The 115,343-nt window shown below is 40.6% G+C and carries 93 protein-coding genes (1 of these 93 running past the window's edge); 41 read left to right on the forward strand and 52 right to left on the reverse strand.

Translation table 11 applies throughout. The features are described 5' to 3' along the window. The first annotated feature begins 377 nt into the window (after positions 1 to 377). A complete protein-coding gene (locus tag ABD985_RS18560) occupies positions 378 to 830 on the forward strand; it encodes an Lrp/AsnC family transcriptional regulator (RefSeq protein WP_345374381.1) in 453 nt (150 codons plus the stop codon). A 139-nt stretch (positions 831 to 969) separates the two neighbouring features. On the opposite strand, the gene lhgO is transcribed toward ABD985_RS18560, so the two are convergent. The 7 genes from lhgO to ABD985_RS18595 form a co-directional block, all read right to left on the reverse strand. Then, positions 970 to 2,157, reverse strand: a complete 1,188-nt coding sequence (gene lhgO, locus ABD985_RS18565; protein ID WP_345374383.1) for an L-2-hydroxyglutarate oxidase — start codon at positions 2,155 to 2,157, stop codon at positions 970 to 972. A 150-nt stretch (positions 2,158 to 2,307) separates the two neighbouring features. Next, a complete protein-coding gene (thrS, locus tag ABD985_RS18570; RefSeq protein ID WP_345374385.1) occupies positions 2,308 to 4,233 on the reverse strand; it encodes a threonine--tRNA ligase in 1,926 nt (641 codons plus the stop codon). Positions 4,234 to 4,370: 137 nt separating this feature from the next. Beyond that, positions 4,371 to 5,042: a class I SAM-dependent methyltransferase gene (locus ABD985_RS18575; protein ID WP_345374387.1), complete on the reverse strand. Its 672-nt coding sequence runs from the start codon at positions 5,040 to 5,042 to the stop codon at positions 4,371 to 4,373. Between the two features lie 253 nt (positions 5,043 to 5,295). Further along, positions 5,296 to 6,561, reverse strand: a complete 1,266-nt coding sequence (icd, locus tag ABD985_RS18580) for an NADP-dependent isocitrate dehydrogenase (protein ID WP_345374389.1) — start codon at positions 6,559 to 6,561, stop codon at positions 5,296 to 5,298. Between the two features lie 243 nt (positions 6,562 to 6,804). Further along, positions 6,805 to 7,431 (reverse strand): hypothetical protein, encoded by a 627-nt coding sequence (locus ABD985_RS18585; protein WP_345374391.1) that lies wholly within the window; start codon positions 7,429 to 7,431, stop codon positions 6,805 to 6,807. A gap of 80 nt (positions 7,432 to 7,511) precedes the next feature. Beyond that, positions 7,512 to 7,820, reverse strand: a complete 309-nt coding sequence (hpf, locus tag ABD985_RS18590; RefSeq protein ID WP_345374393.1) for a ribosome hibernation-promoting factor, HPF/YfiA family — start codon at positions 7,818 to 7,820, stop codon at positions 7,512 to 7,514. A gap of 193 nt (positions 7,821 to 8,013) precedes the next feature. After that, a complete protein-coding gene (locus ABD985_RS18595) occupies positions 8,014 to 8,910 on the reverse strand; it encodes a tyrosine-type recombinase/integrase (protein ID WP_345374395.1) in 897 nt (298 codons plus the stop codon). A gap of 136 nt (positions 8,911 to 9,046) precedes the next feature. Here ABD985_RS18595 and ABD985_RS18600 point away from each other — a divergent pair, with 136 nt between their 5' ends. Both ABD985_RS18600 and ABD985_RS18605 read left to right on the forward strand, forming a co-directional pair. After that, the gene (locus ABD985_RS18600) at positions 9,047 to 9,298 is read left to right on the forward strand and encodes a winged helix-turn-helix transcriptional regulator (protein WP_345374397.1); all 252 of its coding nucleotides are present in this window, start codon (positions 9,047 to 9,049) and stop codon (positions 9,296 to 9,298) included. Between the two features lie 379 nt (positions 9,299 to 9,677). After that, a complete protein-coding gene (locus ABD985_RS18605; protein ID WP_345374399.1) occupies positions 9,678 to 10,649 on the forward strand; it encodes a hypothetical protein in 972 nt (323 codons plus the stop codon). Positions 10,650 to 11,031: 382 nt separating this feature from the next. Here ABD985_RS18605 and ABD985_RS18610 read toward each other — a convergent pair whose 3' ends face one another. Then, positions 11,032 to 11,991 carry a hypothetical protein gene (locus tag ABD985_RS18610; protein WP_345374401.1) on the reverse strand — a complete coding sequence of 320 codons (960 nt, stop codon included), beginning with the start codon at positions 11,989 to 11,991 and terminating at the stop codon, positions 11,032 to 11,034. 287 nt (positions 11,992 to 12,278) lie between these two features. Here ABD985_RS18610 and ABD985_RS18615 point away from each other — a divergent pair, with 287 nt between their 5' ends. From ABD985_RS18615 to ABD985_RS18625, 3 genes are all read left to right on the forward strand, one after another. Next, the gene (locus tag ABD985_RS18615; protein WP_345374403.1) at positions 12,279 to 13,949 is read left to right on the forward strand and encodes a VRR-NUC domain-containing protein; all 1,671 of its coding nucleotides are present in this window, start codon (positions 12,279 to 12,281) and stop codon (positions 13,947 to 13,949) included. Between the two features lie 82 nt (positions 13,950 to 14,031). Then, the gene (locus ABD985_RS18620) at positions 14,032 to 14,805 is read left to right on the forward strand and encodes a CHAD domain-containing protein (protein WP_345374405.1); all 774 of its coding nucleotides are present in this window, start codon (positions 14,032 to 14,034) and stop codon (positions 14,803 to 14,805) included. 129 nt (positions 14,806 to 14,934) lie between these two features. Then, positions 14,935 to 16,818 (forward strand): 7TM diverse intracellular signaling domain-containing protein, encoded by a 1,884-nt coding sequence (locus tag ABD985_RS18625; protein ID WP_345374407.1) that lies wholly within the window; start codon positions 14,935 to 14,937, stop codon positions 16,816 to 16,818. 27 nt (positions 16,819 to 16,845) lie between these two features. On the opposite strand, the gene ABD985_RS18630 is transcribed toward ABD985_RS18625, so the two are convergent. From ABD985_RS18630 to ABD985_RS18660, 7 genes are all read right to left on the reverse strand, one after another. Then, on the reverse strand, positions 16,846 to 17,649 hold the full coding sequence (locus ABD985_RS18630) for a hypothetical protein (protein WP_345374409.1): 804 nt from the start codon (positions 17,647 to 17,649) through the stop codon (positions 16,846 to 16,848). Between the two features lie 190 nt (positions 17,650 to 17,839). Beyond that, entirely contained in the window at positions 17,840 to 19,426 is a 1,587-nt protein-coding gene (locus tag ABD985_RS18635) for a sodium/sugar symporter (protein ID WP_345374412.1), read from the reverse strand. 54 nt (positions 19,427 to 19,480) lie between these two features. Beyond that, positions 19,481 to 21,316, reverse strand: a complete 1,836-nt coding sequence (locus tag ABD985_RS18640; RefSeq protein ID WP_345374414.1) for a family 16 glycosylhydrolase — start codon at positions 21,314 to 21,316, stop codon at positions 19,481 to 19,483. A gap of 160 nt (positions 21,317 to 21,476) precedes the next feature. Further along, positions 21,477 to 23,759, reverse strand: coding sequence for a beta-glucosidase BglX (bglX, locus tag ABD985_RS18645; protein ID WP_345374416.1), 2,283 nt, complete (start codon positions 23,757 to 23,759; stop codon positions 21,477 to 21,479). Between the two features lie 134 nt (positions 23,760 to 23,893). Then, on the reverse strand, positions 23,894 to 25,414 hold the full coding sequence (locus ABD985_RS18650; protein ID WP_345374418.1) for a PKD domain-containing protein: 1,521 nt from the start codon (positions 25,412 to 25,414) through the stop codon (positions 23,894 to 23,896). 88 nt (positions 25,415 to 25,502) lie between these two features. Next, positions 25,503 to 27,140: a RagB/SusD family nutrient uptake outer membrane protein gene (locus ABD985_RS18655; protein ID WP_345374420.1), complete on the reverse strand. Its 1,638-nt coding sequence runs from the start codon at positions 27,138 to 27,140 to the stop codon at positions 25,503 to 25,505. A 13-nt stretch (positions 27,141 to 27,153) separates the two neighbouring features. Next, on the reverse strand, positions 27,154 to 30,261 hold the full coding sequence (locus ABD985_RS18660) for a SusC/RagA family TonB-linked outer membrane protein (protein ID WP_345374422.1): 3,108 nt from the start codon (positions 30,259 to 30,261) through the stop codon (positions 27,154 to 27,156). A gap of 875 nt (positions 30,262 to 31,136) precedes the next feature. On the opposite strand from ABD985_RS18660, the gene ABD985_RS18665 reads away from it, so the two are divergent. Next, a complete protein-coding gene (locus tag ABD985_RS18665) occupies positions 31,137 to 31,736 on the forward strand; it encodes a hypothetical protein (protein ID WP_345374424.1) in 600 nt (199 codons plus the stop codon). A gap of 64 nt (positions 31,737 to 31,800) precedes the next feature. Here the strand turns inward: ABD985_RS18665 and ABD985_RS18670 are convergent, their stop codons facing one another. Continuing rightward, complete coding sequence (locus ABD985_RS18670; protein ID WP_345374426.1) at positions 31,801 to 32,217, reverse strand: hypothetical protein; 417 nt, start codon at positions 32,215 to 32,217, stop codon at positions 31,801 to 31,803. Positions 32,218 to 32,525: 308 nt separating this feature from the next. Between ABD985_RS18670 and ABD985_RS18675 the strand changes: the two genes are divergently transcribed. The 4 genes from ABD985_RS18675 to ABD985_RS18690 all read left to right on the forward strand — a co-directional run bounded on the left by ABD985_RS18675 (position 32,526) and on the right by ABD985_RS18690 (position 35,312). Continuing rightward, entirely contained in the window at positions 32,526 to 33,008 is a 483-nt protein-coding gene (locus ABD985_RS18675) for an META domain-containing protein (RefSeq protein WP_345374428.1), read from the forward strand. A gap of 90 nt (positions 33,009 to 33,098) precedes the next feature. Beyond that, complete coding sequence (locus tag ABD985_RS18680; RefSeq protein ID WP_345374430.1) at positions 33,099 to 33,635, forward strand: lipocalin family protein; 537 nt, start codon at positions 33,099 to 33,101, stop codon at positions 33,633 to 33,635. Between the two features lie 142 nt (positions 33,636 to 33,777). Beyond that, positions 33,778 to 34,122: an MmcQ/YjbR family DNA-binding protein gene (locus tag ABD985_RS18685; protein ID WP_345374432.1), complete on the forward strand. Its 345-nt coding sequence runs from the start codon at positions 33,778 to 33,780 to the stop codon at positions 34,120 to 34,122. Positions 34,123 to 34,286: 164 nt separating this feature from the next. Continuing rightward, on the forward strand, positions 34,287 to 35,312 hold the full coding sequence (locus tag ABD985_RS18690) for a threonine aldolase family protein (RefSeq protein ID WP_345374434.1): 1,026 nt from the start codon (positions 34,287 to 34,289) through the stop codon (positions 35,310 to 35,312). A gap of 140 nt (positions 35,313 to 35,452) precedes the next feature. On the opposite strand, the gene ABD985_RS18695 is transcribed toward ABD985_RS18690, so the two are convergent. Next, positions 35,453 to 36,706: a putative porin gene (locus tag ABD985_RS18695; RefSeq protein ID WP_345374436.1), complete on the reverse strand. Its 1,254-nt coding sequence runs from the start codon at positions 36,704 to 36,706 to the stop codon at positions 35,453 to 35,455. Between the two features lie 164 nt (positions 36,707 to 36,870). On the opposite strand from ABD985_RS18695, the gene ABD985_RS18700 reads away from it, so the two are divergent. The 6 genes from ABD985_RS18700 to ABD985_RS18725 all read left to right on the forward strand — a co-directional run bounded on the left by ABD985_RS18700 (position 36,871) and on the right by ABD985_RS18725 (position 42,216). Next, entirely contained in the window at positions 36,871 to 37,668 is a 798-nt protein-coding gene (locus ABD985_RS18700; protein WP_345374438.1) for a hypothetical protein, read from the forward strand. Between the two features lie 910 nt (positions 37,669 to 38,578). Then, positions 38,579 to 39,682, forward strand: coding sequence for an Mrp/NBP35 family ATP-binding protein (locus ABD985_RS18705; protein ID WP_345374439.1), 1,104 nt, complete (start codon positions 38,579 to 38,581; stop codon positions 39,680 to 39,682). 55 nt (positions 39,683 to 39,737) lie between these two features. Further along, on the forward strand, positions 39,738 to 40,025 hold the full coding sequence (locus tag ABD985_RS18710; protein ID WP_345374441.1) for a NifU family protein: 288 nt from the start codon (positions 39,738 to 39,740) through the stop codon (positions 40,023 to 40,025). 105 nt (positions 40,026 to 40,130) lie between these two features. Next, positions 40,131 to 40,607, forward strand: coding sequence for an NUDIX domain-containing protein (locus ABD985_RS18715; protein ID WP_345374442.1), 477 nt, complete (start codon positions 40,131 to 40,133; stop codon positions 40,605 to 40,607). Between the two features lie 106 nt (positions 40,608 to 40,713). After that, positions 40,714 to 41,253, forward strand: coding sequence for a bifunctional pyr operon transcriptional regulator/uracil phosphoribosyltransferase PyrR (gene pyrR / locus ABD985_RS18720; RefSeq protein WP_345374443.1), 540 nt, complete (start codon positions 40,714 to 40,716; stop codon positions 41,251 to 41,253). Positions 41,254 to 41,289: 36 nt separating this feature from the next. After that, on the forward strand, positions 41,290 to 42,216 hold the full coding sequence (locus ABD985_RS18725) for an aspartate carbamoyltransferase catalytic subunit (protein ID WP_345374577.1): 927 nt from the start codon (positions 41,290 to 41,292) through the stop codon (positions 42,214 to 42,216). Positions 42,217 to 42,403: 187 nt separating this feature from the next. On the opposite strand, the gene ABD985_RS18730 is transcribed toward ABD985_RS18725, so the two are convergent. Further along, positions 42,404 to 43,387, reverse strand: coding sequence for a ligand-gated ion channel (locus tag ABD985_RS18730; protein ID WP_345374445.1), 984 nt, complete (start codon positions 43,385 to 43,387; stop codon positions 42,404 to 42,406). A gap of 319 nt (positions 43,388 to 43,706) precedes the next feature. Here ABD985_RS18730 and ABD985_RS18735 point away from each other — a divergent pair, with 319 nt between their 5' ends. Further along, positions 43,707 to 44,363 carry an energy transducer TonB gene (locus tag ABD985_RS18735; RefSeq protein ID WP_345374446.1) on the forward strand — a complete coding sequence of 219 codons (657 nt, stop codon included), beginning with the start codon at positions 43,707 to 43,709 and terminating at the stop codon, positions 44,361 to 44,363. 143 nt (positions 44,364 to 44,506) lie between these two features. Here the strand turns inward: ABD985_RS18735 and ABD985_RS18740 are convergent, their stop codons facing one another. From ABD985_RS18740 to ABD985_RS18750, 3 genes are all read right to left on the reverse strand, one after another. After that, positions 44,507 to 45,187 carry a class I SAM-dependent methyltransferase gene (locus ABD985_RS18740; protein ID WP_345374448.1) on the reverse strand — a complete coding sequence of 227 codons (681 nt, stop codon included), beginning with the start codon at positions 45,185 to 45,187 and terminating at the stop codon, positions 44,507 to 44,509. Between the two features lie 13 nt (positions 45,188 to 45,200). After that, entirely contained in the window at positions 45,201 to 47,753 is a 2,553-nt protein-coding gene (locus ABD985_RS18745) for a YfhO family protein (RefSeq protein WP_345374450.1), read from the reverse strand. Positions 47,754 to 47,950: 197 nt separating this feature from the next. Further along, entirely contained in the window at positions 47,951 to 49,135 is a 1,185-nt protein-coding gene (locus ABD985_RS18750) for a glycosyltransferase (RefSeq protein WP_345374451.1), read from the reverse strand. Positions 49,136 to 49,334: 199 nt separating this feature from the next. Between ABD985_RS18750 and ABD985_RS18755 the strand changes: the two genes are divergently transcribed. Genes ABD985_RS18755 through ABD985_RS18770 form a run of 4 tightly spaced genes read left to right on the forward strand, consistent with a single transcriptional unit; the run spans position 49,335 to position 53,145 of the window. Next, positions 49,335 to 50,078 (forward strand): FkbM family methyltransferase, encoded by a 744-nt coding sequence (locus ABD985_RS18755; protein ID WP_345374453.1) that lies wholly within the window; start codon positions 49,335 to 49,337, stop codon positions 50,076 to 50,078. An 18-nt stretch (positions 50,079 to 50,096) separates the two neighbouring features. Then, positions 50,097 to 51,437, forward strand: coding sequence for a flippase (locus ABD985_RS18760; RefSeq protein ID WP_345374454.1), 1,341 nt, complete (start codon positions 50,097 to 50,099; stop codon positions 51,435 to 51,437). 26 nt (positions 51,438 to 51,463) lie between these two features. Further along, positions 51,464 to 52,147: a class I SAM-dependent methyltransferase gene (locus tag ABD985_RS18765; protein ID WP_345374456.1), complete on the forward strand. Its 684-nt coding sequence runs from the start codon at positions 51,464 to 51,466 to the stop codon at positions 52,145 to 52,147. 35 nt (positions 52,148 to 52,182) lie between these two features. Beyond that, positions 52,183 to 53,145, forward strand: a complete 963-nt coding sequence (locus ABD985_RS18770; protein WP_345374457.1) for a glycosyltransferase family A protein — start codon at positions 52,183 to 52,185, stop codon at positions 53,143 to 53,145. 39 nt (positions 53,146 to 53,184) lie between these two features. Here ABD985_RS18770 and ABD985_RS18775 read toward each other — a convergent pair whose 3' ends face one another. Continuing rightward, the gene (locus ABD985_RS18775) at positions 53,185 to 54,492 is read right to left on the reverse strand and encodes a glycosyltransferase family 4 protein (protein ID WP_345374459.1); all 1,308 of its coding nucleotides are present in this window, start codon (positions 54,490 to 54,492) and stop codon (positions 53,185 to 53,187) included. 271 nt (positions 54,493 to 54,763) lie between these two features. Continuing rightward, positions 54,764 to 55,825: an NAD-dependent epimerase/dehydratase family protein gene (locus ABD985_RS18780; protein ID WP_345374460.1), complete on the reverse strand. Its 1,062-nt coding sequence runs from the start codon at positions 55,823 to 55,825 to the stop codon at positions 54,764 to 54,766. A gap of 417 nt (positions 55,826 to 56,242) precedes the next feature. On the opposite strand from ABD985_RS18780, the gene ABD985_RS18785 reads away from it, so the two are divergent. Both ABD985_RS18785 and rpiB read left to right on the forward strand, forming a co-directional pair. After that, on the forward strand, positions 56,243 to 57,442 hold the full coding sequence (locus ABD985_RS18785; RefSeq protein WP_345374462.1) for a glycosyltransferase family 4 protein: 1,200 nt from the start codon (positions 56,243 to 56,245) through the stop codon (positions 57,440 to 57,442). 382 nt (positions 57,443 to 57,824) lie between these two features. Further along, positions 57,825 to 58,262: a ribose 5-phosphate isomerase B gene (gene rpiB / locus ABD985_RS18790; RefSeq protein WP_345374464.1), complete on the forward strand. Its 438-nt coding sequence runs from the start codon at positions 57,825 to 57,827 to the stop codon at positions 58,260 to 58,262. Positions 58,263 to 58,440: 178 nt separating this feature from the next. Here the strand turns inward: rpiB and ABD985_RS18795 are convergent, their stop codons facing one another. After that, positions 58,441 to 59,232, reverse strand: a complete 792-nt coding sequence (locus tag ABD985_RS18795; protein ID WP_345374466.1) for a DUF4382 domain-containing protein — start codon at positions 59,230 to 59,232, stop codon at positions 58,441 to 58,443. Between the two features lie 39 nt (positions 59,233 to 59,271). After that, on the reverse strand, positions 59,272 to 59,967 hold the full coding sequence (locus ABD985_RS18800; RefSeq protein ID WP_345374468.1) for a hypothetical protein: 696 nt from the start codon (positions 59,965 to 59,967) through the stop codon (positions 59,272 to 59,274). 235 nt (positions 59,968 to 60,202) lie between these two features. Here ABD985_RS18800 and ABD985_RS18805 point away from each other — a divergent pair, with 235 nt between their 5' ends. The 3 genes from ABD985_RS18805 (at position 60,203) to ABD985_RS18815 (ending at position 64,301) form a co-directional block, all read left to right on the forward strand. Beyond that, a complete protein-coding gene (locus ABD985_RS18805) occupies positions 60,203 to 60,718 on the forward strand; it encodes an RNA polymerase sigma factor (RefSeq protein WP_345374470.1) in 516 nt (171 codons plus the stop codon). 168 nt (positions 60,719 to 60,886) lie between these two features. After that, positions 60,887 to 61,786 carry a FecR family protein gene (locus ABD985_RS18810; protein ID WP_345374472.1) on the forward strand — a complete coding sequence of 300 codons (900 nt, stop codon included), beginning with the start codon at positions 60,887 to 60,889 and terminating at the stop codon, positions 61,784 to 61,786. A gap of 1 nt (position 61,787) precedes the next feature. Continuing rightward, on the forward strand, positions 61,788 to 64,301 hold the full coding sequence (locus tag ABD985_RS18815) for a TonB-dependent receptor (protein ID WP_345374474.1): 2,514 nt from the start codon (positions 61,788 to 61,790) through the stop codon (positions 64,299 to 64,301). A gap of 61 nt (positions 64,302 to 64,362) precedes the next feature. Here ABD985_RS18815 and murA read toward each other — a convergent pair whose 3' ends face one another. The 4 genes from murA to ABD985_RS18835 form a co-directional block, all read right to left on the reverse strand. Next, entirely contained in the window at positions 64,363 to 65,673 is a 1,311-nt protein-coding gene (gene murA / locus ABD985_RS18820; protein WP_345374476.1) for a UDP-N-acetylglucosamine 1-carboxyvinyltransferase, read from the reverse strand. Positions 65,674 to 65,802: 129 nt separating this feature from the next. Then, positions 65,803 to 66,438, reverse strand: coding sequence for a pyridoxamine 5'-phosphate oxidase (pdxH, locus tag ABD985_RS18825; RefSeq protein ID WP_345374478.1), 636 nt, complete (start codon positions 66,436 to 66,438; stop codon positions 65,803 to 65,805). Between the two features lie 283 nt (positions 66,439 to 66,721). Further along, complete coding sequence (locus ABD985_RS18830) at positions 66,722 to 68,302, reverse strand: NAD(P)/FAD-dependent oxidoreductase (protein ID WP_345374480.1); 1,581 nt, start codon at positions 68,300 to 68,302, stop codon at positions 66,722 to 66,724. 425 nt (positions 68,303 to 68,727) lie between these two features. Further along, positions 68,728 to 69,477, reverse strand: coding sequence for a coiled-coil domain-containing protein (locus ABD985_RS18835; RefSeq protein WP_345374482.1), 750 nt, complete (start codon positions 69,475 to 69,477; stop codon positions 68,728 to 68,730). A gap of 436 nt (positions 69,478 to 69,913) precedes the next feature. Here ABD985_RS18835 and ABD985_RS18840 point away from each other — a divergent pair, with 436 nt between their 5' ends. Then, a complete protein-coding gene (locus ABD985_RS18840; protein WP_345374484.1) occupies positions 69,914 to 71,104 on the forward strand; it encodes a glycosyltransferase in 1,191 nt (396 codons plus the stop codon). Continuing rightward, positions 71,101 to 72,348: a glycosyltransferase family 4 protein gene (locus ABD985_RS18845; protein ID WP_345374486.1), complete on the forward strand. Its 1,248-nt coding sequence runs from the start codon at positions 71,101 to 71,103 to the stop codon at positions 72,346 to 72,348. Before ABD985_RS18840 ends, ABD985_RS18845 begins: the two co-directional genes overlap by 4 nt. A gap of 115 nt (positions 72,349 to 72,463) precedes the next feature. Here the strand turns inward: ABD985_RS18845 and ABD985_RS18850 are convergent, their stop codons facing one another. The 4 genes from ABD985_RS18850 to ABD985_RS18865 form a co-directional block, all read right to left on the reverse strand. Next, positions 72,464 to 73,726 carry an adenylosuccinate synthase gene (locus ABD985_RS18850; protein WP_345374488.1) on the reverse strand — a complete coding sequence of 421 codons (1,263 nt, stop codon included), beginning with the start codon at positions 73,724 to 73,726 and terminating at the stop codon, positions 72,464 to 72,466. 41 nt (positions 73,727 to 73,767) lie between these two features. Beyond that, positions 73,768 to 74,145 carry an STAS domain-containing protein gene (locus ABD985_RS18855; protein WP_345374490.1) on the reverse strand — a complete coding sequence of 126 codons (378 nt, stop codon included), beginning with the start codon at positions 74,143 to 74,145 and terminating at the stop codon, positions 73,768 to 73,770. 118 nt (positions 74,146 to 74,263) lie between these two features. Further along, a complete protein-coding gene (locus tag ABD985_RS18860) occupies positions 74,264 to 75,010 on the reverse strand; it encodes a shikimate dehydrogenase family protein (RefSeq protein WP_345374492.1) in 747 nt (248 codons plus the stop codon). Between the two features lie 110 nt (positions 75,011 to 75,120). Continuing rightward, the gene (locus tag ABD985_RS18865) at positions 75,121 to 75,828 is read right to left on the reverse strand and encodes a tRNA1(Val) (adenine(37)-N6)-methyltransferase (RefSeq protein ID WP_345374494.1); all 708 of its coding nucleotides are present in this window, start codon (positions 75,826 to 75,828) and stop codon (positions 75,121 to 75,123) included. Positions 75,829 to 75,925: 97 nt separating this feature from the next. Between ABD985_RS18865 and ABD985_RS18870 the strand changes: the two genes are divergently transcribed. The 5 genes from ABD985_RS18870 (at position 75,926) to pyrF (ending at position 79,398) form a co-directional block, all read left to right on the forward strand. Further along, positions 75,926 to 76,603, forward strand: a complete 678-nt coding sequence (locus ABD985_RS18870) for an alpha/beta hydrolase (protein WP_345374496.1) — start codon at positions 75,926 to 75,928, stop codon at positions 76,601 to 76,603. Positions 76,604 to 76,810: 207 nt separating this feature from the next. Continuing rightward, the gene (locus ABD985_RS18875) at positions 76,811 to 77,098 is read left to right on the forward strand and encodes a hypothetical protein (RefSeq protein ID WP_345374497.1); all 288 of its coding nucleotides are present in this window, start codon (positions 76,811 to 76,813) and stop codon (positions 77,096 to 77,098) included. A 111-nt stretch (positions 77,099 to 77,209) separates the two neighbouring features. Then, on the forward strand, positions 77,210 to 77,920 hold the full coding sequence (locus tag ABD985_RS18880; protein ID WP_345374499.1) for a hypothetical protein: 711 nt from the start codon (positions 77,210 to 77,212) through the stop codon (positions 77,918 to 77,920). A gap of 93 nt (positions 77,921 to 78,013) precedes the next feature. Then, on the forward strand, positions 78,014 to 78,346 hold the full coding sequence (locus tag ABD985_RS18885) for an MGMT family protein (protein WP_345374501.1): 333 nt from the start codon (positions 78,014 to 78,016) through the stop codon (positions 78,344 to 78,346). Positions 78,347 to 78,582: 236 nt separating this feature from the next. Next, the gene (pyrF, locus tag ABD985_RS18890) at positions 78,583 to 79,398 is read left to right on the forward strand and encodes an orotidine-5'-phosphate decarboxylase (RefSeq protein WP_345374503.1); all 816 of its coding nucleotides are present in this window, start codon (positions 78,583 to 78,585) and stop codon (positions 79,396 to 79,398) included. A gap of 142 nt (positions 79,399 to 79,540) precedes the next feature. Here pyrF and ABD985_RS18895 read toward each other — a convergent pair whose 3' ends face one another. The 5 genes from ABD985_RS18895 to ABD985_RS18915 form a co-directional block, all read right to left on the reverse strand. After that, complete coding sequence (locus tag ABD985_RS18895; RefSeq protein WP_345374505.1) at positions 79,541 to 81,265, reverse strand: ArnT family glycosyltransferase; 1,725 nt, start codon at positions 81,263 to 81,265, stop codon at positions 79,541 to 79,543. 509 nt (positions 81,266 to 81,774) lie between these two features. After that, entirely contained in the window at positions 81,775 to 83,844 is a 2,070-nt protein-coding gene (locus tag ABD985_RS18900; protein WP_345374507.1) for a SpoIIE family protein phosphatase, read from the reverse strand. Positions 83,845 to 84,296: 452 nt separating this feature from the next. Beyond that, positions 84,297 to 85,541, reverse strand: a complete 1,245-nt coding sequence (locus tag ABD985_RS18905) for a thioredoxin family protein (RefSeq protein ID WP_345374509.1) — start codon at positions 85,539 to 85,541, stop codon at positions 84,297 to 84,299. 278 nt (positions 85,542 to 85,819) lie between these two features. Then, on the reverse strand, positions 85,820 to 86,746 hold the full coding sequence (locus tag ABD985_RS18910; protein WP_345374511.1) for a bifunctional methionine sulfoxide reductase B/A protein: 927 nt from the start codon (positions 86,744 to 86,746) through the stop codon (positions 85,820 to 85,822). 242 nt (positions 86,747 to 86,988) lie between these two features. Then, a complete protein-coding gene (locus ABD985_RS18915; RefSeq protein ID WP_345374513.1) occupies positions 86,989 to 87,651 on the reverse strand; it encodes a hypothetical protein in 663 nt (220 codons plus the stop codon). A 170-nt stretch (positions 87,652 to 87,821) separates the two neighbouring features. Between ABD985_RS18915 and dapA the strand changes: the two genes are divergently transcribed. Further along, positions 87,822 to 88,745 (forward strand): 4-hydroxy-tetrahydrodipicolinate synthase, encoded by a 924-nt coding sequence (gene dapA, locus ABD985_RS18920; RefSeq protein WP_345374515.1) that lies wholly within the window; start codon positions 87,822 to 87,824, stop codon positions 88,743 to 88,745. Positions 88,746 to 88,800: 55 nt separating this feature from the next. Here the strand turns inward: dapA and ABD985_RS18925 are convergent, their stop codons facing one another. Together ABD985_RS18925 and ABD985_RS18930 are read right to left on the reverse strand one after the other, a co-directional pair. Beyond that, positions 88,801 to 89,907, reverse strand: a complete 1,107-nt coding sequence (locus ABD985_RS18925; RefSeq protein ID WP_345374517.1) for a glycosyltransferase family 4 protein — start codon at positions 89,905 to 89,907, stop codon at positions 88,801 to 88,803. A 100-nt stretch (positions 89,908 to 90,007) separates the two neighbouring features. Further along, entirely contained in the window at positions 90,008 to 91,324 is a 1,317-nt protein-coding gene (locus ABD985_RS18930) for a hypothetical protein (protein WP_345374519.1), read from the reverse strand. A 361-nt stretch (positions 91,325 to 91,685) separates the two neighbouring features. Here ABD985_RS18930 and ABD985_RS18935 point away from each other — a divergent pair, with 361 nt between their 5' ends. The 4 genes from ABD985_RS18935 (at position 91,686) to ABD985_RS18950 (ending at position 96,089) form a co-directional block, all read left to right on the forward strand. After that, positions 91,686 to 92,720: a rod shape-determining protein gene (locus ABD985_RS18935; protein WP_345374521.1), complete on the forward strand. Its 1,035-nt coding sequence runs from the start codon at positions 91,686 to 91,688 to the stop codon at positions 92,718 to 92,720. A 289-nt stretch (positions 92,721 to 93,009) separates the two neighbouring features. Next, entirely contained in the window at positions 93,010 to 94,023 is a 1,014-nt protein-coding gene (locus tag ABD985_RS18940) for a LacI family DNA-binding transcriptional regulator (RefSeq protein WP_345374524.1), read from the forward strand. Between the two features lie 55 nt (positions 94,024 to 94,078). Further along, the gene (locus ABD985_RS18945) at positions 94,079 to 95,113 is read left to right on the forward strand and encodes a PfkB family carbohydrate kinase (protein ID WP_345374526.1); all 1,035 of its coding nucleotides are present in this window, start codon (positions 94,079 to 94,081) and stop codon (positions 95,111 to 95,113) included. 283 nt (positions 95,114 to 95,396) lie between these two features. Beyond that, positions 95,397 to 96,089, forward strand: a complete 693-nt coding sequence (locus tag ABD985_RS18950) for a beta/alpha barrel domain-containing protein (RefSeq protein ID WP_345374528.1) — start codon at positions 95,397 to 95,399, stop codon at positions 96,087 to 96,089. 671 nt (positions 96,090 to 96,760) lie between these two features. Here ABD985_RS18950 and ABD985_RS18955 read toward each other — a convergent pair. The 11 genes from ABD985_RS18955 to ABD985_RS19005 all read right to left on the reverse strand — a co-directional run bounded on the left by ABD985_RS18955 (position 96,761) and on the right by ABD985_RS19005 (position 111,144). Beyond that, complete coding sequence (locus ABD985_RS18955) at positions 96,761 to 97,099, reverse strand: hypothetical protein (protein ID WP_345374530.1); 339 nt, start codon at positions 97,097 to 97,099, stop codon at positions 96,761 to 96,763. 1 nt (position 97,100) lies between these two features. Continuing rightward, entirely contained in the window at positions 97,101 to 97,472 is a 372-nt protein-coding gene (locus tag ABD985_RS18960; protein WP_345374532.1) for a hypothetical protein, read from the reverse strand. Between the two features lie 2 nt (positions 97,473 to 97,474). Next, positions 97,475 to 97,720 (reverse strand): RHS repeat-associated core domain-containing protein, encoded by a 246-nt coding sequence (locus ABD985_RS18965; protein WP_345374534.1) that lies wholly within the window; start codon positions 97,718 to 97,720, stop codon positions 97,475 to 97,477. Between the two features lie 519 nt (positions 97,721 to 98,239). After that, on the reverse strand, positions 98,240 to 98,995 hold the full coding sequence (locus tag ABD985_RS18970) for an SDR family NAD(P)-dependent oxidoreductase (protein WP_345374536.1): 756 nt from the start codon (positions 98,993 to 98,995) through the stop codon (positions 98,240 to 98,242). Between the two features lie 207 nt (positions 98,996 to 99,202). Further along, on the reverse strand, positions 99,203 to 100,549 hold the full coding sequence (locus tag ABD985_RS18975; protein WP_345374537.1) for an MFS transporter: 1,347 nt from the start codon (positions 100,547 to 100,549) through the stop codon (positions 99,203 to 99,205). Between the two features lie 2 nt (positions 100,550 to 100,551). Then, entirely contained in the window at positions 100,552 to 100,929 is a 378-nt protein-coding gene (locus tag ABD985_RS18980; RefSeq protein WP_345374539.1) for a cupin domain-containing protein, read from the reverse strand. 39 nt (positions 100,930 to 100,968) lie between these two features. After that, positions 100,969 to 103,185, reverse strand: a complete 2,217-nt coding sequence (locus tag ABD985_RS18985) for an alginate lyase family protein (RefSeq protein WP_345374541.1) — start codon at positions 103,183 to 103,185, stop codon at positions 100,969 to 100,971. Beyond that, positions 103,175 to 105,487, reverse strand: a complete 2,313-nt coding sequence (locus ABD985_RS18990) for a polysaccharide lyase 6 family protein (RefSeq protein ID WP_345374543.1) — start codon at positions 105,485 to 105,487, stop codon at positions 103,175 to 103,177. Before ABD985_RS18990 ends, ABD985_RS18985 begins: the two co-directional genes overlap by 11 nt. A gap of 191 nt (positions 105,488 to 105,678) precedes the next feature. Further along, complete coding sequence (locus ABD985_RS18995) at positions 105,679 to 107,037, reverse strand: RagB/SusD family nutrient uptake outer membrane protein (RefSeq protein WP_345374544.1); 1,359 nt, start codon at positions 107,035 to 107,037, stop codon at positions 105,679 to 105,681. 14 nt (positions 107,038 to 107,051) lie between these two features. After that, entirely contained in the window at positions 107,052 to 110,105 is a 3,054-nt protein-coding gene (locus ABD985_RS19000) for a SusC/RagA family TonB-linked outer membrane protein (RefSeq protein ID WP_345374546.1), read from the reverse strand. A gap of 322 nt (positions 110,106 to 110,427) precedes the next feature. Next, on the reverse strand, positions 110,428 to 111,144 hold the full coding sequence (locus tag ABD985_RS19005) for a FadR/GntR family transcriptional regulator (RefSeq protein WP_345374548.1): 717 nt from the start codon (positions 111,142 to 111,144) through the stop codon (positions 110,428 to 110,430). A 286-nt stretch (positions 111,145 to 111,430) separates the two neighbouring features. Here ABD985_RS19005 and ABD985_RS19010 point away from each other — a divergent pair, with 286 nt between their 5' ends. Together ABD985_RS19010 and ABD985_RS19015 are read left to right on the forward strand one after the other, a co-directional pair. Then, the gene (locus ABD985_RS19010; RefSeq protein WP_345374550.1) at positions 111,431 to 113,113 is read left to right on the forward strand and encodes a polysaccharide lyase family 7 protein; all 1,683 of its coding nucleotides are present in this window, start codon (positions 111,431 to 111,433) and stop codon (positions 113,111 to 113,113) included. Positions 113,114 to 113,435: 322 nt separating this feature from the next. Further along, positions 113,436 to 114,098, forward strand: a complete 663-nt coding sequence (locus tag ABD985_RS19015; RefSeq protein WP_345374552.1) for an SDR family oxidoreductase — start codon at positions 113,436 to 113,438, stop codon at positions 114,096 to 114,098. 258 nt (positions 114,099 to 114,356) lie between these two features. Here the strand turns inward: ABD985_RS19015 and ABD985_RS19020 are convergent, their stop codons facing one another. After that, positions 114,357 to 115,343 carry the 3' portion of a DEAD/DEAH box helicase gene (locus ABD985_RS19020; protein ID WP_345374554.1) on the reverse strand. Its footprint extends 381 nt past the window's final position, so 987 of the gene's 1,368 nt are visible here — the last part of the coding sequence; the start codon falls outside the window, past its right edge — the gene reads right to left on this strand; it ends in the stop codon at positions 114,357 to 114,359.

Here is a 115,343-nt window from a genome sequence, read left to right on the forward strand (position 1 = left end):
ATTCGAACCAATGACCCCCTGCTTGTAAGGCAGGTGCTCTAAACCAACTGAGCTAACATCCCAATAAACAAGTCCTGAATTCGCTGAACTGTTTTTGTTTTTGCGATTGCAAAGGTACTAGCTTTCTATAAAAGTGCAAATACATTTATATAAAAAATACAACACCACACTTTATTTAACTGATGATCAGTGGTATTTTTTTTCACCTAGCGAAAGGAAGAGGGACTAAAATAATACTCTCTTTATGAATCTATCAATAGCGACATTATTTTTCTATATAATTAAATCAGTATTTCCTCAAAGCTATCTACCAATTACTACATTCCTTTCATAAATTTGTCATATTGCAAAAGAAAAACCATATAACTTTTTATATAATGGACGAAATCGATAAGAAAATACTTACGGCACTACAACAAGATGCCCGAACCACTCATAAGGAATTATCAGCCATTGCAGGGATTTCTACCACTCCTGTTTACGAAAGGGTTAAACGCTTAGAAAGAGAGGGCGTAATCAAACGCTACGTTGCGCTATTGGATAAGAAAAAAGTGGGGAAAGCACTAACCGTTATCAGTATGGTTACGCTAAAAAGTCATAAAAAAGACGTCATTGACAAGTTCCATGAACATGTTTTAGCCATGCCAGAAGTTATGGAATGCTATCATATGGCGGGTAACTATGACTATATGCTAAAGGTATTGGTAAACGATATGGAAGAATACCAAAAATTATTGGTTGAAGATCTAGCCAGAACTGAGGCAATTGCAAACATTCAGAGCATGTTTGTGATGGGAGAAGTAAAGCAAGAAACAGCCTACAACCTTTAGAATTTTCAATTATTAATTTTCAATTTTCAATGACTAGCTTCTAATAACCCTTATCGCTCCTATTATCGACATGATAACAAACCGTGATCACTTCTTTTATTAAAAATTAATCATTGAAAATTGAAAATTAAAAGAATCATTATTTCAACGCCATTTCAGCAACAGTATTCCCTATCGACAGAGAAGACGTTGCTGCAGGAGATGGTGCGTTTAGAACATTGATCATACGAGGACTTTCTACGAATAAGAAGTCATCAATCAAATTACCATCTTTATCACATGCTTGTGCACGTACGCCTGCCCCTCCAGGCTGTAAATCATTGCTCCTCACATCAGGCAATAAACGCTGCAGTGCCTTCGTAAAGGCTCCTTTGGAATAAGACCTTACCATCTCACCAGCACCTGTCACCATATGACGTCCTGCTACCTTATGGAAGCCTCTCCATTTTAATGTATCAAGCAACTCATTAAAGCGTAAAGAGGTTTTCTTGTATCCTTCTCGTTTAAACGCTAGTACCGCATTAGGCCCTGCTTCTATTCCTCCGTTGATCATACGGGTAAAGTGTACGCCCAAAAATGGAAAAGCAGGATCTGGAACCGGGTAAATAAGGTTTTTAACAAGATGCTCTTTATGAGGTGCTAGCTTGTAGTATTCTCCCCTAAAAGGAATGATACGTACATCCAGCTTTTTATGTACCATTTGCGCAATCTTATCCGAATACAAGCCCGCGCAGTTCACCACCAACCTACTTCGAATAATACGGCTCTGTGTAAATACCTCAGCGGCAACACTACCAATCAAGATATCCTTTACAGCCTCATTGAAAATGATTTCTCCACCCATACGCTGGAAGACTTCTGCATACTTTTGCGTAACCAGCTTATAGTCTATAATCCCAGTATAGGGTACATGAATCCCTGCAATACCATTACAGTAGGGTTCATATTTCTGAATCTCATGTGCTGCCAACTTTTTGATTTTGGTCAGTCCATTTTCGATTCCTCTTTTGTAGAGTTTTTCCAATTGCGGCAATTCTTCCTGTCGTGTAGCTACAACAATTTTCCCACAAAGGTCATAAGGAATCCCCTCCTTGTCACAAAAGTCCAGAAGCATCTGGTAACCTTCGATACAGTTTTTAGCCTTATGGCTTCCAGGCTTATAATAAAGTCCTGAATGGATTACACCACTGTTGTTGCCTGTCTGATGCATGGCCACCTCTCGCTCCTTCTCTACTACCACGACTCTCTTCTCAGGACTTTTTTCCTTGATTTTCAAGGCAGTTGCCAGACCGACAATTCCCGCCCCGATCACTACAACATCATACATGGTTTTTTCTTGTTCAATAGGGTATTGTATGAAAAAAACATTGTAAAGTAAAAGCCACACAACGCACATAGATAGGGATGTGTGGCTTTTCACTTATAGAAAAATTATGCGGTAAGTTGAAAAACGATCAGCACCACTTTTTCAATTACCTTATACTGCTGCTTCTTTCTTGAAGAAATCAATAAAGTCCTTCAAGCTCATTGATCCCAGGTCTCCCTCTCCCTTACGACGGATAGAAACCTGCTGCTCTCCTTGCTCTTTTTCTCCTACGATAAGCATAAATGGTACCTTCTGCACTTCTGCATCACGGATCTTACGGCCAATTTTCTCATTTCTCAAATCGGCAAATCCTGATAGATCCTCTGCCGCTAGCATCGCCTCTACTTCTTTCGCATAATCATTATACTTCTCTGATACAGGAAGCACCGCGTACTGCTCTGGCGCCAACCACAATGGGAAGTTACCCGCTGTATGCTCGATCAAGATCGCAATAAAGCGCTCCAATGAACCAAATGGTGCACGGTGAATCATTACCGGACGCTTCATAGTGTTATCAGAATCTTTATACTCTAGCTCAAAACGTTGTGGAAGTTGGTAATCTACCTGAATAGTTCCTAACTGCCAGCTTCTACCCAGTGCATCTCTTACCATAAAGTCTAGCTTAGGACCATAGAATGCCGCTTCACCATACTCTACGATTGTATTCAACCCTTTCTCCTCTGCAACCTCTTTGATGTTTTGCTCTGCTTCTTCCCATAGCGCCTCGTCACCGATGTACTTCTCACGGTTCTCCTGATCTCTCAATGACACTTGTGCCACATAATCCTCGAAGCCCAATGATTTGAATACGTACAACACAAGGTCAATTACCTTTGCAAACTCTTCTTTTACCTGATCCGGACGGCAGAACAAGTGAGCATCATCTTGTGTAAATGATCTTACACGTGTCAGACCATGCAACTCACCACTTTGCTCGTAACGGTATACTGTTCCAAACTCTGCCAAACGCAATGGAAGATCTCTATACGATCTTGGTCTAGACTTATAAATCTCACAGTGGTGAGGACAGTTCATAGGCTTCAACAAGTACTCCTCTCCTTCATGAGGGGTATTGATTGGCTGGAATGAATCCTCTCCATATTTTGCATAGTGTCCAGAAGTCACATACAAGTCTTTACCACCGATATGAGGCGTCACTACCGGAAGGTATCCCATACGAGTTTGTGCCTTTTTAAGGAAGTTCGTCAGACGGTCTCTCAACACAGCACCTTTTGGTAACCACATCGGCAATCCTTGTCCTACTCTCTGAGAGAACGTAAATAAGTCTAGCTCTTGTCCTAGTTTACGGTGATCACGCTTTTGTGCCTCCTCTAACCTTTGCAGGTACTCGTCTAGTTCTTTTTTCTTAGGGAATGTTACACCGTAAATACGCGTAAGCATCTTGTTCTTCTCATCACCTCTCCAGTAGGCACCCGCTACGTTCATCAATTTGATCGCCTTGATGAAACCGGTATGAGGAATATGTGGTCCACGACAAAGGTCCGTAAAGTTTCCTTGGTGATAGAAAGTAATGCTTCCATCTTCCAGTCCACTCAACAAATCCAGCTTGTACTCATCATCCTTATCCTCGTAAAACTTCAGGGCATCTCCCTTAGAGATTTCCTGACGCATATACTCATTCTTTTGCTTTGCCAGCTCTACCATCTTCGCTTCTACCTTAGGAAGATCATCCGAAGAGAAGTCATGCTCGCCAAAGTCAATATCATAATAGAACCCTGTCTCGATAGAAGGGCCAATTCCTAGCTTGATTCCTGGGTACAAGGCCTCTAGTGCCTCTGCCAACAAGTGTGCAGAAGAGTGCCAAAAGGTAGACTTCCCATCGGTATCATTCCAGGTCAATAGCTTCAGACTGGTGTCTTCAGGAAGGGCGCGGGTCGCATCCCAAACCTCTCCATTTACTTCTGCCGCCAATACGTTTCTGGCCAATCCTTCACTGATACTCCTCGCCACATCCATTGCTGTAGCTCCTTGCTCAAACTCTCTAACCGAGTTATCGGGAAGTGTTACTTTTACCATGATTCTATGATTCGGTCGTTTCTATTTATTGCAAAAATGAAAAGTCCAATCAATAATAAATTATCAATTGGACTATAAAATTACAATTTTAGAATATTATCATAAAATAAGGAAGCCGAAAAGCTTATTTTATTTCTTTATTTTTTCAAGAAGTAGACTACTCGCTCCAGATCAGCATCGGTTTTATAGACTGTATAGCTAATATCCTTAAAGCCGCACTCCTTGGCAAAGTCTTGTACATCCTCCAGAGAGGTAAAGTACGCATTCAGTGTTCCCCACTCCGTTTGGAACTTGATACTCTTCTTATCCTCATCCAATCGCCCCGTTTTACTAATCGATTGCCAAGGTGCCTCGATAATCAAGCTTCCTCCTTCTTCCAAAAAGTCGTAGCAATGGGAAACAGCCTCATGTTGTTCCTCTGAGGTCAGCTCCAAAATACCAGACCACAACCACAAAATATGATCTACCTTAAGGTCAGCGTAATAATCCCGAATATCTACATCCAACAACTCCACTTGCTCTGCCTCAAACTTCTTAGCAAGATATTCAATCAATTGAGGGACACGCTCAACAGCCGTCACTTTCCCTTTATAACCTTTTTGAAACAAAAAATCCAACACTCTTCCATACCCCGAACCTATTTCCATAATATGCCCTGCCTCTTTGATATAGGGGTAAATAATATCTATATCCTTTCCATGCTGAAGGCCTATCAGGCTTGCGAAACATTGAAATCTTTCAATTTCCATATTTTCATAGAAAGAAAAGTTAGTATCCTTTAATACGGTAGAGGTATGAGGCATTCGCATAGTGTCGTAAATTTAAACAGTCTGGGAACAAATGGTATTATTTCAATAAAATCTGATCCACAAGATACCTATTTAAAATAAATAAACTCGCATTCAGACTTCTGTAAGCATCTTTAAGATAATAACGAACTTAAATGTATTGTATTTTAGATGGATCAATAAAAAAACCTTGAATCCTATTTTGGATCCAAGGTTTCTGGTGCTTCATTCCATAACCTACCCTGTACGGATAGTATTATTTCATAAAGTAATATTACATATTTGCAATAATCTCTTCACCGAACTCTGAACACTTCAACAAGGTTGCACCTTCCATCAGACGCTCAAAGTCATACGTTACTTTCTTGTTTGAGATAGAACCCGCAAGACCTTTATAGATCAAGTCAGCAGCTTCTTGCCATCCCATATGCTCTAGCATCAATGCTCCAGAAAGGATTACAGAACCTGGGTTCACTTTATCAAGACCCGCATACTTAGGAGCCGTACCGTGAGTCGCTTCAAAGATAGCGTGTCCTGTTGCATAGTTGATGTTTGCACCTGGAGCAATACCGATACCACCAACGATTGCAGCCAATGCATCAGAGATATAGTCGCCATTCAAGTTCAATGTAGCTACTACAGAGTACTCTGCTGGACGCGTAAGGATCTGCTGAAGGAAAGCATCTGCGATAGAATCTTTCACCAAGATCTTACCTGCTGCCAATGCTTCGTCTTGTGCTTTATCTGCTGCTTCTTTTCCTTCTTCCGCTGCGATTCTGTCATACTGAGCCCAAGTAAATGTCTTGTCTCCGTACTCTCTCTCAGCCAACTCGTAACCCCACTCCTTAAATTTACCTTCCGTAAATTTCATGATGTTACCTTTGTGTACCAAAGTAACAGATGGTTTGTTGTGTGCAATAGCATACTCAATAGCACCTCTTACCAAACGCTCAGTACCTTCAACAGATACTGGCTTGATACCAATAGAAGAAGTTTCAGGGAAACGGATCTTGTTCACACCCATTTCTTCCTTCAAGAATTTCTTTACTTTATCCGCTTCTTCAGTACCTGCAAGGTACTCAATACCTGCATAGATATCTTCAGTGTTTTCACGGAAGATTACCATATCCGTCAACTCAGGACGTTTTACTGGAGAAGGTACTCCATCAAAATATCTTACTGGACGAACACAAGCATAAAGGTCAAGGATTTGTCTCAAGGCAACGTTCAAAGAACGGATACCTCCTCCTACTGGAGTCGTCAAAGGACCTTTGATACCTACCAAATATTCTTTAAACACATCAAGTGTTTCTTGAGGCAACCATTCTCCTGTTTGGTTAAAAGCCTTCTCACCAGCCAAGACCTCTTTCCACTCAATAGTACGCTCACCGTTGTAGGCTTTCTCTACTGATGCATCCAACACGCGTTGAGAAGCTGCCCAAATATCAGGACCAGTACCGTCACCTTCGATAAAAGGAATGATCGGATTGTTTGGAACGTTTAATTTACCGTTCTCGATAGTGATTTTTTCTGCACTCATTTGTTCTACTTATTCAGGTTTTAGAAAAAGTATCTGGCTATAGATTGCATTATTGTGCATCGTCTGTTCATGTGTTTTTCAATGTTACTGGATGATACAGCAATGTATACGCCATTTTTTTACGTTCGCAAAGATAGAGGTATGCATTAAAACACAAAAATTATAGTCTTAAAATAATGGAATAACCATAGAGGAATACCTGTTTATAGCGACCCTATAAAAGAATATTCTTTCTTGTATCTTTCACATTGAAGGCCCATAAGGGGACTTTTGAGGTTTCTTATTCCAATAATTAATCAATCGTAAAAAGTCTACCATCGTAATACGAAAAGCCTCTCGTTCTTCTTCTTTAGTTAACAAGGGCCATGATTTCCCATCTTTTTGCACCACTAATGAATCGTTTTTCAAAATTCCATTATAAAACTCCGCTGATAACTCAAACTGCTGCAAGACATTTCCTTTCTTATAAATAAGCGTATCCTGAAGCGTTCCTTCTGCAGAATATACTTGTATAGGAAATGACTCTTCTTCAAAAAAGGTATTAGGCTCCAACAAGACAAAGGCTCTACTTGTATTTGGGTCATTGACAATGCATAAATGCAACTGAGGCGTAGTATCTGATTGTATGCGATCTTCTATCCTGTATTGGAGTGGTTTATCCTTTTCTTCCTGAAGGTCGTAATACAATCCTCTTACATTCTTAAAAAATAAACGAGAATCCTCCGTGGTACGAAAAGAGGGGATTCGCTCCAGATCAATTGGTTTTTCTTTTTCCGGATTACAGGAAAATAATATACTCCCTAATAAAAACAGTAAGGTCGCTCTATACTTTGTTCGGGTTGAGTAACGGTTAGTTAAGACTTTCATCATCGTAATAAGTTGGTATAAACATGAAAAATCCCCCGACAGATTGTCTGACGGGGGATCCATAAATTTTATCGTAAGAAGCATTAATGCTTTGCGTACAATTTCTCTTTATGTTTCTTCACTTGCCTTCTTAGTGACTCTACCACCTCATCAGCAGCCGCCTCAAAGGTCGTATTATGTCTCTTAGCTATGAGCTGGTCGCCCGGGATGTTAAGTTTGATTTCAACAAGCTTGTCGTCATGTGGAACACCACTGTTTTTATCAATCCTCAAGAACACTTCTCCGTCAACAAAATTGTCATAGAAGGTTTCCAGCTTGTCTACTTTACCTTGAATAAAGTCGATCAACTTTTGGTCCGCTTTAAAATGGATGGAATGAATGTCTAATTTCATAAGCGCGATGATTTTAAGTTGAAGAAAAATCCCGAAATACCACATATTGGGCGTTTCCCTTGGTGGCTTTTTAATGGTTAATGTTCTTAGTAGAACGCTTAACCTGTGTTGTATATATAAATACGATTTTCCTGTGTTTTGGGTTTCTAAAAATGCAATTTTTCGCAAATAAAGTTACATTTCAAGAGACACCTTATTCATTTTCAATACTTTTGGGATGTGCTTTTTTATAGGATTTTTTCAGCTGATCCAAAGAATGATGAGTATACACTTGGGTTGCAGAAAGATTTGCATGCCCTAATAGTTCTTTAATATCATTGAGGTCAGCTCCTCTATGAAGCATATGTGTTGCAAAAGTATGTCGAAGAACATGGGGACTTTTCTTTTCTACTTGACTCACCTGCAACAAATGCTTTTTAACAATACGCTGTATAAGCATTGGATAGGCAGGAGCCAACTTATCTGTTACAATCAGATAACTATGTTCTAAGTCTCCCCTCTCTTTTAAATATATAGAAAAATACTCACTTAAAATACGATTACACGGAATAATTCGTTGCTTCATTCCTTTTCCTGTCACCTTAATAGTTCCCTGAGTCACCTGATAATCTGTCACCTTCAAGTCCAATAATTCGGAGAGACGAATTCCTGTACCATAGAGTAGCTCTATCACCATTTGATCTCTCAGCTCTGCAAATGTCCTTGTAGTTGTTTCCACAACAGATGACACCTGCATTTCCTCTTCTTTTACAAAAGAAGGGACTCTCTTTGGCATCTTTAAGTTTCTTAGCTTCGCAGTCGGGTCTTCTGTAATCTCTTTTTGCTTCAAAAGATATTTATAAAAAGCCCTTACACAAGCAACCTTTCGATTAACACTTGCCGTAGAATATTCTTGCTCCAATAGGTTGAGCACCCACCCCCTGAGATCCTGATAACTCGCCTTCTCTGGTAATAGCCCCGATAAATGATTCTCTAGAAACTCTGAAAGTTGCTTCAAATCATTTTCATAAGATTTGATTGTATGCTTACTAAGGCGCTTTTCGTATTGTATATATGTTAAAAAATGATGAATCATATTTTCATTTTTCATGGAAAGATAAGTCGCTGCAATATTTATGTATGGAACACTTTTAGGTTCATGACATGATATTCATCCAATAACGGGCCTAACCTTGACAAGAACAAGGTAACTCCCTACTTACATAAAACCTTCAACCACTAGAACCATGTCTATACTTAGACTTATTGCACGCTACGAAAGAGTCCATGAACTCATCAAAAGAAAAGCCACTGGTAGCCCTAAAGAACTGGCGCAACGTCTGGAAGTCTCTCCCAGTACCGTCAAGATCATCATCCGAGAACTCATACAACTGGGAGGACCTATCAAGTATTGTTATTTTTCTCAAAGTTATGTCTATACCGAACAAGTAGAGTTTGAGATCAAATTCGAATATGACCCGAATGAACCCGTTCTCTAACGATAAAGAGCTCATTCGTGACGTTTAGTTGTTTTGGCATTCATGGAGTCAATGAATGCCAAAACAACTAAATGTCATCATTCGATAAGCTTCTGGCTATTCCCTTTAATGTATACTTTTTCACCGTTTGAGGAGACAGTCCTCTATTCCTCCCACCTCCCCATAATATTGCACATTAAGCGTTAACATTGTCAAAACCAACCCACAACAATCCCATCAACCTATTAAATTATTTAAGGAGTTATAGAAGTTAGTTCTTATGTATCCTAGTATGACCTATACGTCTCTTATTATTTATAGATAAGGAAAGTAATGACCTTCTCATACCTACAGAGTATTCATTATCTACCGACATATTCAAATGTAACCTGATTATACCATGCACTTTCATCAGCTAAAAAAACTTACCTTTTTAGTCCTTATACTTTATGGCTCTTCGACTGTAAGTCATGCACAGCAACGGCAAAATGATAGAGGCTTCACCGACGAAATTACCTCTACTCAATATAGTAAACTCATTGGGTCTCATTACCAAATGGCAACGATGAATGACTATAATTTCATCTTTACCCCCAAAACCAATGACCAAGGGTATACAGTAGGACTTGCACATGAAATCAGAGTCTTTAATCCTAAAGACAATAGTGTTTATGAGATGTCTCTAACCTCTGACCTATACACAGAGTTCACTTATGACACTTACAACATTGACAATAGAAGGATTGAGCCTCAAAAGTTTACAGAAATAAATAAGATCGAACTTTCTTACAGTCAATATATTCCTGAACATCAACTTTTCTTTTCTATCGCTACTGGTATAGGTATGCGTAATAAAGAAAGAGCTGTTCCAGGCATGGCGTTGTTCATGCAAGGAGGATATAATGGACAAGGAGGGTATCATAGGTTTATTGAACAATATGGATTTGACTATATCCCAACAGGAGGAGTAAAACCTTTCGTATTTGTGGCTCCTTCCCTAACCAAGCATTATATATATCAACAGGATAATCAGAATAATGACCCTTTCCACGTGTCTATCAACGGAGGAATACATCTTGGATCTTCACAGATTCAAAGCAACTTGTTCGCATCCTTTAATTCTGAGTTACCTGTTGTACAATTTGATTTATATGGCGTGGATGTATTTAAATTTTCCATTCGCTCGAATGCCGCTTTGATGCTACATCAGGAGGGGTTTCTATTCAATCCTGAAGTAGGTACAGAAGTTTCTCTCTTTTTCTTAAAAGCTGGATATGTTTCCACCTTCAATATAGGACACCAACCACTGGCTGTCGTTGATTACTTCGATAACGAAACTACGATGCGACTTTATGCAGCGATTAATCTCTAAAAAGTAAAGAGTTAAACAAACATGAATCATCCCATATTAACAAATGGCTTAACTTTCTGAGAACTCATCACTTTATAGCTATCTCACAAGCCCTTTATGAGCTTCTTCATTTTTTCCTTGATGAAAAAACGAAGCAAAAAAATCAAGGCTTTGAAGAATTTGCCTAATCTTTAATCGCAAAAGCTAAAACCATTACATGGCGTATTCAACTCGCTACGCTCAAACAATGGAATTTTATTAACGCTTTTACGATTAAAAATTTTAACGGCAATTCTTCAAGGCCATTTTTAGATATTATAAAGGCACTTTTTAAACAAAAAACATGAGTCACCCCTTAAATGTTAATATGGGATGACTCATTTTTTTTATCTGAGACCAACAGCTACATTGTCTGCGGTCTTCCAAATTGATACTTCACTCCTGCGCCAATAGATTTATACTCAAAGTCATGTAGTCCTATTTGTCCATACCCTTCTATAAAGAAGCCTTTGTTTCCTACCGCACGAGATACCATGCCTCTCCATACCAACGGTCGGTCTCCATTATCCAGATATCCAAAATACCCTGCCAGCGAAGATTGCATTTCCCATGTACCCTTCTGCTTTGCGGAAAACTGTATTCCATAAAGGTAAGCATCATTTTGCTCCCTGATACGGTGCACCAACTGCCAGGCATAAAACCCTAGATTTCCATCTACTCCAATCTCCCATCCACTACCCGTATTCCAGCTTTTTCTGGTTGATAAGTCAAAATAATAGGCAGGCGCATCCGTATGTCTAGCCATTTCCCTATTACCACCTGATGCAGTCTTCAATCCTACACGGGCAATTGCTTTTATCTTTTTCTTCTTCCAATCTAATACTTGAAAGTGGCTTTCCACAATAATATCACCTCTTGAATCATTCAGTTCTTCAAAGTTCCAATAGGCATTACGCTCCAGCATCAACTCCTGTGACATAGTAAACCGCTCCACAGGAACACTCATGACTTTCAAGGCAGCTACTCCCTTAAAAGAGTAATACAATGTCAAGACAGGATTATAGGTAAGGTCTCCTTCCATAACATGTCTCATCCCTCCAAAGGAAACATAATGATGGTCTTGGATTTGCTGAGGCACTTCCGGTACAGGCAATGAATTGGGGCCCATTAACGCTGGAACATAATTGATAAACTCTGTCCAGTGAGAAGGAACATTCCAGCCTTCTCCTCTCCAACCTGTTTTATTACCATACTGCTCCCTATACTCATCTCTCGGAAAATCTGCTTGTGCCTTTAAACCATTAAAAAAGGATACTCCCATCAATAATGGGAATACTAAAAAGTAGCCACGATATACGTTCATCTTAATTACTGATCTCTATTTTTAATTCATTGTAAGCATATCTCTATCTCCATTGATATTAGATACCTTAGTAAGGCGTCTCTACGGAAGAAGACAGATTAAAAGTACTTTACCTGACTTCTAACGAATAGTTCTATACTATTTCAGGTTGCAAATAATATGGATCTATTCAACTAAGCAAGTTATCCCTATGCTTTTATCAACGATACATACTATTCCTTCAATATATCCCTATACAAAAGAGGCACCTGTTGCCCTTAACCATAAAAAAATGGTATACTTACCTCATGGACGGACGTAAAAATAACACTCTACCGGAAGGTTACTACCTTAATAACTTCAATACGTTGCTCAATTTTGTCGAGAAGCGTTATCAGGACTTGCTTACCCCAGAGGAAATCACATTTAAAAGTCACTTTCATCAGCTCTCTGAAAATGCACAAAGGCTTTACGTCCGTATTATTATGAGAAAAGGGCCTTACCTAAGAGAAGACAAGTTATCCTACCCCGAGATCAATATTCCTGAAGGGCTCCATGAGCTGCATTACGAAAAGTTTATTAACATCAACCCTACCGGAGACCTTATTGCAGCCCTGAATACCTTAATCAAAAACGAACTTATTCAGGTGATTCAGGAGGTTTTTCGTTTAGACAACATCAAGGGAATCGCTAACCTTAAAAAAGATGAGCTCCTGCATTTTATCGTAGAACAAGAAGAAACCGAGGCAATATGGCAAGTCATTGATCGCTACCACACCTTGTTGGAACCTTGCTACTATGATAAAGTACTCTTGTTCCGCTTATTATTCTTTGGTAATCTAGAGCAAGACTTTCATGAGTTCATTCTGGAAGACTTGGGCATCTTGCGCTACGAGCCTTACCCTATTCGCAAAGAAGATCGCTTCTTTCACCATAGAGCCGTCATCGACTATTCTTTTCTGGGCATACAAGCTAAAACTGCCTTGTATTTAGCTGAAAAAGATAAATCCTTAGAGGAGATGCTTTTTATAGGAGAATACCTACAAGAACATACTCCCCCTCCATCTTTACAAAAGAAATGGGAAAAGTGTTTTGAACAGATTGCTTATCTGGCTGAAAGAATGAAAGCCTTAGATGTTGCCCTGCATTACTATAAGCTCTGCAGCTCCTATTATTCACGGGAACGCACAGTCAGGGTACTAGATAAAATGGAGGCCTATCAGGAGGCGTTGCTTATGGCAGAGCAAATGCTCAAGTTTCCCACCCATGAAGAGGAAGAGGCTTTCGCCCAAAAATTCCTCAATAAGCTCAAAAAGAAAATGGCACTCCCGTATACCGCTATACCCAGAGAAACATTTTCCACAGATCAATGGAAACTTCAGAGACAAATGGACCTTTCCATTGAAGAACTCACTCTTGAAGCTTACCAAGCAAAAGGCATGAATGGATTTTATAGTGAAAACCTCATATGGAGTGGCCTTTTCGGCTTACTCTTCTGGGATATCATCTTCGCTCCTATACCTGGCGTATTTTTTAATCCCTTTCAAAGAGGGCCTGCTGATCTATTTCAAAGAGACTTCTATACTCAAAGAGCTTCTCTCATTAAACAACGACTTAAGGAAATACAACATACTGATAAGCTTTCCGCAGACCTTCAATCCCTTTGGAATGAAAAATACAATACGGCAAACTATCTAGTGAGCTGGAAAAAAATCACATTAAAACAACTTCAACAGGTTGTTGAGGTTATTCCCAGAAAGCACCTCATTGCCATACTAGAACGTATGGGCAAAAACCTACGCAGTTTACGATCGGGATTTCCAGACCTTATTTTATTTGGACCAGAACCTACTTCCTATATGCTAGTAGAAGTCAAAGGACCAGGGGATCAACTTCGCCCGAACCAAAAAGCCTGGTTACGCTTCTTTGAGCAAGAGGGAATTCCTTGCCGGGTAGCGAAAGTTCAATTCGAGTCCTAAGGAAAGGGCGACCATGTGGGGTCGCCCCTACTTTTACCTTTTACCTTATACCTTATACCTTATACCTTATACCTTTTAAGCTATGTCTCAGCACCTTTGTAATTACTATGAGAAACTACAGAATGAATTTTATCAACATACCCGAAATACTCTATTCCGAAGGGAGGAAGAAGATATTCATCAATTACGTGTTACGGTGAAGAAGCTACGAGCTTTACTGCATTTAATCGCTTATAGTAGTGAAGGAATATACCATAGCTCCTCTCACCTTACCATCTTTAAGCCCTTATTTAAAGCTGCCGGCACGATCAGGGACTTACAGATACACCTCAAACTTCTGGAAAAAGAAGATACTCCCTCTTTCCTCACCCAGAAACTACAACAAGAAATAGAGATACAACAAACGCTCTTGACACAGCAACTGATTCATTTTGACTTCCAGCGACTCTTACAATTAGACCAACACCTTGTGAAAGTTATAAAGCATCAATCTACGTCCAAGATCCTTTCCGACCTCAAAAGCTACGTTCAACGGGAACAACAACAGGTTGAAGAACTTTTAAAGGAAGATCACCCTTATCAACATCTACATGAAGTGCGGAAACACCTTAAAAAGGTCGCTACTATACTAGATCTGGGACTTCATATTCGCTCCTCCAAAAAATTAGAAGAACAACTGCAAGCTGTAAAAACAACCAATACCCTATTAGGGGAATGGCATGACTGGGATGTTCTGGCAGAAAAGTTACAAACCTTTAAACACACCTCTAAAACCAGTGCCTTAATCAAAAAAATACAGAAAAAGGCCGATAAAAAAGGGAGGCATCTACTCAAAGAAATCCAATCAAATAAATAAGGAAAAAACATTGTATATAAACACATTAGACTCTTACAGAGTGTTGATTATAGAATATAAAAATGGCATATTTGTATAATGGATAAATACAATTACCAATCCAATCATTATCAACGCTACTATCGCTAGATGAACAAACAATATTTTTTCCGTTGGGAGCAGCTATTGATCTGTTTCATACTTTCCCTGATTCCCAACCTTGCTGTCAATGCAAAGGATGATACCCCTATTGGTTCTGATATCATTAAATCCAAAAGACTAAGGATTTACAGCACAGAAGATAAAACACTATCTCCTGAACAAATATTGAGTCTTCCAGAGCACTTTTTCCTCATCCCGGAAGAAGATATCTTCACGATCAAAGATACGTCCAAAGTCTATTGGGTTAAGGTTAATGTCTCTGCTAAAGACATTAACACCGAACAGTGGGTGATTGAGATTATGGATAGTCATGTTAGTCAACTGGATGCCTATCTATATACCTCTGAAAAAGAGTTAGAGAAAATATTCTCGAAATCTGGTTATGATTACTCTTTCAATAACCGATTGGTCGAGCATAAGAACTTTATTATTCCTCTTCCTCCTCTGCAAGGAAAGCAAGAGGAAGTTATCCTATTGCGCTACCAAACACGGCTCAAAAATGCCGTCCTACTCAAACTCAAGGAAACTACTTCACTCCTGAGTTACTCCAATACAGAGTACATACTTCTAGGCGTTTTCTATGGTGTACTCCTTATCCTAATGATCTATAACCTGATCATGTACTTCTTTGTCAAAGAACGCTTCTATCTTTACTATGTCCTCTTTGATATTGCCTGTATTCTGGTCACCCTTTCGGAAGATGCTCTGGGGTTTCAGTACCTTTGGCCAAACACCCCAACATTTAACTACATCAATGCACAGTATGCACCTTTTCTATTCATGATTTCCCTAACATTGTTCTCAACTTCATACCTGAAGATGAAGCAATCGTCTCCTCTATTATGGAAATTATCTTGGGTTGGAGTAGGGGTCAACACTATTTACCTTTTACTATATGTAGATATGAATAATTACCTGTGGTCTTCCCCTTTCTATCTACTTCCAACACTTCCAATTGCTTATTTCACTCTACAGCAATGGTGGAAAAAAGAGCCTATGGCTAACTTTTTCCTTATCGGATTCCTGAGTACTATTATGGGAATCATTGTCGTATCGCTACGCTCCAGAGGACTATACCTTACCTCTTCAATCTGGGGGGTTTACAGTTTTAACTTTGGCGTTTTATTCAACCTACTTTTCTTATCCATGGCCCTTGCTGAAAACTATAAGATCTTAAAGGTTACCAAAGAAAAGGCCCAGCAAAAACTGATTGAAGAACTTAAGGTCAGGGAACAAGTTATCGAGCAGAAAGTCGTAGAACGCACCAATGAAATTGCCAAGCAACAAAGTATTATTGCCGAAAAAAATAAAGAGTTAAGCGCTGCCTATGCTACATTGGAACAACAGGCTGCTGAGATCGAAAATATTAACCGACAGCTACAAAGCGAAAACGAAGAGCTTCACGAAAACCTGGAAGGACTCTCCACTGCACGTGTAATGATGAAGGAGCTTTCTTTTCAAGAATTTCAAGCTACCTTCCCTGACGAAGATACCTGTTATAACTTTCTAGAGAACCTGAAATGGGGAAAAGGGTTTAGCTGCAAGAAATGTGGTGCAGATACATATACAGAGATCAAGGAAAAACACACCCGTCGCTGTACCAAATGTAGTTACAGTGAATCTGTGACTGCCAAAACCCTCTTTCATCGCTTACATTTTCCTCTGGAAAAGGCCTTTCATATCGTATTTCTGGTATTTGTCAGTAGAGGAGAAATGTCCTCTACCCGTATTTCAGAAATTCTAGGAATACGACAAGCGACTTGCTGGCGATTCTCCAAAAGAGTCAAAGAACGTATGGAAGGTGCTACCAAGGAGTTGGGAGGAGAAGATAAGTTGAGAGAAGCGGGATGGGACTATCTACTGCTTGAATAATAATGTTTAATTTTCAATGATTAATTTTCAATTTTTAATCATTGAAAATTGTGACTTTACTTCTTCTCCATTTTCCTCCATCCAACGCTGACGATAGGAACTTGGAAACTCATCCAGTAAATAAACCTTTTCAGGGTTTCCTTTTTGATAGAACATAACTTCCCTTTTCTCATCCGTCAAGTAATAAGGGTTGTCGACAGTCTCCAGGTAATGAGTATAGGGCTTATCATCAACTGTATATACAAACACTAAAACATGTTGGACAGGACCTTCATCAGGAGTTATCTGTTTGTGAGTACGCAGTCGGGCTAATACAAATGCTCCCTCCTCGACTATCCCTACAATTTTTCGAAGATTTCTCCATGATTGAATGATAAAAACAATACAGCCCAATATCAATATTATTAAAATATTATAGCCTATGAAGTTAGATCGAGTATCATAATATCCTTTAGGCAAATTGACATAAGGGTTATCCTTTACGTAGGCAATAGTAACCTGATCTCCTTCTTTCCACATTTGCTTTTCTGTATACCCATACTCCATATGAATAAAGCCAATTTTCGGATGCTCAAAAGTATAAATATAAGCATAGCCATCATTAAGGTATTTCTCTTTTTCATAATCCCATACCCGATAGGGTATCACCTGATTAACGATAGCAGTAGTCTCCTCTTTGACACTCAATCGCCACTCAAACTCCCGGTCACTATAGTCATTAGAAATATAAAAAAGGCAAAATATAGACAAGAGTAATACAATCACTCCATAATGGAGCTTTAGATGATTGAAGCTAATGGAAAGCTTCTCTTGGAAATTAAAAGGGGTCATTCTAAAAAAGTTAATATAAAAAGTCCTAGTATTACTTCTCAAGATAGTATAATCCAAGCTATATCAAAAGATCTACAGCACAGTTACCTTCAATACAAAACAGGCAGCCATACTATCGTATTGACTGCCTGAAAGCTATTTAAATGAGTAACAACTCGATTAAAAATTGATAATTAATCATTGAAAATTCCTACCACCACAATGCGTAGATGGCTGCAATAGCACTTAATAACGCCATAGATGTCGCGTTAAAAACAGTATTTGTTTTGAATAGTGTTCTATTGATACTAAACCCTTTACCGAGCATCATATCTGCTGCTTTTCCATATTTCATATCTAAGAGAGAAACCATTACCATCACGCCTGATAGCAACAAAAAGTTTACTCCCATTTGATCAATAAATGGCATTCCTTCGAAGATATAATTATCTACCGCAATGGAAATTGGAATAGAGATAAATGCAGTAACCAATGCCGCATTGGCGGTTGCTTTTTTCCAGAACAATCCAAACAGGAAGATCACTACGATTCCTGGACTTACATAACCCGTATATTTCTGAATAAACTGGAATGCTTGCTCCAAATGCTTTAGTTGAGGAGCTACGTATACGGCAATCAACAAGGCCAATACACTGACCATACGCCCAATCATCACCAATTTCTTTTCCCCTTCATTTTTTCCAATAAACGGCTTGTATAGGTCCAACGTAAAAATAGTAGAAACACTATTGATCATAGAACTCAAAGAAGATACTACGGCTGCAATCAAGGCTGCAAATGCCAACCCTTTCAACCCTTCCGGCACAAAAGTACTCAACAACCAAGGGTAAGCTTCGTCCGCTTTTCCAAGGTCTGCTTGTAAGACAAAAGCCGCAATACCTGGCACCACCACGATCAATGGTAATACAACCTTCAGGAATCCTGCGAAAATGATTCCTTTTTGTCCTTCTTCAATCGATTTGGCTGCTAAAGCTCTCTGGATAATATATTGATTACACCCCCAATAACTTAAGTTGGCAATCCACATCCCACCTACTAAAACAGAAATTCCCGGAAGGTGCTCATAGGCTGGATGGTTTTTATCCAGAATCATATCAAATTTCTCTGGTGCTTTTTGCAAGAGTGCTGAAAAACCACTCCATACCCCTTCATTACCTCCTACAGCATCTACAGCCAAATAAGTAGTGATCAAACCACCACCAATCAAGAAAACTACCTGTACAACATCCGTCCACGCTACGGCTTTCAATCCACCATAGATGGAGTATACCCCAGAGAAAATTGCCAAAGCAATAATACCATACCATAACTCTACACCCATAATGGTTTCAAGTGCCAAAGCTCCCAGATATAGAATAGAAGTAAGGTTCACAAAAACGTATAGGAATATCCAAAAAACAGCCAAGCTGGTACGCACCCTGCTATCAAAACGCTTTTCCAAGAATTGAGGCATGGTGAATATCTTCTCCTTAATGAAAATAGGTAAGAAAAACTTCGCCACTAAGATCAAGGTAATTGCAGCCATCAACTCATAACTGGCAATACCCATTCCAATGGCAAAACCAGAACCCGACATGCCAATAAACTGCTCTGCCGAAATATTAGAAGCAATCAATGAAGCTCCAATAGCCCACCAAGGTAAGGACTTGCTGGCCAAGAAGTAGTCTTCCGTATTCTTGGAAGCCCCTTTCTTGTCTCTGGAAACCCATAAACCTACACCTACAATAAGCAAGCAATAGGCGATAAATACGATGTTATCTGTTAGTGTAAAATTCATAAGATGTAATAAGTATTAGTAACTGGTTTTATAGTTCCAATCGGTGTTAAAAAATCACTGTTTTACAATAGACGCACTATATCTCCCTGCCTTCAAAAAATAAATCCCTGGTTGAAGGGATCTCAAGTCTAATTGTACTGTATGTCCATTAGCATATTTCAAGGGAACCCTAATGCGTTGTCCCATCATTGAAATAATTTGTATTGAATCCTCCTTTAACAACTCAATGGTCTCAAAATAAAGAAAGTCTTGCGTGGGATTGGGATAAGCCTTTAACCGTACAGAAGGTACTTTATCTATACTCAAAATAGGGTTTTCTTCCTTTGGTTTATTTTCTAAGGGTTCCGGTTGCTCCCCTACTTCTGGTTTAACCCAATGCACTCCTCCCAGCATTAACTTGCCACTCTTTGCTGTTGCAAAAAATCCATAGTTCACATACATTTTCATCCCAGCTACCTTTGACAAATCTATCCCTTGAGCGGGTTGGTCTGAGTGGTTAAACCAATGACGATAAGTTTTCCATTGCCCGTCATCAAAAATCTGCTGCTCATTCATCGTAAAAAGTGGCTTTTCAATGGAGTTCCCATCAATATCCACAAGATCCAAGCGAATGGATTCAGGAGCCTTTCCCTTTTCAGCTTTCAACGTAATCTCCAATTTGTGATGCTCTCTTAAATCGACACTTCCAGGAATTTCGTAATAGATATAAGGGTTTAGAGAAGGGTCCTCTACTGCAAACTGCAGTTCGAGGACCTCATCTTTCTCACTCAAATCAAATAGTTGTTCGAAAGAAGATGGAATCTCCCATAAAATCCCTCCTAAATCATTGATCAAAGGTAATTTCAAGGTGTCTCCTGTTGGTGCGCCTCCCAATACTTCTACCGTCGTAATCGTATGGTAGGTATCGCAATTCCCTGTAATACTCAAGGAGACTGTTCCTGATACTTCTCCCCATTTCACCGTCACTTCCGATGTTCCTGCTCCTTCCAGAATCTCTACTCCCTCTGGAAAACTCCATTCATAGGCATTCGCCTGAACAGATGACTTAAATACTGCTGTGCTGCCAGCATCCAGGTATCCTTCTCCTTTAATTTCTAAAGGTGGCGCTGTTTGCTGATACACTCGAACATAATCCACTTCCATACGTACCGGAAAAGCGGAAGGATCTACTCCTTCTATACCTCCCCAAAACCCTCCTACGGCAATATTCAGCAATAGGTGGAAGCGTTTATCAAAAGGCCATTCCTTATAAGTGCCATGTTGATCAAAAGTAAAATACTGTTGATCATCCACATAAATTCTAATTTGATCCTCTGTCCACTCCAACGTATAATCATGGAAAGCGGTAGAAAAATCAGGCACCTCAATTTTTTGTCCTTTTTGCGTACCGATGGAATGATGATAAGCCTCTGTGTGTACCGTTCCGTGTACCACCCCAGGGTCATACCCTACGTGCTCCATAATATCAATTTCCCCGCTACTTGGCCATCCACCATACTCCCAATCGGTCGGAAGCATCCAAATGGCAGGCCACGTTCCTACCCCTGTAGGCAACTTTGCTCGCACCACTACTTTTCCATATAGCCAATCTCCTTTGCCTTTAGAAACTAAACGAGCAGAAGTATACTGCTTGCCTCCAAAGCCTTCATTATGGGCTTCTATAACTAATTTCCCATTTTGCAAACGAGCATTTTTTGTACGGGCATCCGTATAGTACTGTAGTTCATCATTTCCCCATCCATGTCCTCCTACATCATAACTCCACTTCTCGGCATTGGGTAATCCACTCCCCTCAAACTCATCACTCCAAACTAACTCGTAACAGGGTTCTTGTGCTGGTAAAATGCTTACTGCACACAGTTGCAATAGCAATAAGTAAATATATTTCATAGTCTTATTGAATGGTTGATTCGTTGAATCGTTGAATTTCAATACTACGTATTGAGTTGAATCGAGTTGAACTGTTGATTGAATGAAGCACCTCAATAAACAGTTCAACTCGAATCAACTCCCCGAAGGGGGAAATTCAACGAATCAACGATTCAACAGTTTATAGTGATTGCTTCAACTCAAAGCTTCCCGCTAAACCTTCTGCTGAGTTTGTACCAATCATTACATCAAATGTTCCTGGCTCCACGATAAACTCACCATTGTTATTGTAGAAACCCAGCTCTTTTGCTGTCAAGGTAAACGTTACTGTTCTCGTCTCTCCTGCTGCCAATTTGATTTTCTCAAACCCTTTCAGCTCTTTCACTGGTCTTGCCACTGAAGCTACTCTGTCACGGATATAAAGCTGAACTACTTCTTCCCCTGCTACTTCGCCTGTGTTTTTCACACTCGCTGTTACGGTCACTGCCTCTGCATCCTCAGCATTCACTTTCAAATCTGTATACTCGAAAGTCGTATAGCTCAAACCATAGCCAAATGGGTAAAGTGGTGTTACTTCCTCATCCATATAGTGTACCCAGAAGATCGCATCACTTGTTGGACGGCCTGAGTTTAGATGATTGTAGTAAATTGGCACTTGACCTACACTTCTAGGGAATGTCATTGGCAATTTACCTGCAGGGTTGTACGCACCAAACAATACATCTGCAATCGCATTTCCAGACTGTGACCCTAATTGCCATGCCTCTACGATAGCAGGAACATGCTCATCCGCCCAAGTGATGGTCAACGGACGACCGTTCATCAATACCAAAACAATGTTCTTGTTTACTTTGTATACTTCTTCCAACAGCTCTTGCTGTACTCCTGGAAGACCTAATTTAGAACGGCTTCTTGCCTCACCACTATGGTAAGCATTCTCACCCAATACCATGATCACTACCTCCGACTTCTTAGCCAATTGTACTGCTTCTTTAAACTCAGACTTATCCGTCTCGTTCACATCCAGCTCTGTAAAGAAGTTGGTATTATTGTCATTCAGTAATTTTGCTCCTCTTGCATATTTTACATCAGCGTATTTTTCCAAACCTTCCAATACTGATACGGCAGTGTTTGCATCCGCTGACATTCTCCAGTTCCCTAAAGGGCTATCCTTATCTGCCGCCAGGTCTCCGATTACTGCAATTTTCTTTTGGCCTTTTTTCAATGGCAAGATATTGTTTTCATTCTTCAACAATACCATCGACTTTCTTGCCATATCCAACACTGCTGCGTGGTGATCGGGGTGGTGTAACAACTCCTTCTCTCTCGCAACGTCACAATATTTATAAGGATCATCAAATAGACCCAATTCAAATTTCACTCTCAATATACGGGCTGCCGCCTCGTCAATTACACTTTCGTCTACCAATCCTTCTTCTACAGCACCTTTCAAGTAATCTACGTATGCATAAGATTCCATATCCATATCAGAACCTGCATTAGCCGCTTTTACGGCAGCATCTTTCAAGTCTGCTGCATATCCGTGGTTAATCATTTCTGCCGCTGAACCCCAGTCAGAAATCACAAATCCATCAAAATTCCATTTGCCTTTCAAGATATCTCTCTGCAAAAACTTATTACCTGTTGCAGGGATACCGTTCAATGTGTTAAAAGAGTTCATGACTGTTTTAACATCCGCTTCTTCTACTGCCGCCTTAAATGGAGGCAAGATTACGTTGTACAACGTAGACAATCCAACATCTACGGTGTTATAGTCTTTTCCTGACTCTGCAAAACCATAGCCTGCAAAGTGTTTTGCAGTTGCTGCAATCGTATTGTTTGCCGAAAGATCATCTCCCTGGAAACCTTTGATACGCGCAACACCAACCTTAGTACCCAAATAAGTATCTTCTCCTGCACCTTCCATCACACGTCCCCAACGTGCGTCTCTCGAGATGTCAATCATAGGAGCAAACGTCCAGTTCTGTCCCATTGCTGACGCCTCAATTGCTGCAATTCTTGCAGACTTCTCAATCGCTTCCAAATCCCAGCTTGCTGCCTCAGCCAATGGAATTGGAGCCATCGTTTTTTGTCCGTGAATAACATCCAAACCAAAAATCAATGGAATTCCTAAACGTGTCTCGTTGACAGCGATTTCCTGCATTTTACGTACACGCTCTGCACCGTTTACGTTCAACATAGAACCTACCAACCCCTTCTTAATTTGTTCGTATTTTCTTTTGGACTGACCTTCAGACGGTGTAGGCCCCGTCACATCCCAAAAACCAGTATACTGTACCATTTGACCAATCTTTTCTTCCAAAGTCATTTTGGCCAACAAATCCTGCACCTTAGCATCGATCTCATCAGAAGGTTTATCCTGGCTAATAAAGGCGGTCGTCACTGCAATTACTGTAGCCATGGCAGCTACAAGCAAGACATTTAGTTTCATTGATTTTTTCATTGCGTTGGTATTTAGTCATCTCACACTAGAGTAGAGTATTGGAGCTATGACTCACGATGTTTTATAGAGGGCCCACCCCTAACCATGGTGGGCCCTTGTCAACCATCTATCTTACTATATGAGAATGTTTAATCTTATAATAATTTAAAATCAGAGATATAGAAGGTACCTGGTCTTGTATGACCTTCTCCTCCAATTTGGATGATGATTTTATCGTAGATATCTGCCTCAATAGCAGGTTTATCATACCCCCAATCCAAGTCATGATCAACCATCACCTCAGAGAAATCAAAGGTTACTTCTACCCACTTACCAAATTCATCCTCACCAAACGTGTGTAACGCTTCTGCTCTAGATCTCCATGCTTCTCCATGCTTAGTGTTCTCTAGGCGAAGAGTAATGGTTGGTGTCATCGCAACTTCTCCTAACCATGATGGTGTTTCATCCGCAGTAGAAACAGTGGTGTGGTCATTAGATGGCAACATGTACACTTTCATCGTAAATACATGTCTTTCTCTAAGGTCAAGTACAAATGGTAGTTCTGTTTGAACGTTTTGCCACCATCCTGCATCAGAGGCAGCATCTGTTCTTACATACTGTCCTACATTCGTTGCAGCATTGCCGTTAGGATCAAAATTGTTCACCCCTGTAGTGAATTGAATTGCTGTTGATGCATCACCTGCAAACATCAAGTTATCAGAGTATGTCCCTGCGAAATTGTCGTAGATATCCTCGATCTTGATTTCTTTTGGCTTCTCAGGTTCTACCGGACGCTCGTATCCTTCACGAAGGAATCCAAAATAACGTGCGTTACCTTCTCCATCAATACCTTTCAAGTAAAGCTCATCATCTGTCAAGGTTAGGATCTCGTATTTACCAGTAGGGTTTGCTGTAAAGTACATTGGGAAACCGCCACCTCCTAGTACCAGGAATGGCTTGCCACCTTCTTCTACGATATCCCATGACCAGTTATCCTGGTTGAAATCGATAATCGCTCTAAAGTCATAATCATCTTGATTTTCTACCGTAGCACCTAATCCTTCCAATGCGCCTTGTCCCAAGTTCATAGAGTAAGTATCTCCATTATTCTCCAAACGGAAAGCGAAACCATTCAGGTTGAATGTCATTTTATCGTCGTAGATACCAATTGTTTCACCATCTTTTGCCAATGGATCAGCAGCCCACCAGTTTGGCTCATTTAATCCAGCTTCTCCTACGCCCAAGTGACCTTTAGTCATCTTATCCATCACCCACGTTTTTCCATCCAAAGCCTCTGCTCCACCTGAGATCATCGCATAATCTGCACGATTTAGCATGGCATAGTTGGTTTCAGCAATAGACACTGTTTGTGTGCTCGCTGCCTGACCTGATTTAGTACTAACGGTTAGAGTTACCTCATAGTCACCTTTGACAGCATAGCTTGCAGTGACCTCATTTCCTTTGGCAGTCATACCGTTACCAAAGTTCCAGAATGCAATACTATTAGCTGTTGTATTCTTAAATGCAACGATATTAGGGTTATCTACTGTTGGAGTGAACTCAAAGCTCACCTGATCAGCGCTTGGTGCTGGCCCTATCTCATAGTTCTCTGGCGTACACGCCTGAAAAAGAACCGCCAACATCAAGACAAAACTGTATATAGAATAAGTTCTCATGTTGATATATCTTTTAGGGTGGAGCCTAACGAAGAAGGCTCCACATAAAAAATTCTTTAATTAATTGGATGTTATACTAACAACTTCACTAGTACCCCGCATTCTGTTTTATGTTCTCTCCCATCAGGTCAATTTCTTCCTGTGGAATTGGCATAAACCCTCTCGTTTCAGACTTGAAGTTCACCTCAAAAGAAGCGGCATCACCAATATCACCCGTCAAGTTTTCACCTTTGTCCGTGATGTACTGATCATCAGCTGCTACAGGAGCTTTCAACTCATAGTTAGAAACATTTACCATAGAAGCAGTATAATCTACCCCTCTACGCAACAGGTCCCAGTAACGGTGACCTTCCAGCGCCAACTCTGTTCTACGCTCTTTGTAGATATCATCCAATGTTACGGCTGTTAGTCCAAACAAGCCTGCTCTACTTCTCACATCATTTACCAATGCCAAAGCCTTTGCAGGAGCCACATCCAGATTCAACTCTGCTGCGATCAACATAATATCTGCCAAACGGATATAGTGATAGTTTTGCGCCCAGTTCAATGGTGTATTCACATCAGAGTAATTGATTTTATGTGTCGTATACTTATTGGTGAACATACCAGTATAGGTGTAGCTTACCCCTACTTGCTTACCCGTTGCATCGATCAAATCTTTAGCCGTCATAATTGTAGCAGCCTTTCTTGCATCACCATCCTCAAAAGAATCTGCCAAACTATGCGTAGGAACACCAAATCCCCATCCTTCAGCCAACAAGTCACTGTTGTGACCACGAGGCCCGGCCATTTGTGACTGAATATTACCGTAAGACCACTCACCCCAGTCTCCAGAACCTGTTGCAGCAAAAGGAATCTCGAATAATACCTCTTGTGAATAGTTTCCGTTTCCATTAAATAGGTCAGCATAGTCTGCTTCCAGTACAGCTCCTGAGTTATTGATCACATCATCCGCCATCGCAATGGCATCGGCTTTTGTGATCGCACTACCACCTGCTACAGGCGTTTCAGCTGTTTGATACACTCCCGTATAGAACATGTATACCTTCAAAAGTTCTGCTTTCGCCGCATACTTATCTAGTCTCCCTGCCTCAGCTTCAGACATTTCTTCTGCCATCAACTCAATAGCCGCCAACATATCTGCTGCAATCGCTGCATATAATTCCTGAGGTGTTGCTTGTGTTACACCTTCCCAAGCATCTCCTTGTAACGGCTCCAGTACCAATGGAACATTCTCAAAGTAACGTGCTAACTCAAAGTAGTAATGTCCTCTTAGGAACATTGCTTCTCCTTTGTAGTTGTTTTTCAAGTCTTCTTCATTCGACTTGAAAGCGATATTGTCATAGTTCGCCAACAACGTATTTGCACGCTGTATACCGATATAACACTTCTTCCACGTTTCCAACAACACCTGGTTGTTCGTCTCTGGCTTGAAACGTGCCATATTCTGCCACATCAACATATCCGTAGGACCGCCGCCGCCGGTGTAAGCATCATCCGAAAGGATGTCTGCTGTCATAGCCATTGGAATATAAGTTCCTCTAAAGTCTGTTCTTAGCTTCTCGTAAACCCCTAAAAGAGATTGTCTAGCCTCTACGGAAGTCTTAAAGAAAGAATCCGAAGTTTGTGCATCCAGAGGGTCGATCTCCAGAAAATCAGTACAAGATTGAATTGACATGGAGCTTGCCAAAAGAGCCCCTGCCATTGCTATATGTTTAAGTTTCATGATGATCTAAGGTTTAGAATGATAAGTTTAGTCCCATTAGGAATGTTCTTGCCTGAGGGTAAGCACCGTTATCAAAACCGATACCCATTGCACCTCCGTGACCTACTTCAGGATCCATTCCTGAGTATTCAGTGAAAGTAAGTAAGTTGTTTGCCGACACGTATACTCTTGCCTTGCTCACGCCTGCTTTGCTTGTCAGTGTGTTTGGCAATGTATATCCCAACTGCACCGTCTTCAAACGAAGGTAAGAAGCGTCCTCCAAGTGAACCATATCATTGATTCTACTGTAGTTCTGGTTTGTATCGTTGTGAGAGAAACGAGGGAACTCATTCGTTGTTCCTTCTCCTGTCCAACGCTGTAGGTAACGAGTAGGATAGTTTTGTACTGTGCTCAGATCACCTCTCAAGGTACCGTTCACCAAAGAACCACCTGTTTGTCCTTGCCAGAACATGCTAAAGTCAAATCCTCTGTAATCCATGTTCAGGTTAGCACCGAATGTCCAATCGTGGACTGCTTTACCGATATACGTACGGTCATTCTGGTCAATCTTACCATCACCGTTTGTATCTACGAAACGGATATCTCCTGGTACTGCATCAGGTTGGATCATTACACCTTCTCCATCTACGTGAGCTTCTACTTCTGTTGTATTCTGGAAAATACCATCCGTTTTGAAACCAAAGAAGTAAGGAAGTGGATAACCTTCTTCCATCACCATATTACCTTGCTGAAGGAATAGACCTGGTCCTACCACACGACCACTGTTGTTATCTACTTTAGTCACTTGGTTATCGTTGTAAGCAACGTTAGCTGTCAATGCATAGTGGAAATCACCTTCTTTCTTAGCATAAGTCAATGCTGCTTCCACCCCTTGGTTTCTTACTGTACCCAAGTTAGCCAAAGGATTGCCTACCCCTGTGAACCCTGGAATTGGTCGCTCACTCAACAAACCTTGACGCTCTCTAGAGTATAGGTCAACATTCAATGTAATTTTATCCTGAAGGAATCCTGCATCCAAACCAAGGTTTACTTCTGACGCTGCTTCCCATCTTAAGTTAGGGTTTGCCATTCTTGTGATTCCATAACCCGACTGTGGCGTTTGACTTGTTCCCACGATATATGTAGGCGTTTGTCCAAACAGCTCCAGGTATCCAAATGCACCAATTTGCTCATTACCTACTTTACCCCAAGCAGCTCTTAGTTTTAGTTGAGAAACATAGTCACTGTTGCTTAGGAACTCTTCTTCTGAGATATTCCAACCTGCCTGTACAGAAGGGAATACACCAAACTTGTTATTTGGTCCGAAGTTCGAAGAACCGTCATAACGAAGCGTTGCTGACAACATGTATTTCTCGTCGTAGTTATACCCTACTTTACCGAAGAAAGATAATAATCTATGCTGCCATGCGTTTCCTGTAATTTTTTGCGTATCATCATCTGCACCATTACCTAACCAAGCATAATCCCATCCTTCCAACTGCATGTCGTTACGAGTACCACTAATCTGTCTACCGAAAGAGTTTCTAAGTGTTGTACCTGCCAATAGATCCAGTTGGTGATCGCCAAATGCTTTTGTATAATTGATGGTATTCTCCCACTGGTAAGTTGTGTAAGTACCTTCCCACTGAGCAACTCCTGAAGTAGGTATGAAGTTAACCACGTTGTAGTACGCTACTGGCGTGTATGATCTTCCGAACCAGTTACCAATATCGACACCTATATCTGATTTGATAGTAAGACCTTCAATCGGTTGCACTTTCAGGTATGCATTACCCAAGAATTTGTTCGATGTATTATCCTCAAAAGTGTTATGGATTCTAGCCAATGGGTTCACTACTTCTCTCAAACCTTTGTCTGAGATCCCGAAGTATTGACCGTTGTCATTTGCCGGTCTTACATCGTAAGCATCATAAGAAGCTATCAATGCAGAATCTGTTACGTAAGCAGCCGTCAAAGGATCGTGTACCAAAGCACTCTGCAATACACCACCAAATTGGTTTTGCTCGCTAATTCCTTTTCTCATCTCACGTACATACGTCAAGTTAGACCCAAAAGTCACATAGTCAGAAACTTTATGCTGAGAATTGAAACGTGCAGAATAACGCTCAAAGTTTGACTTGTCTGGCGCTACGATACCTTGCTGACCAAAATACCCTGCACTCGCCAGGTACTGAGATGTCTCATTACCTCCTGAAAGTTGTACGGAATGATTCTGAATAGGAGCATTCCCTAGAATCTCTCCTTGCCAGTCTGTATCTACCCCCATATTTTCAAATGCTTCTGTACCATAAATTGCAGCACCACCAGCGTTCAACGCTCCTTCGTTGTGGAACAACATGTACTCTCTTGCATTCATTACCGGAGTCTTTCTCCAAGCCTGTTGCGTACCATAATAAGCATCGTAAGTTACGATCATTCTACCTTCCTTACCTTTTTTGGTCGTTACCAGTACTACGCCATTGGCACCTCTGGAACCGTAAATCGCTGCAGAAGCCGCATCTTTCAATACTTCGATTGATTCAATATCATTAGGGTTCAAAAAGTTGATATTGTCCATCTGTACTCCATCTACTACGTAAAGAGGAGCGTTACTTCCGTTAGAACCTGTACCACGCACACGGATATCAACCCCTGCCCCTGGCTGACCAGAAACGGCGGTAACAGTCACCCCTGGTGTACGCCCTTGTAATGCCTGAGAAGCATTAGCAATAGGAGTTTGTGTAATTTCTTCTGTTTTTACGGAAGCAATTGCTCCAGTAACTACCGCTTTCTTCTGCACACCGTATCCCACTACGACAATTTCCTCCAGGGTTTCTGTGTCTGATTGTAATACAATGTCAAAATTTGTGCGTCCGTCTACTGAAATCGTTTGGGAAACATATCCTATATAGGATATTACAATCTTTCCTCCTTCCGGTACATTTAAATTAAATTGTCCATCAAGATCTGTAACGGTACCATTTGTGGTTCCTTCGATTAAGATGTTAACTCCTGGAAGTCCCATCGAGGAGTCTGCTTCCTTAACCGTTCCTGAGATCATTCGCTCCTGTCCCCACAAGGAGAAAGAGCTAAAAACCATCAAGAGGGTTAACAGTAACTGTGTAGAATTTTTAAGCCTCATGTTTTTAGTCATTAGTACGATGTTGCCATCAGTCAAATAATACATTCAAAAAATCGGCGCCGACCCTTTAAAAATGTTGCTTCTACGTATTAGCTGAAAGCAATATAAACGAGTACCTACCTAAAAAAAAAGTGTTAAAAAAAACCGTTGATTAACGTATATCGCTTAAATAAAATAAATATAAATAATTGAAAAACAGGTATTTATATATCAAATTAAAGATTATTTAAAAATTAAGTATACGCTTAAAAAACATCACTTTTTTTCAATAAATGATTCCAAACTCCTCACATAAGCGTACAAAAGACACTAAAATTATTTTTATATAAATTTTTACAATAAAGCATTTTCCTTACTTCACTTATGAAGTTGAATACGAAAAGCCTATAGATATCATATAACGTCACAAGATTCTGTATTACCATTTATTTAGTATACAGCTAAACCTTTTGATTCATCCCCCCTTTTTTCTGAAAACCTCTTTTATTTTTTAGAAACACCTCTTAATGTTAACTAATTGTTAATTTAATATGTATTAATAGTTAATTAATTGTTAATAAAGGCAACTATGAATAAACTCAACACTTCACAGATAAACGCCCTCATCCTCAAGCACTTTTTATTAAATTTCAATAACACATTGCACTCGTATTTAATATTTGGCTAGATGATCTGTTTACCGATTGTTAACATATCACGTTCTTCCATTGTGCCTTCCATCTCCATATTGCTTCCTATCTCAATATTTCCATTCTTTGCGCCCCCAAAAGAAAGTATCTGTTAATCTGATACATACACTATTCAAACTATATTCAATTCATACTACAGAGTTATTCTAAAAGAATCACTCAACTATTTTCATTCGCTTATTAATCATGAAACAAATTATCCTTTCATTGTTTTACACCGGTATTATGATTTGCACTTCTTACACTTTAGGAAACGCACATCCCAAATACCAAATAGAGCTCATCCAAGAAGGCACAGCCATCAATGTGATGATTGATAACCCAACAGAGGAGAGAATTTCCTTTCAAATCATTAATGCACAAAAAGAGGTTTTTCTAGAAAGGGTCATTCATCGACAAAAATCCATCAACATGGATCTACATTTTATCGGAATGACAGCTGGTGAGTATCGCATTATTATTCAATGGCCTAACTATACGATATACAAGGGAATTTATGTTTGCCATAACGGCTACGGTCACCTTAAAGAAAGCTGCGTTCAGAGAAATGGGCACTTCTGTCCGTTTGAGCTAAAGGACAAAAAAATAAAGATCCATTATGATCAAGAAACTAAAGAGGAGCTCATCGTATCATTATTGGATCAAGATGGAAATCGATTACAGGAAGTAAAGCTCTATAAAGCATATGATGCACACATCATAGACTTAAGTGCTTACCCTCCGGGGGTATACTCTGTGGAGCTAAAAGGAGAACAGACTAATATAAAAGAGATGTTAATTTTGTAGGACTCAGGATAGCCCAGCGAATATTTCACTGGGCTATTTTTTCATCAAGGTCTTAAACCGTATTTCAATCATATAACCACTCCAACGCCTCCTCCTTATTAGAGAAGTTTACAATAGGGTATTGGTTGGGCAGCTTCATATTAAAGAACTCCTCAAAAGTCTGTTCTACAGATACCTCCGAAAATAATTCCTCCGGCACAATATGCGCATACTTCTGTAATCCCAATGCTACCCAGGCCGGATTCAGCAATTTTGCCATCCAAACTTGCTCCTCCGGGCTAATCGGATAGCTAAAGTCTACACAGCGGTCAAAAAGATACTTCGGTTTACATGCCTCAAAAGCATTGACCCACTCCTGCATCTCTGTCCTAAAGTCTTCCTCATTCATTGACTCTGTTTCCTTGAACCAATCAGAGTAAATCGTAGCAGTAGCATCATCATACAAGTGTTCCGAGAATTTTGACTTATAGATTGTTTTCATGGTGTTAAGTAAGGTGAATAATGAATATGCGGCTTTGCCTTAAAGGGTTCTTTATAAAACCGCCTATAGTGTTAATATATCCAAACAAAACAACCCATAGCAAACGATAGTTATAACCCACTCACAAACAACATGTAAGGTAATCTTCTCCTAAAAAGTATCTTCTCTTCAAATAATCTAAATCAGACAAAAAAGCCATTCTATAGCATTACTCACTCCCGCTGCTTATTGTCTTTTTATCTCTAACGAGTGTCATATTAGTAGATGAAAAATTAAGGTATCTTTAAAATCAAACAACCACAATAATCATGACCAACGTAAAAGCAGTTTTATTCACAGGATTTCTTTGCCTAAGTCTTTTGGCTTGTAAATCTCAGAAACAAGTAAACCAGGAAAGTAAAAACGACATCACGAATACTGAACAAGCCGATATGGAAGAAAGTCAAAGTAGCAATCCACTCCATGAAACAAAATGGATACTTACTGAGCTGAGAGGACAAAAGATTTCTACCAACCCTTCAGCCCCTGAAGTGTTTATTACGTTTACACCTGAAGGTAAGGTTTATGGTAATTCTGGTTGTAATAGTTTCAACGGCAGTTACTCCATTTCTGAAGGAGAGCGTATACAGTTAACGCAGTTGATATCAACACAACGTGCTTGTTTAAATATGGAAGTTGAAGACGCTTTTCTTAAGGTACTCCAAACTACAGATAATTATACCATCAAAGATGGAGTCCTTACATTGAACAAAGCTCGTATGGCTCCTTTGGCGAAGTTTGAAAATAAATAAAAGGTAAAAGGTAAGTTAATAAGGGTGTTGGGTGCGCCATAATTATTCTTAGATTTTTTTACCTTATACCTTTTACTTTATACCTTAACAATGATGAAAAACTATATCAAAACTATACTCCTGATTGCGCTCGGAAGTCTTGTTCTAACAGCCTGTAAAGACGCTCAACCACTTAAGACTGTCGGTACGCTAGATATTGAAAAATATACTGGAAAATGGTACGAGATCGCCCGCTTTCCTAATCGATTCGAGAAAGGTCTAAAATGTGTGACCGCTACCTATACCCTCAAAGAAAACGGAAAGATTGAGGTCCTTAACCAAGGAGTCAAGATCGATAACCCTAGTAAAATAGAGCAATCCAAAGGAAGCGCATGGATACCGGACGCCACTTACCCTGGTCAACTTAAGGTTAGTTTCTTCTGGCCTTTTGCCGGAGACTATTATGTAATTGAACTGGGTGATACCTACCAATATTCCTTAGTGGGTTCTCCTGATAGAGATTACCTTTGGATATTGAGTAGAACACCTTCTCTTCCGGAAAATACAATACAACAATTGAAACAGATTGCTGAAGACAATGGGTTTGATCCCTCTCAACTAGAGCTTATCGAGCAAAACTGTCAATAATATATTTTTTTGCCCCGGGCGGTGCCCGGGGCTATGTGGGCTTCGCCTTAATTCTTTTTGGTAGAGCAATGATTAAATTAGTGTAGCAGTGTAAAGTTTGAAACTTTACACTGCTACATTTTTACACTTCTTAATAAACATTATGGATATTATTAGCTACAGAGACTATTGCCTTTCTTTTCCCGGTACAACGGAACATACCCCTTTTGATGAAGTAACCCTTGTCTTTAAGGTGATGGGAAAAATGTTTGCACTTACCAATATGGATACTTTTGAATCTATCAACCTTAAATGTGATCCTGAAAAAGCCATAGAGCTAAGGGAAAAGTATACCGCAGTGCTACCCGGATACCATATGAATAAAAAGCATTGGAATACGGTCTTGATCGATGGAAGTATCTCTGATCAGCAACTGAAAGAATGGATTAAAGAATCCTACGATCTGGTCATCAAGGGACTCCCAAAAAAGATAAGAGAAACGCTATAACGATGGGAATATAGAGTGCTTTTTTGAACTTATCATAAGTAGTTAAGGTTGAAACTCAACAGAGCAAAGCCTACGCCATATAATGGACTCAACAAGCAGCGAAGCTGCTTACTCAACTTCTGAGTAATTTCCTATCTTTGCTGTAACAAACAAACCATCAAATCATGAAAGGATTCGCAAGTGATAACTACTCTGGTTGCTCACCGGAGATTATGCTAGCTATACAGCAGGCTAATGAGCATCATCAACCTTCATACGGAGCAGATGTTTTTACACAGCAAGCCATTTCTATTTTTAAAGAGCACTTTGGAGAAAATGCTGAGGTATTTTTTGTGATGAACGGCACAGGAGCTAATGTAACCGCTCTGCAAGCTATTTGTAGACCGTATGAGGCCGTTATTAGCTCTCATATGGCCCACTTGAATACAGACGAATGCTCTGCTCCCGAGAAATTAGGAGGCTTTAAGATCAAGGATGTCTACACCGAAGATGGAAAACTCACCATAGAGCATATCAAGCCTTTACTAGGAGGAAGAGGAGTACATCAGGCTGTTGCCAGAGTTATTACGATCACTCAATCGACGGAAATAGGCACACTTTATACACAGGAAGAAATTCGTACGCTTGCTAATTTTGCTCACGAAAACGGACTATACTTACATGTCGACGGAGCCCGAATTGCCAATGCCGCAGTATCCCTAGGAGTTTCCTTCAAAGAAATGCTGGTCGATACAGGAGTTGATGTGGTATCTTTTGGGGGAACAAAAAATGGTATGATGATGGGAGAAGCCATTATATTCCTAAACCCTGCCTTAGCTGAGAACTTCGGGTTTATTCGTAAGCAAAGTATGCAACTACTCTCCAAGATGCGCTATGTGGGTGCCCAGTTTGTCGCATACTTTAAAAATGACCTATGGAAAAAGAATGCTGCTCATGCCAATCAAATGGCTCAACTACTGGCCAATAGACTAAGGGAAGTTCCAGCAGTGAGCATCACTCAGAAAGTAGAGGCTAATGGTGTATTTGCTATCTTACCAAGAGAAATTACCCCTGCACTTCAGGAAGTATTTCCATTCTATATTTGGAACGAGGAAACCAATGAAGCCAGACTGATGCTTTCTTTTGATAGTACTGAAGAAGAAGTGGAGAGATTTGTAGATACAATCAACACACTATTGTTGAATCGTTGAATCCATTACATGGCGTCTTGATTCGAGTTGATATGTTGTATGAATATCAATATAAACCTCAATCAACGATTCAACTCGAATCAACGAGCGAAGCTCAATTCGAGACGCCATGTAATGGATTCAACGATTCAACAAGCAGGCTAAAACTTAAACTCTATGTTATACTGCCAACGTCTCACCATGGTATCTCGCTCTCCTTGTGGCAAAATCAAACGTCCAAAATAGACAATCAAGCCCATATTAATATTATTGGTGATAGAGTAACGTGTAGAGATTCTACTTCCCTTCATATTTGTACCCGGACGATATCCACTCCCTTGCCCTGACCCTATCAATGCTTCCTCATATTCTGCCCCATAATCAGAGTCGACAAACTCCTCATACCAGGAATCTCTTTCCAGGTACTTGTAGCGATAGACGATTTCCCATCGCCCTTTTTTATCTGCTTTACCCAAAGTGACAAACCCACTCCAACCTAGATTATTATTTTCTATCGCAGTATTCAAGAGCAGTTCTCCCCCCACCTCCACAGGAAAATCACTAAACTTTCTCCAGGCACCTAAATACTTGGTCGCCTCTATCTGAAACATAAGGTTGCGAAACGAGTGAACCAGTACCCCATCCTCTGTACGAGTATTCCCCACGTTCTTATTGGGTACCGCATCATTGGTCAGTTCCTGGGCGTGTACCACCTGCATATACCCTACTCCTCCAAAAAAATGATATTTACTAGGCCGGCTGAAATCAATTCCAGCTTGCACCCCTCCCATAAATGGGTCTCGATGTGTATTGCTATTCTCATCAATCTGAAAATAGGCTGCATGGACAATAAAATTGCTCCCTTCTCTAAAGTTTACAATCCAGTTATTCGTAATTCCTTCAGGGGTATAGTCATTATCAAATACTACATCAGAGTACTGAAATGGGTTACTAAACTTTCCAAAAGAAATATTCGTCTTGATACGCTCTCCGATATTGGTCTCCCATGAAGCATACGCCCAATCAAAGAAGACAAACTTCTTGGTACCATTATTTTCAAAACTGGTATTACCAGAAATGGGGTCTCCTCCACTCGTTCCCTGTGCATCGGAAGAAATCAACTTCATCCCTACCTTAAAATTGGAAGGCAGGTCTACAAAGAAACCAAACCTTGCCCGATAACGTAATCGACCACGGCTCTGTACCGCTGTAATGTCATCATAACGTATCCTGAAATCGCCCTTGAAACGAATATAAACTGTATCTCCTTCCGAGACCTGAAACTCCATTAGATCCTTCAACTCAGGCACCGTAAAGCCCTTTTCATAACGCACAGGCTCCCTTCTATTTAACTCCTGGGCATACGTATTTAATAAGGGTAAGAAAAACAACAACAGTATAAAAGCATATCTCATGAAACAGTTTTTTTTGGGGTTTAACTGTTACAAGATAAAAGAGACCCTGTATCTTACATATGCTAAACTTACGTAGACCTTACATGAAAGATTACAAAATTATTACGATCGTACTCTTATAGTCAAGGACACTTTTATACGCTACACTAACCATAAAAAATACAATGAATCCAACCTACTACAGACTTCTATTGGCATCCATACTTTGGAGCATCTTTTCCCTTTCCGTTCAGGCGCAACAACCTCAAGCAACCGCGATTGATCCTACTTGCAGCCAAATAGTACAATCCGAAAAACCTCAAAATCTTCTTATTCTCTTCCCTGGATACTCTGTGCAACTGCATTGGGCTGAGCAATGGGCTTACGCTCTTTCTCAAGAACAACCTATCCATGACACATTTGATCACATCCTCATTTTTAAAGGTCCGAAAGAAGTCTTTTATGAGGGCAAAGAGTTAAATACCAAGAAGGCAATCGAAATCTTATCTCAACACCATTACCAAAACATCACAGTCGTAGCACATTCCAGTGGGTCATTCCCTGCCCACGTTTTCTTTCAACAAATTCTGGACACTCCTGCCCTTCATCAAAAATTGACACATAAAATCACCTATTATAATTTGGATGGAGGGATTGGAAAGAAAGACACTGCCTATACCACTGCGATGAATCGCTTATTGAAAAAGGGAATAAGCGTTTCGGTTTACGATAGCATTACCCAATCCTATTCGGCCAACCATGAAAGCATGATCGCCTTTGAAAAGCAGTTTCCAGACTCTTTTGAACACATTACCTTAAACGTGGATAGTGGGTGTGATAAAAATGCTCAATGGTGCCTTCACGATGTGGTCATCAACCTTCGTCCTCACAACAATACAACCTTTGACCTGAAGAAAGACTATACGCTTTTTGGGGTAGAGCACCCGTTGAGTATTGAATGGATGATTTTTAATGAGGAATGATAAGTTGAAAGTTATATCCCATGCCTCCCAATTCATAACTTCCTTTGTGTCTAAGTGTTTAGTGGTACTATTGGCCGACATACGTAGTAAAACTTGAATCCATTGGAACAGTGATTAGAGGAATTTTCTATCTAAAGACATATTCCAAACAAGCTCTAAAACGAGAAAAAGGCCAGAGACAATGTCTCAGGCCTTTAACAATTTAGCTAAAAACTAAAACCAATTAAAAAATGAGAATAACCTTTTATATTGTTTAACGTGACTTAATCACGTCCATTTCTTGCTTCTGTACATATAAAACCAAAATAAAGGTTGCATCGTTCGACTTCATCTAAATATTTAATCCTATTAACATAAAACAGAATCAATAGGGCATAAAACGAGATGATCCTTTCTTTCATCTTGGTGGATGATAAAGATAGTAGATTTTTGGCAATTATCTTTAAATAGTTAAATATTTTCTGTTAATAAGATAATTTATATACAAATATTTCAAAATACACCTCTCACACCATAGAATGATCACATCTGTAAAAACATTGTGTATCAATACATCTGTATATTATTATAAATAACATTACTTCTTCTAAAAACAACTTAGATTATTAGGTAAGTCCATTTATTTTTCTGTTTCAGCAACTTCACCATTTTTTATTACTCAAAATAATCTTCTCACCCATTTAATTAAGCTAGCTATCTCTATTTCAAGAGGGAACAATACATAGTTTATATAATTATTCAAGTATTTCCTTATCTAATTAATAGTTATATCCTTATCTTTGCAGTCAATTAGTAAACTTCCTGACGTTTTTTGAGTTAAGTATGTGGTTGGGGACTCCCAACCTATTATAAAGAACGTACAATTAAGACTTAGTCAAATAGAAATAGACTATCAGACAACAGCAGTAAAATGGCGATAAGTGAGAAAGATATAGTCAAAGCACTATCTACCGTAGACGATCCGGATCTGAAAAAAGATTTGATCACCTTGAACATGGTCAAGGATATCCATATAGAAGGGAAAAAAGTGAGCTTCACGGTAGTGTTGACCACCCCTGCTTGTCCTTTGAAAGAGGTGATTCGAAAATCCTGTGAGGAAGCTATCCATCAACAAGTGGATGCTACCCTGGAGCTTTCTATCAATATGACAGCCGATGTGACGTCTATCATGCCTAATGGCCCCGTATTATCCGGTGTTAAGAACGTGATTGCTATTTCATCGGGTAAAGGAGGTGTAGGAAAATCTACCGTAACAACCAACTTGGCACTAGCCCTTTCTGAAACAGGAGCAAAGGTAGGGATTATTGATGCGGACATTTATGGTCCCTCTATCCCAACGATGTTTAACTGTGAAAACGATCAGCCAGGTGTCAAAGTGATCAATGGAAAAAATACGATTATTCCTATTGAGAAATATGGCATTAAGCTTCTTTCTATTGGTTTTCTAACTCCTCCAGACAATGCAGTGGTATGGAGAGGACCAATGGCAAGTTCTGCACTGAGACAGTTTATTGTAGATACTGATTGGGGAGAACTAGACTATTTGCTTATCGACTTACCTCCAGGGACAGGTGATATTCACCTTTCATTGGTACAAAATGCTTCGGTAACTGGAGCTGTAGTCGTTACAACTCCTCAAAAGGTAGCTTTAGCCGATGCTCTTAAAGGAATGAATATGTTTACCTCTAAGCAGGTGAACGTACCTATTTTAGGTATTGTTGAAAATATGGCCTACTTCACTCCAGAAGAATTACCAGAGAACAAATACTATATCTTTGGTAAAGATGGCGGTAAACTTATGGCTCGCCGTTACGAAGTTCCTTTCCTTGGAGAAGTTCCTATTGTTCAAGGAATCCGAGAAGGAGGCGACTCTGGTGTTCCAGTAACATTGGAAGAGGGCAACATTATGGGAGATGCCTTCAAGGACATTGCTCAACAATTGGCTAGAACTGTAGCTGTTCGCAATGCCAATGCGGGTAAAACCGATAGAGTAGAAATAAAAACTTGGGAATAAATCCTATCAATACACAGGGCGATGCCCTGTGCTATTTTACCTATTTTCAATAACTATGGGAGACAATAACTCAACAAATACGGAATTGATCCAAAAAGTAGAAGAGGCAATCAACACGATCCGCCCTTACTTAGAAGCTGATGGAGGTAATGCCAAAGTATTGGAGGTTACCCAAGAGGGTGTCGCCATCATTGAGTTTCTAGGATCTTGTGAATCATGTCCTATGTCGGCCATGACGTTAAAGGCGGGAGTCGAACAGGCTGTCATTAATGCAGTACCTGAAGTCCATAAGGTCATTGCGATTAATAACTCCCAAACTGACCTTGACCTCTCTTTATTATAGTGATGAGTTCCATCTCAACTACTATAAATGTATAGATAAAATATTTTACAGGCAGAAGGCTTTTCCTTCTGCCTTTTTTAGGGTGTATACCTTGGTAGTCATAATATGGACGAAATCAACAAAACATTTGGAGAACGCTTAAGAGTCCGAAGTTGTGGAATTCTGATTCAAGATGAAAAAGTCTTGATGGTCAAACACCGATACCCTAGCACTTTGGGGTATTTTTGGGCTCCTCCCGGAGGAGGGGTTAACTTTGGAGAAACCACCAAAGAAGCGCTTATTCGAGAATATAAAGAAGAAACAGGATTGGATATAACTGTACAACGTTTTATGTTTGTACATGAGTTTTTGAAGCCCCCTTTACACGGTATCGAACTGTTCTTTGAAGTCACTTGTCTGAAAGAGGCGCAACTACTGACGGGCACAGATCCAGAAATGGCTCCCGGGCAGCAAATCATTGAACAGGTAACGTTTCTTTCTTTTGAGGAAATTAAGCAATTACCAAAGGAGGGTGTGCATCAGTTGTTTCAGTTTTGTGAAACACTGGAAGAGTTACAACAACTACACGGCTTGTATACTTAGGTGTTACAAGTTGTCACGCACACTAACATGTGCAAATGCTTTATTCAATTGTTCGTAAATAAATACATCCGGCGATCTGCAGATTGCCCCTTACCTTCAATTCCCAATGGCAAAACTACACATCCTTAGTAGCAAAAATCTGGATATCACCATTAGCCGATTGAGCCAGCAAATCATCGAAGACCACGGTGATTTTCAGCACTCTGTTTTAATGGGGATTCAAAAAAGTGGCGTTTTCCTCGCCGAGCGTATACAAAAACGTATCAAAGAACTTTCCGGAATTGACGTCTCTCTGGGAAAACTAGACATTACTTTTCATCGAGATGATTTTAGGCGAAGAGATGCTCCCTTGGCTCCCAACAAGACGGAAATCCCTTTCATTATCGAAGACCGCAATGTTATTCTAGTAGATGACGTTCTTTATACGGGTCGTTCTATCCGTGCAGCCATGGATGCCATGCTTGCCTTTGGACGTCCCTCTAAAGTAGAACTTCTTACATTAGTCGATAGACGATATAGCCGCGATCTTCCCATCGAAGCTTCTTATGTTGGAAAAACGGTCAACTCTATACAGTCACAGCGTGTAATCGTAGAGTGGACTGAACAGGGTTTTGAAGAAGATAATATTTGGTTAGTCAACCAATAGTCAACCTCGTATGATAATCATTTGTCAAGATTCACTATCAATATGCTAAGCACAAAACATCTATTGGGCATCAAAGATCTTACTCCGGAGGACTTGCACCTGATCTTTGAAACTGCCGATAATTTTAAGGACGTTATTAATCGCCCGATCAAGAAGGTTCCTTCTCTTCGAGATATCACCATTGCCAATGTCTTCTTTGAGAACTCTACCCGTACACGCCTCTCTTTTGAACTGGCAGAGAAACGTCTTTCGGCAGATGTCATCAACTTTTCTTCTGCCTCTAGCTCTGTAAAAAAAGGAGAAACACTATTGGATACGGTCAATAATATCCTTTCTATGAAAGTAGATATGATCGTCATGAGACACTCTAGTCCTGGAGCACCTCACTTTCTTTCAAGACATATCGACGCTAATATCGTTAATGCTGGTGATGGCACCCATGAGCACCCAACACAAGCACTTTTAGATTCCTATTCTATTCGTGAAAAGCACGGTGATGTTGCCGGAAAGAAAGTCGTGATTGTCGGAGATATCCTACACTCCAGAGTAGCCCTTTCAAATATCTTTGCTTTGCAAAAACTAGGTGCTGAGGTAATGGTTTGTGGTCCCAATACACTTATACCAAGATATATTCGTGAGTTAGGTGTTAAGGTAGAACTAGACATCAAAAAAGCCTTGCAATGGTGTGATATCGCCAACGTACTCCGTATACAGATGGAAAGACAGCAAACCAAAAACTTCCCATCTACCCGAGAGTATGCGATGTACTATGGTGTCAACAAGCAATTGTTGGAAAGTCTGGACAAAGAGATTACCATCATGCACCCAGGGCCAATCAATAGAGGAGTTGAATTAACCTCTGATGTAGCCGATGCCGACAATGCCATTATTCTGGATCAGGTAGAAAATGGTGTGGCGGTAAGAATGGCTGTACTGTACCTATTGGCAGGACGTACACAATAAACTACTTCTGTTGAATCGTTGAATTGTTGAATTGAGCTTCGCTCGTTGATTCGAGTTGAATTGTTGATTGATATACATTATACACTAACATTCAAACAACATATCAACTCAAATCAACGCGCGAAGCTCAATTCACACGCCATGTAATGGTCACCAAAGGTGAAATTCAACGATTCAACACTTTTGCTTAGCTTAAAAACCAGCGAGCTAAACTCAAACCCAACAATACAGGAAAAAGCCATTTCGCTACTGAATCAACTTTTTTGCCCTTCTCTTCTCCCTTCCGTCTTCCAACCAGATTGGCAATCAGATCTTCTACCAGTGTAAAAAAGACAATGACCGTAGACTCCATCACCAAAACATCCATACGTGTCAGATAAGAAATCGTAGGCAAATCATTGTGAATCATAAAACGATAAGCCATCACTGTCAACATGGAAGTGATAGCGATCCCTACGCGAGTTCCTAGTTCTGAGACCGGAAGCCAAAAGGCTATCCATGACATCATCACAATAATCATCAAGGGTAAGATGACATTGTAAATATAATAGCCTGTCTCTCGCTCCGCTTTAAACCTAATATTTAAGGTAGCCTGAGTAGTAATAGCCTCTGTCACATGAACACTTTCTGTATCTACGGTATCCGATACAATCTTCCATCCGGCCACTGAAGGAGTTCGGGTCACACCGGATAAGGAGTCTACCTGAAAAAACAAATCATCCTTTTTATTTCCTAAGGCGACAATTGTGATCATAAACTCTTGGGTATCTAATGGAAAGTCTTCCAGGTGTAGCGGTTGTGAAAAATTCCCCCACACTCTAGCTCTAAGAATTACCGTTCCATCATTTTCCACCAAAGCCACCCTAGGCAAAGTGGCCCATACCTTCTGCTGATTCAGCATCTGAAAAGAAGGATGCCAGATACTATCCAAGGAGACTCTCATACTCCCCAACCCTTTATGCTCCAAGCGAGGGTCATGCCATCTTGCCTGAAAATAAAAATTAGCCACAAAGCTCTGCTCGGCATCATCTATATCATCAATATCGGAGATTACAAGTCCCACTTCCACTCTTGTCGGCTCTTCTGGATTGGGTCTTTGGGTATTGAATTGTTGTGCCAGCAGTGGAGAAACTAGCAACAACAAGAGCATTACGTTTAACGTCGCTTTCATTAATAATGGGTTCTTTCTGTTAGTACGATAGACCTTCAGGTTATCCCTGCGGATTATTTCTATATCAGAGCTTGTTTGCAACTGATTCAAACAAGCTCTTAATTATACTAGAATATAGGGAATTGAAGGTATTCTATTTCACGAATTTCAAAAAAAACGCTCTCACGCCTGTAACCTCCTCCATCTCCTGTATTATAAGGGCAACAGTGATCGTTTACCATTACAATTTGAGGCCTCTTTTTGTGATGTGAAATGGGCTTCCAGCTTAGGTTGGGAGCACTTTTCTCATGATTCAATTTATTATGCAAAATGATAAACTATGAAAAACACGAATTGGATACACGAATGGACGCCCTTTTTTAAAATGGTTGGATTGGCGGGAAGCCTTGGCTTTGTTCTAATGGCCTTTGAATGGAAAACCTATGATAAGCCGGAACGTTCCGCTCAAATGATGCGACAATCAGAAAATGAAGAACTTTTTGATAAAGCTCCTTTATTTGAGATTATCAAACCTAAGCCTCAGCCTGTGACTTCACCAAGAATTCAGGAGGTAGATGATGAGACAGAGCTTGAAGATATTGAATTTGAAATGCCTGAACTGGATCCCGATGAGGCGGTAGAAGAGATTTTTGAAGAACCTGCTGAAGAAATCGTTGAGGATGATATTGTCGACTTTGTAGAAGTGGAAGCTAGTCCCAGACAAGGGCTAGGAAAGTTCTATCAATGGGTTGCCAGAAATATGAAATACCCGAATCAGGCTCGAAGAATGGGCGTAGAAGGAAAAGTGTTTGTTTCTTTCGTGGTGGATCGACAAGGTAATATCACAGATGTAAAAGTCCTTAGAGGTATTGGGGCTGGCTGTGATGAAGAAGCTGCTAGAGTTATTCGAAAGTCCCCTCAATGGAACCCGGGAAGGGTAAGAGGAAGGGCCGTGAAGTCAAGAAGAATTATTCCTATTTTCTTTAAACTAGGTTGAATCGTTGAGGCAGCTTACGCTGCTTGTTGAATCGTTCATTCGAGTTGAACTGTTGACTGAAGTATATATTAACATTCAAACAACAAATCAACTCGAATCAACTCACCGAAGGTGAATTTCAACGATTCAACGATTCAACCTCATTACTTTGTACCTGCTGCCACGAACAGCTTTCCCCCTACCTTACTTTCCTTCACGGGAAGGTACTCCATATGAAAGTTGTTTACCTTGCTTTTTAACTCCTCGCTGATTGGTCGATCTAGATCTGCTTTTGCTATTTTCTCCACTAACCAGGTATTGAAATCTCTCTTCTCAGCAAAAACATCTACCACCACAATTTTACCTCCTTCCTTTAAGAGGTCTAACATATTAGTCATAATGGTTGTCCAATCAGGCATCACAGACAAACCTAATACACAAAGCACTTGATCAAACTTAATCTCCTTTCCGGTATACTCAGAAAGGGTATCTTTGGTCAAGTTACGGGCATCTGCTTGGAATAAGTGAATTCCCTCCCATTGATTCTTTTCTATATTATGGGTCGCTCTACGAAGCATTCCTTCTGAAAAATCCGCTCCATAAATTTCAATGTTAGCACAGCTCTTTTTCAGATGTGAAAAATTAGCGCCTGTTCCACATGCCAAATCCAACACTACATCTCCTTCTTTCAGTTCCAATAGTTCTACGGCCCTACGACGACTATCCGCATAGAGCTTCTCCAATGATTGGTCATAAAAATTAGAGAAGAAATCATACCATTTCATAAATGTCTTATTTAAAAAAGAGAGGTTGCCTTTCACTGAAGACAACCTCTGATCTATCATTTTATTAAAAAATCTATCCTACTACTTCTACCGCTTCCTCCTCCGATTTCTTGAAGCTATAAACACTCCAACCTATCGCTAATAATGCCAAAGCAAACATCAAATAAGATGCCGATAAAGTAATTGTTGACCCTACCACATAAGATGTAGGTTCAAAGTCAAATGTAATCGTATGCGTTCCGGCTGGTACTTCCAATGCTCTAAGAATGTAATTAGCTCTTAATACATCCACTTCCTTACCGTCAATTTTAGCAACCCAACCTTTTGGATAATATACTTCTGAGAACACTACCAAGCCATCTTTAGTAGAGCTTGTTTGATATTCAATGTGACGATTATCAAAAGACTGAAGAGTGGCTGTTGCTGTACTATCAGCAGCATAGTCCTCTTTGGACAACTCAAACTGATCGGTATTAATAATCGCTGTATTTTCAGGGTCAATTTGTCCCAAATAAGTCATCTCGTCATCTGCCGTATTCACAGTAATCACATTATTTACAAACCAAGCATTTCCCAGAGCCTCTGGATTGACCAATACCTGCTCTGCCTTATCTCCAAACTTGATATACTTTGTATTCAGCATATTGATTGTCTTCAAGGTAGAGAAATCCGGTTGCCCTGATTGCAGAGAAGCAATAAATACCTGTTGCTCCTGTACAAACTGACGCTCAATCATATCCTGGTAGCGACGCATTTTAGCCGCAAAGTAACCTCCGATCGACTTATGGAAATAAGAAGTTCTTGCCTCCTGGAAAGTATTTCCCAACGTCATCACACGATAGTAAGACTCATCTTGCAGAATACGTTTATCCGCTTCCGTTTTCGTAATTGACAATTGCTTATCCCCTGCATCCAGGTACTTCGTGTCATTCAGGTAATTTTTAGCCACTAACCAAACATCTCCTACCAGTACTAGTCCAATAATCAATAGGCCCACTTGCTTGGATACTTTCTGCTTGAGCACTGCCCAGATCAACCCAGCTGCCAACAGCACCAATACCAAGGAACGCATCGCACTACTTCTGGCCATCTCTACACGTTCTTGTTCCAGTCCTTTGACCAGTGTCTTCACCACATTGGCATCCTTAATCCCAAACATACGTCCCACCATACTCATGTCCTTATTCATACCGTCAGGTGTTTGTGCTGACATATCCATCATACCGACGGTCACCATTACTAATAATGCCATCCCTGCAGCTATGCCAGCTGCCGTAAAGAGCTTTTTAATACGCTCCTCTCCTTTCTCCTCCAATAGTTTCTGCAATCCCATATAGCCCATCAAGGACATCAGCAATGTTGCCAATCCCTGTGCCATAGATACTGACCTGAACTTATTGAATCCCGGAAAGTAATCGAATAGAAGATAATTAAACCACTGCAAGTTACGTCCCCATGAGAACATCAGTAATAAAACAATCGCGACAGTCATCCATACTCTTTGCTTGTTATCCAGCATTACCAGCCCTAGAATAAACAAGAAGAAAATCACCGCTCCCATATAAATTGGTCCTGCGGTAAACGGTTGATCTCCATGATAAGTAGGGACACGGAATCCTTCTCTACTTACAATCTGTGCTGCTTGCTGAGGATTACCTGTCACCCGACTCAAGGCTTGCTCAAAGGCACCACCTCTTTTTGGTTCTTCATAACTCGCTCCTCCATATAAATTAGGTACAAACAAGGTCAACGTCTCCGCTTTGCCTTGACTCCATGAAAATGCATACTCTTTACTCAGTCCTTCTTCTGCTTGTCCTTCTCCTTCTGTCAGTGGAGTCAGCTCCATCTCTCCCCTTGTAGAATAAGGTGTATATTCCAATAATGTCCATAACCTTACCGTTTGGGTAGCACCCGCCAGCACAGCCCCTAACAGTAATACGCCAGCCGCTTTTGTAATAAACCCGAAGTCCTTTTCCTTGATCGCTTCTGCCAAGATACTCACGGTATATACTACACAAGCAAAGATCAGGTAATAGGTAATCTGAAGGTGATTGGCACGGAGCTCCATCGCTACCGCCAAAGCGAACACAGCAAAGCCCAACCCAAACTTACGTTGGCGGATCAATGCCATTCCTCCCAATACAGGCCCTGCATAAGCGATCGCCCACATCTTGGTCATATGCCCTGCCTCGGTGCTCACCACATAAAAGGTATTAAAGGCAAAGGCTATCCCCCCTATAATGGCCAGGTAAGGATTCACTCTGAAACAAAGAAGCGTTACCCAAAACAATAACATGCAACGGAAAAAAACACTTGCTGTGGTATCCCCATCAATAAATCCTCTTGTCAGGGTTTCTACCCATCTCAAAGGGCCGTCCTCAAAGCTAGCTATCAGGTATTCTGGAAAACCACCAAACATCGCTACATTCCAAAGAGGTGCCTCTCCATCGTGGCTCTCCGTGTACTGCTCCGACAAGTGCTTCATCCCTTGAAACTGCAGGATATCTCCTTGGGGTAGCCTATTTCCTTCCAATAACTCTGTCTGGAAATAGACCATGGTGATTAGATAAAAAATGGGTATCGCCAGAATATAAGGCAAGCTTGCTTGCCAGTTAAAACGCTTCATCTTTTTTTCAGTATCAGTTTATTCAATAAAAAGTCGCCGTCTAAGAGCTTGTTTGGAATACTGATTCAGAAAGAAAATCCCTCTAATCAGTATTCTAAACAAACGCTAAAGTTATCAAATATGAAGAAATATTTGGAACATCACAGGGTAAAGAGTTTAAAAAGCATTCAGAGTTTGTTCAAACAGTTGCTCACTACCTATGACAAAAGCTTTAAATACGCTTCCCTCATCTTTTCCTCACTCCAATGCTGTTGTACATATTCAGAAGCTTCGGTAGCCTGTCGACGAATGTCCTCCAAAGGACGCTGCAATAGTTCTTCTAACTGATGTTTTAAGTCTTCCCTTCCTTGAAAAGTCACCCCTCTATCATCAGACAATTGCTCTACGATTCCTCCAATATGATTCCCCACTACCAATACTCCCGCTGCCATCGCTTCCAGTACCATTAAACTAAAGTTTTCAGCAATAGACGGAAATACCATGATATCTACCTGATTATAAAAATCATTTAATGCATCCCGATCACGAATAGGGTCAAACACTTGTTGTTTCTCCACTCCTTCTACTGGGGCACCGATCACAAAAAGCTCAAAACTTCCCTCTATCTGTGCAGCCAAAGAACTGAATAACTCTGCCCCCTTATAGGGATTACTGCTATTGAAAAAAAGAATGCGAGGTATCTCCCAATCCCGATGCTTCTTATTTCGAAACACATTAGTATCTATTCCATTTTGGATGACATGAATTTTTGCCCGATCAGGGATGGTGTAAGCACTTAGCAAGCAATCTTTCAACCAGTTGGAGACAGGAATGAAAGTTAACTTCTCCTGTACTTCCTGAAAAACTTCCTTCTTTCGCTCCATATACTTTTGACGGCGATCGACCAAAGGATTTTGACAGGCGAAAAGGTGCTTGTAAAGGGTTTTAGCATCCCCTGTCTTATATTGCTCACTATCCAAGGTATAGACCTCACCCCCAGTAACAACCCACATATCATGCAAGACCCAAACAACTTCTTTCTCCCTGCCAATTGCGACAAGGGCATCCAGGTCAAAATAATCACTATGAATATTGTGGAGAAAGATTATATCTGCTTCCTGATATTGCGGGGTATTTTTAAGGAATTGGTAGGTGCCATGTACCGGATATAGTACGCCCAAATCAGTAAATAATGTATGATTAAAAAACTTTTTCAGCACACTATCCACTCCCTCCAATAGCTTGCTCAAAAATGTCCTTTTTAAAAGAAAAACCCCTGGGACGTTTCCTTTTTTCTTTTTAACAAACAATGCATCTTTTCCAGAAGATTGCTTAAGCATATCCAAGGCAAATTGCTCTGCTCCTCCTCCCTGATCAGCGGTATTTATATGTAAAATATTCATAGATAAAAGAATCAAACGTCCTATTGATCACTATACGCTATAATACTCGCTTGAGGTTAAACTTTTCCAAAGGAATAGTCCCTAACGAGTGCTAAAGGCGTATATTTTCCGGGTAAATTATTGTAAAAGGATTTTTTTTTATAATCTTGATGAGAAAACTCCAACAAATATTTTTTTCACTTAACTGTACATCTGATTTATGAAATCTCTACTACAGAGCATTAATCTTACCTACGTCAAAGCAAAGATAGAAATTGCTGGTTGGTATTTTGATCAATTCACAAAAGAGTATAAAACAGAAAACTGCACCTTCCACATTCCCAAAGAACTTACCACAAGGACTTTTAGAGGCAACTTTCCTCTAGGCTATTATGAAAAAGAAGAACGGTTTTACTTGAAAAGATACCTACCAAAAGATGCTTCTGTCTTAGAACTAGGAGGATGCATAGGTGTAGTTTCTTGCACAGCCTCTAAATTACTGGACGATAGTCGACGTCATGTAGTCGTAGAAGCAAACCCTGCCCTAATTCCTTGGTTAAAGCAAAATAGAGACCGAAACAACCTTCACTTCAGCATTGAACATTGTCTTATTTCAGAATCTCCTCTCAATGACTTTTATGTAAACCCTTCTATTGTCAGTAGTAGCAACAAAAAAAAGGTAGGTGAAAAAATTCAGGTCAAAGGAAAAACCATACAAGAATTAGAACAACACTATCAGATCCAGTTTGATACTCTATTAATGGATATTGAAGGCGCTGAAATTCATTTTTTAGAAAATAACAAGTCATTTTTGGAGCAAATTAATCTGATTATGTTTGAAATCCATAATTTTGACGGCATTATGACCGACGAGGAAGCAAAGCGATGTGAAGAACTACTCTCTAATGCCGGTCTAAAAAAGGAAGTAGAGGAAGGGTATTTCCAAATCTGGAAGCGCCCATAACAAACAAGAGGTATGTGGATGGATAAATTGAGAGCCGTTCTGAGAAATCAAACGCTCATGGAGGTTGTGTCAAATATCAACTGGCTGATGATTGATCGGGTTGCCCGTATAATAATTGGTTTACTCATTAACGCTTGGGTTCGAAGATACCTTGGTCCAGAAGAAATCGGTAAATGGGACTTTGCACTCGCTCTGGCAAGTATTTATAGTATCATCGCTGCCTTAGGACTCGATAATATTATTATCCGGGACATCATTAATCACCCTTCCAGAACACTCACCATTCTGGGTACCTCTTTAAGAATACGTCTCTGGAGTGGCTTATGTCTGGCCTTGGTCAGCATCCTCAGTATGGTTCTTTTTATGCAACACAATACGGAAGGACTCCTGCTTATGGCCATTGCTTCATCCCTTATTGTGGTCAATGCCACGGAGAGTATTGTAGCCTATAACAACTCTCAATTAAAATCGAAGTATACCGTCATCGCGAAAGGAATTCCTTTTTTCCTCTTTGCTGGTATCAAGGTGATATTAATTCTTAACGAACTACCTTTAATCGCCTTTGTATTGGCTTATGTGGGTGAACTAATTATTGCAGGACTTCTTTTGTTATTGATTTTCCACCGGAAAGTTGACTCTGTTTTTAGATTAAAAAATAGCAATACCATTGGTCGTATGATGTTGAGACACAGTTGGCCACTAATGGTCTCAGGTCTTGCTTATATGGTCTATATGCGCATTGATCAAGTGATGTTGGGTAATATGCTAACTACAAAAGAGGTAGGAGTCTATAGCACAGCGATTAAGCTCTTTGAAGTACCTATGTCTATTTTAACCATTTTGAGTTCTACCTTTTTTCCTAAGCTTACCGCTTTTTACAAAAAAGATGAAACGCTATTTTTTGATAATTACAAGCGTATTGTCAATCTCATGACTTTCCTGGCTTATGGAGGATTACTTCTCACCTTCGTCAGTTCGCATTTTATCGTTCACTCTTTGTATGGAGAGGCTTATGCTGATGCCGCCCCTATTCTTATTATTCTTACTACAGGTATTATCTTTATGTTTAACGGTGGATTTCGGGGTACATACCTAACCATACGTAACAAACAAGGCATTATTTTGGTAATGGCTATTCTAGCGGCGAGCATTAATATTTCATTGAATTACTTTTTTATTCGAAAATGGGGACTACTTGGGGCAGCTATTGCTTCTGCCTGTACGCAACTTATCATGACACAATTTGCCAACTTACTCTATTCAGAAACACGTACCTTACTAAAAATTCAACTTAGAGGATTATTCTTATTAGATATTATCCCAACCATACGCTTCTTTTTAAATCAGAAAAAAGGATAGATAAGTATTTTTATTAATAAGTGAATATGAAAAACAAAGCTATTGAAAAACTGTGTACCACTTTTTTAGGTAAAAACAAGGGCGGTAGATTCTATAATTTGATCAGTGCAGGAGGTGATTTATTTTTATATAAAAACAGTTATCTCAATACCACTGGATGGGTCGAGTCTTTTCAAGAACAAAAACCTATCTCCTCTAATGCTGTAGCCATTCCCTGGGTCACTTACAGCTTTATCGCTTTTATTGAGCAAAGGCTCCACAAAGAGTTGACAATCTTTGAATACGGAAGTGGCAATTCTACCATTTACTATGCCAATGCATGTAAGCAAGTGACTGCTGTTGAAAATGACAAGAATTGGTTTTCGATGATTGAAAGTCAGATGCCCGCCAATGTTACGTTATTGTTTGAATCACTAACAGAGAAAGATCGATACGTTAAACAAGCCATTGCAGAGCAACAACAAGCTTTCGATATCATTATAGTGGATGGACGAAAACGTGTTGCCTGTGTAAAAACAGCCATAGAGCATCTCTCTGAGAGAGGAGTTGTGGTCTTGGATGACTCTGAAAGAACACAATATCAGGAGGCGTTTTCCTTTATGAAAGCACAAGGTTTCAAACAGTTGGATTTTTGGGGACTTGCTCCGGGAATGGTATATAACAAATGCACCAGTGTATTCTACAGGGAAGAAAACTGTTTAGGCATCTAATAACATTTCAACCGTCGAAAAAAGTATCATCCGTAATGAATCATATGCCAGCTCCTATCGTACTTTTTGTATACAATCGTCCTGAACATACCAGGAAAACCTTAGAAGCACTAAAAGCCAACACTCTTGCCGACAACTCTTCTCTTTACATCTATGCCGATGGGTTAAAGGAGGGAAGTACTAAGGAGCAAGAACAAAGCTTATTGGAGACAAGGGCCATCATACAAGAACAACAATGGTGTAAAAATGTAGAGATTATTATCTCAGATCACAATAAAGGCCTGGCACAATCCATTGTAGAAGGCGTTACGAATACGGTCAATCAATATGGAAGGGTCATCGTTCTGGAAGATGATATTGTCACAGCGCCCCATTTTCTGGAATTTATGAATGAGGCACTTACCCTTTACGAAAAAGAAGAGCGTGTCATGCATATTGGGGGCTATACCCCTCAAGCCTTTCCCAAAAGAGATGCTTTTCTTCCTACTGAAGAGACTTTTCTCATACAATTTATGACCTGTTGGGGATGGGCTACATGGAAAGATGCCTGGAGTAAATTAAACCTCGATACTGCTTACTTACTGGAAGAAATCAAGAAAGAAAATCGCTTCAAACGTTTTAACCTGGATGGGAGTATTACGTTCCATAAACAACTGGAATGGAATCTTGAAGGCAAGATGAAGACCTGGGCGATCAAATGGTTCACTACAATTTTTCTGGAAGATGGGTTATGCCTACAGCCCTCCCGCTCTATTGTACGCAATATAGGGTTTGATGGTACGGGAGAAAACAGTGGTGAATTGTACGACAACGTCTATGCGATAGAGGAATTTCCAACCCCTATCTCAGTAAAATTTCTTCCGATAAAAGAAAGTAAAGAAGGAAGGGCTTATTTTAAAGCTTTTTACCAATATGCCAACAAAAAGAGTTTAAAGCGCTTTCTGCGAAAGGTAAAGAATAAGGTAAAGCAAATTTTGGGAGTCGAAATACATGATTAATGATTGTGATGCCGCGCCTATGATGCGGCATCACAATCCCTATTTATCTCCACTAATCTGATCTAATATACCTGCTACCTGCTTCGTCAAATAACGATTAGACAAACTCTCCAACTGATTCGTTTCATGAGGCACTTTACCCTCTTTCAAAAAGTCCTCCAGGTACTTTAGCAGCATTTGTTTTATATCTTGCTTATTATCATAAGTCAAAGTAACACCTGCCCCTGCCTCTCGAATGATATTCGCCGTATCTCCGGTAGTATCCCCCAAACAAAGAATCGGTCTGGAAACTCCTAAGTACTCGAATAACTTTCCAGGAATACGTCCACTAGCATTCTTCGCTTGATTAAGCAGCAATAACAGTACTTGTGCATTGGCACACTTCTGCAATACCTCTTGTCTTGGAATATTCCCTTGTACTTCGACCCAATCCTGCAGTCCTAGCTCATCAATCACCTTTCGGACACTCAGATCTACCTCCCCTATCAACTTCAGTCTAAAATATTGCTTAAAAGTATCGTTCTCATCCAGTAGTTCTCTCACTGCTTGCAACAGGGTAGCTGGATTTCGATCTTCCCCTATTAAACCTGTATGTAATAAAGTGAGCTTTTGATCCAATGTAGAATTCAGCTCCTGATAATCTTCATGGTCAAAACCCCAAGGAATTACCGACACCTCCCTGGCTCCTATCGCTTGCAAATCCTTTTTCCATTGATGACTCACAATGGTAATATGATCGGCGTATTCAAAAACCTCCTGTTCCAGGCGATGATGTTTACGATTTGCCCAAGATGTTAAGATGAGTTTCTCGAAATAATCTACCTGTGTCCAGGGGTCCTGAAAGTCTGCCAACCAAGGAATCCCTAATCGTTTCTTCAACTCACAGGCAATCACATTATTGGTATGAGGAGGACCAATTGCCCACATCGCATCCACTGGATTATCTTTCAGGTATTTAGTAAGATAATTGACCGACCTGACTATCCAAAAAGCTCTGGCATCCGGGATAAAAAAATTACTTCTTACCCAAACAGAAAGTTTATGCAATAGGCTTTCTTTATCGTCATTGGCAACCAGGGCATTTACCACATTGGCGTCATCCTGTTTACCCATCAGTTTGCGATAGTACTTATAAGGCTCAAATATCGGTTGCTTGATCACGGTAATTCCCTCTGGAATATCTTTATCGTTGGAGTGATCAATCCCCGGGTAGTCTGGATTCTCTGCGGTATATACGATAGGCTCCCAGCCATTCTCCCTCAGGTACTTGGCTAGTTTCAATGTTCTTAAAACAGCAATCCCAGCACTCGGTGGCCAATAGTAGGAAACCAATAAAACTTTCTTCATTTGATTGAAATATGAATATATCGAAATATAGGATGTGCCAGTGGCGCTTCCATACGATGTGCATACATAAGGGCGCGAGCACATGGTGAAGTCGCCAAACACTGGTCTTTGCGTCCTCGCAAAGACCAAAACATAATGTGAGCGTCCACGCTCAGGTTCTATAAGCGTGAGCGTGGACGCTCACATTATGTTTAAAGTCCTAGCGAGGACGCTAGGACTAGTACTTAGGCATTGTGCTGGTGGGGGCGACCACGTGGGGTCGCCCCTACGATTATACGCGATTGCTCATACTATCGTGAATCTGTACTAGAATATCCTCCAAGTTATACTTGTATTCCCAATCTGGGTAATGCGAACGGAACTTGGAAATATCACTGATCCACCACATATGATCTCCAATACGGTTATCCTCCGAATAAGTATAGTTCATCTTCTTGCCAGTGATCTTCTCACAAAGAGCGATTCCTTCCTGCATAGAGCAATTGGAATGGCGGCTTCCTCCGGCATTATAGGCTTCTCCCTGCATAGGGTTCTGATAGAAGTGCCAGAACATATTCACCAAATCCCAGCTATGAATATTGTCCCTTACTTGCTTTCCTTTATATCCGAATACGGTATAATGATCTCCTGTGATCGCACACTTCATCAAATAAGATAAGAAACCGTGTAGCTGTGTTCCTGAGTGCTTCGGCCCTGTCAAGCAACCACCTCTGAATACTCCCACATTCATTCCAAAGTACTTACCATATTCTTGTGCCAACACATCTGCGGCTACCTTGGAAGCACCGAACAAGGAGTGCTTCGTATCATCCAGACTCATTGTCTCTGGAATACCCTTCTCAAAGTACATATGATCCTCTGCAACCTCCCAACGAGTATCCAGCTCTACCAAAGGCAGTTTATTTGGGTTATCCCCATATACTTTATTGGTAGAAGTAAAGATAAAGACTGCCTTTTCTGCATATTGTCTTGTTAACTCCAATAGGTTTAAGGTGCCATTGGCATTAATCGTAAAGTCCGTCAACGGTTCCTTTGCAGCCCAGTCATGGCTTGGTTGAGCGGCGGTATGTACGATCATTTTGATATCACTGCTATATTCCTGAAAGATCTTCTCTAGTCCCTCATAATTACGGATATCCGTCGCGTAATGCTTATAATTGGTAACCTGATTCTCCAAACGCATTCTGTTCCATTCCACAGAGGCATCTGCTCCAAAAAGAACTTCTCTATAGTTATTGTCAATACCAATAACCTGATCAAATTTATCTGCAAAAAACTCTACCGCTTCGCTACCAATTAGGCCTGCGGCTCCTGTTACAATTACTACGCTCATTTTTAATCTATATTTATGGTCTATATTTTCTTTTTTATAGTGATTGGTGGCTGGTGATTAGTGATTAGTAGCTTTACGGTATTTATTACTATCACACAGGGTTTATTCATAAAATCCAATAAGCCTTATAGCTACCCGAAACACCATTCTTTCACAGATCCTCGTCCTACAGACCGGACTAACGCGAGGGCTCATATTAAAAATGAATAGAAAATGATTTTAATATTAGGTATTGCTCACTGCTCACTGCTCACTGCTCACTGCTCACTGCTCACTGCTAAAGGTAAAAAATATAATCTATAAGGGCTTTCATTTCACTTTATTTTGTATTTACTACCTTTATGCCTACAAATTTAAGGTTAACTAACAACATTACGGCCAACATCCCTAAACAAGGGGCTAAGCAACTTCAGAAATATGAAAGCACTAAACATTGTCTTTATCACGGCGGCAGATCTACCCCAAGGAGGAGGAAACACCACCCGATTAAAAACCCTAGTGACAGCCTTACAAAACATGGGCCACCATGTCAATATCTTACTGGAGCATAGTCAGGGAAATGTAGCTCCGGAGATGCTGCAACCACAAGGAGAAATTGGAGGGGCCCCTTTTCAATATGTAACGGGTAGTACCATCAAGCCGAAGGGCTATCAGTTTTTCACAAAGAAACTTAGTGCTGTTTTTAAGATTAGGGATCACATTAAAAAACTCCATGAGGAAGGAAAAGTAGATGTCCTTTGGTTTAATCAATCTGCGGCCCACTTGATTTATCCCTTAACCCGATTAGGAAAAAAATTGGGAATCAAGATTGTTCACTCCTATGAAGATGAACGTCTCAAAGGAAATGGGTTGAAGCGTCAGCTGATTTATGCTAACCAATCACTAGCAGATCGAAAACTTACGGCACATGCAGACCATATTGTCGCCATCTCTCATTACCTGAGAGATAAATATGCGTTACTAACGGAAAATAAGGTTCCGATCAGCATCATTCCTACCATCATCGATCCAGCATTTTGGGATTGCACCTCTACAACACCTCAAAACGAGTATCCACTATTAGTTTATACAGGAGGGTTCTTCGGTTTTGATGAGGTAGAGGAAGTAATTCATGCCGTTCGTTTATTAAAGAATAAAGGTATTATCGTTCACTTCAATCTCATAGGATACAATAAGAATGATCCGGAATATATGCAAAGCGTACAATCCCTGATCAATGAGCTTGGTATAGAGGAACAAGTCAAAATGTTAGGTTTTGTTCCTTTTGAGCAACTAAAAGCTCAACTAGCCAAAGCTGACTTATTGATCGGTATCCGCAAAGATGATGGATGGAGCAATACGGGCTTCTCTACAAAACTTAGTGAATACCTAGCCACAGGTAGACCCGTACTCTGTGCCGCTTTAGAGGAAAACTGCCATTACCTTAAGGACCAGCAAAATGCTTATATGGTTACTCCAGGCGCCACTGCAGAGACCATTGCCAAAGCTATTGAATATGCGGTTACACACCCTGAGCAAAGTCAACAAATTGGTTTGGCAGGGCAGCAGGTTGCTAAAGAGCGTTTAAGTCAAACAGTGGTACAAGAGAAGTTAGGGAAGCTATTGGGGGAATGGTAGAACGTTGAGGCGACTTACGTCACTGAGAAAGAGCATTTACTAGTCGTAAGCTCCTGCTTACGACTTTACAGCGCTTTTTCGAGGGTCCACCCTCGTGTTGATTAATATTTTTTCGGTCTGTATTAACTGGAGGCTGGAGCCTCCAAATTGCTTTTGGGTCGTAAGCTGGAGCTTACGACCAGTATATGTATATGGTGTATGGTATATGGAGAACATAGTGCAAACCCGATGCAGGTCGTATCATTACATGACATACGTAACACTACAAACAGTCTAGGTATAAAATCGAGATCAAGGAAAAAGGAAAAGCACAATCTTTCAACCTAAGAAAAAAAATACCGATATTTGCGGCAGCAAATCATCTACCATAATTTTTACTGTTATGAAAATCGCAATTGGTGGCGACCACGCCGGCTTTGAATACAAAAACGTTATTCTTGATTACCTAAAAGAGAAAGGACATGAGGTAAAAGACTTCGGTCCTGAAACAGATGAGTCTTGTGACTATCCTGATTACATTCACCCTTTGGCACAAGCCATCGAAAAAGGAGAATTTGATAAAGGAGTAATCATCTGTGGAAGTGGAGTGGGAGTTATGTTGGTAGCGAACAAATACCAAAGCATCCGTGCCGCACTTTGCTGGAGAAAAGAGATTGCTGAACTTAGCCGTCAACACAACAATGCAAATGTTATCGCACTTCCTGCTCGTTTTATCTCTGTAGAAGATGCTATTTCTTTTGTAGACACTTTCCTAAATACAGAATTTGAAGGTGGAAGACACGAAAGAAGAGTAGAAAAAATTAGCAGAAAAGACGCTTAATCAAAAAAGGGATGCTTTAGAAGCATCCCTTTTTTATGTTCAATCGAAAAATGGCTACAAAAAATTATTGCCGATAAATGAATTGTTCTCGCACCAGACGTTTATTTAACAAGTCATCACCTTCTCGTCTGTGATCCATCGTAAAAAATTCCATTTTCCATTGACTATACTACGCTGATTACTCAGCTGACTCTTCTACTACTTCTTCAACTGCAGTAAAGTCTCCTGCTGGAGCCACTACACCGATCTCAACATCTACCATAGCAGTATCTAGTACCTCAAATCCTTCAGCAGCATCTACTACTACTTTGTATGATCCTTCAGCAATACCTCTTAGCATAAATGCTCCCTCTTCGTTAGTTGCTGCACTTGCAATAGTGTCCTCTCCTTGAATAGCAAATGCCATTGCTGAAACTGAATCAGGAAGAACAGTACCTGAGATCGCACCACTTGTCGCCTCCGTGATTGTACGGATAACTGGCTTCAAGCTATAGCTGCCATTTCCTTTTTCTACGATAGACTTCTCTACATCAAAGTCCAACAAGATGCTGTAAGTGATACCAGCTACTAACTCCTCATTGATTTGAAGTTTTAGCCCAGACTGGCTACCGCTTGGTACTTTCAAGTCGTGCGTTTCTCCATCGACTACCAAAGTATTGTTATTACCCAAGATCAATCTGATTTGAGAGATATACCCTGGATCTACTTCCTCGCTACCCAATAGTGTATCGATTCCAGCTGTTAGCTCCAATACGTCGAATACTGATGGTTGTGCAGACTCCATCGTCACCCAATTACTGTCTGAATTATACTCAATAGACTGTACATCAATAAAGACGTTCTCGTAGTCTCCTGGTGCATCAGTCATTCTTACTTCAAAGATTGCTTTACCGCTCTCGTTACTCTCACAAGCTGTAAATCCGAATACGGCCACTGCCGCAGCCATTGCTGTTGATAAAAATTTTCTCATTGTTGCTTTTATTAATTTGCCCTAAATGAATTTACTTGTTTAATCACACTTATTCTTTCTAAGAATGTCATACAAACTTTTTTGCGTATTGACTTCCACTATATTTTCCTTATCCTCTTGTACTAAAGACAAAGGATAATTGAATGTTAAATACACCTCTTCTGAAAGTCCTTCCAATAAGAGGTAAAGTTCCTTTTTGCTCTCTATCACAGTTACCTCAGACTGTTCCTGCTCAATGGCATAACTAGACACAGTGATCGGGTATACAAAATCAAAGCAATGTTTTCTCCCCCTATTACAGGTGTTTTGTAATCCGGAAAAACCATTTTCATTTTTCACCTCTACCACGTTATAGTTCGGTAAAACAACCTCAAATGGATAAGTTAACTCCCAATCTTTCTCTTCTAGTATTTCTTGATACTCCGTTAGCTCTTGCAGACTGTAGATCGTTACGTCTTGCTCTATCTTGTCTTCCTCTTGCCCATCTTGATTATCCTCTTCTTCAAAAGTAATCGTCACTGGAAAAACCATCATCAAGCAACTACTCTCGTCTAGTATATCGTCTACACTACCATCATTCTCTGCCATCTGCTGCAATAGAGGAATTAGCTCCGAATCCGAGGTAATGACCTCTTCTTTATCCGGCAGCACTTCTGTATAGAACTCGGACATGCAAGAGTCCAGTATTCCTAACAGAAAAAGAATGGCGATATATTGACTAAAGTATTTAAACATGATGTTTTCCAATTGCTTTTTTTAGGAGGCAATCTGTACATATAACCGCCCGCTTAAAGAAATCCCTACCCCCTAAACGACTATTTTTTCTTCTTTTTATAAAAAAAGTTTAGTGAGTATACTTTTTCATAAGGCTGTAGAGTTAAAAAATTATACCCCTAGTATACGTGCAGACAACTCAGAATAGTATGTTCATGCATGATTTTTGCTAGTTCATAGAAAAATGCAATTTCCTATGCGCAAAGAACAAGAACAAGGAGTTTGCCACAGTACTGTATTCGAGAAACTTTTTAAGCAACATTCACAAGATCTTCATGATTTTCTGTACTACAAATATGGAGATAGGGACAACCCTGCCGATTTGGTACAAGAAGCCTTTATGAAGTTGTGGGATAATTGCCATAAGGTCTTACCAGAAAAAGCTAGAGGCTTTCTGTTTACTGTGGTCAACAATCAGATGCTCAACGTGCTGGACCGAAAAAAAACAGCACTCAAGTACCAACATGAACCTCAACAGCACTTCACCAATGAGTCCCCCGAATACCTGATAGAAGAAACTGAGTATTTGGAACAGTTGGAAGGAGCTATTGCGAGCCTTACTCCCGAACAGCGAGAAGCCTTTTTACTTTTCCGTATTGAAGGAAAAAAACAAAAGGAAATTGCTGAACTACTGGGTATTTCACAAAAAGCTGTAGAGAAACGAATCGCCAAAGCACACAAACATTTAAAGACTATCTTGGTGAATTTTTAATTTATTCAAGATAAGAGGTAGTGATTTCTTAGGCTTTCCGGTTTTATATATGGGCAGTGAGCAGTGAAGAAAGTTATTTTTTCAATGAACAAATCAACTTGATTCAACTGAATTACACCTAAAAGCTATACTAAATATTATTCGTCATACTATCCTAGTCATTTCACTATGGACAAGAAGGAACAAATCAATAAATGGCTCGATGACAATATGTCGTCTGAGGAACGCAGTACATTTGAACAGAGTGAGGCTTTTGAACGACTACAAAAGCTTTCCTATTATTATTTACAGCAAAAGAAACAACCTTATGCTGTTCAAGAAGAGTGGGAAAAGATCCAAAATAATCTCCCTCAAAAAAATAGAACCATTTCGTTCTTTCCTTCTTATCGCCTTTGGCAGGTTGCAGCGGTAATCGCCTTACTCCTTGTTGGAGGAGTTTACTTTATGAACCAACTGCCTACCACACATTATGCCCATCCAGGCGATTCTTTAGCACTCACACTCCCTGATGCTTCTTCTGTAAGACTGAATGCGGGATCTCAACTAAGCTATAAAGAAAGTGAGTGGGATAAGCAGAGAGATGTACAACTAGAAGGAGAGGCTTTTTTCAAAGTGAAAAAGGGAAGTAGTTTCCGTGTCCATACTTCATTGGGAAGTGTAGAAGTGTTGGGTACTGAATTTAATGTCAAGGAGAGGGACAACTGGTTTGAGGTATCTTGTTTTGAAGGATTGGTTGCTGTTCAGCATAATGGTAAAAATATAGAACTGCCAGCCGGAAAAACCTTTAGCGTAAATAAAGGAATCACTAAACTAGGAAGTGTCAAGAAATTCGGAGAACCTTTATGGACTAAAGGAGAAAGTTACTTCAATAATACCCCACTACAAGACGTTCTAAAGGAAATTGAACGACAATATGATCTCAGCATAAAGGCACAATCTATCGATTCGAGTGTCCACTTCAGTGGTAGCTTCCCACACAATAATCTTGAAGCTACTCTCAAAAGTGTGACGCTTCCTTTAGGTATTTCATACAAAATCATTGATCGCAACACGGTGGTATTAAAGTAGTATGCTTTCTGGTAAATCGCTTATTATTACATTTTTTTTACTTCTTATTTATTTCCAAGGAGCAGCACAGCAATCCTCTGACTCTACTATTTCACTGAAGCAAGCCCTTCATGAAATTACGGAAGTTTATGAGGTACGCTTTTCTTATATAGAAGAAAAAGTGGAAGCAATTACCTTAACCCCACTCAAAGACTTTTCCTCTCTGGAGGAGTGCTTGTCTTATATGGAAAGTACCTATCCTCTAGAGATCACCCCTATACACCAACAATTATATAGTGTTCAGGTTACTCTCCCAAGTAATATATGTGCTTATGTTATGGATGGAAAAACATCCCTACCACTTCCGTATGCAAGTCTAAAGAGCAACTATACACAAGGATTAACCGATGAGAATGCCTACTTTCAATGGCCAATCCATTCTATAACCGATACGCTAACTATATCTTACACAGGTTATCAATCCTTAAGTATACCACTTGTATCTATCGATGCCGACAGCTGCCGCTATATCGCACTCTCACCAAAATCACTGACAATGGATGAGGTGATTATTGAAGATTATATTCTGAAAGGAATTCAGCAAAAGTTGGATGGTAATATCACACTGCAACTACCTGCCATGAACATGGTACCGGGGCTAGCTGAAAAAGACGCTCTCCACTCCTTGCAAGTATTACCTGGGATATACAGTGTACAAGAGACTGTTTCCGGGCTCAATATCCGAGGTGGCACCCATGATCAAAACCTGATTCTTTGGGAAGGGCTTCGCATGTACCAGTCAGGACATTTCTTTGGATTGATTTCCGCCTTCAATCCAACCTTCACTCAAGAAGTAAGTGTCCTAAAAGGTGGTAGAACAGCAGCATGGGGAGAAGGAGTCTCTGGAAGTATATCACTAAAGAACAAGGAAAAACATATCTCTGAACTTAATACTTCCGCTCACCTGAATCTACTATCTGCAGGGGTTGGCATGCAAATCCCTATTAACTCACGTAACACTTTACAACTATCCACAAGACGATCTATTGCTGACCTATGGAGAAGTCCTACCTATCAAAAATACTACGAGCGAGCATTTAGAGGTACCGATGTATTTCAAGCAAATGAGAACACAGACAGCAACACTGAAGAGGATTTCCAGTTCCATGATATAAACCTTCATTATTCTTTTCAACGAACTGCAAAAGAGGCTATTCATCTTGACTTCATGCATATTCAAAATGATATTTCCTATGCTGAGAGTGGAGTCTATAATGAGATTCTTACCTCCAGAGAGAGTAGCCTTCAGCAACGTCAACAGGCCGCAGGAATTACTTATCAAAAACAATGGAATGAAGCCTTGAGTAGTGAGCTTCGATTGGGAGGAACACTTTACTTACTTTCGGGAATCAATCATGATATTGCTTATGGACAAGAGCAACAACAACAAAACGAAGTAACAGACCTACAACTACAGCTAAAAGGCGATTATCAGTTCAGTCCTTTGCTACAAATACAGTTCGGATATCAAGCGTCAGAAGTAGGTATTCGTAGTTTTAATAAAATCAATATCCCTTCCTTATTGATTGATAGCCGTAATGTCACGGTCAATCAGGCTGTATTTGGCGATGTATCCTGGAACAACCGACGACAAACTACTTATATTCAGGCAGGAGTTAGAGGCAATCATTATCAAAAAGCAAAAGCTTTCACACTAGAGCCAAGACTACGTCTAAGACAAACGATTACACCATTTTACGCCATAGCTATTACTGCCGAATCCAGCAGTCAAAGTATTTTACAGCTCATTGATCAACAACAAGATTTTCTGGGCGTTGAAAAAAGGCGATGGGTAATGGCTAACAATGAGAATATTCCCTTACTAAAAGGAAAACAACTCTCTTTAGAAAATACCTTTAAGAAAAAAGGAGTCCTGCTTTCAGCTGAAATATACTGGAAGAAAATTGATGGTATCCTTAGTAAAAGTCAGGGTTTTTTGAATCAATACACTTATACCGATACCCAAGGAAAGTATGATACCTATGGCCTAGACGTTCTGGTTAACTACCAATATAAAACCATTGGAAGCTGGCTCAGTTATTCCCTGAGTGAAAGTAATTATACGTTCCCAGCCTTGTCTACCTCTTTCTTTCCTAATAATGTAGACCTCCGTCATATTGCATCAACGGGTATTAGTTATAATCACTATCCTTGGGCAATAGCCTATGGTCTTCATTGGCACAGTGGCCTCCCCTATACTCCCGCAGAAGAGATCAACGAAGAGACTATTATCTACAGCACCCCTAACAGTGCTCGCCTGTCCGCTTACAGCAGAATGGATCTTTCCGCAAAATATACTTTTACGATAGGAAAAGTAACGGGCAATGCAGGCCTCAGCCTTTGGAATACTTTTAATAAGGAAAATATTATTGAGCAGTACTATCGACAGGATCAGGTGAAAGGTATTATTTCTCAAACACAATTTGCATTGATGCGTACGCCTAATTTGCAGGTGGGTGTTACGTTGATGTGGTAAGTCATTAAAAAAGGCATCCATAATGGATGCCCTTACCTTCTTTATATCTTGAAAAGAGAGATTATACACGCTCAATCTTAGCGCCCAAAGCTCTCAAACGCTCGTCAATAAACTGGTATCCTCTATCAATTTGCTCAATATTATAGATCGTACTCTTTCCTTCGGCAGACAAAGCTGCGATCAACAAGGCTACCCCTGCACGGATATCTGGCGAAGTCATGGAGATTCCTCTTAATGGACGTTCATTGTTCGAGCCAATGACGGTTGCCCTATGTGGGTCAGACAAAATGATTTGTGCCCCCATATCGATTAGCTTATCGACAAAGAACAAGCGGCTTTCAAACATCTTCTGATGGATCATTACCGTTCCTTTTGCCTTAATAGAGGCCACCAAAACGATACTCAATAAATCTGGAGTAAACATCGGCCAAGGACCATCCGCGATGTTCAGGATAGAGCCATCAATAAAACGTTCCATCTTATAGTTCTCCTGAGCAGGGATATAGATATCGTCTCCACGGAACTCCATTTGAATACCTAGTTTTTGGAATACACCAGGAATCTGTCCCAACTCATCGATACGACAGTCTTTGATCGTTAACTCCGAACCTGTCATTGCTGCCAAACCGATAAAGCTACCGATCTCAATCATATCCGGTAACATCGTATGCGTCGTTCCTCCTAAGCGTTCTACTCCTTCAATTTCCAATAGGTTGGAACCAGCTCCTTGAATATTGGCCCCCATGCGGTTCAACATACGACAAAGCTGCTTGATGTATGGCTCACAAGCGGCATTGTAAATCGTTGTTTTTCCTTTCGCCATTACGGCAGCCATAATCACGTTGGCAGTACCCGTTACAGAAGGCTCATCCAATAGGATATATTTACCTTCTAGGTTTTTAGCATCAATACTATAAAAGCTGGAACGATCATCATAATTAAATGAAGCCCCTAGTTTTGTAAAACCTAAAAAGTGAGTATCCAATCTTCTACGACCGATTTTGTCTCCTCCCGGCTTCGGTACTTTGGCAAAACCAAAGCGTGCCAGCAATGGTCCCAACACCATGATCGACCCTCTTAGCTTGGCTGCTTTTTGCGCAAACTCATCCGATTCTAAATAATGAATATCTACTGCATCGGCAGTAAACTCATAAGATCCCTCATCTAGTTTGTTGACTTTCACCCCTAGATCACCCAAGATCTCAATCAACTTCATAACATCAATGATGTTAGGGATATTATGAATAGTCACTTTCTCTTCCGTCAAAAGAACGGCACACAAGATCTGTAAGGCTTCGTTTTTAGCTCCTTGTGGAGTAATTTCTCCGCTGAGTTTGTGTCCTCCCTCAACGATAAATGCTTTTGATTCCATAATTCAGTGATATGTATTTATATAATACAAGTGGTAATGATATTCCTTGGATATTGGATAAATGTAAACTACATCAATGCCTAATTTGTATAATATTCATGAAAGTTGAAAAAATGAACAGAAAAGTTCTTAAGGTGCTAACCTTTTCCTAATCCACACACCTTCTTCTGTTAACTCATAAAGTACTCGGTCATGTAAACGACTAGGGCGTCCCTGCCAAAACTCTATACGATTTGGTATGACCCTAAACCCTCCCCAATGAGGTGGTCTGGGTACATGTGTGATATATTTTGCGGCATACATTGCAAAGCGTTTCATCACCTCATTCTTAGAAGAGATCTCCGAACTTTGCTCTGAGGCCCAAGCTCCTACCCTACTTTTATAAGGTCTACTAGAGAAATAAGCATCTGAAGTTTCTTCCGATACACGTTCTACCCTTCCCTCAATATTAACCTGTCGCTCCAACTCAGGCCAGAAAAACGTCAGAGCAGCATAAGGAGTAGCCTCCAGGTGTGTTCCCTTTCGACTTTGGTAGTTAGTATAAAATACGAAAGCTTCCTCCTCTACTCCTTTAAGTAAAACCGTTCTGGCTGAAGGTTTTCCTTCTGGAGACACTGACGATATCGTCATCGCAGTAGGCTCATTAACCTCCGACTTAATTGCCTCATTCAACCAGGTCGTAAATTGCTCAATAGGGTCCTCTGAACACTCCTTTACCGATAGCTCCTTATGAGAATAATCTTTTCGTATATCTGCAATATTCATGGTGAATAATGGTCAATTTTCAATGATTAATTTTCAATTTAGTTGTGCATTCAACCATCTTACTACTAACTCGCTCTGTTGAATCCGTTACACGGCGTCTCGAATTGAGCTTCGCTCGTTGAATTTCACCTTCGGTGAGTTGATTCGAGTTGAATAGTTAATTGAGAAACAATCAAAAAACAAATCATCTCAAATCAAGACGCCATGTAATGGAGCGAAGCTTAATTCAACTCTCCGAAGGAGAAATTCAACGATTCAACAAAGCAAGTTGGCAGTAGGGCTGCTATTTATTGCAATATAAGGCTGCCGCCATATTCGCACAAAGTTCTCCATCCATTGCCGCAGAGGCGATTCCCCCTGCATATCCTGCTCCTTCTCCGCAAGGGAACAGTCCTTTGATCTGCGGATGCTCACACGTATCTTTTTCACGAGGAATACGAACCGGAGAAGAGGTACGACTCTCCACCCCTACAATCTGTGCTTCGTTCGTCAGGTATCCTTTCATCTTCTTTCCAAAAGAACGGAACCCAAACTTTAAGCGATGGGCAATCTGCGGTGGTAGTACCTCTCGCATATCCGTAGAAATCAACCCTGGCTGATAAGACGTCTCATTCAAACTATCCGATACGCGATCTTGTGTAAAGTCCAGTAATCGTTGGGCTGGCGCTTGCTGTGTTCCTCCAGAGATCATAGAAGCACGCTGTTCTACCTCACGTTGGAAAGCCATTCCGGCCAACACTCCATACTCCTTTACATAAGGAGCAAAGTCTTCCCGATCCACTGCAACAACAATACCTGAATTGGCAAACTTTGAATCTCGACGAGATGGAGACATACCATTCACCACTACTTCTCCTGGGGCTGTTGCTGAAGGAACGATAAAACCACCTGGACACATGCAAAAGGAAAACACTCCTTTCTCTGTTCCTTTATACCTTACCTGACTCACCAGTGAATAAGATGCTGCTGGCAAATAAGGTCCTCTATCCAAGGCACAATGATATTGTATACTATCAATAATCGGTTGTGGATGCTCTACCCTTACTCCTAAGGCAAAAGGTTTCGTTTCTATTAAAACTTCCTTCTCCTTTAGCAACTCAAATATATCACGGGCAGAATGTCCCGTGGCCAAGATCACTGCCTCTCCCTCTATCTTATCACCATGCTGTGTCACCACTCCTTTGATCTGCTCTCCTTCCAAAATAAGATCCTCTACACGAGTATCGAAGTGTACTTCTCCTCCTGCTTGTAAAACACTTTCACGGATCTCGGCTACTACCTTAGGAAGTTTGTTCGTACCAATATGAGGATGTGCATCTACAAGAATCTTGGATGTGGCTCCATGTGCCACTAAAATCTCCATGATTCTTCTAAAATCTCCCCTCTTCTTGGCACGGGTGTAGAGTTTCCCATCAGAATACGTTCCTGCTCCCCCTTCACCAAAACAATAGTTAGAATCAGGATTCACAATATCCTTCTTATTGATATTGGCTAAGTCTCGACGTCTCGCACGAACATCTTTTCCTCTTTCTAGAAGAATCGGTTTAATGCCTTTTTCCAATAGACGTAAAGCGGCAAACATACCTGCGGGTCCTGCCCCTACAATCACCACTCTCTTGCCTTGACTTACGTTGGGGTAATCCCTTCTATAAGCAATCAACTCTGCTGGTGGCTCTCCCTCGAAAACTTCTGCCTTTACGTTAACTTTCACCTTCTTGGTTCTGGCATCAACAGAACGGCGACTCATACGAATATGTAAGTCAGCATGCTCCTTCAGCTTTAATCGCTGCATGACATACTGCCTAAAATTATCTTCATCGAATGCTACCTCGGGCGGTACAACAAACTCAACCTCTTTTTTCATAACTCCTATTCATTTTAAGAAGGTAAAAAGTAATAGGTAATAGATAATAGGTATTCACCTATCACCTGTTAGCTCTTACCTTTTCCCTTATCAGGGCTTATGCTTAAAAATAAACACCCCTCCTTGCTGCTATTAGAAACACTGTTCTTTCGTAAAACCTCCCTTCAGGAAAAAGTCTACATTATATCATTAGATATAGAATACTCTAATTTTTAGGAACAAGTGCTGACCTTACTTTAACCTATTACGTAAATCAGAATGCAAAATTAAGGGTTTTCTGCAAAGAGAAAGCCTTTCCATGACTTTTGTTTCCAAGAAAAAAACCATCATTGAACAGTTTTTTAACTGTCAATGATGGTTGAAAAAGGTAATAGGTAATAGGTAAGTTACACACCTTTTACCTATTACCTTTTACTTGTTACTTTTTACTTTAAACGTTCTTCTAGTTCTTCAATTTTGGTATAAGCCTCTTTGTTGCCTGCTTCAAAGGACTTTTTATAAAGATCCAAAGCTTCCTGATAAGTTTGTTTCTTTTTCTTTGGAGAGAAGAAATTTGTACGTTTCGCCGCTTCTTCCATTGCTGAAGCCTGCTTGAAGTAAGAGTCCGCTTCCGCATTCTTAGCATCCACCATCATCTTTTCTACACGCTCTTCCAAAGATTGTAATTCTACTTTCTTCTGCTCAATCAATACTTGCTGATCCCTGATCTCCTGGCTTTGCAAGTCTACTGTTTTGATCAGCGCCTTGTTTTCTTTACTATATTTCTCTACTTGCTCATTTAGTTCACGAATTTCTTCTGTTCTCTTTTTAAGCTGAGAAGTCAAGCGCTTCACTGTATTAGAAAGGTTTTTGTTATTTGAACCCAGATTAGCAATTAACTCTTCAGAATCTGCCAGTTTCTCGTCCGACTCTGCCAAAAACTCATTCAGTTTGCGGATTCTCTCTTGGTAAGACTCGTAACTCGTGCCTTTTTCCAAGTCCAACATCATTATTTTTCGGTTATCCTCTATAGAGTCCAATAAACTTCCTACTTCATCCAGAGCAGTAGCCGCCTGTCTCGTCGCCTCTAATTCTTCCTGCATCTCTGCTACTTTCTGTTTCAATTGTTCATTCTCTTCCGTAATTCCACAGCCTATTAAAAACAAAGGCAAGAAAAAAATCAAATAAGGTCTCATTGTTGATATTATTATGTCGATTGTTCAGATAATTATATGTTAGTTACTACTAATAATAAAAAAAAGCAAACGATCCGGAAGGGTTTCCTTCATGTTCTCATCAGGTTAGGTTCATAAAGTTCCCTACCCAAGCTCCTTCAAAAGTATTATGATTTTCAAAACATAAGATCTTCTAAAATATTACGTTATCCTATAGAAATGTCATTGTTTTATTGTATTCCAATAGACAATATTGCAAATTTGTATTCATTTAATACCAACATTTTCACCCGCTATTGTCTTTACCTAAGATGAATTAGCATTAAATGGATACAACCCATTTCAATAATTGTACCTTATTGTAATAAAGATCTGATATTTACAAAGGTTAACAGCAAACTAAACTGAAGCATCTGGATATTCTTATCCAAGAAGTGCATAAACATGGTTTTCCCTTATGGAAAATAGGCAAACGAAAAAGATTCGCATTTTAAGAATCATCGCTCGATTAAATGTCGGTGGACCAGCTATACACACCGTACTCTTAACCGACCGACTCAATAACGATAAATTTGAAAGCAAACTAATCGCAGGTCAGCTTTCGGAAGGGGAAGGCGACATGTCTTACCTTGCCAAGGAGCGTAATGTGGTATATGAAGAATGTCAAGACTTACAGAGAGAACTTTCCCCTATCAAAGATATAAAGGCCCTTTTGAAGATGTGGAAGATCATCCGTACTTATCAGCCGGATATCATCCATACCCATACTGCTAAGGCCGGCTTTATTGGAAGGAGCGCCGCCCTACTGTATAATCTCTTTAAAAATGAGGCAAAACGCATCCGTGTAGTACATACTTTTCATGGACACGTCTTTCACAGTTACTTCTCCCCATTGAAAACCAACCTATTCCTGTTTTTGGAAAGGTTCTTGGGTAGGTATACAGATACGATTATTACAATTACTCCCCTTCAAAAGCAAGAAATCTTGTCCTTGGGGGTGGGAAAAGAAATACAACATCAAATTGTTCCCTTAGGATTGGACCTGAAAAGGTTCTACATACAGCCTAGGGATAACGGTATTTTAAAAGGTCATTTTGAGATTCCTTCTGAGAAAAAACTGATTGGTGTCGTCGCTCGTTTTACAGCGATAAAAAACCTTACATTATTTTTGGAGACGGCCGCTGAGCTTTTGAAAAATTTTAATGATATACACTTCGTTATGGTAGGAGATGGAGAGGAAATGTCATTACTCAAAGAGAAAGCCGAAGCGTTAAATATCACTTCTTCAGTGACTTTTACCGGGTTCTTAAAGGAATTACACCTTGTCTATGCCGATCTGGATTTAGTGATGCTTACTTCTCACAATGAAGGGTCTCCCGTTTCTATTATAGAAGCGATGACAGCTGGTGTTCCTGTAGTAGCGAGCGCTGTTGGAGGTGTTCCTGACCTCTTTCAGAAAGATTTTCATGAAATGCTTTGCCCAGCCAATGACAAGGATGCTCTAGTCAAAGCTTGCGCTAAGATCCTGAAAGATCACATCTACCGGAATGCATTTATTGATGCACACCAAAACCAAATTTATCAAAAATACAGCTTTGACCGTCTAAGTAATGATCTTAGTGGTCTATATCAAAACCTTGTATCATGAATATTACCTTGCTAACGCTGTTCATTAGCATAATATCCGGAATTACAATTTCCTTTTTACTGACCAAAGTAGTCATTACCCAAGCGATACGCTACAATATTGTCGATAAGCCAAGGGTAGATCGTTTTCATAAGAAAACTACTGCCCTAATGGGAGGTATTGCGATCATGCTAGCCTTCCTAGTTACGATGACCTTGGCTGGACTTACTCCACTTTGGTGGAGTATAGGTAATATTATAGGGATACTTCTAAGTGTTATTTTAATTTTCAAGAACCACCGAAAAGCATCATTGATCAGTAGTGTCATTACTGTTGTAGCTGCTATGGGGAGTTTGATATTACTTTATGGCTATTCCTTAGAAGAAAGTAAGTTTTCTTTTTTAAGTATTGGGGCTGACATTATCTTCCTCACCGGTATGTTTGATGATAAGTCGAAGGCCATGGAACCAAAGATCAAATTGTTTTTTCAGATCATTGCCTCTGCCATTATCACTTGGATTGCAGGAGACACCACATTACTTCCTGCTCCATTCAATTATATTTTTGTAGCTATATGGTCTATAGGGCTAATGAACGCTTTCAATATGATTGACAATATGAATGGATTGTCAGCAGGTGCAGCCTGTTTATCCGCTGCATTATTCAGCCTCTTATCATTCTTTTGGTTTGACACTCCTGTTTTAGGATTACTCTCCGCAATCATAGCAGCAGTAACTTTTGGATTCTTGCCTCTGAACTTTCCTAAAGCCCGTATCTTTATGGGGGATTCGGGGAGCATGTTATTGGGATATCTAATCGGTAGCTTAGCCGTTTTAGGCTGTTGGACTGGGAAAGAACTATCCTTTAACACACTTATTCCTTTTGGGCTAATCGCTTATCCAATTTTTGATGTGGCTTTTGTTTCTATCAATAGAACCCGCTCCGGAAGACCTATTTATATTGGAGGAAAAGACCATTCATCCCACCTTTTGGTGAAATTAGGACTCTCTCCTAAAAATGCTGTTCTTACGATCTATGGTATTATTATGATGACGGGTTCCATGACACTATCCCTTACCTTGTTGGGGACATTTGAGCAAATCATTGGAGTCCTTTTTGTTGGAATTAGTCTATTGCTCTTAGGAGTACACCTTAGCAGAATTCATGATATGGAATACATGCCTAAAAAGGAAAGAGTTACTATTGAGCGAAAAGCTCCTACTGAGGAGCGATTGATCCTTAAAAAAGTCTCTTCTGAACATTAGTTAACCCACGGCGATGCCGTGGGCTAGCCCATGGCATCGCCATGGGATATAAAAAACGCCATCGATTCAATACGAATCGATGGCGTTTTTATTTTATCACAATAAGTTCTTACACTTATTTCATTACTGTCTCTGTTCTGTCTGGTCCCAAAGAAACCATTGTCACAGGAACTCCAATATATGACTCAATGAACGCTACATAATCTAGCAATTCTTTTGGAAGGTCATTAAAGTTCTTCGTGTGGTCTACTTCCGTATTCCAGCCTTTCAACGTTTCGTAAACAGGGCTATCCACATCTTCCAAGTCGTAAGGTACTTCTTCTGTAGTAGAACCATCTTTCAACTTATAAGCCGTACATATCTTGATTTCTTCGAAGGAGTTCAAAACGTCAGCTTTCATCATGAACAACTCTGTTGCTCCGTTGATCATTACCGCATATTTCAATGCAGGAAGGTCCAACCAACCACAACGACGCTCTCTACCAGTGGTCGCGCCAAACTCATGACCAATTTGCTGGATCTTTTCTCCTGTAGCATCAAACAACTCCGTAGGGAATGGTCCTGAACCTACACGCGTACAATATGCCTTGAAGATTCCGAATACATTCTTTTGTCCATTTGGAGGTACACCCAAACCTACAGAAGCACCTGCAGCGAATGTATTAGAACTTGTCACAAACGGATAAGAACCGAAGTCAACGTCCAGCAAAGCACCCTGAGCACCCTCAGCCAATACTTTCTTTCCGTCTTTGATACCATTGTTCACATAATACTCGCTATTCACGAACTTCAGTGTCTTCATTTTCTCTACTGCCTCGAAGAACTCTTTCTCCATTTCTTCCAGAGCAGCATAATCAAACTGATAGTACTCCAAGATAGACTTGTGACGATCTACCAAGGCGTTATACTTCTCCATAAAGTTCTCAGCAAAGAGATCACCTGTTCTTATACCAACACGTGCTGATTTGTCCTGATATGTAGGGCCGATACCCTTCAATGTAGAACCAATCTTATTTGCTCCTTTGCTTTGCTCATAAGCAGCATCCAACAAACGGTGAGAAGGAAGAATCAAGTGTGCTTTCTTTGAGATCATCATGTTCTTGGTCACGTCAAAGCCTGCTGCTTGCAACTTGCTGATCTCTTCCCAAAGAATACGGATGTCCAATACGACACCATTACCAACCACATTGTCTGTACCTTCCTGAAATACTCCTGAAGGGATCTGATGCAAGACAAACTTCTTTCCATCAAATTCCAATGTATGCCCGGCATTGGGTCCTCCTTGAAAACGGGCTACTATATCGTACTTTGGGGCCAGGTAATCTACCACTTTACCTTTACCTTCGTCCCCCCACTGCATACCTAATAATATGTCCATAACGAAATCTATGCTGATAAATATGTATGTAAATGCTTAAACTAAAATGTTGCGCATTCCTCCACCAATTCAGGGTGAGCATGCACAACAAGACGTAATGCCTCGGACCTCGTCCGGACAATCGTAAAAACTTTATCTAATTTAGTGACTTTTAATAATCGTTGTAACTGGGCAGGAGGAGCGATCAACACCATCCGTAACTGCTGCTGCTCCATTAGTGTGAATATTCTAACAAATATACTCAGTCCCTTACTGTTTACGTGCCCCAGGCTACTTGTATCTATGATACAATGATTCCTTTGCATACGGATATGCCTTTCAGAAAGAAGATAAAACGCTCTTTCGTCTTTAAGCCCTAGTAAATCCCCATAGAGCTTTAACAGAAGAATATTATCATATAGGCAATATGTCAACGACACGAATCAGTATTTTACTGTTTTTAAATGTCAGCCTCACCCCTTTACCGGAGACTTTCTCCTGGATGAAACCCATTTTCATGCAAATATATTGTTTTAATAATAAGAGTGAAACAGAAACTTATTTCTTCCATATTTTCCAGGAAGCCTCTGCTTGTCCGTACAACATATCCATCCCATTTTTTACCCTAGCTCCACGCCGCTCACTCTCTCGCATAAAACTGGTCTGTTCTGGATTGTATACCAGATCTTTACAGTAATGTTTATTGGTAATAAACTCATATGGAATATTAGGTTTCCCTTCCACATTCGGATAGGTTCCCAAAGGGGTTGTGTTAATAATTAATAAATGACTTTCTATCACCTCCTGAGAAAGCGTCTCATAGGTATAGCTAACCCCTGCTCCCTTGTTTCTTGAAACCAATGCATAAGGTATTTCCATATCTTGCAATACCACTTCAACAGCTTTACTGGCCCCTCCAGTTCCTAACACCAATGCTTTGATTCCCTTATAAGCCGTTGGCAAGAACGATTCCAGAGAATTTCGAAACCCTAAATAATCAGAATTATACCCTGTAAGGGTTCCATCCTTTTCTACTTTCACCACATTCACTGCCCCTATTTTCTCTGCTGTTTCCGGATCAAGACGATCCAGATAAGGAATCACTTGCTGTTTATAGGGAATGGTCACGTTTACTCCCCTGAGTACTGTTCTATCTTGCATTAACGTTGGGAACTCTTCAATGGATTTTAGTTCGTAGAGTTCGTACGCATGCTCCTGAATTTGCTCTTTCTCAAATTTTTCCGAAAAGTATTTTTTGGAAAAAGAATGCTTTAACGGATAGCCGATCAAACCATACTTTGTCATGTGTTGCTTATTTTTAGTTTATCTGGTTTAGGTCCAATAATTTCTGAAAATTTTTTAAAAAGCTAACTTACAACAAATAATATTTTAATCTCTTTCCCGATAAAGATATCTCAGAAAAAAGGATGAAAATCCTTTGTCAATGCCTTGTAAGCCGCTGAATAACTGACACCATCCTCTTCCCTCAAACAAAGTACTTCCTCTTCAGGGACTCTCTGTTTTCTTCCCAGGTCAAGGATCACTCTTCTAACCGTATGTTGCTCGGTATGCTTTATCCAACAGATACGTTGGAAGTAAAAAGAATATTGCTTCATATCCTCTTCCAATCTCGGCATCTCTGAAACAGGTAAAATAACACAAAGTCTTCCTTCTGCTGTTAGAAAACGTTCCGCAAATGCCAATAGGTCCTCAAAAGGTAAGGTATCCGTATGTCGGGCAAGGTTCCGTTCTTCTTGTGGACCCTTCAAGCTGTTGCTAAAAAAAGGAGGATTACTCACAATCAGGTCAAACAAGTATATCGGCTCAAACTGCTGTAATGCTTGCGGAATCACCTCAATACGGTCCGAAAAAGGAGATTGAGCAATATTCTCCATTGCCTGCTCTGCTGCTTGCGTGTCAATTTCCAATGCAGATAAGTACGCCTTTGGATTACGCTGTGCAATCATAAGAGACAGTAACCCTGTCCCCGTACCCACGTCCAAGATACGGCGCTCCAGACCACAAAGCACCCAAGCCCCTAGTACAATACCATCTGTTCCTATTTTCATCGCACAGCGATCCTGAGAAATACCAAACTCCTTGAATTTAAACACCTTACCCATATACCTGTAAGCTTATTTTTCATCGAAAAAGTGCAAATGTAAGTGATTAAAAATTATTTTTTTAGTATTTTACTGAACTAACCATATTTACTAGCACATGCAAAAAACAATTTATTGCATTCCGGGACTCAGTAATGATCATCGCGTTTTTTCTTGGCTGAACCTACCGGGATATCGTATCAAGTATTTAGATTTTATTGAGCCGCTCAAGAAGAATGAGCGTATACAAAACTACTGTCGCCGATTACTTGAACATATCGACGAAGAAGACCTCAGTACTCCCCCTATTCTATTAGGGTTTTCACTGGGTGGAATTGTCGCTATTGAACTGAGCAAGTTGATGAATACTGAAAAAATCATCATCGTTAACAGCATCAAGTCGTCCAAAGAACGTCCTATCCATCTGCGCTTATTGGAGTCACTTCCTTTGTATCGACTAACTCCTACCTCTTTTATCAAACCGGTGATGCTCCCATTGATTCCTCTCTTCGGCTTTGTGCCTATTGAACAACGGGAAGTCTATATTGATATGTGGAATAAGTTCCCGGACAAAACCTTCCGATGGGGTGCACAAATGGTCTTAACCTGGGAACATACCGATCCGGTAGAAAACCTTATCCACATTCATGGAGACAAGGACCTGATGTTCCCTATTGGCAATATCAAAGACCCTATCGTCGTTAAGGGAGGAAACCATATCATGATCTCTATTCTGGCAGAAGAAGTCAGTGCACTCATCTGTGCCTGCCTGGAAGAGAAAAAGGTAGCGGGGTAATTTTCAATGATCAATTTTTAATTAAAATGAATCACTCAAAAAGGCTGCTGAACTAGTTCTAGCGTGTATTTTTTATTGAAAATTAATCACTGATCATTGAAAATTAAAAAAGCCATAGCGTACCATTGACCTATTTTAAGAGCTCAGAGTTTTCTGCTTATACTAAATTTAACCATGATAAAGTCTATTGATCATTGAAAATTATATATGAGAAAACCGGAAAAGCCTGCGGTGTGCGAAATGTGTAAACGGAAGTTCCCCTTGACCTTCCATCACCTTATTCCACGAAGCAATCACCGCAACAAATGGTTCAAAAAGAACTTTACCAAGGAAGATATGACCCATAGAGGGATATGGGTATGCAAGCCCTGCCATAAGCATATCCATCAAACCTTCTCTGAAAAAGTACTGGGTAGAGAGTATAATACCTTAGAAAAATTAATGAGTCATGAAGAAATTCATCGCTTTGTCGCATGGCTACAAAAACGAGGATAAATTATCACCTCTCATAAAAAAATAAGATCTTTGCATACGCATGGCATGATTGCTGAAGCCAACACTGAAAATGATTTTTAGGATTGATATTGAGAGACTTTTTTGGATACTATGAAACGTCTGAGCACCCTTTTATTGACCATTCTTCTTACAGCACCTCTATGGAGTTCAGCCCAATACTCTACTCTGAGCCTAGAACTAGGCACAGGACCACAAAGCTATAGAGGAGACCTCAATCCAAGCTTTGGGCAATGGGGTTATCATATCAGCGGAGGGATACGTATCACACCAAAAGAAAAACGACTGCACTTTTATACTGGAGTTACCTATGGAAAGGTGATGGCTCAATCTTACAGTTACGAGACACCTGATCCAAACTATACCCCATTGACACAGGTGGATACTCGAATTTTCAGTGTTGAAAGTAAACTCTTCGTCAACCTCATCAAAAAGACGTCCTTCAGACTTTATTTGCAACAAGGCATTGCCTTAAATACAATGCAATCGTATACTCCGATTAAGGACCCTGACACAGGAATTGTCATCAATACCCCTGTAGAAAATCAGATTCAATCAATAGAAACGAGTAACATTATTACTTATAATGAACTCAATTACTCCCCCTTTTTCATTTCCTTCCCAACAGGAATAGGTGCCAGCTACCACTTCAAAAATGCTTTTGGTATCGCCCTGGAAAGCACCTTGATGAATCCTATCAGTGACTACCTGGATGTGATGTCTGAATTAGGCAATCCTAAAAATTTGGATAATGTATGGCAGTTTCGATGCTCGGTATTGGTACCACTTCGTACCATACGATAACACCTCTCAATAGACTCTGAAATCAATATTTAACGACACAGGGCGGTGCCCTGTGCTAAGATGCCCTGTGCCACACTCATTAAATATCCTCCCATGTCCAACAAAGAAAGTTTTTTCCAAGACGTATACGAAGTAGTTAAATTGATTCCCAGTGGAAGAGTCACTTCCTATGGTGTTATCGCAGCCTATCTGGGTAGCCCCAGAGGTGCTCGAATGGTAGGATGGGCCATGAATAATGCGCACACTGATCCCAGTATACCTGCCCACCGAGTAGTCAACAGACAAGGATTACTTACCGGAAAGGGTCATTTCTCCGATCCCAACGAAATGCAACGTTTATTGGAGGCAGAAGGAATCCGTGTGGAGAATGATCAGGTCAAAGAATTTAAAAAGTTGTTGTGGGATCCCTCTGAAGAACTACTATAGTTGTTCATATTGTTTAGTTGAGCTTCGCTCGTCCATGTTGTTTAGTTGAGTTGTTGATAATGTTTAAGTGAGTTCAATAAACAAATCAACTTGATTCAACTCAACAGCTTGCTGTTGAAATTGAATGAATCAACTAAACATTATGAACGAGCGAAGCTCAATTAAACAGCATGAACAATTCCAGTATTACGCATTTTCCCGTACCTTTGTGCCAAAATCACTAGAGCCACATAAGTATGACCAGAAAAGAACTCTTCGAGCAGATCAAGAAAAAAGAAAGTTTCCTTTGTGTTGGGTTGGATACAGACCTGAGCAAGATTCCTTCACACCTTCTAAAAGAGGAAGATCCTATCTTTGCCTTCAATAAAGCGATTATTGATGCCACTGCAGATCTTTGCGTGGCTTACAAACCAAATATTGCATTCTATGAGTGCATGGGCGCTAAAGGATGGGAAAGTCTACAAAAAACGCTAGAGTATATCCCTAAAGATATCTTTACGATTGCTGATGCAAAAAGAGGCGATATCGGCAATACTTCCAAAATGTATGCACAAGCATTCTTCGAGCAAATGAACTTTGACTCTGTTACTGTAGCTCCTTATATGGGAACAGATTCTGTCACTCCTTTCTTAGAGTTTGATAATAAATGGGTCATCCTACTAGCACTTACTTCCAACAAAGGAGGGCTTGATTTTCAGATCCAGGAACTAAGTAATGGTCGTAAGGTATTTGAAGAGGTCCTGACACAAAGTAAGGAATGGGGCAGCAGTGACCAACTGATGTACGTAGTAGGAGCTACTCGTGCCGAGAGCCTTGGAGAAATTCGTCAGATTATCCCTGACCATTTCTTGTTAGTACCGGGCGTAGGTGCTCAAGGTGGTGACTTGGCTAGCGTAGCCCAATATGGTATGAATGACCACTGTGGACTATTGGTAAACTCTTCCAGAGGAATTATCTACGCTTCTCAAGAAGAGAACTTTGCAGAGGTTGCTAGACAAGAAGCACAAAAACTGCAAGGGGAGATGAAAGGTTTGTTAGAAACCTATCTATAAAGGTTGTTGAATCGTTGAATCGTTGAATTTCACCTTCGGTGAGTTGATTCGAGTTGAACTGTTGTATGAGTATCAATATATCAATCAACAGTTCAACTCGAATCAACGAGCAAAGCTCAATTCAACGATTCAACGATTCAACTTAACCTCCTGGTTTGTAGACCAAGTGATATACCTGATAGCGCTTGTAATTCCCAAACCTCCAAGCCCGAATATTATCCCGAGCCATCAAAAAGAAGCGTGACTCTGAGCTTCCAATATAGATATACCCCTTCCAGAGGGTTTTTACTCCTGAAAAACGAGCAAGGTCTTTCTCCTTGACCAACGCTAAAAAAGGTGCTCCTTTTTTGTTTCTTTCATCCCACACCTCAAACACACGATCGCCTCGACACCTTTCCCCCCTTCGATGTGCATAATAGCTCATATTGTGTAAGAAAATTTCTTGCATATAAATGGGAGTATCTACAGAAGGAGGTACTTCTTGCTGTACCACCGCTCCTATTTTTTCATAGGGTCGTAATGATTCAAACTTACCCAATACACTAGTATTAAGCATTAACATACCCGTCAAGAATATATAAAATGGGAAATAGGACCATACCACTTTTTTAGGATATACCTGCCTTGATATGTAGGAAGGGAAATAATAATAGAGTATCAAAAATACTAATGGACATGCGTGCAGTGCCCACCATATTGGTGAAACATCTGTCAGATATACCATGGCCATATTAATCGCAAGCATTAGAAAAGCCGGTACACCTAAACTAATATACCATAATCGTTGCTGTATTTTTGTCTTGGGTTGATAATGTACTAAGAAGTAAGCGGAAAGGATTGATAAAGCTGGCGCCGCTTGTATCCAATAGGTTGGTAACTTCCCTTGCGCAATGGTGAAAACGACAAACATCACGATGGTCCAACTTAAAAGTAAGGATACTTTTTGCCTTTGACGAGCAAAAACGATTAAAGCAAAAAAGGATACCAAAGAATATGGCAGCATGGCCCATAGGTTGACTTCTATATAATAGAAGACATCTCTGATCGTATACCCTCCCCAATCAAACGCCCTATCAGTCGTTTCATGTTGATAGACTTCCGTAAACTGCTCTCCAAAAGTAAGCCATGCATAAGTAATCCAACTCATGCCAATACCAATCGCCAATGGTACTCCCCACCATAGGTACATTCCCAGAACTTTATTCCATATCAAAGGCCATTTCCCTTTCTGGTCCAATAAAACAAACAAACCTGCAATCCCTCCAATCACCACATAGTATGGAAACCCTTTAGTCAATACCGTAAGTCCTAGGCTAATATAAAACCAAGCATAGTTCAGAAAGCCTCCTTGCTGATAGGCCTTTAGAAAATGATATAGGGTCAATGTAAAAAAGAATGCTAGGGGCGTTTCCGGAGAAGCATAACGGGTGGTAAAAAAAAACTGTATACTAAAGGCCATCGCCGCTGCACTCAGCCAGCCTACTTCCTTTCCATACATTAAGTCTGCAATTCGCTTGGTATACAAAATTGTCCCTAAAGCCATTAGGGCTATCGGCAAGCGTAAGGAAAACTCATCCAGGCCCAGTAACCAGGCACTCAAAGCCATTGCCCAATAAGTCACTGGAGGTTTATTAAAGCGTAATTCTCCATTGAAATAAATATCCAGAAAATTGTTCGTACGCAACATCTCCCGAACCGCATCAGCATAAAAGGACTCATTCGGCATCCATATATCATTCACCCCCAAGTTCACTAGAAAAGTAAGCATCACCAGTAAAATACTTACTCCTCTAATCGTACGATAGTTTGCTGAAGGTACTTTCTGAGACATAGGAGCATGCAAATCTCTCTCAAGATTTCTATTCATGTTAGTAAAGGTGGGTTAGTAAGGTTAAGTAATAGACTATAATTACTTAAAATTTACTACATAAGATGAGAGAGTCTCTAAAATATCTTAATGAGAAGGTCATTTTCATGAAATACTATCATAGAAAACTTCCTTAGGTACAATGGTAAAAAATAAACATGCATCATCCCATATTAACAATATGAATTAGTTTGCTGAGAATTTATCACTTTACAGCTATCTCACAAGCTCTTTATAAGCTTCTTCATTTTTTCCTTGATGAAAAAACGAAGCAAAAAAATCAAGGCTTTGAAGAATTTGCCTAATTTTTAATAGCAAAAGCTAAAAATTCCAAACTCGCTGCGCTCAGACAATGGAATTTTCTTAACGCTTTTACGATTAAAAATTTTAACGGCAATTCTTCAAGGCCATTTTTAAATATGTAAAGGCACTTTTTAAACAAAAAAAACATGAGTCACCCCTTGAATGTTAATATGGGATAACTCATGTTCAACGTACTAATATCACTTTTAAACAGTTATACCAACTACAGTAATATCATCTCGGTAAGGCTCCCCCTGTCTATAGGCCTGTAACGTTTGCCAAAGGATCTCCTTTTGTTTTTCCATAGGGTATTCTTTCAAGTCTGCCAGCAATGCTTCATAACGCATAGAACCAAAACGTTTTCGCTCTCTATTGGCAGTATCTACGAAGCCGTCTGTCCCCATATAGAAGGCATCTCCTTTCTTAAGGTATATCTTATGGGTTTCAAATACTTTCTCTCCTTTTTTGATATGGTCTCCCACTGAAAAACGGCTCCCTTTTACTCTTAGGAAAAATCCTTGCTTTACATAGTATAATGGACGCTTTGCCCCTGCAAAACGTATTTTCGTGATATCGTTTCCTTCATCCTCTAAGGTGCAGATCATCATATCCATGGAAGCATCATGGTTCACCCCTTCCGTAGCATCTACCGCCAGCTTCACTTGCTCATCCACATTTTTCAGAATTTCCGATGGTTCTGTAATTCCCATGACATCTACTACCTGATTCAACATAGAGTACGCCAAAGTTGCCATAAAAGCTCCGGTTACACTATGCCCCGTACAGTCTACCACTGCCACGATACGATGTTTTTGGCTCAACCAATACAGGTCACCAGACACTATATCCTTAGGATTATAGATCGTAAAGAAATCACTTCCTAACTTGGCCATACGTCCATCAAATGGCAATAGTCCTTTCTGGATTACACTAGCCGCCTGTATACTATCAGTCAGTTTTCCATTTACCTCTTTAAGGTGGGCATTGTTCTTTCTGACATAATCTCTTTGTGCGATCACCTCTCCATTCAGGCGTTTCATTTCCTCGGCTTGTTGAGACAGTTCTTTTCCTTGAACCAAGAGGTCCTTTTTTTGTTCTCTCAATAAATTATTGCCCTTTCTTCTTTGCACGTTAATCCAATAGGAATACACCAATAGCCCTGTAATGACCAATAGGATTCCCAAGCCTATATCCCTGATACGGTTCTGGAAAGCAATAATTCTATCCTGTTCTTTTAGCAACTGCTCATTGGCTTTATTCTCCTGCTCTTTCTTTTCCATCTCAAACTGCGTTTGCAGCTTGCCAATGTAGCGCTCTTTCTCCTCATCGAATAACGAGTCTTTAAGCGCCAAGTATTTCTCATGTGCTCTTAAAGCCTGCTGATGCTCTCCTTCCTCTTTGTAGAAATCGTATAACCTTCGGTAGCCTTCCAGCTCATCCGGTTTTTCAGATAATTTTTTCGCTATTTTTAATCCATTCCATAAAGCCTGCTCCAGCACCTCACTTTCCTTTCCGATAGCAGATAAGTAATCTGCCTCATAATAATAACTTTCCGGTATCGTACGATTGATTTTCTCATATAGCTTTCGGGAATGATACAGCAGTTCCAAAGCCTTTTGTATATTACCTTCTTTATAATAAATGTAAGAAAGGTTATGTTCGTTAATAGCGATATCATTTTCTGACTTCTTCGCCCGTACAATAGCCAACACTTCCTCAAAAGCTGCTTTTGCTTCCCTATCCTTACCCATTTCTACATAGATCGTCGCAATATTTCCTGTAATCTTCGTGTAGGTTCTTCCTTTGTACTGAGCATACTCCTTGGCTTTATGTAAATACTCCAAAGCCTTATCTCTTTCCCCTCTTGCCAGATAGTTCAACCCTATAGCATTATTAGAGTCACTAATAGCTTCTGTATCATTGCGCTCTGTGGCATACTTTGCCATTTCCAAGGCATATTCCAGAGAATAGCCATACATCCCCTGATAATAATAGCAGGCACTTAGAAAGTAGGCGGATTGCTGTAAACCCAACTTATACCTCAATCCCGAAGCGATCTTATAACTTTCCTTGGCCCACTGTACTCCTTCTTTTACATCTTCTCTATAAATATCTTTTGTGAGTGCTAAAAGTAGGTCAACTTTTTTGGTATCCTCTTTGGTATACTGTTTCACAGCCACCTTCAGACTGTCGTAGTTTGGTCCCCTTTTGGCAATAGCCAAATAGGAAGATAGCAGTATCGTTACTGCTAATAGTATCAAGCGAGAAATTTTCATGTTAGTCCTGTTAATCGAATTGGTGCTTAATGCAAAAAATAATCTGGAGTATGTTCTATAACTCTATCTCCCTCATAACATCCTATCTTTTCATCATTGACAAAGAATTATTAAAGAAGTGATCCCCAGTGTTATTTCAGATGGTAATTTTAACACTCTATTTTATAGAAAACAACCTTTCCTTAACATATTAGAAGGATTCAATCACTAGTTTTATTTTAGCCAAACAATATACTATTTCAACATGTTGTAAGTTGTCGAAGTAATGAGATAACGGAAAACGAGACTCTCTCATAAGGCCATTAAAAACGATGGACACTCAATAAGTTAGATTGACGAAAAAAAGGATGAAAGAAAAACGCCTTTACAAAGGTCGTTATTCCTTCACCCCTTCTTTTTTATTCAGTTGAAAACAATTTCAATTGATCATTATAAATGACCGTCTCTTTTTACTATTCCTCACTATTAAACAAGGTTTCCAATTGTGCTATAACGGCCTGCAGTTCGTTAGGGTCTTTTCCGTCCAAAGACATAATGGCTTTTTTTGCTTTCTCAAAACCCTCTTTATCCTTTCCTTCAATCACCTTTTGTAGGTAAGGTTCTAATTGAATAGAGATAAACGTATTATACCAATCAGCCCCTAGATTATTAATCACCTGCTCCTTATTTGACAACACATAATCATAATACTTCTCTTCTGGATTGGCTCCTGTTAATAGCATAACCGTAAACACTTCCTCAGAAGCAATCCATTCTTCCTTATCCATCTTGTCCAACGCAACTTTACAAGATGCTCCAACTTCTACTACCTTATCATCCTCTCCTGCTTGCTTCAAAGCCAGCAAGAGTGTCGATAACTGCTCCATATCATATGTTTTCCCTTTGGATTGCGCTTTCATATAGGAATCATACATACTATATACCTGAGTGTCCGGATTGGAAGCATTTTGTCCTGTAACTAAAAAGTCTTCAATAGACTGAGCTCCTACGACCCTATGAACGACTTTTCCTTTATGATCGATAAATAATAAGGTTGGATAAGCGGCGACCTCATAATCAAATTCCTTCGCAGCTTCACTCTCCATATCCATTTTAAAATTGACAAAGGTCTCATTATAATAGTTACCCACTTGATCATCTGTAAACACATCTGCTGACATGTATTTACACGGTCCACACCAAGTCGCATAAGCATCTACAAAGATCAATTTTTTCTCTTTTTTGGCTTTCTTCAATACCTCTTCCCAAGACGTATGCTCAAACTCGATCCCATTATCAGGTAGCTCAACACCATTTTCCTCCAACACCTTCTTCCCCAAAGTGCGAAAATCTGTCGCTCCCATGGCTCCTTCTTGCTTATGAACCACTTTACCATCTCCATCTATAAACAGTAATGTTGGATAAGCAGCTACCTCATAGCCAAACTCCTTCGCTGCCTCACTCTCCATATCAATTTTGAAATTGATAAAGTAATTATTGAACAACGCTCCTACCGACTCATCTGTAAATGTATTGGCAGACATATACTTACATGGTCCACACCAAGTCGCATAAGCATCTACAAAAATCAGTTTGTTCTCTTGCTTAGCTTTTTTCAACACCTCTTTCCAGGCAGTGTGTTCAAATGTTATCCCTGCAGCCATAGAAAAAGTTGCAATCATCAGTGCTAGACAAGTCACCAAAGTTTTCTTCATCATAAGTGTATTAAGTATAGAAAATAGCACTCTACATGATTACCCTGAAGAATGCTGAATGTTTTATTAACGATATAACGTATAAGATTGTATGTTTTTTTTAAATAAGCAATGAAGAAGAAAGGATTAGCTTGGGAAGGGGAGAGTATCTTTTCTATGTTCATGATGTTTAATTGAGCTTCGCTCGTTCATATTGTTTAGTTGTTAACCACAATGGATTGAACAGAGTATAACTAAACATCATGAACGAGCGAAGCTCAATTAAACAATATGAACACAAATTAGAAGCGTTTTGTGTAAGAATGGTTCTTAGGACCTTCTGCACTTCTGAAATAATAATCCTGATAATTTTCAGCGGCTTCAACAAAAGAAGGAAGTTCTTCCAAGGTCGTCGTTACCTTAACGTCTTTTGCTTCTAACTCCTGAATTACTTCCTGTGCCGTTTCTTTTTGTGCTTCTGTATTATAGTAAATCACCGAACGATACTGAGATCCCATATCGGTTCCTTGTTGATTAGGAGTTGTCGGGTCATGCACTTCCATAAAAATACGAATCACGTCATCAAAAGCGATTTTCTCAGGAGCATATAAAATCTCAACGGCCATCACGTAGTTTCCTTCTCCGGACTGTACACTTTCATAGGTTGGTTTTTCACTACCTGTCCCCACAAAACCTGCTTTTGTTCGCACAATACCCGGTATCTGAGCCAAGAAGAACTGTAATCCTTTAAAGTCACCTCCCGCTAATACTACTTTTTGCTCTTTACCATTAAGAGAAGGTACAAACTTCATGGATACTGAGTTCACACAATGCCTGGTATTCTTAGCGGTCAATCGTTCTCCTATAAAAACATGTCCCAAGTGGGCATCACAGTTGGCACAAAGAATTTCCGTTCTACGCCCATCTGCATCCGTTTTTCTTTTTACCGCTCCGTTAATTTCGTCATCAAAGCTAGGCCAACCACAATGGGATTCAAACTTGTCCTCTGAATTATACAGAGGTGCTTCACACTTTCGACATACATAGGTCCCACCTTCAAAGTGATTATTATATAGGCCTGTATTTGGACGTTCCGTTCCTTTATTAAGAATCACGTACTCTTCAAAGTCAGTTAACTTATTCATTTTCGTGTTTTGTTTATCGTTTTGGGACCACCCGCAAGCAGTCATCAATACCAGTAATACTGTAAATAGAGAGGTGTATTTCATAGATCGTGGATTTATTGCTCGTTTATGAAAAAACAGCCAACTACGGCGAAATGTTTTCTATACACTTAGCAGTTGACTCTGTCTCGGTCTACGAAATGATATGCTGGTTATCGGTTATCGGTTATCGGTTATCGGTTATCGGTTAAGAAAGTTATTTTACCCCTAAACGACATATAATATCCTATGGACATTTTTTCAATCTTTTTTAAACGATAAGCGATAAGCAATAACCGATAAACCACCTACTCATTAGACATAGTATTCAACAAATTAAAAGTCTTGTTGACATCCTTTTTATGCAAAATCAAAGTAAACTCATTGGTGGTAGAAACCATCTCCACTAAGTTAATAGCCTCCCATGCCACTTTCTTTAGAATATAATAATATACCCCTGGAACATCCGTATTGTCATCGGGTAGACGAATGGTAATGGATGCCAAGCCTGTCAACTTATTCTTCAGTTCTTCTCCCTGAAAAATCTGCATCACTTGTCCTTCCATACTGCGGCTGGTAACAATATTGGTTTCATATACCCCTTTGGAGGAAGCATGAAAAACGTCTTTCTCCCCAGCAATAAATTCCAGTAACTTCTGTTGTTTGAATATCAAGGAAGAAGAGTTCTTGAAGGTAAAATCGATCAAATCACTGCGGACAATGATCTCTCCCATGTTTTTTAGGTAACCAATCAGTTCGTTTTCGATATTGAGCTTGGTTAACTTTGGCTTCAGACGCTGTATCGCCATCACGATGGCTCCCGTCTGTACTTCTTTATAGAGGCGCTGTTCTACATCTTTTTGAATATGCCTGGCCAACCCTGTATAATTAATGATGCCATCCACGATGGCTTCTTCCAAAAAAGGGGAGGTCCTAACAATCTCTTCTACGGCTTCTGCTATGGTAATCATCGGATTATATATTTGAAATGATAGTGTGTTTCAAATATAACACTTTGTTTTAGGATTGTTTTCTTTATTTAAAAAATTGATGCTTGAATAGAAGGCTTCTTATATTTGTACCATAATCATAATGATTATCCAATCCGATAAAAGAAAATATACGATTAACATCTACAACTATGAACGCATTTATAGGAACCGGCGCTGCCATTGTGACCCCATTCACAGAAGAATTCACCATTGACTACCCTGCATTGGAGAAACTTTTGAATCACACCAAAAATCTGGATTATTGGGTGATTAATGGAACTACAGCGGAGAGCGCTACCTTAAATTCTGAGGAGAAATATGCTATTCTGGATTTTGCCAGAAAACATAATCCTACGAAGAAGCCTATTATGTTTGGCCTAGGAGGAAACAATACGGCGGAAGTCGTTCATCAACTCCAAACAGCCGACCTAAGCGGTGTAGATGCGATTCTTTCGGTTTGTCCTTACTATGTAAAACCAACGCAACAAGGAATCATTGCTCACTATCACGCTGTTGCTGATGCCTCTCCGGTACCAGTACTGCTGTACAATGTTCCTTCCCGCACAGGGGTAAACATGGATGCAGAAACTATTGCTACGCTAGCCCAACATCCTAATATCTTTGGAGTGAAAGATGCTTCAGGGGATTTGGTACAAGGGATGCGTATTGTAAACAGTACACCTAATGATTTTCTACTTTTATCGGGGGAAGATACGTTAACCATTCCTTTAATTTCTATAGGTGCAAAAGGTGTTATTTCTGTTATTGCAAATGTTCTTCCTGATGAATATAGTCAAGTGATCAACGATGCACTGAATGGAAACTTCCCATTGGCCACTACAGAAATGGGACGCTTATTAGACTTTAATGAGGCGCTATTCGAAGAAGGTAATCCAGTAGGAGTAAAAGCAGCCTTATCAGCGATTGGTATCGGAACTCCTCATGTAAGACTACCGTTGGTACAAAGTTCTGAGGAATTACGCACAAAGCTTTCTCAGCAGTTGGCTGAAATTAAATTAGAAGCACGAAAGCAGGTCTTCTTCTCAAACTTTGATGCGAAGGCCGCCATCTAGATAATATTTTCATAAAAAAGGCTGCGTTTTAGACGCAGCCTTTTTTATGATTATTTTACCCAAAAATATTCAAGTAACACTCCGTCTCTTTTTCATCATTGTATTCTGCAGCAATCTTCTCTTGAAGTACCCTTCCCTTTTCCTGAACACCTTCAGAAGTGTCTTCCATCAAGGTTTGAATCGCTTTTTGACAGTCTTGCAAGCTAGCTGGACAAAACAAATATCCTGATCGCCCATCTTCTACAATATCTTCTATTCCATCTACCTTACTCCCCATAACCGGAATTCCAAGGGCTCCAGCCTCCAGTAAAATATTTGGCATTCCATCATAAAAAGAAGGAATCGCAATCACATCGCAAGCGGCATAATAAGCTTTCAGTGATTCCTGGGGAACGAATTCATGCGTTTCATAATCCATACGGTACTTCCCTAGACGTTGCTCATACACTTCAGGCAAATCTCCCACCAGTAATAGCTTCACTTCCCTGCAATAAGGGCTTTCCGATAATGCTTTCAGGAAAAAAGGAATTCCTTTCCTGGCTCTAAGCTCTCCAAAGATTCCTATCACTCGCTTGCCTTCATTCTTCTCTCTAAAACGCTCTCCAAAGGCTTTTTCTTCCGCTGTCAATTGCCATTCGGATAAATTGATCCCATTCGGGGTATAGTTTACCGTCACCCCCTTATACATCTTATCAATCTTATACACCTTTTCTTTACTGACGGCACAAATCGTAATGGAACGACGGAAAGCATGTCGCAAGGTCATTCTTAAACTAGGAGAAAAAACAGACTGATCAAATTCCAATCCCCTTACCATGGTTATTAAAGGAACATCTAACCAATCAGCATAAACGGGCCCTGCCAACATTGGCAATCGCCCTCCAAAGGCCACTAAATGGGAAAAAGATTCTTTTTCTATTCTATTCTTAAGGGTTATCCAACCTAAATTTAAGGTATGTGGCTCATCCTCTGTAATCTCACAAGCCATGTAAGTACCTCCTTCTTCTTCTATAATCTCGAAGGGGGGATGTTCATTAGTAAAGTGCACCACGTGTATACGGACACCTTGTTTTCTCAAGTTTTGGACTATTCTTTGGCAAGATACCGCTAACCCTCCTTTTTCGGGTGGATAGTTATCTGTCAGCCAAATTATACTAGACATAGATTGTTCGGGTTATAGTTAATATTTAGGGATTGGGGGTTAGGTGTTGGGGATTAGGAAATAATCAATTCCTAACCCCCAACACCTAATCCCTCCCCCCTTATTTAAGTTCTTCTACCGTTTGTAAAATACGTACAACCAGTCGTTGTTGCTCCTCAGAAAGTAATTCTTCTAACTCCTCCTCTACTCCCTCAAACTTGAATAATTTTTCCAGGTAGACTAATTGCTCTACCGTAAACTTCAAGGACCTTAATCCCTCTGTCAGTTCCAACGGTTTTTTATCCACCGAAAAACACGCCTTTAATAAGGCAAACTGTTCATGATCGAAAAGTAAATCGCCATCCAATTCTCCTAGTGCTTTCATTTCTTCCCGCTCCAACTCATCCATCATGAAAAGCACTTCTATATCCAAGGGCATCTTCTCGTCCTCATCATCCATTAGGTTCACTTCAAACTGTCCCTTATAGATATCCCATATCTCTTCCGCCAGCAACAATTGTTTATCGGACAACCCTTGGGGTACTACATCTTTCTCCCAGTCCAACTCTGCTGTCCATAAAGCTCTCAATTGATCCAAGGCTTCAGAAGGATAGTCTACTTCATTAATGGTCACTTTTTTTCCATTACCAAATACAGCTGCTAGCAACTCCATCTGTGCTGGAGAAAAGAACTTATCAGTATCAGAAGTTGCCGATAAATCCATCTCGAAAAGTTCATGTATCGTAAATGTATTAAAGGTATCTTCTTCTGCTCCCTCTTCTTCGTTCAGCCAGCGACACTTATTTAGTAAGTCTTTCAGGAACTTTTCCTGCTGCAAGGAGAACTTTACTTCATGCATCAAAGAGGACGCTGACAATACCACCCTGATATAATCCATATCCTCTTCTGAGAAGGTGACGCCATCAAAAGTCCCCTCCGAAACCGTACTATTATAAATAGCTTCCAAAAAATCGTACTCTCCTTTGGTCAACTGTCCTGCTTCTGCCTCCTCTTCTTCTCCAAAGTTCTTATCGATCTCACTCATCATAAACAGCACTCCCAGCTGTTGAATGTAAGGACTGTACTCCCATCGGTCTTCATCTTCATACTCCCAAACTTCCTCCACATCATCCATCTTGTAAAGGATCTCCTCGGCTAAAGCGATTTGTACCCCTGACAGGGAGTCGCCCCAATCCATAGGCCAAGGAATTTTCTCTTCAAAATCTATAGCATCATAAACTGCTTTGATCGTATTCAAAGCACTTTCAGAAAATGAAACACCATCGATCACTACGGGCATTGTGGCATCATTTTCGTAAATCGCTTCCAACAGAAGAAATTCTTCTTCATCGAAAATCAATCGTTCCAAGGCTTCCTCGGCATGCATTAATTGATTTCTTTGTGATTTTTCTAGCTGATAGAGTTCTTTTAACTGCATATTGTATGGTTATTGTACACACCTAATATTACATAGGTTTTCAGAGATTCCATAAGTTTTTGGGGATATTCTTATACTTCTTCTTATGTGAATTCAATAAACTCTTGGATTAGCGTTTTTTTGATGAAAAAGGGCCGTAATTATTCCAAATGTTTTGATTATTTGTATAATTTGCAGTTTATGCTTAACAAACCTTAATCGTTCTTTAGGGACTAAAACCAGGGTTCATTTTTGCAAACAAATGCATACGAAGGAACATTAGCCCCTCATCATTGCTTTACCACATAGGGCAATACTAAAAAGTATTGATTCAGTACAATTTTCGAGTTCAAAAAACTTAACATATTAGATATACTAAAGAATGGGCTTATTTGACTTTTTTTCAAGCGATTTAGCCATCGATCTTGGTACAGCCAACACACTTATTATTTCCAAAGACAAAGTCGTTGTCGATGAACCTTCCATCATCGCTTTGGACAGGGTTACCGGAAAGGTAATTGCCGTTGGTTCTGAGGCGATGCTGATGCACGAAAAGACACACGAAAATATCAAAACCATCCGACCGCTAAGAGATGGTGTTATTGCCGACTTCCACGCCGCAGAACATATGATTCGTGGGATGATCAAGATGATCGATCGTAACAAGAATCGTTTGATCTCTCCATCGCACCGTATGATTATCTGTATTCCTTCAGGAATTACAGAGGTAGAAAAGCGTGCCGTAAGGGACTCTGCAGAACACGCCGGAGCTAAAGAGGTGTATATGATTCCAGAGCCATTGGCCGCAGCAATTGGTATTGGTATTGATATCGAAGAACCCGTAGGCTCCATGATCGTTGATATCGGAGGAGGTACCACTGAGATTGCAGTAATTGCACTATCCGGTATTGTGTGTGACCAGTCGATCCGTACAGCCGGTGATGTCTTTACAAAAGATATCCTGGATTATATGCGTAGACAGCATAACCTATTGATCGGTGAGCGATCTGCAGAGAAAATTAAAATCGAGGTAGGTGCTGCCATGTCTGAACTAGATGACGAAATTGCACCATCAGACTTTGAAGTAAGAGGTAGAGACCTAATGACAGGTATTCCTAAGATCATCAAGGTTTCCTATACAGAAATTGCCTTTGCAATTGACAAGTCCATCTCTAAGATTGAAGAAGCCGTACTAAGAGCATTGGAAACAGCTCCTCCTGAACTTTCTGCGGATATCTACGACAGAGGTATTCACCTAACAGGTGGCGGAGCCCTGCTAAGAGGCTTGGACAAACGCTTGTCTATGAAAACCAAACTGCCTGTTCATGTAGCGGAAGATCCACTAAGAGCAGTCGTAAGAGGTACCGGAGAAGCGTTAAAGCAAATTGACTACTTCAAGTCAGTATTGATGACTTGATAATCGTTCATATTGTTTAGTTGAGCTTCGCTCGTTCATGATGTTTAGTTGTTGGCTTTATGCTAGACTAAAGGATGAAGGATGAAGGATGAAGGATGAAGGATGAAGGATGAAGGATGAAGGATGAAGGAATGTAAACCTTTCGAGGGTGAGCTTTCTTTTTCTTTCATCCTTTTTTGTTTGTGCTTTCCTCCTTTGTCGGGGCGACCACAAGGGACGCCCTTGCTAAACCGCACTTTTCCCAACTAGATTTGCATTTATGTAATCGATTGCATAAATTACCCCCAAGATGCAAAAGAAAGTCACTATACATGATATTGCAGAACATCTGCAGACCACTGCCGCTACGGTGTCCAGGGCTTTAAATGATCATCCAGCGATCAGTGAGCGTACCAAGAAAAAAGTACGTGAAGCTGCTCAACAGCTAGGATATGAAAGAAATCAACTGGCCTCTGCCCTACGCAAGGGTAGTAGCCAAACGGTAGGCGTGATTGTTCCTTTGGCTGATAGAAACTTCTTTTCTTCAGTAGTGAGCGGTCTACAATCCGTCTTGAATGAACAGGGATATAATGTGATTATTTGCCAGTCCAACGATCAATTGGAAAAAGAAATTCAGAATATTGACACCTTACTTAATGCGCAGGTAGATGCTATTGTTATTTCTATTTCTAAAGAAAGTATAGGTAAAAATACCCACCTGCATAAGGTCGTCGAACAAGGTACTCCTTTACTTATGTTTGATCGAATAGACAGCACCGTAAAAGCGGACCGTGTATGTATCAATGACATTGAAGGAGGGCGACTCGCTACGGCACACCTACTTCAGCAAAAAGATGTGCCTATCGCCTGTTTACACAGCAGTTTGAGTTTGAATATATATAAAGACCGTTTCAAAGGATATCAATTGGCATTGGAAGAAAAGGAAAAAGCCTTTATTCCGGAATACTGTCTGCAAGTAGAAAGTAGTATTGAGGCTGGATACCAGGGGATGAAACAACTTCTGGAGCGACTCTCACCACCTTTTGGACTCTTTTGTACCAGTGATTATACGGCTATTGGTGCGATGGAGTACCTTAAAGAATTAAAGTATACTATACCTGAGGATGTGCATATCGTTGGCTACAGTAATGAGCCACTTACGGCTTATTTATGCCCTCCTCTTTCAACAATTGATCAAAAAAGTAAACAACTGGGAATGCAAATTGGAGCGCAGTTACTTCAGCGATTTAAAACGCTGACTACCCCTCCAAAAATCATCGATCTTCTCCCAGAACTCCTTACAAGAACTTCCTCCTTATCATAGGGAAGTTTTTTATTTCGCAATTAATGCAATCGATTACACTAATTAGAAATAACACATGAAAAAACAAGTCTGCTCCTTCGGGGAAGTATTAATGCGACTATCCCCTCCCGGAAAACTACGCTTTCAGCAAACCCAACAATTTGACATTACTTTTGGAGGTGCTGAAGCCAATGTTGCCATTGGTTTATCTTACTTAAACGAGCCTAGCAGTATCATCAGCTGCGTACCTGACAATCCTATAGGAAAACAAGCACTCCATTTTTTTCAGGGTCATGGGGTGGACGTTCAGCATATCCAACAAACCGGCGATCGTTTAGGTATTTATTATCTGGAAAATGGAGCCCTAAGTAGAAGTAGTCAAGTCGTTTATGATCGTGACCACTCCGCTTTCGGAACCTTGCCTACAGGAAGTATTGACTGGGAAAAAATATTTGAGCAAGCAGACTGGTTACATTGGTCCGGTATCACCCCAGCAGTTTCTGCTTCTGCTGCAGCTTTGACCTTGGAAGCTTTAAAAGCTGCCCGCAAAGCAGGTGTGACTATCTCTACGGACTTAAACTACCGTCACAAACTATGGAACTACGGTATTCCCCCCAATGAGATTATGCCTGAACTCGTAGAATACTGTGACGTCATCATAGGAGACGTTAATGCCTCCAAGGTATTTTTTGATCTTGCCGTACCTGGGTGGCGTTTTACCATGGATCCGGACTATGAGAAATACCAACAGTTTGTCTCCCTGCTGATGCAACGTTTTCCACAGTGTAAAACCGTAGCCATCACGCATAGAGGTTCACTCAGTGCCTCCGATAACCGATGGTCTGCCATGATTGCTGACCGGGAGCAGTTCAAGCACTCTCCGATTCATGAGCTTAATGGTATTATTGATCGTATTGGAGCTGGCGATTCCTTTACTGCCGGTATCATCTATGGGCTCCGTAATTTCGGTACTGACTTACAGAAGACCATCAACTTTGCTGCCGCTACCTCCGCTTTGAAACACTCTATTCTGGGAGATGCCAGTTTGCTTTCTGTGGAGGAAATTCTTCCACTAATGGAAGGCGATAGCTCTGGTAGAGTTGCTCGATAAGCGCTTTGTTCATACCGCTACACGGCGTATGTTAATTGCAATCGCTTCGCAATTGCGTTCATAGTGTTTAGCTGAGTTTGTTGTTTTTTTGAAAGCTTCGCTTTCTATTTAGTATGATGATCATTGCATTGTCTCTATGAGGCAATAGTCATTGAGCGAAGCTCAATAAAATAACTAAAAACAATAAACTCAACTAAACATCATGAACGAGCGAAGCTCAATTAAACAACATGAACATAACCGACTGAAAGATTTACAAAACATATTAAAATAACCAAAACCAATGCATCAAACTGCAAACACTTCAGCCATCGTGCTAGAAAAAATACAACGTACGGGTATTCTTCCATTGATCTACCATGAAGATGCCTCTTTTATGGTTTCCTTACTTACTGCTTGTTACGAAGCTGGTATCAGGGCCTTTGAGTTTACCAACCGAGGCCTTCCTGCCCCTAGTGTGTTCAAGGAACTTTTGGCACAAAGAGCGCAATATTACCCTGAAATGGCTTTGGGCATAGGGTCTGTCTTAGATACGGCAACTTGTCAGGTATACTTAGACCTAGGCGCTGACTTTATCGTAGCTCCTATCTTAGATCCTGAAGTGGGTGCTTTATGTCAGCAACATGGTACTCCTTGGATTCCGGGCTGTGGTACGCTTACCGAAGTGATCAATGCCCAACGTCTAGGTGCCCCCTTAACTAAAATTTTCCCTGGAAGTGTCTTAGGACCTACCTTTGTCAAAAGTGTCTTAGGACCTTGTCCTGACCTCAAGATCATGCCTACCGGAGGCGTACAAACCACAGAGGAAAACCTAAAGCAATGGTTTGATGCTGGGGTATTCTGTGTGGGACTAGGCTCCCAACTGTTTACCAACCCTACCCAAGGCGTTTTCCCAGAGGCTATCAAAGATAAAGTCATAGAGGTGATTGAAACGGTGGCCCAATTGAGGGAAGGAAAGGCTGAGAAAATACTTTAAGTAATTATTTGTGTGGAATATGTTGAAAACGAAAAATTTGAAAACCACTTACATGTTGTGAGTGGCTTTTTTTTGTTTATGAGGGGGGATTGCGGGGCCATATGAATCCCGATCCTGTCCGTAGGGGCATTCCTGCAGGAATGCCCCTACGGACAGGAAATAGGTAATAGGTTGGATTAACACACCATACTGGTCGTAGCGTCCACGCTACGACCTAAAAGCGCTTTCGGCGAGCGTCCACGCTCGGATGGTATGAGAGGGAAGTGGAGGTCGGTGATGGATTGATAGATCGAATAAAAAATCGCCGTGTTTCGTATAGTGACGAGATGAATCCCACCCCTATCTGAGTTACCTAGTTGGAGTTTTGATAAGTAACCCCAAGGATAAATGTAGTGTACAAGAGACTTGCAGTGATGTGTCTGTCTTATTGAATGATGCTAGTTCAAGTTTCAACTTGGACTAGAAATGACGGAAGTATGCACGTCGTGTAGCGATTCCGAATTGCCGTGAAATAAGCGACTCGAAAGCAAATGCTTTCGTCATTTTAGGTACAAGGTAAACCTTGCACCAACATTCTTTATATAAAAAATGGAAGGCTAGTAAATAGAGTTAGCCTTCCATTAATATTATCTATTCAAATATACTGTGTGTGAACGGGAATATTATATTTTTTAGTTATATGGATCTAATAGATTTTGAGGATATGAAAATTTTATTTTTTTGACTTTATTCCCATTTCGATATATGTCAAAATATTCTTGATTCGGTAGTTTTATAATCGAATCACCTTTTTGAAAAGCCCCTCTAAAAAAATCTCCCCCCTTTGGGTTACATAAAGGAAAATGCTTTTTACATCCATTGGATAGATAGCTTATTTCAAAACATCCTGAATGTACATGATTTATCTCAAGAAAAATTCCTTTAATACCTATTGTATTATCATCATTTGTTGAAAAAGCTTCACAAGATGTAAGTAAAATTAATACAAGAAAATAGATATAGTTATTCATGTTAATTAGAATTATTATAAAAGTCATAAATAAGAAATGTATTCGAAACTCCACTAGTTCCTCCATCTAAAAGTGATGTTCCTATCACATCTACACTACTTGTATGAATGTAGTTTTTCGTATCAAATTGAAAGGTTGAAGATAAAGTAGGTATTCCTAAAGATGAAGAGTGAAAATAAGTTGGAGGATAAAGTCTCTTACTTGTAATTGATATTGTTTCCATCCTATTCCTATCAAGGTCCCCCATTGGTCCTATATAATAAGAAGTTGAAAACGAAAGGGACCACCCTACATCACGGCCAATTCCAAATCCTTGTGAGAAAGTCAATGCAGGAGCGAGTGAGGCGCCATTTCCATATAGTTGCCACTGCAAGTCTAAAGATGAAGTCCATCCTCTTTATCAAAAGGGTCTCCCCATAGACCAGTAGGATCAATCATTTTAATAGGATTATTTCCTACATAGGTATATCCACTAGTATATTGATAAAGCGGATCCACCCCAAACCATCTCCCCACAGCAGGGTCATACATCCTGGCGCCGTAATCCAACCACCCAGTCTCCCCCTGTTCCTCTTTCCCATTATAAGTATACTTGAAACCCGTACCAGCCCCAGCACTCAAAGAAGTGATATTTCCTTCAAACGGATACTATATGAAAGGCTCAAAATCATCAAAAAAAGAACGAAAAAACTACCTTGTTTTAGCAAGGCACATAAAGAACAGGGCAGAAAAAACGTTTTTCTGTCAAGCTGGTCAAATTACTTCCTTCTCGTATTGACTACATTTTTGTAGGATTCGAGAGAACAGTTACCTCCAAAAGAAAATTATGCCCATTAATGAGTTTAAGCGATGCTCAGGGGCGCCATGCAATGGACTCTACACTATATGTGACCTTGCTCCAGAAGTACTTCCCTGTGATTAAATCCTTAAATGGGCTTGGACGATTAATACATCACTTATCCCTGATAGTTAATGTAATCTACAGTGGAAGGGTAGCAATTTTCTTTAAGTTACGAAGGATAGCGGTAAAGTGCTATGGTTTTCTTCTGTAGATACAAGAACTATTACCATGAAATACAAAAAAAGACCGTCCCATCCATGGATGAAACAGCCTTTTCTATTACTAATGACTTCTTATGATTAAGAGAATGCCAATCCTCCGTTGATATCAATATTATTACCAGTGATAAAGCTTGACTCTTCAGAAGCCAGGTAACCTACCAGATCCGCTACCTCTTCAGCATTTCCTTCTCTTCTTAATGGAGTTCCACCAGCCACTTTGGACCTTACCTCATCCTTGGTGAAATCATCGTGGAACTTGGTGGCAATCATACCTGGGCAAAGTGCGTTCACTCTAATTTTCTGAGGGCCGAATTCCTTAGCCCATGCACGTGTTAGGGTCATCACGGCACCTTTGGCCGTTGCGTATAATGAAGCACCTGGTCCTCCACCATCTCTACCTGCTTGAGAAGCAAAGTTTACAATAGAGCCACCGTTAGTCATATAGTTTTTCACTTCTTTAGTGACCTGCCATACAGTCTTCAGGTTAAGGTTTAGCAATAGGTCATAAAACTCATCGTCCTGTTCTTCGATTGGCTTACGGCCTACTAGCCCACCTGCCACATTGACTAGTACATGAATCTCTTCTCCGTAAGTGTCTACGGCTGTTTGTACCAGGTTTTTCACATCGAACTTGTTCATCATATCCCCTTGTACAATGATCGCCTCCCCTTCTTTTGCCTGAATAAGGCGAAGTGTTTCTTCTGCATCCTGTACGTTGTCATAATAGTTGATGACTACCTTAGCACCCATCTCGGCTAACTTACATGAAACTGCTCTACCGATGTCTCTTGCACCGCCTGTTACTACGGCTACCTTTCCAAATAAACTACTCATAATTAATTCTATTTTTTAGTTGTTAATTTTTTCTTGACCCGATTAAAGGCTTTTATGATTTAATTCTGACTATCAGACATGAACTAATTTTCATGCATTTTCAAACGTTCCGGACATGCCAATGGCATGTCCCTACCACGTTTTCAAATAGGTATACAAGAAAACAGATACCTCATACCCAGTAGTCGGGTTTAATTGTCATTTTCACTACTTGATCGGTTTGATATCCCGAGCCAACATGTAGATTGCCAAGACTCCTAAGGGTACAAATAGGGCAATCATTGCAAAAATGGGTGTATAGGAAACCTGCTCTACAATCACAGGTACTAAGAAATTCATTAAGATCACGGAGAATACACCTACTGTACCTCCCAGTCCAGCCAAACTCCCTACGGAAGCTCCATTGAAGAAGTCACTTGGCAGAGTCTGTATGTTTCCAATGGCAAACTGAAATCCTAGCAATACGAAGGAGACGATAATCACAAAGGCTAAGGCTGATTTTGCGGCCAAAACCGTCACCACCAAGCCTGCAAACATAATCAGTCCTCCTGTGGTGATGACTGTCTTACGGGCGCTGTTTACGGTCTTACCATTCTTGATAAGCAGTCCTGCTACCCATCCTCCGGCAATACTTCCTACGGCTGCACCTACGTAAGGCACCCAGGCAAACAGTCCGATCTGCTTTACGTCAAAGCCATATACATCGGCCAGATAAATCGGCATCCATCCCACGAACAGCCACCAGATCGGCTCCAGAAAGAATCTTGAAACCAGTACTGCCCAAGAAGCTTTGTAAGACAACAGCTCTCTCATACTCATGCTTTTCTGATGCTTGACATCCTGATCAAACTCACTCTGTCCCGACTTGATGTATTCTCTTTCTTGATCGGTAATCCAAGGGTGTTCCTGCGGACCTTTCTTGTTCAAGATCAACCAAGGAATTACCCACAAAAGACTCGTTCCTCCAATAATGGCAAAGGTGATTTTCCATCCGAAAGCGATAAACAAGGTCGCAATCAAAGGAGGTGCGATAACTGATCCCAAGGCAGCCCCGGAATTGAATATTCCTTGTGCAATGGCTCTCTCCTTCATTGGGAACCACTCCGCATTACTCTTCACGGCTCCGGGCCAGTTTCCTGCTTCTCCAATACCCAAGGTCACTCTGAATAAGCTAAAGCTTCTCAACCCAACGGCCAAGGCATGGGCCATCGTAGAAAGTCCCCATAGTCCAATGGACAATACATAGCCCACACGGGTCCCCACCTTATCAAACAACTTTCCTGATAAAGATTGCCCTAAGGCATAGGCCACCATAAACACATTCAGAATAATGGCATAATCTCCCTTGTCCATCCCTAGCTCCTTGGCCACAGTAGGCCACATAATCCCCAGGGCAGAACGGTCAATATAGTTTACAATGGTGGCCAGGGCGATCAAGCCAATAATCCACCATCTCAATCCTTTCAGCTTGAACCCTTTCTTGGAGGGAGCTGAAGGGGAAGCGCCCTTATGGGACTCTTCTACCGGTGCTACTTTATGATATACCTCTTCCATGTTTATGCATTTTCCTCGGTTCCGAAATACGATACTTTACTTCCATCCAGAAAGTCCTCTCTTACAGGACTGAATACATCAATCAACATCCCTTTTTCGCGGCAAATCACTCCGTGGACTACATGAGGAGGAATGTAAAAGGAATCACCTCCCTTCAACATTTTAGTTTCGTCCCCAATGGTCATTTCGAATGTCCCCTCTACTACGTAGGTCGTTTGTGCATGGTAGTGCTCATGGGGAGCACCCACTCCTCCTTCCTCAAACTGCACCTTCACCATCATAATGGTCTCATCGTATCCCATGATTTTTCTGGAGATACCACCTCCCATTACTTCCCATTCTTGCTCTCTGTCCAGGTGAAATGTTTTTTTATTTTCCATATGCTTTTCTTTGATATAGGTAATTGATTTTTTGATTTCTTATTTCATTGCTGAAACATATACAGGGCCTTCCCATTGGTATTTGTACCCCTTATATTCTATTTGGTGTTTATCTTTGGTCATGGTCTTTTCTGTTGACCAAAACACCTGTAATTCTTCTCCATTTTTCCACGTTATCGTTACTCCTTCATATCCTTTCATTAAGGTTAGCTCCTTTACTTCAGCGATAGGAGTTTCTGTTCGGTTTGTCAACTCAGTGACCTGATTACGTCCACCATGTGGTATAATCACATTAATGAAGCGAGCATGCTTCCCTGTTCTTCGTTGTATCAGGACAGGATCCCTTCTCAAATTGAACTTAGGATCATTGGCTCCTAACCTGCCCAAGAGATAGCGAGTACCTGTCTCATTAATACTCGCTATACTATAAAAGCGATTTCCCTTCAGCCATGTAAAAGTCGTATTGCTCTCTTGGCTAATTCCCTCTCCTTCTTTCCATAGATGTTGATACCCATTGGATTGTCCCAACACTTGCATTTGCTGATTGGCGGTACTTTCTATAAAATCAGCATTCATCACCTGTCCTTGATAATGATAGGCCAGGTCATATTGATGCACTTCCTCACTTTCAGCCGAAAAGACATCCAGCATTACTGCCTCCCTGTCTGAAGTTCCTTCTATCATCACCAATTTTCTGCCCATACGCACCCCTGAATAAGCGGTCGTATCCATGGCATATAATGCCTGAAACTCTTTCTCCTGCTGTGCATAAACCAATACCCCATGATGCTTGGAAGATTTTCTTTTATCCCCATCATAATGTGATGTTTCGTCAACAATCAGGGTATTGTGGGCTATCGTCTGATGTGCCCAGGTCTTGTTCTCCGGCAAGTAACGTCCTCCCTCTTTTTGCTTGACATTGACATAGCGCACCGCTCCATAATCCTGCAAAATCTCCTGTGCTCCTTCATACATCAGTAAAGAAAGCTTATCGAAATGCCCGTGGCTCAACCCGTGAGAGGTATACTTCATGGAAGTGGTCCATTGCTCTTTTCCTTTTCCCGTACGAAGGATTCCTATTCCTCCTTCATCTCCTGAGCTCCCATCCGTAATCACCAAAGACGTTCTATTAAAAGGTTGCTGTTTTCCATCCGCCAATGCTAAGGCTACGTTTAAGCCTGCCTGATTCAACAGTACCGTATTTTGCTCTTCCACAATAGAGAGTAATGCAGGATCTTTTTTCCCATAAGCATATAAAAGATCTACCCCTGCTACCAAGCTACTGGTCGTATAATCCATTCCCTTGATCGCATCATTGAATGGGAAAAATGTTCCGTCGACATTGGTAAGCTGTAAAAGTGTCTCTACTGTTTTTAGCAGAATACCATCCCTATACTTGAAGATCTGTCGCTTTGGCTCATTATTTTCAATCGCCAAAGCAAAAAGCATAAACGGGGTCAAGGCATATCGGTGATAGTAAGGTCCTTCCGTATAGTACCCATCTGGCGAAAACAAGGCATCCAAATGGGTATAAAACCCTGCCTCTCCTTTTTCTTTATGGGCAATCCCTGCCGTCAGTTCCATGCCATAAAGTGCCTTATTGACCAACGCTTGATCCTCCAGCACATATCCTGTCATCCCTACAGCTGCTACTGCCCAAACGCCATGGTTATGAATCCGGTTAAATACCTCAGGATTCTCTGCTGACAAGAAATGAGCAAAGGGCTTTAACAAGTCAGTCGTAATACGTTCCCTTTGCTTCTCCGTCAAGTAATCATATACACCATCATATGCCTGCGCTACATATACCAACCACACACTTTCGTTCAGCAATTGCCAGAATAACTTTCCTGGCGCATATGATTTCTTGATAGGGTGCTCTAGTAACGTAGGGTACATTTCCGCATACGCCTCCAATAGTTCGGTGACAAACCCTGCGTATTTTTGTTCTCCTGTCAGTTGATACAGAACCGAAGCCTGATACATCAACCGACTATTTTCCTTATGCTTCTCATGTGTATACCCTCCTGCCGGATCTTTCGGTACAGGTACTGCTATCTCCTCCCTTACTACCTTGTCAATCTTCTGTTGCATCTGCTCCAGTGTCTCCATAAAAAGAGGGGCCTGTGGCATCTGCTTTCGGATGTCTTGCACTCCCTCTTTGGTCAAGGTTAAAGTAGGATGCTGTTGCCCAAAAGCAACGGTTGCCAAGCAACAGCTCCATATCCATCCAATGATCAATCCCTTATTCCACATCCTTACGCGCATTTAAAGTCAATGATTCCTCTGCGACAGGCATTCCTAAGTAATGCCCTTTCGCTAGTGTCTTCTTCCACTGCTCCACCTTTTCCGGAGTGTAATTCCCTTCTGGATACTGATAGATATGTTTTCCTGCTCTAGGATAAAATGTTTCTATTTTTCCTGAATTCAAGGCTAACACATAATCAATATAACTATTCGCCCAAGCCGGATCTTCAAACTTTATGATACGTCCACTTCTTCCGGCATCCTGAAAGAATACATCTTCGATATGGAGTTGCTGTACTCCCCATAGTAGCAGGACACTACCCAGCTCCTTATTATTGACCTCTACAAACTCACATCGATTGATGTTGACCTTTGGCCCCGTTGTACTTTCGTCATTCCCCATTCTGGTTACTGCCAAGGCACTTCCCATTACTTTGTAGAACTTACAGTCTTCCATCACCACATACTCAGCATTATACTTCCCTTGCTGCTCTCTTTCTCCATTCAGGTTAATCGCATTACCCGAGATATTTTCAAACGTACAATGACGGAAAGCTACGGTATCTGCAAACGTACTGGCAGCTGCTTCGAATGCACAGTATTTGGAGGCATCAAAGTCTACAAAGTCGCAATATTCTACGTTCAAATTATAGTGTTGAATCATCGGCTGCTGTACCGTTCGAATGGCTGACTTAGCTATTCCTTTAGAGGAACGTCCTTCAAAACGAATTCCGCTTACCGATAAGCTTCCACCATTATCTATGATAAAGAAAGGCTGTTGCTTCTCATTTTCTGGATATCTAAACGTCACCTTCTTCTGTTTTTCCGTTTGGATGACCACTGTTTTTGTCAATACAATAGGCTCCTCAAAGCGTACTTCTTCCATCTCCAACGTCAAGGTATCTCCTTCTTGTGCCTCTGCCATCGCTTGCTGGAATTGGCTCTTGACACGTTTGTTCGTTCCTTTGGCCACTGCTGCCTGCCCGGTGTTTTTATACCAGGCAGGTCCTGCAGTTTGGGCCGTTGCTGTCAATACAGGTTGATAGTCAACGTTACTGTATAATCCGTTTTCGTCCTTATTATATATATTATCTGTCGCTTTCATACCACTCCAGTGCCATTGGCCTGAGCGGTTACGATAGGTATTGTTTTCAAAAGTAAATCCACTCAGTGGCACTTTTGAGGTAATTAATGTTTTCTGTTCGGGATGATAAAATAGGTTATTGCTAAATACGATATTCTCTGGAGCCTCGGTACGCTCCTTGTCTGCGCCTACTCCCAATGTGATATAATCACAGTAGAAGAAATGATTGTTGGTAATCTTTACATCCTGTGCATGGTGATAACGATTGATCAGAGAATTGGGTACTCCGTTCATCACAGGAATTGTTCCAAAGAATCGCTGTCCAGTTAGCTCCTGAAAGTGATTTCCTTCAATCGTATGTCCTGCATTAATCACTCTAATTCCTCCTGTATTTGGTTCGTTCTCGCCTAAGAAGTAGTTATTCAGAATTTGATTTCTATTCCCATGACGTAGTGCTAGCACTCCTCCACAAGCATAGAATGTATTTCCTTTGATAATGTTATCGGATGACTTGATAGAAACCACTTCTACCTCTCCGCTACAGCGATCAAAGTAATTGTTTTCGATCAAGGTGTTGGATGATTCCAACGAATAAGTGGATACCCCTACTCTTAAGGTTTCACCTCCGTTAGATCCCAACTTAGGTCTAGGACCAAAGTAATTATTAATGATTTTATGGTGGTTATTCAAGCTTCTTTTATCGTTCAATCGCACCGCCAACGTTACGCCACTATTGAGTTTTCCCCCAAAGTAGCAATGGTCTATCTGATTGTGCTGACCGTGTACCTCTACCCAATAATTCTTGTCAAAACGATTAGGAGGATTGAACCCATCAATCACACAAGCGGTCAAACGAGAATGAAAGGCCAATGCTTTTCCTGACTTAAATCGAATGACACTACGTTTCTTGGCATACCCTTCTTTAAACACCAAGCCATGTACCTCCAAGTAGCTTCCCCCTATTTCCAAGAATGAATTTCCTGTCAATACTACCTTCCCTTCCTTTTCTGCCATCAGTACAATAGGAGCCTCTGCTGTCCCCTCTCCTACAAACTTCAAGTCTACATCTTTCCACTTTCCTTCCTGCATCACAATCGTATCTCCAGCTGCTGCATCAGCAATCGCCTCCTGCAGTGCTGCTGTATCCTTGACCAGTATACGTCCGTGTTGCTCACAAGAAAAAAGTAAGGTAGCTGCCACCCATAGTTGTAAGATATACTTCCACATAGCTCCAGTATTTTTATTATTAATAACTATTATATATACACGTAATAATTTAAAAAATCTCTTACCTCCATTCAGTCAATGGAAAACTTAGAGTTACTGTGATGTTCTTTTCTAGCTTTTTGTGGACCCTCGCCGTGAGGCGAGGGCCTACAATATATTCTATGACAGCATTGTGCTGTCAAATAACCAACTTAATTACCTCCTGCGTAGCCTGGATTCTGTTCTAGCAATCCACTACTTACGTTGATCTCTCTTTGAGGAATAGGCAGCAACAAAGAAGTTGGCTCAAAGGTGAATCCCTCTGCTTGTGCAAAAGCACTCAACACTTGCTCTGCCACTCCGAAACGCTGCAGGTCAAACCATCGCTGATTCTCGAAAGCGAACTCCAATCTTCTTTCCAAAAGCAAGTTCTCTTTTGTTACCTCTGTCAGGTCAGCCAAGCCTGCACGAGCTCGAACAGCATTTACAGCAGACAATGCAGCGGCATCAGTCGTCGCATTTCCTCCTGCCAGAATGGCTTCTGCATACATCAGCAGTACATCCGAATACCTTAGGACAATCCAATCATTGCCACAAAGCTCTGCATTGCTTGATTGTGTCAGGAACTTAGCCGTTGCTCTCTTGTCTTCTGTCAGGGTTGTTGCCAAACGCAAATCCTCTGCTACATAAAGATCCTGAAGATCATTCGTTGCATAGTTTAGACCGCTCGCCTTTCCTAGTGCTGTAAACTCCAAGGAGAAAATCTGGCTTTCTGCCTCATTGTCATCCAGGTACTGAATCGCAAAGATGATCTCATCATTCAACTCATTATAGAAGACATCGTTGAAGTCATCCACCAAGGCATAACTTCCGGATGACATTAAAGCATCCAATAATCCTTTTGCCTCCGCATACATTCCTTGTGTTAGGTATACTTTTGCTAGCAATGCTTGTGCAGCACCTTTGGTTGCGCGTCCTTCAGCCACGGCTCCCCTATCCAACAGTAATGCAGCTGCTTCTGTCAAGTCGTTAGTGATCGCAGTATATACTGCTGAAGACGCTACTCTTGCGAAGGCCTCCTGATTCGAGGTATACACTACTTTATCAATTAAAGGAATATCCCCGAAAAGGCTTACCAAATAGAAGTGTCCCATTGCTCTTGCAAATTTCGCTTCCCCTTCAAATTGCTGACGAAGTGACTCATCTTTCACAGCATCCAAGTTCTCCAGAATGGTGTTCGCCCTGAAAATCACCTTGTAATAGTTGGCCCAATACCTTGCGACCACACTATTGTTAATATCGATATTAAGGTTTTCGAACTGTGCCCACTCTCCTTCTGAGTTTTTGGTACCGGAGTTATCCGAGCGCATTTCTGTCAAGGCATACTCTTCCTGAACAACCTCTTGCAACCCATCGTAGATCGCATAGACTGCCGCTTCTACTTCTCCATCGTTTTGGTAGAATCCATTATCTCCCAATGCTGAGATTGGCTTCTCATCCAGGAAAGACTCACAAGACAAGGTTGCGGTCATCAATCCCAGACATAGCGTATAGTTTAGTATTTTTCTCATGGTATTTTTTCCGTTTAAAACTCAAGGTTAAGGCCTACAGTATAAGATCTTGGAATTGGTGCAGCACCACGCTGATATCCATATGTCAGTGGATTATCCTGTCCCTGATTGATTCCTTCCGGGTTGAAGCTAGAGTACTCTTCTGACATCAAGTACAGTAGGTTCTGTCCTGAGAAATAGAATCTCAATTTCTCCGCGCCAATCTTGTTTACCCATGCTTTTGGCATTGTATAGCCCAAGTTCAATGAACGCAATGCGATAAAGGAAGCATCTTGTACAATATCATCGGTGAAGATACGCTGTACTACTTTATCAGCATCCGGGAACTCGTCGTTGTAATCCTGATTTCCTGAGAACTGATTGTTTACGTACTGAGGGTCCATATTTCTAACCTCTGCACCGTGTGATCCCTGGAACATAAATGAGAAGTCAATATCTCTTACCTTAAACGTGTTGCTTACGCTCCATACCAAGTCAGGATATGGTGATCCCAAAATTGTACGGTCATCCGGCGTGATCTCTCCATCACCATTCAAGTCTTTTACGTACACATCCTGAGACTGCCCACCTACTGGATAAAGCGAATTCTTCAGATACTCAGGAGCAATTTCCTTTTCCATTACATAGCCATAGAAAGAAGAAATAGGTTGTCCTACTGAAGCGATCCACTCTGCTGGACGTTTGCTATCTACAATAGAGATCAAGTCATCTACCCCAGCAAAATCCACCAAGGTGTTCTTATTTTGTGATAGGTTCCCTGAGATTGTCCATGAATAATCTTTGTTGGTAATTAAGTGTACTCCTAGCTCAATTTCTACCCCTCTGTTTTCCACTGTTCCCATATTGACCGTCGTTTCTGAGAAGCCTGTCACAGAAGGAATTGGTTGTGGCAACAATAAATCGTCACTGGTTCTTTGATACCAATCGAATGAACCATAGATGCGGTTATCCAAGAATCCAAAGTCTACCCCTGGGTTGATCTCCAACTGCTTTTCCCATCTCAACTCTGGGCTAGCGATATTATTTGGATAGAAACTGGTCACGATACCTCCATCCATCACTGCACTTCCTGGTGACAGTAGTCCCAAGTGATCATAAGGGCCGATACCACTGTTGTTACCCGTCGTACCGTAGCTGAATCTTGCTTTCAGGTTAGAAATCAGGTCACTGTTTTTCAAGAATCCTTCTTCGTTTACTCTCCAACCTAAAGAGAATGCAGGGAAGAAACCATATCTATAATCTGAGCCAAACTTCGAACTACCGTCTGTTCTCGCACTCACGGAAGCTAAATACTTCCCTTGGAAAGCGTAGTTGACCCTTCCGAAAAACGATTGCAAGGCCACAGCAGACTTCACACCATCTCCCTCTGCGATCACACTTGCGGCATTAATCGTACGGATATAGTCAAACTCATATCCTGTACCCAATACCTCTGAAGACTCGTATTGCCATTTTTCAAAAGACATCCCGGCTACAGCATTCATTTCATGATCTCCCACTTCAAGGTTATAAGTCAACACGTTATCATTGACCCAGTGTAAGTTATTGTATGTGCGGTATTGCAGTTCCGCTCTGGAAGCGCCACGACGGTCTGCTTTTGTGCCTGTCCAATAATCTCTTACTCTGCTCATGTAATCACCACCAATGGACGTCTTGAAGTTCAATCCTTTCGCTAGTTTCACCTTTACATTGGCATTCGTAAAGACCTTCAAGGTATTCTCTCTACGGTCTCTCTCCAATACCTTTGCCAACGGACTGGCATTAGAAGTAGTACTGATATTGGTATAATCAGGATGGTTATCAAAATGACGCTCCATCGCATAATCTCCCACCTTAACATCTGGATATTTGTTTCTATCCACGAACTGTATCGTATGCTCGTCATGATACAATGGCAACCATGGTGACTGCCTCAGCGCATCGTGTACGCCAATTGGGAATAATCTTTTCTGTGTATAAGAAGGGTTTAACTTAATTCCTACACTTACTCGATCATTCAACTTCGTATCCAAGTTCAATCGGAAGTTTAGTTTGTTATATGAATCGGTCAACAAAACGCCATCATCTGACATGTATCCACCGGATACTCTAAACTTGGTATTTTCACTACCTCCACTTGCGCTCAACGAATAGTTTTGTACGCTACCACCATCAAACATTACTTCTTGCCAGTTGGTCTCTGTACCCAATGCTTTGATGTATTCCAGACGTCCAGTATCTCCGTCGGACGCCAATACCTGAGCTTCCCAATCAGCTAGTGAAGGCAAGAAGTCCTTTTTGACTGGAATATACTTCTGACCATAATATGAGTTGAAGGAGAACTTAGTCTTCCCTGCCTGACCGGACTTGGTTGTAATCATAATGACCCCATTACCACCTCTAGAACCATAGATAGCAGCAGAAGAAGCATCCTTCAATACTTCTACAGAAGCCACATCGGTCATATCAATACTGGCCAGGAAGTCTCCATTTACAACGACCCCGTCCACTACAACCAAAGGTTCAGAGCTAGCCTTAATAGAACCAACCCCTCTTACCCTGATGGTTGGCGCAGCACCCGCCTGTGGGTTCGTCATTTGAATATTTACTCCTGAAACCTGACCAATCAATGCTTCATCCACGCGTGCTGTTGGAATCTGGTCTAGCATTTCATTTTCTACTTTGGAAATTGATCCGGTTAGATGTGATTTCTTTTGAGTACCGTATCCGATAACCACCACTTCCTCCAATTGCTCCAGGTCTTGTACCAAAGAAATTGTCAAAGAGGTCTGATTATCCACAGTTACTTCTTGCGTCTCATACCCAATGTAGCTAAATTGCAAGATCTCTCCGGGAGCTACTTCTAAGGTAAACGCACCATCGAAGTCAGAGACTACTCCTTTGATGGTATCTTTTATTCGAATGTTTACCCCCGGTAATGGTTCATTGGTATCCGAGGACAAAACTTTTCCGGAGATCACCTGGTTACTTGATTGTGCTATTGCCGTAGCATTTAGGCAATAGAGTAGCAGGCAAGCTAAAAGTCTCGTTACCCAAACTCTTAGCCCTAACGTATGTGTCGTAAGCATAGTAGATAAATTAAATAAACGATTCGTGAAGATTACTGATCGTATTGTGTTGAGAGGCTCCCCAAAGCCTCTCTTTTTTTTATTGATTAGATATTAAAATCTATCTCCCTGCCTGATCGTTGCGCCCCTACAGCAGTTTGATAAATAGTTTATTGGTGTTCTTTTTGTTTAATAGTTTTATGTTTCCCCCAAGCAGTAGGGGTGAAGTAATATTTGTTTTTATTTCTATTTCCTGGCCATATCATTGAAACATGGACTCACGATATATTGTAATGAAAAAATGGCATTCAATATAACTCCCAGGCATATCCCTTGTACTGTATTACACCAAGGTCCTTTGCTTCATGCTATGCATCAACACATCTTGCAAGTGTTCATACATGGCCGTTTCTGCCGCTTCCGCATTTCCTTCCTTGATATAACGAAGAATCGCTTTGTGTTCCTCCAGCGCTTGTCTTGCCCTTCCCTTTCCACACACCTCTTCTTTGTTGTAGAAGGTCAGGATATCGGGAACGATAATCATCAGTAAGTTCTTCAATGCTCCATTCTTGGCCGCTTCTGAGATAGACAAGTGAAACATCAAATCTTCTTCTACCGCAGAGGAACCTTCCGCTACAGATTTCTCATAATTAAGCAAGGCCGCTTCCATACGCTCAATGTCCTCCTCTGTCCTTCTGCTTGCTGCCAGTTTCGCTGCATTGGTTTCCAGAATCACCCTAGTCTCTGCCAAAGAGTGAAAGTCCCCCTGATTCATCTTCAGTACATCGGTAATCAAGCCTTGCAAAGCCTGCATACCCATTCCAGCGACGGTTGTGCCACTTTGAGGACTGGTGCGAAGAATGCCGTAAAACTCCAATTTCTTGATCGCTTCCCGAACATAACTTCTTCCTACGCCAAACTTCTCAGACAACTTCCTTTCTGAAGGAAGGGTGTCTCCCGGATTGAGCTGCCCAGAAGTAATCAACTCCCGAATCTGTCGGATAATAACATCCGAAGGCTTCTCAATACTGATCTCTCTTAAACTTTCAAGTATTGACATATTACTTACTTTTTGGTTTCTGGTAATTGGTTAACCAAATAAAACGTATGTTTGACACATAACCAAGCTTTTTCGTTTTTTTTTCACTTTTCTTACTTTTTATTTCACTACCCTATTATTCACCTAACATTTATAATTAAATTTAAATAACTAATAATCAGATTATTAAAGTTTAATTATGAAAAATACTTTTATAAGTAGGAAAAATATTACTTACTTATAATTGGTTAACCAATCACTGGTTTACTAATAACTCAATAAATATTTACGTAACAAAACAACACCAATGAACACACACAACATCTGTCAGGCAGTAGCTATTCTACTGCTTGCACTGACGAACTTTGCATGTACTAAACAAGCCTCAACTCACGCACCGCTCTCTCCTCTCCCCAACAACACCTATCAATCATCCGCAAGGGTGGCGCAGAATCTCAGTAACCCAGGATTTGAAAGCGACTGGTCAGGTTGGTCAGATACCGACCCTTCAGCCATCTCTAGTGATGCCTATGCTGGAACCAAGTCTGCTAAAATCACGGGAGCCTCTGGAAAAGCCGTACAATCCGCCACAGTACAAGCCAATACTTCTTATGAACTAAGCGCTTATATTAAAGGAAAAGGAAAAATTGGCGCAACCCTCAACGGTACTACTTATGAAAATGTAGGCGATCACAGTGACTGGAGTAAAGTGAGCGTTACCTTTGAGACCGGATCGGCCACCACTGTAGATATATTTGCAGCCTATGGTGGTGGAGAAGGACGTTTTGACGCTTTTGAACTCTATGAAGTAGGCACTGTGGATACTCCCCCTACCTCAACCACTTTGAGTATTGCTTCTGCGACAGCCTCTATTGATGATGGCAACGTAGCCTCTAATGTACTGGATGGCGACCTTAACACACGTTGGTCTGGAAATGGTGATGGAGCTTATATTACCCTAGACTTAGGGAGTGTAGACACGGTCAGTAGTCTGGACATCGCTTGGTATAAAGGCAATGAACGATCTTCTTACTTCGACATCTTACTGGGGTCTTCAACAAGCAACCTATCTCAAGTATATACGGGTAGTAGTAGTGGCAATACCTTGGATCCGGAATCTTATGATTTTACCAGTACACCGGCTCGTTATATTCGTATCGTCGGACATGGCAACTCCAGCAACACATGGAATAGTATTACAGAAGTTACTGCTTACGGAAATAACGGGGATGATGTCCCTAACAATGGAGGCAACGAGGTCTATCCAACGGATATTATTCCTAGTCTGGTAGATTGGAAAATCACCCTGCCTGTAGATGCCAACGGAGACGACAGTGCTGATGCTCCTAACGTTGATTCACGCAACAAAAATGCGCATGAAGTGAAAGATGCAAACCTTATTGATTATACCTATACTCCTTACTTCTATGCTGCCAACGGAGAAGTATACTTTAGGGGACATTGTGCCGGAGCTACAACAAGTGGTTCCAAGTATCCTCGTTCCGAGCTTCGCCAGCGTGTAGGAGGAGGAGACAATTACTGGTCTGTGAATGATTATCAATACCTACAAACAGAACTTAGGGTAACTCACCTTCCAGTAGAAAAACCAGAGGTAAGTATGGTACAGATCCACGGTCCTGTGGACGAACCCCTACGAGTACAATATCATGCCAACCAAGGGGTCTATATTATTTGGAACGAAACCAATAAAGATACCGCCAATGCTCTGGACTATAGTTTGGGAGAACGTCTAAGAGTTACGGTAACCGTAGACAATGGAGACATCACCTGTCTTATCGAAAACCTGGATCGCAGTACTTCTTACAGCAAAACATGGGCTTCTTCCGATGCTACAGGCTACTTCAAGGTAGGCTGCTATACGCAATCCTCTATTTTCTTGAGTGAGTTCAAGACAGGGTATAATAATGAACCTTTGGATGCCTACGGTGAAATTGCCGTGAAGAGCATTACACTTACAGAGACGTATTAGAGCTGGCTTATTAAAGTTGAATAAATAACCGTCATATGTTGAACCGTTGAATCGTTGAATTGAGCTTCACTCGTTGATTCGAGTTGAACTGTTGATTGATAATAAATATATGTACTCATACAATTTATCAACTCGAATCAACTCACCAAAGGTGAAATTCAACGATTCAACGGTTCAACAAAGCTGTTGGGTAGTATGACGGTTATTTTTTCAATCTTAATCGACCAACCTAATACCTCACTCTACCGTATACCTAAGAGCTTGTTTGAAATACTGTTTCAAACAAGCTCTAACTTTTAAGGTAAACTAGATCAACAGAAATATGAAAGTGATTATTACTGGAGCCACTGGCATGGTGGGTAAAGGAATATTATTGGAATGTATAGAGAGTGCAGAGGTATCCGATATCTTATTACTGAACCGCAAATCAACAGGTATAACCCACCCCAAGGTAAAAGAAATACTTCACTCCGACTTTGCCAACCTCAACCCTATCAAGGAGCATCTTCAAGGATATGATGCTTGTTTCTATTCTATGGGTGTATCGGCATTAGGATTGAGTGAGGAGCAGTATACGCATATTACCTATACCATGACCGTTCATATGGCCACATTACTCAAGGAGTTAAACCCGAATATGGTCTTCAATTATGTATCCGGTACAGGTACCGATAGCTCTGAAAAAGGAAAGATTATGTGGGCCAGAGTAAAAGGAAAAACAGAGAATGCTATCCTCACTATGGGATTCAAGGATGCCTATGCTTTTCGTCCGGGAATGATCATTCCTGAAAAGGGTGTCAAGTCAAGTACCGGCTGGTACAATGCGTTGTATGTGATCTTCCGTCCACTATTTCCACTCTTTCGAAAGTTTGACTCCATTACCAGCAGCGTGAAGGTAGGGAAAGCCATGATTAATAGTGTACGTTATCCACAGACACAGAAGCATTTGGAGAATCCAGAGATTAATGCGTTGGCTAAAAAATAATTGGTGATCAGCTCGTTAAGGTTGAATATTTACTCATCATACTACCCAACCGCTCTGTTGAGTGGCACTGTGTGCCGTTGAGTGGAGCTCCGCTCCGTTGAGATATGCTTCGCACGTTGAGATTTTGCAGTACTGATCTTTCTCAACAGCCCGAAGGGCTTCTCAACGGCACACAGTGCCACTCAACTAGCGGTGCAAGCCGCCTCAACTGTCGGTTATTTTTTCAAACTTAACGAGCCGATCACCAATCAACTATTACTATCTTTTCTTCCGCTTCTTTTTCTTCAAGTTCTGGATCTTATCTCCCTTACGGATAGGCTTTTTATACTTCTCCTTCATTTTTTGACCGTAGCTTTTTTTCTCCTGCTTCTCACGATTGTTTTTAGGCAACTTCTCGTGAAATGAAGGACCTACATCAGAAGAAGGTGCAGGCATAGGCTCTTCCTCAAACCAATCCTTTGGCTTATCCTTTTCCTCAGGAATAAGTTGCTCTGAAATACTGACCTCTTCCGGAAGTTCACGCAGTGGAATACGATAGTTCATCAGGTCTTCAATCGCCTCCTTGAACTCGACTTCCTTCTCGCTAAACAAAAGAATGGCATGCCCTTCCTGTCCGGCTCGACCCGTTCGTCCAATTCGGTGAATATAGTTTTCCGGATACATAGGGGTATCGAAGTTAATCACCGTACTGATATTATCAATATCAATCCCTCGGGCAATCACATCGGTAGCGACTAAGATTCTACTTGTTCCCTCCTCAAATTTCTCTATAGATTTGACACGGTGATTCTGTTCTTTTCGGGAATGAATCACGGAGGTTTCGGCAAAGAAATCCAGGGTTTCGGCCAATTTATCTGCAATCGCCTTACTTCGGATAAAGATCAATACCTTATGGTGTGTTTCTTTATCGCTCAACAGGTGATTCAGTAAATTTACCTTGGTATAAAAATTAGGAACAGCATACGCTTCCTGTGTAATCGTCTCCACCGGAGTACCACTGACCGCCATGGTTTGCTTGACAGGATTGACTAAGAAGTCATCAATCAGTCCATCCACATAAGGTGTCATCGTCGCCGAGAATAGAATATTTTGGCGTTTCTCTGGCAAGTACTCAAAGATATGTTTCAGCTGTGTTTTATAACCAAAATCCAGCATGACATCCACCTCGTCAATCACCAGTTTTTTAATGGATTTCAATCTTAGCACATTGGTCAGGGCAAGGTCATAAAGCCTTCTAGGCGTACC

The organism is Algivirga pacifica, from assembly GCF_039543525.1.
Classification (GTDB): domain Bacteria; phylum Bacteroidota; class Bacteroidia; order Cytophagales; family Flammeovirgaceae; genus Algivirga; species Algivirga pacifica.

What these genes read in the sequence shown, in the direction of transcription:
- ABD985_RS18560 (WP_345374381.1), top strand. Translation starts at nt 378, where the DNA reads ATGGACGAAATCGATAAGAAAATACTTACGGCACTACAACAAGATGCC.
- lhgO (WP_345374383.1), bottom strand. Translation starts at nt 2,157, where the DNA reads ATGTATGATGTTGTAGTGATCGGGGCGGGAATTGTCGGTCTGGCAACT.
- thrS (WP_345374385.1), bottom strand. Translation starts at nt 4,233, where the DNA reads ATGGTAAAAGTAACACTTCCCGATAACTCGGTTAGAGAGTTTGAGCAA.
- ABD985_RS18575 (WP_345374387.1), bottom strand. Translation starts at nt 5,042, where the DNA reads ATGCGAATGCCTCATACCTCTACCGTATTAAAGGATACTAACTTTTCT.
- icd (WP_345374389.1), bottom strand. Translation starts at nt 6,561, where the DNA reads ATGAGTGCAGAAAAAATCACTATCGAGAACGGTAAATTAAACGTTCCA.
- ABD985_RS18585 (WP_345374391.1), bottom strand. Translation starts at nt 7,431, where the DNA reads ATGATGAAAGTCTTAACTAACCGTTACTCAACCCGAACAAAGTATAGA.
- hpf (WP_345374393.1), bottom strand. Translation starts at nt 7,820, where the DNA reads ATGAAATTAGACATTCATTCCATCCATTTTAAAGCGGACCAAAAGTTG.
- ABD985_RS18595 (WP_345374395.1), bottom strand. Translation starts at nt 8,910, where the DNA reads ATGAAAAATGAAAATATGATTCATCATTTTTTAACATATATACAATAC.
- ABD985_RS18600 (WP_345374397.1), top strand. Translation starts at nt 9,047, where the DNA reads ATGTCTATACTTAGACTTATTGCACGCTACGAAAGAGTCCATGAACTC.
- ABD985_RS18605 (WP_345374399.1), top strand. Translation starts at nt 9,678, where the DNA reads ATGCACTTTCATCAGCTAAAAAAACTTACCTTTTTAGTCCTTATACTT.
- ABD985_RS18610 (WP_345374401.1), bottom strand. Translation starts at nt 11,991, where the DNA reads ATGAACGTATATCGTGGCTACTTTTTAGTATTCCCATTATTGATGGGA.
- ABD985_RS18615 (WP_345374403.1), top strand. Translation starts at nt 12,279, where the DNA reads ATGGACGGACGTAAAAATAACACTCTACCGGAAGGTTACTACCTTAAT.
- ABD985_RS18620 (WP_345374405.1), top strand. Translation starts at nt 14,032, where the DNA reads ATGTCTCAGCACCTTTGTAATTACTATGAGAAACTACAGAATGAATTT.
- ABD985_RS18625 (WP_345374407.1), top strand. Translation starts at nt 14,935, where the DNA reads ATGAACAAACAATATTTTTTCCGTTGGGAGCAGCTATTGATCTGTTTC.
- ABD985_RS18630 (WP_345374409.1), bottom strand. Translation starts at nt 17,649, where the DNA reads ATGACCCCTTTTAATTTCCAAGAGAAGCTTTCCATTAGCTTCAATCAT.
- ABD985_RS18635 (WP_345374412.1), bottom strand. Translation starts at nt 19,426, where the DNA reads ATGAATTTTACACTAACAGATAACATCGTATTTATCGCCTATTGCTTG.
- ABD985_RS18640 (WP_345374414.1), bottom strand. Translation starts at nt 21,316, where the DNA reads ATGAAATATATTTACTTATTGCTATTGCAACTGTGTGCAGTAAGCATT.
- bglX (WP_345374416.1), bottom strand. Translation starts at nt 23,759, where the DNA reads ATGAAAAAATCAATGAAACTAAATGTCTTGCTTGTAGCTGCCATGGCT.
- ABD985_RS18650 (WP_345374418.1), bottom strand. Translation starts at nt 25,414, where the DNA reads ATGAGAACTTATTCTATATACAGTTTTGTCTTGATGTTGGCGGTTCTT.
- ABD985_RS18655 (WP_345374420.1), bottom strand. Translation starts at nt 27,140, where the DNA reads ATGAAACTTAAACATATAGCAATGGCAGGGGCTCTTTTGGCAAGCTCC.
- ABD985_RS18660 (WP_345374422.1), bottom strand. Translation starts at nt 30,261, where the DNA reads ATGAGGCTTAAAAATTCTACACAGTTACTGTTAACCCTCTTGATGGTT.
- ABD985_RS18665 (WP_345374424.1), top strand. Translation starts at nt 31,137, where the DNA reads ATGAAACAAATTATCCTTTCATTGTTTTACACCGGTATTATGATTTGC.
- ABD985_RS18670 (WP_345374426.1), bottom strand. Translation starts at nt 32,217, where the DNA reads ATGAAAACAATCTATAAGTCAAAATTCTCGGAACACTTGTATGATGAT.
- ABD985_RS18675 (WP_345374428.1), top strand. Translation starts at nt 32,526, where the DNA reads ATGACCAACGTAAAAGCAGTTTTATTCACAGGATTTCTTTGCCTAAGT.
- ABD985_RS18680 (WP_345374430.1), top strand. Translation starts at nt 33,099, where the DNA reads ATGATGAAAAACTATATCAAAACTATACTCCTGATTGCGCTCGGAAGT.
- ABD985_RS18685 (WP_345374432.1), top strand. Translation starts at nt 33,778, where the DNA reads ATGGATATTATTAGCTACAGAGACTATTGCCTTTCTTTTCCCGGTACA.
- ABD985_RS18690 (WP_345374434.1), top strand. Translation starts at nt 34,287, where the DNA reads ATGAAAGGATTCGCAAGTGATAACTACTCTGGTTGCTCACCGGAGATT.
- ABD985_RS18695 (WP_345374436.1), bottom strand. Translation starts at nt 36,706, where the DNA reads ATGAGATATGCTTTTATACTGTTGTTGTTTTTCTTACCCTTATTAAAT.
- ABD985_RS18700 (WP_345374438.1), top strand. Translation starts at nt 36,871, where the DNA reads ATGAATCCAACCTACTACAGACTTCTATTGGCATCCATACTTTGGAGC.
- ABD985_RS18705 (WP_345374439.1), top strand. Translation starts at nt 38,579, where the DNA reads ATGGCGATAAGTGAGAAAGATATAGTCAAAGCACTATCTACCGTAGAC.
- ABD985_RS18710 (WP_345374441.1), top strand. Translation starts at nt 39,738, where the DNA reads ATGGGAGACAATAACTCAACAAATACGGAATTGATCCAAAAAGTAGAA.
- ABD985_RS18715 (WP_345374442.1), top strand. Translation starts at nt 40,131, where the DNA reads ATGGACGAAATCAACAAAACATTTGGAGAACGCTTAAGAGTCCGAAGT.
- pyrR (WP_345374443.1), top strand. Translation starts at nt 40,714, where the DNA reads ATGGCAAAACTACACATCCTTAGTAGCAAAAATCTGGATATCACCATT.
- ABD985_RS18730 (WP_345374445.1), bottom strand. Translation starts at nt 43,387, where the DNA reads ATGAAAGCGACGTTAAACGTAATGCTCTTGTTGTTGCTAGTTTCTCCA.
- ABD985_RS18735 (WP_345374446.1), top strand. Translation starts at nt 43,707, where the DNA reads ATGAAAAACACGAATTGGATACACGAATGGACGCCCTTTTTTAAAATG.
- ABD985_RS18740 (WP_345374448.1), bottom strand. Translation starts at nt 45,187, where the DNA reads ATGATAGATCAGAGGTTGTCTTCAGTGAAAGGCAACCTCTCTTTTTTA.
- ABD985_RS18745 (WP_345374450.1), bottom strand. Translation starts at nt 47,753, where the DNA reads ATGAAGCGTTTTAACTGGCAAGCAAGCTTGCCTTATATTCTGGCGATA.
- ABD985_RS18750 (WP_345374451.1), bottom strand. Translation starts at nt 49,135, where the DNA reads ATGAATATTTTACATATAAATACCGCTGATCAGGGAGGAGGAGCAGAG.
- ABD985_RS18755 (WP_345374453.1), top strand. Translation starts at nt 49,335, where the DNA reads ATGAAATCTCTACTACAGAGCATTAATCTTACCTACGTCAAAGCAAAG.
- ABD985_RS18760 (WP_345374454.1), top strand. Translation starts at nt 50,097, where the DNA reads ATGGATAAATTGAGAGCCGTTCTGAGAAATCAAACGCTCATGGAGGTT.
- ABD985_RS18765 (WP_345374456.1), top strand. Translation starts at nt 51,464, where the DNA reads ATGAAAAACAAAGCTATTGAAAAACTGTGTACCACTTTTTTAGGTAAA.
- ABD985_RS18770 (WP_345374457.1), top strand. Translation starts at nt 52,183, where the DNA reads ATGAATCATATGCCAGCTCCTATCGTACTTTTTGTATACAATCGTCCT.
- ABD985_RS18775 (WP_345374459.1), bottom strand. Translation starts at nt 54,492, where the DNA reads ATGAAGAAAGTTTTATTGGTTTCCTACTATTGGCCACCGAGTGCTGGG.
- ABD985_RS18780 (WP_345374460.1), bottom strand. Translation starts at nt 55,825, where the DNA reads ATGAGCGTAGTAATTGTAACAGGAGCCGCAGGCCTAATTGGTAGCGAA.
- ABD985_RS18785 (WP_345374462.1), top strand. Translation starts at nt 56,243, where the DNA reads ATGAAAGCACTAAACATTGTCTTTATCACGGCGGCAGATCTACCCCAA.
- rpiB (WP_345374464.1), top strand. Translation starts at nt 57,825, where the DNA reads ATGAAAATCGCAATTGGTGGCGACCACGCCGGCTTTGAATACAAAAAC.
- ABD985_RS18795 (WP_345374466.1), bottom strand. Translation starts at nt 59,232, where the DNA reads ATGAGAAAATTTTTATCAACAGCAATGGCTGCGGCAGTGGCCGTATTC.
- ABD985_RS18800 (WP_345374468.1), bottom strand. Translation starts at nt 59,967, where the DNA reads ATGTTTAAATACTTTAGTCAATATATCGCCATTCTTTTTCTGTTAGGA.
- ABD985_RS18805 (WP_345374470.1), top strand. Translation starts at nt 60,203, where the DNA reads ATGCGCAAAGAACAAGAACAAGGAGTTTGCCACAGTACTGTATTCGAG.
- ABD985_RS18810 (WP_345374472.1), top strand. Translation starts at nt 60,887, where the DNA reads ATGGACAAGAAGGAACAAATCAATAAATGGCTCGATGACAATATGTCG.
- ABD985_RS18815 (WP_345374474.1), top strand. Translation starts at nt 61,788, where the DNA reads ATGCTTTCTGGTAAATCGCTTATTATTACATTTTTTTTACTTCTTATT.
- murA (WP_345374476.1), bottom strand. Translation starts at nt 65,673, where the DNA reads ATGGAATCAAAAGCATTTATCGTTGAGGGAGGACACAAACTCAGCGGA.
- pdxH (WP_345374478.1), bottom strand. Translation starts at nt 66,438, where the DNA reads ATGAATATTGCAGATATACGAAAAGATTATTCTCATAAGGAGCTATCG.
- ABD985_RS18830 (WP_345374480.1), bottom strand. Translation starts at nt 68,302, where the DNA reads ATGAAAAAAGAGGTTGAGTTTGTTGTACCGCCCGAGGTAGCATTCGAT.
- ABD985_RS18835 (WP_345374482.1), bottom strand. Translation starts at nt 69,477, where the DNA reads ATGAGACCTTATTTGATTTTTTTCTTGCCTTTGTTTTTAATAGGCTGT.
- ABD985_RS18840 (WP_345374484.1), top strand. Translation starts at nt 69,914, where the DNA reads ATGGAAAATAGGCAAACGAAAAAGATTCGCATTTTAAGAATCATCGCT.
- ABD985_RS18845 (WP_345374486.1), top strand. Translation starts at nt 71,101, where the DNA reads ATGAATATTACCTTGCTAACGCTGTTCATTAGCATAATATCCGGAATT.
- ABD985_RS18850 (WP_345374488.1), bottom strand. Translation starts at nt 73,726, where the DNA reads ATGGACATATTATTAGGTATGCAGTGGGGGGACGAAGGTAAAGGTAAA.
- ABD985_RS18860 (WP_345374492.1), bottom strand. Translation starts at nt 75,010, where the DNA reads ATGACAAAGTATGGTTTGATCGGCTATCCGTTAAAGCATTCTTTTTCC.
- ABD985_RS18865 (WP_345374494.1), bottom strand. Translation starts at nt 75,828, where the DNA reads ATGGGTAAGGTGTTTAAATTCAAGGAGTTTGGTATTTCTCAGGATCGC.
- ABD985_RS18870 (WP_345374496.1), top strand. Translation starts at nt 75,926, where the DNA reads ATGCAAAAAACAATTTATTGCATTCCGGGACTCAGTAATGATCATCGC.
- ABD985_RS18875 (WP_345374497.1), top strand. Translation starts at nt 76,811, where the DNA reads ATGAGAAAACCGGAAAAGCCTGCGGTGTGCGAAATGTGTAAACGGAAG.
- ABD985_RS18880 (WP_345374499.1), top strand. Translation starts at nt 77,210, where the DNA reads ATGAAACGTCTGAGCACCCTTTTATTGACCATTCTTCTTACAGCACCT.
- ABD985_RS18885 (WP_345374501.1), top strand. Translation starts at nt 78,014, where the DNA reads ATGTCCAACAAAGAAAGTTTTTTCCAAGACGTATACGAAGTAGTTAAA.
- pyrF (WP_345374503.1), top strand. Translation starts at nt 78,583, where the DNA reads ATGACCAGAAAAGAACTCTTCGAGCAGATCAAGAAAAAAGAAAGTTTC.
- ABD985_RS18895 (WP_345374505.1), bottom strand. Translation starts at nt 81,265, where the DNA reads ATGAATAGAAATCTTGAGAGAGATTTGCATGCTCCTATGTCTCAGAAA.
- ABD985_RS18900 (WP_345374507.1), bottom strand. Translation starts at nt 83,844, where the DNA reads ATGAAAATTTCTCGCTTGATACTATTAGCAGTAACGATACTGCTATCT.
- ABD985_RS18905 (WP_345374509.1), bottom strand. Translation starts at nt 85,541, where the DNA reads ATGATGAAGAAAACTTTGGTGACTTGTCTAGCACTGATGATTGCAACT.
- ABD985_RS18910 (WP_345374511.1), bottom strand. Translation starts at nt 86,746, where the DNA reads ATGAAATACACCTCTCTATTTACAGTATTACTGGTATTGATGACTGCT.
- ABD985_RS18915 (WP_345374513.1), bottom strand. Translation starts at nt 87,651, where the DNA reads ATGATTACCATAGCAGAAGCCGTAGAAGAGATTGTTAGGACCTCCCCT.
- dapA (WP_345374515.1), top strand. Translation starts at nt 87,822, where the DNA reads ATGAACGCATTTATAGGAACCGGCGCTGCCATTGTGACCCCATTCACA.
- ABD985_RS18925 (WP_345374517.1), bottom strand. Translation starts at nt 89,907, where the DNA reads ATGTCTAGTATAATTTGGCTGACAGATAACTATCCACCCGAAAAAGGA.
- ABD985_RS18930 (WP_345374519.1), bottom strand. Translation starts at nt 91,324, where the DNA reads ATGCAGTTAAAAGAACTCTATCAGCTAGAAAAATCACAAAGAAATCAA.
- ABD985_RS18935 (WP_345374521.1), top strand. Translation starts at nt 91,686, where the DNA reads ATGGGCTTATTTGACTTTTTTTCAAGCGATTTAGCCATCGATCTTGGT.
- ABD985_RS18940 (WP_345374524.1), top strand. Translation starts at nt 93,010, where the DNA reads ATGCAAAAGAAAGTCACTATACATGATATTGCAGAACATCTGCAGACC.
- ABD985_RS18945 (WP_345374526.1), top strand. Translation starts at nt 94,079, where the DNA reads ATGAAAAAACAAGTCTGCTCCTTCGGGGAAGTATTAATGCGACTATCC.
- ABD985_RS18950 (WP_345374528.1), top strand. Translation starts at nt 95,397, where the DNA reads ATGCATCAAACTGCAAACACTTCAGCCATCGTGCTAGAAAAAATACAA.
- ABD985_RS18955 (WP_345374530.1), bottom strand. Translation starts at nt 97,099, where the DNA reads ATGAATAACTATATCTATTTTCTTGTATTAATTTTACTTACATCTTGT.
- ABD985_RS18970 (WP_345374536.1), bottom strand. Translation starts at nt 98,995, where the DNA reads ATGAGTAGTTTATTTGGAAAGGTAGCCGTAGTAACAGGCGGTGCAAGA.
- ABD985_RS18975 (WP_345374537.1), bottom strand. Translation starts at nt 100,549, where the DNA reads ATGGAAGAGGTATATCATAAAGTAGCACCGGTAGAAGAGTCCCATAAG.
- ABD985_RS18980 (WP_345374539.1), bottom strand. Translation starts at nt 100,929, where the DNA reads ATGGAAAATAAAAAAACATTTCACCTGGACAGAGAGCAAGAATGGGAA.
- ABD985_RS18985 (WP_345374541.1), bottom strand. Translation starts at nt 103,185, where the DNA reads ATGTGGAATAAGGGATTGATCATTGGATGGATATGGAGCTGTTGCTTG.
- ABD985_RS18990 (WP_345374543.1), bottom strand. Translation starts at nt 105,487, where the DNA reads ATGTGGAAGTATATCTTACAACTATGGGTGGCAGCTACCTTACTTTTT.
- ABD985_RS18995 (WP_345374544.1), bottom strand. Translation starts at nt 107,037, where the DNA reads ATGAGAAAAATACTAAACTATACGCTATGTCTGGGATTGATGACCGCA.
- ABD985_RS19000 (WP_345374546.1), bottom strand. Translation starts at nt 110,105, where the DNA reads ATGCTTACGACACATACGTTAGGGCTAAGAGTTTGGGTAACGAGACTT.
- ABD985_RS19005 (WP_345374548.1), bottom strand. Translation starts at nt 111,144, where the DNA reads ATGTCAATACTTGAAAGTTTAAGAGAGATCAGTATTGAGAAGCCTTCG.
- ABD985_RS19010 (WP_345374550.1), top strand. Translation starts at nt 111,431, where the DNA reads ATGAACACACACAACATCTGTCAGGCAGTAGCTATTCTACTGCTTGCA.
- ABD985_RS19015 (WP_345374552.1), top strand. Translation starts at nt 113,436, where the DNA reads ATGAAAGTGATTATTACTGGAGCCACTGGCATGGTGGGTAAAGGAATA.